General features: G+C 70.5%; 107 protein-coding genes and 3 tRNA genes (2 of these 110 only partly in view). 81 read left to right on the top strand and 29 right to left on the bottom strand.

The window, feature by feature from the left end; genetic code table 11:
• The 3 genes from BJ986_RS02705 to BJ986_RS02695 all read right to left on the bottom strand — a co-directional run.
• Positions 1-577: the 5' end (the start) of a multifunctional oxoglutarate decarboxylase/oxoglutarate dehydrogenase thiamine pyrophosphate-binding subunit/dihydrolipoyllysine-residue succinyltransferase subunit gene (locus tag BJ986_RS02705; protein ID WP_179423413.1), read on the bottom strand. Its footprint begins 3311 nt before the window's first position; the window shows 577 of its 3888 coding nt (coding positions 1-577); it begins with the start codon at positions 575-577; the stop codon falls past the left edge of the window.
• A 159-nt stretch (positions 578-736) separates the two neighbouring features.
• Positions 737-1537 (bottom strand): ABC transporter permease, encoded by an 801-nt coding sequence (locus BJ986_RS02700; RefSeq protein ID WP_179420603.1) that lies wholly within the window; start codon positions 1535-1537, stop codon positions 737-739.
• On the bottom strand, positions 1534-2547 hold the full coding sequence (locus BJ986_RS02695) for an ABC transporter ATP-binding protein (protein ID WP_179420602.1): 1014 nt from the start codon (positions 2545-2547) through the stop codon (positions 1534-1536). Before BJ986_RS02695 ends, BJ986_RS02700 begins: the two co-directional genes overlap by 4 nt.
• Before the next feature lie 136 nt (positions 2548-2683).
• Between BJ986_RS02695 and BJ986_RS02690 the strand changes: the two genes are divergently transcribed.
• Both BJ986_RS02690 and BJ986_RS02685 read left to right on the top strand, forming a co-directional pair.
• Complete coding sequence (locus BJ986_RS02690; protein ID WP_179420601.1) at positions 2684-4051, top strand: hemolysin family protein; 1368 nt, start codon at positions 2684-2686, stop codon at positions 4049-4051.
• Positions 4048-5082 carry a CNNM domain-containing protein gene (locus BJ986_RS02685; protein ID WP_179420600.1) on the top strand — a complete coding sequence of 345 codons (1035 nt, stop codon included), beginning with the start codon at positions 4048-4050 and terminating at the stop codon, positions 5080-5082. Before BJ986_RS02690 ends, BJ986_RS02685 begins: the two co-directional genes overlap by 4 nt.
• Positions 5083-5183: 101 nt before the next feature.
• Here BJ986_RS02685 and BJ986_RS02680 read toward each other — a convergent pair.
• Positions 5184-5255, bottom strand: a tRNA-Arg gene (locus BJ986_RS02680).
• 59 nt (positions 5256-5314) lie between these two features.
• Here BJ986_RS02680 and BJ986_RS02675 point away from each other — a divergent pair.
• From BJ986_RS02675 to BJ986_RS02590, 18 genes are all read left to right on the top strand, one after another.
• A complete protein-coding gene (locus BJ986_RS02675; protein ID WP_179420599.1) occupies positions 5315-5719 on the top strand; it encodes a response regulator in 405 nt (134 codons plus the stop codon).
• 10 nt (positions 5720-5729) lie between these two features.
• Positions 5730-7376, top strand: a complete 1647-nt coding sequence (gene argS / locus BJ986_RS02670) for an arginine--tRNA ligase (RefSeq protein ID WP_179420598.1) — start codon at positions 5730-5732, stop codon at positions 7374-7376.
• Positions 7377-7379: 3 nt separating this feature from the next.
• Positions 7380-8816: a diaminopimelate decarboxylase gene (lysA, locus tag BJ986_RS02665; RefSeq protein ID WP_179420597.1), complete on the top strand. Its 1437-nt coding sequence runs from the start codon at positions 7380-7382 to the stop codon at positions 8814-8816.
• 212 nt (positions 8817-9028) lie between these two features.
• On the top strand, positions 9029-10396 hold the full coding sequence (locus BJ986_RS02660) for a homoserine dehydrogenase (protein ID WP_337794705.1): 1368 nt from the start codon (positions 9029-9031) through the stop codon (positions 10394-10396).
• Positions 10396-11481: a threonine synthase gene (gene thrC / locus BJ986_RS02655; protein WP_179420595.1), complete on the top strand. Its 1086-nt coding sequence runs from the start codon at positions 10396-10398 to the stop codon at positions 11479-11481. The genes BJ986_RS02660 and thrC overlap by 1 nt, the downstream gene beginning before the upstream one ends.
• Positions 11481-12455, top strand: coding sequence for a homoserine kinase (gene thrB / locus BJ986_RS02650; RefSeq protein ID WP_179420594.1), 975 nt, complete (start codon positions 11481-11483; stop codon positions 12453-12455). Before thrC ends, thrB begins: the two co-directional genes overlap by 1 nt.
• A gap of 211 nt (positions 12456-12666) precedes the next feature.
• The gene (rho, locus tag BJ986_RS02645; protein ID WP_337794703.1) at positions 12667-14601 is read left to right on the top strand and encodes a transcription termination factor Rho; all 1935 of its coding nucleotides are present in this window, start codon (positions 12667-12669) and stop codon (positions 14599-14601) included.
• 124 nt (positions 14602-14725) lie between these two features.
• Positions 14726-15109, top strand: a complete 384-nt coding sequence (locus BJ986_RS02640; protein WP_337794702.1) for a response regulator transcription factor — start codon at positions 14726-14728, stop codon at positions 15107-15109.
• Positions 15106-16158 carry a HEAT repeat domain-containing protein gene (locus BJ986_RS02635; protein ID WP_179420592.1) on the top strand — a complete coding sequence of 351 codons (1053 nt, stop codon included), beginning with the start codon at positions 15106-15108 and terminating at the stop codon, positions 16156-16158. The genes BJ986_RS02640 and BJ986_RS02635 overlap by 4 nt, the downstream gene beginning before the upstream one ends.
• On the top strand, positions 16155-17603 hold the full coding sequence (locus BJ986_RS02630) for a glycosyltransferase family 2 protein (protein ID WP_337794700.1): 1449 nt from the start codon (positions 16155-16157) through the stop codon (positions 17601-17603). Before BJ986_RS02635 ends, BJ986_RS02630 begins: the two co-directional genes overlap by 4 nt.
• On the top strand, positions 17600-19669 hold the full coding sequence (locus tag BJ986_RS16180; protein WP_179420591.1) for an ATP-binding protein: 2070 nt from the start codon (positions 17600-17602) through the stop codon (positions 19667-19669). Before BJ986_RS02630 ends, BJ986_RS16180 begins: the two co-directional genes overlap by 4 nt.
• Before the next feature lie 128 nt (positions 19670-19797).
• Entirely contained in the window at positions 19798-20022 is a 225-nt protein-coding gene (rpmE, locus tag BJ986_RS02620) for a 50S ribosomal protein L31 (protein WP_179420590.1), read from the top strand.
• A 130-nt stretch (positions 20023-20152) separates the two neighbouring features.
• Entirely contained in the window at positions 20153-21238 is a 1086-nt protein-coding gene (gene prfA / locus BJ986_RS02615) for a peptide chain release factor 1 (RefSeq protein ID WP_179420589.1), read from the top strand.
• Positions 21235-22092 carry a peptide chain release factor N(5)-glutamine methyltransferase gene (gene prmC / locus BJ986_RS02610; protein ID WP_179420588.1) on the top strand — a complete coding sequence of 286 codons (858 nt, stop codon included), beginning with the start codon at positions 21235-21237 and terminating at the stop codon, positions 22090-22092. The genes prfA and prmC overlap by 4 nt, the downstream gene beginning before the upstream one ends.
• Positions 22093-22152: 60 nt before the next feature.
• Positions 22153-23001 (top strand): SDR family NAD(P)-dependent oxidoreductase, encoded by an 849-nt coding sequence (locus BJ986_RS02605; protein WP_179420587.1) that lies wholly within the window; start codon positions 22153-22155, stop codon positions 22999-23001.
• Positions 23002-23106: 105 nt separating this feature from the next.
• Positions 23107-23844 carry an L-threonylcarbamoyladenylate synthase gene (locus BJ986_RS02600; protein ID WP_179420586.1) on the top strand — a complete coding sequence of 246 codons (738 nt, stop codon included), beginning with the start codon at positions 23107-23109 and terminating at the stop codon, positions 23842-23844.
• Positions 23834-25114, top strand: a complete 1281-nt coding sequence (locus tag BJ986_RS02595) for a serine hydroxymethyltransferase (RefSeq protein ID WP_179420585.1) — start codon at positions 23834-23836, stop codon at positions 25112-25114. Before BJ986_RS02600 ends, BJ986_RS02595 begins: the two co-directional genes overlap by 11 nt.
• A gap of 61 nt (positions 25115-25175) precedes the next feature.
• The gene (locus tag BJ986_RS02590; protein ID WP_179420584.1) at positions 25176-26294 is read left to right on the top strand and encodes an undecaprenyl/decaprenyl-phosphate alpha-N-acetylglucosaminyl 1-phosphate transferase; all 1119 of its coding nucleotides are present in this window, start codon (positions 25176-25178) and stop codon (positions 26292-26294) included.
• A gap of 35 nt (positions 26295-26329) precedes the next feature.
• Here BJ986_RS02590 and BJ986_RS02585 read toward each other — a convergent pair whose 3' ends face one another.
• Positions 26330-26962 carry a GNAT family N-acetyltransferase gene (locus tag BJ986_RS02585; RefSeq protein WP_179420583.1) on the bottom strand — a complete coding sequence of 211 codons (633 nt, stop codon included), beginning with the start codon at positions 26960-26962 and terminating at the stop codon, positions 26330-26332.
• Positions 26963-27178: 216 nt separating this feature from the next.
• Here BJ986_RS02585 and BJ986_RS02580 point away from each other — a divergent pair, with 216 nt between their 5' ends.
• The 10 genes from BJ986_RS02580 to BJ986_RS02535 all read left to right on the top strand — a co-directional run bounded on the left by BJ986_RS02580 (position 27179) and on the right by BJ986_RS02535 (position 35535).
• On the top strand, positions 27179-27673 hold the full coding sequence (locus BJ986_RS02580) for a Cg1360 family ATP-synthase-associated protein (protein WP_179420582.1): 495 nt from the start codon (positions 27179-27181) through the stop codon (positions 27671-27673).
• A gap of 160 nt (positions 27674-27833) precedes the next feature.
• Positions 27834-28658, top strand: a complete 825-nt coding sequence (gene atpB, locus BJ986_RS02575; protein ID WP_337794688.1) for a F0F1 ATP synthase subunit A — start codon at positions 27834-27836, stop codon at positions 28656-28658.
• Between the two features lie 90 nt (positions 28659-28748).
• Positions 28749-28958 carry an ATP synthase F0 subunit C gene (gene atpE, locus BJ986_RS02570; RefSeq protein ID WP_179420581.1) on the top strand — a complete coding sequence of 70 codons (210 nt, stop codon included), beginning with the start codon at positions 28749-28751 and terminating at the stop codon, positions 28956-28958.
• 47 nt (positions 28959-29005) lie between these two features.
• Complete coding sequence (locus tag BJ986_RS02565) at positions 29006-29581, top strand: F0F1 ATP synthase subunit B (RefSeq protein WP_179420580.1); 576 nt, start codon at positions 29006-29008, stop codon at positions 29579-29581.
• Positions 29581-30393, top strand: coding sequence for a F0F1 ATP synthase subunit delta (locus BJ986_RS02560; RefSeq protein ID WP_179420579.1), 813 nt, complete (start codon positions 29581-29583; stop codon positions 30391-30393). Before BJ986_RS02565 ends, BJ986_RS02560 begins: the two co-directional genes overlap by 1 nt.
• 108 nt (positions 30394-30501) lie before the next feature.
• On the top strand, positions 30502-32139 hold the full coding sequence (gene atpA, locus BJ986_RS02555) for a F0F1 ATP synthase subunit alpha (protein WP_179420578.1): 1638 nt from the start codon (positions 30502-30504) through the stop codon (positions 32137-32139).
• A 114-nt stretch (positions 32140-32253) separates the two neighbouring features.
• Entirely contained in the window at positions 32254-33153 is a 900-nt protein-coding gene (locus BJ986_RS02550; protein WP_179420577.1) for a F0F1 ATP synthase subunit gamma, read from the top strand.
• A gap of 18 nt (positions 33154-33171) precedes the next feature.
• Positions 33172-34629 carry a F0F1 ATP synthase subunit beta gene (gene atpD, locus BJ986_RS02545; RefSeq protein WP_179420576.1) on the top strand — a complete coding sequence of 486 codons (1458 nt, stop codon included), beginning with the start codon at positions 33172-33174 and terminating at the stop codon, positions 34627-34629.
• A 167-nt stretch (positions 34630-34796) separates the two neighbouring features.
• A complete protein-coding gene (locus tag BJ986_RS02540) occupies positions 34797-35066 on the top strand; it encodes a F0F1 ATP synthase subunit epsilon (RefSeq protein ID WP_179420575.1) in 270 nt (89 codons plus the stop codon).
• Positions 35067-35106: 40 nt separating this feature from the next.
• On the top strand, positions 35107-35535 hold the full coding sequence (locus BJ986_RS02535; protein ID WP_179420574.1) for a DUF2550 family protein: 429 nt from the start codon (positions 35107-35109) through the stop codon (positions 35533-35535).
• A gap of 5 nt (positions 35536-35540) precedes the next feature.
• Here BJ986_RS02535 and BJ986_RS02530 read toward each other — a convergent pair whose 3' ends face one another.
• Positions 35541-36173 (bottom strand): cob(I)yrinic acid a,c-diamide adenosyltransferase, encoded by a 633-nt coding sequence (locus tag BJ986_RS02530; protein WP_179420573.1) that lies wholly within the window; start codon positions 36171-36173, stop codon positions 35541-35543.
• An 81-nt stretch (positions 36174-36254) separates the two neighbouring features.
• Here BJ986_RS02530 and murA (BJ986_RS02525) point away from each other — a divergent pair, with 81 nt between their 5' ends.
• From murA (BJ986_RS02525) to BJ986_RS02510, 4 genes are all read left to right on the top strand, one after another.
• A complete protein-coding gene (murA, locus tag BJ986_RS02525; RefSeq protein WP_179420572.1) occupies positions 36255-37538 on the top strand; it encodes a UDP-N-acetylglucosamine 1-carboxyvinyltransferase in 1284 nt (427 codons plus the stop codon).
• Positions 37539-37677: 139 nt separating this feature from the next.
• Positions 37678-38043 (top strand): STAS domain-containing protein, encoded by a 366-nt coding sequence (locus BJ986_RS02520; RefSeq protein WP_179420571.1) that lies wholly within the window; start codon positions 37678-37680, stop codon positions 38041-38043.
• A gap of 96 nt (positions 38044-38139) precedes the next feature.
• Entirely contained in the window at positions 38140-40158 is a 2019-nt protein-coding gene (locus BJ986_RS02515) for a protein meaA (protein WP_238338175.1), read from the top strand.
• A 173-nt stretch (positions 40159-40331) separates the two neighbouring features.
• A complete protein-coding gene (locus BJ986_RS02510) occupies positions 40332-44360 on the top strand; it encodes a S8 family serine peptidase (protein ID WP_238338174.1) in 4029 nt (1342 codons plus the stop codon).
• A 156-nt stretch (positions 44361-44516) separates the two neighbouring features.
• Here the strand turns inward: BJ986_RS02510 and BJ986_RS02505 are convergent, their stop codons facing one another.
• Complete coding sequence (locus BJ986_RS02505; protein ID WP_179420568.1) at positions 44517-45719, bottom strand: amidohydrolase family protein; 1203 nt, start codon at positions 45717-45719, stop codon at positions 44517-44519.
• A gap of 94 nt (positions 45720-45813) precedes the next feature.
• Here BJ986_RS02505 and BJ986_RS02500 point away from each other — a divergent pair, with 94 nt between their 5' ends.
• Positions 45814-46437 carry a histidine phosphatase family protein gene (locus BJ986_RS02500; protein ID WP_179420567.1) on the top strand — a complete coding sequence of 208 codons (624 nt, stop codon included), beginning with the start codon at positions 45814-45816 and terminating at the stop codon, positions 46435-46437.
• A gap of 14 nt (positions 46438-46451) precedes the next feature.
• Here BJ986_RS02500 and nucS read toward each other — a convergent pair whose 3' ends face one another.
• Positions 46452-47147: an endonuclease NucS gene (gene nucS / locus BJ986_RS02495; protein ID WP_179420566.1), complete on the bottom strand. Its 696-nt coding sequence runs from the start codon at positions 47145-47147 to the stop codon at positions 46452-46454.
• An 80-nt stretch (positions 47148-47227) separates the two neighbouring features.
• On the opposite strand from nucS, the gene BJ986_RS02490 reads away from it, so the two are divergent.
• The 3 genes from BJ986_RS02490 to BJ986_RS02480 all read left to right on the top strand — a co-directional run bounded on the left by BJ986_RS02490 (position 47228) and on the right by BJ986_RS02480 (position 49830).
• A complete protein-coding gene (locus BJ986_RS02490) occupies positions 47228-47632 on the top strand; it encodes a hypothetical protein (RefSeq protein ID WP_179420565.1) in 405 nt (134 codons plus the stop codon).
• Between the two features lie 82 nt (positions 47633-47714).
• Positions 47715-49493 carry a 3-hydroxyacyl-CoA dehydrogenase family protein gene (locus BJ986_RS02485; RefSeq protein ID WP_179420564.1) on the top strand — a complete coding sequence of 593 codons (1779 nt, stop codon included), beginning with the start codon at positions 47715-47717 and terminating at the stop codon, positions 49491-49493.
• Between the two features lie 37 nt (positions 49494-49530).
• Complete coding sequence (locus tag BJ986_RS02480) at positions 49531-49830, top strand: hypothetical protein (RefSeq protein ID WP_179420563.1); 300 nt, start codon at positions 49531-49533, stop codon at positions 49828-49830.
• A gap of 181 nt (positions 49831-50011) precedes the next feature.
• Here BJ986_RS02480 and BJ986_RS02475 read toward each other — a convergent pair whose 3' ends face one another.
• From BJ986_RS02475 to mce, 3 genes are all read right to left on the bottom strand, one after another.
• Positions 50012-51364 carry an AI-2E family transporter gene (locus tag BJ986_RS02475; RefSeq protein ID WP_179420562.1) on the bottom strand — a complete coding sequence of 451 codons (1353 nt, stop codon included), beginning with the start codon at positions 51362-51364 and terminating at the stop codon, positions 50012-50014.
• A gap of 48 nt (positions 51365-51412) precedes the next feature.
• A complete protein-coding gene (gene ccrA, locus BJ986_RS02470) occupies positions 51413-52753 on the bottom strand; it encodes a crotonyl-CoA carboxylase/reductase (protein WP_179420561.1) in 1341 nt (446 codons plus the stop codon).
• Between the two features lie 192 nt (positions 52754-52945).
• Positions 52946-53386, bottom strand: coding sequence for a methylmalonyl-CoA epimerase (gene mce, locus BJ986_RS02465; protein ID WP_179420560.1), 441 nt, complete (start codon positions 53384-53386; stop codon positions 52946-52948).
• Between the two features lie 82 nt (positions 53387-53468).
• On the opposite strand from mce, the gene gatC reads away from it, so the two are divergent.
• The 3 genes from gatC (at position 53469) to gatB (ending at position 56935) form a co-directional block, all read left to right on the top strand.
• Positions 53469-53765 carry an Asp-tRNA(Asn)/Glu-tRNA(Gln) amidotransferase subunit GatC gene (gatC, locus tag BJ986_RS02460; protein ID WP_179420559.1) on the top strand — a complete coding sequence of 99 codons (297 nt, stop codon included), beginning with the start codon at positions 53469-53471 and terminating at the stop codon, positions 53763-53765.
• Between the two features lie 111 nt (positions 53766-53876).
• Complete coding sequence (gene gatA / locus BJ986_RS02455) at positions 53877-55394, top strand: Asp-tRNA(Asn)/Glu-tRNA(Gln) amidotransferase subunit GatA (protein WP_179420558.1); 1518 nt, start codon at positions 53877-53879, stop codon at positions 55392-55394.
• Between the two features lie 5 nt (positions 55395-55399).
• Positions 55400-56935: an Asp-tRNA(Asn)/Glu-tRNA(Gln) amidotransferase subunit GatB gene (gatB, locus tag BJ986_RS02450; protein WP_179420557.1), complete on the top strand. Its 1536-nt coding sequence runs from the start codon at positions 55400-55402 to the stop codon at positions 56933-56935.
• 29 nt (positions 56936-56964) lie between these two features.
• Here gatB and BJ986_RS02445 read toward each other — a convergent pair whose 3' ends face one another.
• Positions 56965-58149, bottom strand: coding sequence for a PQQ-dependent sugar dehydrogenase (locus BJ986_RS02445; protein WP_179420556.1), 1185 nt, complete (start codon positions 58147-58149; stop codon positions 56965-56967).
• A gap of 74 nt (positions 58150-58223) precedes the next feature.
• Between BJ986_RS02445 and BJ986_RS02440 the strand changes: the two genes are divergently transcribed.
• From BJ986_RS02440 to BJ986_RS02430, 3 genes are all read left to right on the top strand, one after another.
• The gene (locus BJ986_RS02440) at positions 58224-59141 is read left to right on the top strand and encodes a 2-hydroxyacid dehydrogenase (protein WP_179420555.1); all 918 of its coding nucleotides are present in this window, start codon (positions 58224-58226) and stop codon (positions 59139-59141) included.
• 115 nt (positions 59142-59256) lie between these two features.
• On the top strand, positions 59257-60345 hold the full coding sequence (locus BJ986_RS02435) for a WD40/YVTN/BNR-like repeat-containing protein (RefSeq protein WP_179420554.1): 1089 nt from the start codon (positions 59257-59259) through the stop codon (positions 60343-60345).
• Positions 60342-60626 (top strand): MoaD/ThiS family protein, encoded by a 285-nt coding sequence (locus BJ986_RS02430; RefSeq protein ID WP_179420553.1) that lies wholly within the window; start codon positions 60342-60344, stop codon positions 60624-60626. Before BJ986_RS02435 ends, BJ986_RS02430 begins: the two co-directional genes overlap by 4 nt.
• 8 nt (positions 60627-60634) lie before the next feature.
• Here the strand turns inward: BJ986_RS02430 and BJ986_RS02425 are convergent, their stop codons facing one another.
• Positions 60635-61744 carry a PLP-dependent cysteine synthase family protein gene (locus BJ986_RS02425; protein WP_179420552.1) on the bottom strand — a complete coding sequence of 370 codons (1110 nt, stop codon included), beginning with the start codon at positions 61742-61744 and terminating at the stop codon, positions 60635-60637.
• A 152-nt stretch (positions 61745-61896) separates the two neighbouring features.
• On the opposite strand from BJ986_RS02425, the gene BJ986_RS02420 reads away from it, so the two are divergent.
• The 6 genes from BJ986_RS02420 to serA all read left to right on the top strand — a co-directional run bounded on the left by BJ986_RS02420 (position 61897) and on the right by serA (position 69868).
• Positions 61897-62421 carry a SixA phosphatase family protein gene (locus tag BJ986_RS02420; protein ID WP_179420551.1) on the top strand — a complete coding sequence of 175 codons (525 nt, stop codon included), beginning with the start codon at positions 61897-61899 and terminating at the stop codon, positions 62419-62421.
• A gap of 53 nt (positions 62422-62474) precedes the next feature.
• Positions 62475-64202, top strand: a complete 1728-nt coding sequence (gene ilvD / locus BJ986_RS02415) for a dihydroxy-acid dehydratase (RefSeq protein WP_179420550.1) — start codon at positions 62475-62477, stop codon at positions 64200-64202.
• A gap of 333 nt (positions 64203-64535) precedes the next feature.
• Positions 64536-66335: an acetolactate synthase large subunit gene (locus BJ986_RS02410; RefSeq protein ID WP_420372053.1), complete on the top strand. Its 1800-nt coding sequence runs from the start codon at positions 64536-64538 to the stop codon at positions 66333-66335.
• A 5-nt stretch (positions 66336-66340) separates the two neighbouring features.
• Positions 66341-66853 carry an acetolactate synthase small subunit gene (gene ilvN / locus BJ986_RS02405; RefSeq protein WP_179420548.1) on the top strand — a complete coding sequence of 171 codons (513 nt, stop codon included), beginning with the start codon at positions 66341-66343 and terminating at the stop codon, positions 66851-66853.
• Positions 66854-66979: 126 nt separating this feature from the next.
• The gene (gene ilvC / locus BJ986_RS02400) at positions 66980-68008 is read left to right on the top strand and encodes a ketol-acid reductoisomerase (protein ID WP_179420547.1); all 1029 of its coding nucleotides are present in this window, start codon (positions 66980-66982) and stop codon (positions 68006-68008) included.
• Between the two features lie 276 nt (positions 68009-68284).
• Positions 68285-69868 (top strand): phosphoglycerate dehydrogenase, encoded by a 1584-nt coding sequence (gene serA / locus BJ986_RS02395; RefSeq protein WP_179420546.1) that lies wholly within the window; start codon positions 68285-68287, stop codon positions 69866-69868.
• 72 nt (positions 69869-69940) lie between these two features.
• On the opposite strand, the gene BJ986_RS02390 is transcribed toward serA, so the two are convergent.
• A complete protein-coding gene (locus BJ986_RS02390; RefSeq protein ID WP_179420545.1) occupies positions 69941-70477 on the bottom strand; it encodes a GNAT family N-acetyltransferase in 537 nt (178 codons plus the stop codon).
• A gap of 328 nt (positions 70478-70805) precedes the next feature.
• On the opposite strand from BJ986_RS02390, the gene BJ986_RS02385 reads away from it, so the two are divergent.
• The 12 genes from BJ986_RS02385 to cimA all read left to right on the top strand — a co-directional run bounded on the left by BJ986_RS02385 (position 70806) and on the right by cimA (position 85285).
• Entirely contained in the window at positions 70806-70895 is a 90-nt protein-coding gene (locus BJ986_RS02385; RefSeq protein ID WP_202881163.1) for a 3-isopropylmalate dehydrogenase, read from the top strand.
• Positions 70896-71020: 125 nt separating this feature from the next.
• Positions 71021-72088, top strand: a complete 1068-nt coding sequence (locus BJ986_RS02380) for a 3-isopropylmalate dehydrogenase (RefSeq protein ID WP_179420544.1) — start codon at positions 71021-71023, stop codon at positions 72086-72088.
• 103 nt (positions 72089-72191) lie between these two features.
• Entirely contained in the window at positions 72192-73301 is a 1110-nt protein-coding gene (locus BJ986_RS02375; protein ID WP_179420543.1) for a branched-chain amino acid aminotransferase, read from the top strand.
• Between the two features lie 141 nt (positions 73302-73442).
• The gene (locus BJ986_RS02370) at positions 73443-75014 is read left to right on the top strand and encodes an amino acid permease (protein WP_179420542.1); all 1572 of its coding nucleotides are present in this window, start codon (positions 73443-73445) and stop codon (positions 75012-75014) included.
• Positions 74957-75925 (top strand): phosphotransferase, encoded by a 969-nt coding sequence (locus BJ986_RS02365; protein WP_337794676.1) that lies wholly within the window; start codon positions 74957-74959, stop codon positions 75923-75925. Before BJ986_RS02370 ends, BJ986_RS02365 begins: the two co-directional genes overlap by 58 nt.
• On the top strand, positions 75922-78390 hold the full coding sequence (locus BJ986_RS02360) for an FAD-dependent oxidoreductase (RefSeq protein WP_179420541.1): 2469 nt from the start codon (positions 75922-75924) through the stop codon (positions 78388-78390). Before BJ986_RS02365 ends, BJ986_RS02360 begins: the two co-directional genes overlap by 4 nt.
• A gap of 58 nt (positions 78391-78448) precedes the next feature.
• Positions 78449-79171, top strand: coding sequence for a FadR/GntR family transcriptional regulator (locus tag BJ986_RS02355; protein WP_337794675.1), 723 nt, complete (start codon positions 78449-78451; stop codon positions 79169-79171).
• 19 nt (positions 79172-79190) lie between these two features.
• Positions 79191-80558 carry a glutamine synthetase family protein gene (locus BJ986_RS02350; protein ID WP_179420539.1) on the top strand — a complete coding sequence of 456 codons (1368 nt, stop codon included), beginning with the start codon at positions 79191-79193 and terminating at the stop codon, positions 80556-80558.
• Positions 80555-81934 (top strand): aldehyde dehydrogenase family protein, encoded by a 1380-nt coding sequence (locus tag BJ986_RS02345; protein ID WP_337794674.1) that lies wholly within the window; start codon positions 80555-80557, stop codon positions 81932-81934. Before BJ986_RS02350 ends, BJ986_RS02345 begins: the two co-directional genes overlap by 4 nt.
• An 11-nt stretch (positions 81935-81945) precedes the next feature.
• Positions 81946-82713, top strand: coding sequence for a 3-oxoacyl-ACP reductase (locus tag BJ986_RS02340; RefSeq protein WP_179420538.1), 768 nt, complete (start codon positions 81946-81948; stop codon positions 82711-82713).
• A gap of 5 nt (positions 82714-82718) precedes the next feature.
• Positions 82719-83447, top strand: coding sequence for a gamma-glutamyl-gamma-aminobutyrate hydrolase family protein (locus BJ986_RS02335; protein WP_179420537.1), 729 nt, complete (start codon positions 82719-82721; stop codon positions 83445-83447).
• Between the two features lie 257 nt (positions 83448-83704).
• Complete coding sequence (gene cimA / locus BJ986_RS02330; protein ID WP_179420536.1) at positions 83705-85285, top strand: citramalate synthase; 1581 nt, start codon at positions 83705-83707, stop codon at positions 85283-85285.
• A gap of 40 nt (positions 85286-85325) precedes the next feature.
• On the opposite strand, the gene argG is transcribed toward cimA, so the two are convergent.
• The gene (gene argG / locus BJ986_RS02325; protein ID WP_179420535.1) at positions 85326-86750 is read right to left on the bottom strand and encodes an argininosuccinate synthase; all 1425 of its coding nucleotides are present in this window, start codon (positions 86748-86750) and stop codon (positions 85326-85328) included.
• Positions 86751-86756: 6 nt separating this feature from the next.
• Entirely contained in the window at positions 86757-87656 is a 900-nt protein-coding gene (locus tag BJ986_RS02320) for a 3-methyladenine DNA glycosylase (protein ID WP_179420534.1), read from the bottom strand.
• A gap of 123 nt (positions 87657-87779) precedes the next feature.
• Here BJ986_RS02320 and BJ986_RS02315 point away from each other — a divergent pair, with 123 nt between their 5' ends.
• The 5 genes from BJ986_RS02315 to BJ986_RS02295 all read left to right on the top strand — a co-directional run bounded on the left by BJ986_RS02315 (position 87780) and on the right by BJ986_RS02295 (position 91559).
• Positions 87780-88733: a GlxA family transcriptional regulator gene (locus BJ986_RS02315; protein ID WP_179420533.1), complete on the top strand. Its 954-nt coding sequence runs from the start codon at positions 87780-87782 to the stop codon at positions 88731-88733.
• A gap of 79 nt (positions 88734-88812) precedes the next feature.
• Positions 88813-89589, top strand: a complete 777-nt coding sequence (locus BJ986_RS02310; RefSeq protein ID WP_179420532.1) for a fumarylacetoacetate hydrolase family protein — start codon at positions 88813-88815, stop codon at positions 89587-89589.
• 71 nt (positions 89590-89660) lie between these two features.
• Positions 89661-91190 (top strand): glutamate--tRNA ligase, encoded by a 1530-nt coding sequence (gene gltX / locus BJ986_RS02305; protein ID WP_179420531.1) that lies wholly within the window; start codon positions 89661-89663, stop codon positions 91188-91190.
• Between the two features lie 114 nt (positions 91191-91304).
• A tRNA-Gln gene (locus tag BJ986_RS02300) sits at positions 91305-91376 on the top strand.
• Between the two features lie 107 nt (positions 91377-91483).
• Positions 91484-91559 (top strand) — tRNA-Glu (locus BJ986_RS02295).
• Positions 91560-91627: 68 nt separating this feature from the next.
• On the opposite strand, the gene BJ986_RS02290 is transcribed toward BJ986_RS02295, so the two are convergent.
• The gene (locus tag BJ986_RS02290; RefSeq protein ID WP_056922488.1) at positions 91628-92371 is read right to left on the bottom strand and encodes an IclR family transcriptional regulator; all 744 of its coding nucleotides are present in this window, start codon (positions 92369-92371) and stop codon (positions 91628-91630) included.
• A gap of 142 nt (positions 92372-92513) precedes the next feature.
• Here BJ986_RS02290 and leuC point away from each other — a divergent pair, with 142 nt between their 5' ends.
• From leuC to murA (BJ986_RS02270), 4 genes are all read left to right on the top strand, one after another.
• Positions 92514-93944, top strand: a complete 1431-nt coding sequence (gene leuC, locus BJ986_RS02285) for a 3-isopropylmalate dehydratase large subunit (protein ID WP_179420530.1) — start codon at positions 92514-92516, stop codon at positions 93942-93944.
• Positions 93944-94537 (top strand): 3-isopropylmalate dehydratase small subunit, encoded by a 594-nt coding sequence (gene leuD / locus BJ986_RS02280; protein ID WP_179420529.1) that lies wholly within the window; start codon positions 93944-93946, stop codon positions 94535-94537. The genes leuC and leuD overlap by 1 nt, the downstream gene beginning before the upstream one ends.
• A 391-nt stretch (positions 94538-94928) precedes the next feature.
• Entirely contained in the window at positions 94929-95639 is a 711-nt protein-coding gene (locus BJ986_RS02275) for an HU family DNA-binding protein (protein WP_179420528.1), read from the top strand.
• Positions 95640-95774: 135 nt separating this feature from the next.
• Positions 95775-97091 carry a UDP-N-acetylglucosamine 1-carboxyvinyltransferase gene (murA, locus tag BJ986_RS02270; protein ID WP_179420527.1) on the top strand — a complete coding sequence of 439 codons (1317 nt, stop codon included), beginning with the start codon at positions 95775-95777 and terminating at the stop codon, positions 97089-97091.
• A gap of 30 nt (positions 97092-97121) precedes the next feature.
• On the opposite strand, the gene cofC is transcribed toward murA (BJ986_RS02270), so the two are convergent.
• Positions 97122-97979 carry a 2-phospho-L-lactate guanylyltransferase gene (gene cofC, locus BJ986_RS02265; protein ID WP_179420526.1) on the bottom strand — a complete coding sequence of 286 codons (858 nt, stop codon included), beginning with the start codon at positions 97977-97979 and terminating at the stop codon, positions 97122-97124.
• A 97-nt stretch (positions 97980-98076) separates the two neighbouring features.
• On the opposite strand from cofC, the gene BJ986_RS02260 reads away from it, so the two are divergent.
• Together BJ986_RS02260 and BJ986_RS02255 are read left to right on the top strand one after the other, a co-directional pair.
• On the top strand, positions 98077-98838 hold the full coding sequence (locus tag BJ986_RS02260) for a lysophospholipid acyltransferase family protein (RefSeq protein ID WP_337794668.1): 762 nt from the start codon (positions 98077-98079) through the stop codon (positions 98836-98838).
• Entirely contained in the window at positions 98835-99833 is a 999-nt protein-coding gene (locus tag BJ986_RS02255; protein WP_179420525.1) for an NAD(P)H-dependent glycerol-3-phosphate dehydrogenase, read from the top strand. Before BJ986_RS02260 ends, BJ986_RS02255 begins: the two co-directional genes overlap by 4 nt.
• Here the strand turns inward: BJ986_RS02255 and BJ986_RS02250 are convergent.
• Positions 99830-100903 carry a PLP-dependent transferase gene (locus BJ986_RS02250; protein WP_179420524.1) on the bottom strand — a complete coding sequence of 358 codons (1074 nt, stop codon included), beginning with the start codon at positions 100901-100903 and terminating at the stop codon, positions 99830-99832. The two genes, BJ986_RS02255 and BJ986_RS02250, sit on opposite strands and share 4 nt — an antisense overlap.
• 102 nt (positions 100904-101005) lie before the next feature.
• On the opposite strand from BJ986_RS02250, the gene BJ986_RS02245 reads away from it, so the two are divergent.
• Positions 101006-102136, top strand: a complete 1131-nt coding sequence (locus tag BJ986_RS02245; RefSeq protein WP_179420523.1) for a D-alanine--D-alanine ligase family protein — start codon at positions 101006-101008, stop codon at positions 102134-102136.
• Between the two features lie 37 nt (positions 102137-102173).
• Here the strand turns inward: BJ986_RS02245 and BJ986_RS02240 are convergent, their stop codons facing one another.
• Positions 102174-103163, bottom strand: coding sequence for an aldo/keto reductase (locus BJ986_RS02240; protein WP_179420522.1), 990 nt, complete (start codon positions 103161-103163; stop codon positions 102174-102176).
• Positions 103164-103525: 362 nt separating this feature from the next.
• Between BJ986_RS02240 and BJ986_RS16175 the strand changes: the two genes are divergently transcribed.
• Positions 103526-103798, top strand: coding sequence for a Smr/MutS family protein (locus tag BJ986_RS16175; protein WP_179420521.1), 273 nt, complete (start codon positions 103526-103528; stop codon positions 103796-103798).
• Positions 103799-103851: 53 nt separating this feature from the next.
• On the opposite strand, the gene BJ986_RS02230 is transcribed toward BJ986_RS16175, so the two are convergent.
• The 4 genes from BJ986_RS02230 to BJ986_RS02215 form a co-directional block, all read right to left on the bottom strand.
• Entirely contained in the window at positions 103852-104007 is a 156-nt protein-coding gene (locus tag BJ986_RS02230; protein ID WP_179420520.1) for a hypothetical protein, read from the bottom strand.
• Between the two features lie 10 nt (positions 104008-104017).
• On the bottom strand, positions 104018-104227 hold the full coding sequence (locus tag BJ986_RS02225; protein WP_179420519.1) for a DUF6582 domain-containing protein: 210 nt from the start codon (positions 104225-104227) through the stop codon (positions 104018-104020).
• A gap of 158 nt (positions 104228-104385) precedes the next feature.
• A complete protein-coding gene (locus tag BJ986_RS02220) occupies positions 104386-104706 on the bottom strand; it encodes a J domain-containing protein (protein WP_179420518.1) in 321 nt (106 codons plus the stop codon).
• Positions 104707-105227: 521 nt separating this feature from the next.
• Positions 105228-105659 (bottom strand): Hsp20/alpha crystallin family protein, encoded by a 432-nt coding sequence (locus BJ986_RS02215; protein ID WP_179420517.1) that lies wholly within the window; start codon positions 105657-105659, stop codon positions 105228-105230.
• A gap of 145 nt (positions 105660-105804) precedes the next feature.
• Between BJ986_RS02215 and BJ986_RS02210 the strand changes: the two genes are divergently transcribed.
• Positions 105805-106092, top strand: a complete 288-nt coding sequence (locus BJ986_RS02210; RefSeq protein WP_179420516.1) for a MerR family transcriptional regulator — start codon at positions 105805-105807, stop codon at positions 106090-106092.
• A 12-nt stretch (positions 106093-106104) separates the two neighbouring features.
• Here BJ986_RS02210 and BJ986_RS02205 read toward each other — a convergent pair whose 3' ends face one another.
• The 3 genes from BJ986_RS02205 to BJ986_RS02195 form a co-directional block, all read right to left on the bottom strand.
• On the bottom strand, positions 106105-106650 hold the full coding sequence (locus BJ986_RS02205; RefSeq protein WP_179420515.1) for a phosphatase PAP2 family protein: 546 nt from the start codon (positions 106648-106650) through the stop codon (positions 106105-106107).
• 104 nt (positions 106651-106754) lie between these two features.
• Positions 106755-107222 carry a hypothetical protein gene (locus BJ986_RS02200; RefSeq protein WP_337794667.1) on the bottom strand — a complete coding sequence of 156 codons (468 nt, stop codon included), beginning with the start codon at positions 107220-107222 and terminating at the stop codon, positions 106755-106757.
• A 2-nt stretch (positions 107223-107224) separates the two neighbouring features.
• Positions 107225-107458, bottom strand: coding sequence for an Lrp/AsnC ligand binding domain-containing protein (locus BJ986_RS02195; protein ID WP_179420514.1), 234 nt, complete (start codon positions 107456-107458; stop codon positions 107225-107227).
• Positions 107459-107644: 186 nt separating this feature from the next.
• Between BJ986_RS02195 and thiL the strand changes: the two genes are divergently transcribed.
• Positions 107645-108634 (top strand): thiamine-phosphate kinase, encoded by a 990-nt coding sequence (gene thiL, locus BJ986_RS02190; RefSeq protein WP_179420513.1) that lies wholly within the window; start codon positions 107645-107647, stop codon positions 108632-108634.
• 57 nt (positions 108635-108691) lie between these two features.
• Here the strand turns inward: thiL and rpmB are convergent, their stop codons facing one another.
• The gene (rpmB, locus tag BJ986_RS02185) at positions 108692-108886 is read right to left on the bottom strand and encodes a 50S ribosomal protein L28 (protein WP_056922510.1); all 195 of its coding nucleotides are present in this window, start codon (positions 108884-108886) and stop codon (positions 108692-108694) included.
• 170 nt (positions 108887-109056) lie between these two features.
• Here rpmB and BJ986_RS02180 point away from each other — a divergent pair, with 170 nt between their 5' ends.
• From BJ986_RS02180 to rsmD, 4 genes are all read left to right on the top strand, one after another.
• Positions 109057-110757 (top strand): DAK2 domain-containing protein, encoded by a 1701-nt coding sequence (locus tag BJ986_RS02180; RefSeq protein ID WP_179420512.1) that lies wholly within the window; start codon positions 109057-109059, stop codon positions 110755-110757.
• A gap of 2 nt (positions 110758-110759) precedes the next feature.
• The gene (locus tag BJ986_RS02175; protein WP_179420511.1) at positions 110760-113015 is read left to right on the top strand and encodes a DEAD/DEAH box helicase; all 2256 of its coding nucleotides are present in this window, start codon (positions 110760-110762) and stop codon (positions 113013-113015) included.
• 48 nt (positions 113016-113063) lie between these two features.
• Complete coding sequence (locus BJ986_RS02170; protein ID WP_179420510.1) at positions 113064-113852, top strand: alpha/beta fold hydrolase; 789 nt, start codon at positions 113064-113066, stop codon at positions 113850-113852.
• An 81-nt stretch (positions 113853-113933) separates the two neighbouring features.
• Positions 113934-114509 carry a 16S rRNA (guanine(966)-N(2))-methyltransferase RsmD gene (rsmD, locus tag BJ986_RS02165; RefSeq protein WP_179420509.1) on the top strand — a complete coding sequence of 192 codons (576 nt, stop codon included), beginning with the start codon at positions 113934-113936 and terminating at the stop codon, positions 114507-114509.
• Positions 114510-114560: 51 nt separating this feature from the next.
• Here the strand turns inward: rsmD and BJ986_RS02160 are convergent, their stop codons facing one another.
• Positions 114561-114748 carry the 3' portion of a Fe-S cluster assembly protein HesB gene (locus BJ986_RS02160; RefSeq protein ID WP_179420508.1) on the bottom strand. The gene runs 106 nt beyond the window's last position, so 188 of the gene's 294 nt are visible here — the last part of the coding sequence; its start codon lies off the right edge, out of view — the gene reads right to left on this strand; it ends in the stop codon at positions 114561-114563.

Below are 114748 nucleotides of genomic sequence, written 5' to 3'. Positions count from 1 at the left end.
TGGCCGGCACCGCGCGGACGCTCGTGGCGGTGGGGACGGTCAGCGACGTCTCCATGTTGGTGACGGTGCGGGCACTGGCGCCGCGCAGCGGCTTGACTTGGTCCTGGTTGACCGGCACGGGCTGCTTGGGGGCCTCGGGCTCGCGCGGCTTGGGCACCTCCTTGACGGCGGCGGCGGCCTCGCCACCGGTCACGGCTTCCTTGTCCTCGGGCTTGTCGGCGACGGCCTTGTCGGTGAGGGCGTCGGGCTTGTCCGTCGTCTGGGCCGAGGTCGTGGACTGGGCGGGCGCGGCGGTGGGCGTGGCAGCAGGCTGGGCGGCGGTAGCAGGCTGGGCGGCCGGCGCGGACGCAGCGGGAGCGGTGGGGGCCGCGGGAGCGGCGGGCGCGGACTGTGCGGGAGCGGCGGTCCCGTTCGACCCCGATCCGTTCACGGCACGGGCGTCACCGGCCGGGCGGTCCGTGCCGGGCTGGTAGTCCTCGAAGAGGGACCACCACGCCTTGTCGACGGAGTTCTTGTCGTTCTTGTACTGCTCATACAGCTCGTCCACGAGCCACTCGTTCGGCCCGAAGGCCGCCATGGGGTCGTTGGTCGGGGACTGGTCGGGCACGGCGGATACGCCTCTTTCGTAGCGTCGACAATGACGGGGCAATTACGTGCTCCCAGCCTAGCCCCGCACGTCTCACCTCGGTGCGGCGGGGAACAGTTTCCGAGACGTTCCTCACCACCCCCGCCGCGCCTAGCTGATGTCGCTGCGCACCGTGCGCCAGGAGCCGAACCCGGCCATCACCGCGGCGTACGCGGCGAGCATGAGCGCGCCACCCCACCAGGTGAGCTCGTGCACGGTTTGTCCGCCGCCGCCGCGGGACACCCCGCTCACCATGGCGCTGGTGGCCTGGCTGGGCAGGTAGGGGACGATGTGGTCGCGACCCCAGGACCAGAAGCCGAGGCCGAAACCGGCCAGCGGCTCGACGATCCATGCCACGCCCACCGAGATCAGCAGCGCCGCGACCTGGTTGGGGATGAGGATGCCTGCGCCCAGGCCGATGAGCGCCCAGAGACCGAGGACGAGCAGGCTCAGGGCCAGGGTGCGGAAGACCCCCGCCTCGGGGAACGGCGCGTAGCCCCGGGCGTGCAGGACGATCGCCCCGGCGAGCACCGAGCCGGCGAGCGAGATGAGGCCGTAGATGGCGCCGATGCCGAGCAGGGCGATGACCTTGGCCCCCATGACCCTGGCGCGCCGGGGCGTGCCGAGGAACGTGCTGGTGATCGTCTTGTGGCGGTACTCGGACCCGATCTGCATCACGCCGATGGTGAGGGTGAGCAGGTAGCCGACGCCCAGGCCGGCGGTGTAGACGCTGTTCGCGATCTGCAGCGGCGTGCCCATGGGGCGGTGCTCGGCGGGGTCGGGCTTGAGTGTGTAGATGAAGCCGAACGCGACCGCGAGGGCGATCCCGGCGAGGAAGATGGCGATCGCCAGCCCCCACCACATCCGGGTCGTGAAGAACTTGCGGAACTCGGCGCGGATCGCGGCGGTCATGCGTGCGCCCCTTCCTGTCCGGTGATGGCATCTCGTGCGGGCGCGGCGCCCTGTCCGAAGCCGGCCGAGGCTCCGTCACCGAGGTTGCGGTTGGTCCCCTCGGTCAGCTCGAAGAACAGCGCCTCGAGGTCGGTCGTGGTCTGGCGGAGCTCGTAGATCGGCAGCCCGGCGCGCAGGGCCACGTCGCCGATGAGGCGCAGGTCGTGGGTCTGGGCCAGCAGGGCACCGTCCTGCAGCTCGGTGGTCACGTCGGCGACCCGCAGTGCTCCGGCGAGGGCGTCGAGGTCGGTGGTGCGGACGATCACGTGGGCTTCGCCGTGCAGGTCGGACATGGCGCCCTGCTTGACCAGCTTGCCGTTGTTGATGATGACGACGTCGTCGACCGTCTGCTCGACCTCCTGCAGCATGTGGCTGGAGATCAGCACGGTCTTGCCCTGGGCGGACAGGTGGCGCAGGAACCCGCGCAGCCACCGGATGCCCTCGGGGTCCAGGCCGTTCGCCGGTTCGTCGAGGATGAGCACCTGCGGGTCGGCGAGCATGGCCGCCGCGAGGCCGAGTCGCTGGCGCATGCCCATCGAGTAGCCGCCGGCACGCTTGCGGGCGGCAGCCGGGATGCCGACGAGCTCCAGCATCTCGTCGACCTTCTGGATGCCGACCCCGGCCGTGTCGGCCAGGATCCTCAGGTGGTCGCGTCCGGTGCGACCCGGGTGGAAGTTGGTGGCCTCGAGGGCCGAGCCCACGACTGCCATGGGCTGGGGGATGTCGTGGTAGGCGAGGTCGCCGATCGTGGCGGTGCCGCTCGACGGCTTGACGAGGCCGAGCAGCATGCGCAGGGTGGTGGTCTTGCCCGCGCCGTTGGGCCCGAGGAAGCCGGTGATCCGGCCCGGCTCGACGGTGAAGGACAGGTTGTCGACAGCCGTGAAGGTGCCGAACCGCTTCGTCAGGTCGCGCACCTCGATCCGCGTGCCCTCTCGCGCTCTCGTCGGTGTCGTCGGTGTCGCCGTGGTCATCGATTCCCCCAGTTGAGTGGCATGGGCTCATCCTGCCAACAGACGTAGGGGAAGGGTCAACCGGGTTGTCGGCGAGTCGGCCCGAGCTGTCGGCGAGTCGGCTCGGATGCGGTGCGGACCCTAGGATGTCGGCACTATGACCGAATGGTTGCTGGTCCTCACCGGCGTGGGTTTGACGATCGGCACAGCTCTCTTCGTGGCCACGGAGTTCTCGTTGGTCGCTCTCGACCGGCCGACGGTGCAGAAGGCGGTGGACGCGGGGGACTCACGCGCCGAGCCCGTTCTCCGCTCGCTGCGGCGGCTCTCGACGCAGCTGTCCGCGGCGCAGGTCGGCATCACCCTGACCACGCTGGTCCTCGGGTTCCTGGCGACGCCGTCCCTCGGGGCGCTGCTCCACACGCCGCTGAGGGCGGTCGGGCTGAGCGGCTCGACCCTCGACTCGGTGGCGGCCGGCCTGGCGCTGGTCATCGCGACCCTGTTCTCGATGGTGTTCGGCGAGCTGCTCCCGCAGTTCCTCGGCATCTCCGCGCCGCTGGCCACGGCGAAGGTCGTGGCGATGCCGGTGCGTGGGTTCGCGGTGGTGGCCCGCCCCCTGATCTTCGTGCTCAACGGCTCCGCCAACCTGTTCCTGCGCGCCCTGGGCATCACGCCGCGCGAGGAGCTGTCGGGGGCCCGCACCCCGCAGGAGCTGGCGTCGCTGGTGCGACGCTCCGCCCAGGCCGGGACGCTCGACGAGGGCACCGCCCGTCTGGTCACCAAGTCGCTCGACTTCGGTGAGCAGACGGCCGCCGACGTGATGAGCCCCCGCGCCCGGGCGTCGTCGATCGAGCGCACGGCCACCGCCGAGGACGTCGTGCAGCTGGCCCGGCGCACCGGTCACTCACGCTTCCCCGTCACCGGCGAGGACTGGGACGACATCGACGGGGTCGTGCACGTCAAGCGCGCGATCGCCGTCCCCCACGAGCGACGCGCCGACGTGCCGGTGTCGGCGCTGATGGTGCCGCCGCTGCTCGTGCCCGAGACGATCCGGCTCGACCCGTTGCTGTTGATGCTGCGCGAGCACGGCCTCCAGCTGGCGATCGTCGTGGATGAGTACGGCGGGACCGCAGGCATCGTGACGCTCGAGGACGTCGTCGAGGAGATCGTCGGCGAGGTGTCCGACGAGCACGACGTCTTCCGCACCACGGGCCGGGAGTTCACCGACGGGTCGTGGACGGTGCCAGGGCTGTGGCGACCCGACGAGGTGCGCGAACGCCTCGGCGCGGTGGTCCCGGACGGACCCGCGTACGAGACGACCGGCGGGTACGTGATGGCCGCACTCGGCCGCATCCCGACCGTCGGCGACACCGTCACGATCCCCGGCTGGGAGATCACCGTCCTGGCCATGGACGGCATGCGCGCCGACCGGCTCCGGTTCGTCCCGCTCGAGACCGCGGAGCGCGGGACCGAGGGCGATGACGGTCACGACGGTCCGGCCGCGGTCGAGAGCGAGGTGGCACGGTGAGCACGGCCGCCGTCTGGGTCACGGTCCTGCTGCTCCTGCTCAACGCCTTCTTCGTGGGAGCGGAGTTCGCCGCGATGTCCGCCCGGCGGTCCACCCTCGAACCCCTCGCGGCGAGCGGCTCGCGCCGGGCTCAGGTCTGCCTGGACGCCCTCGAGCAGATGGGCTCCCTGCTGGCCTGCGCACAGCTGGGCATCACCGTCTGCTCGGTGCTCCTGGGTGCCATCTCCGAGTCGGCCCTGCACCACGCCCTCCAGCCCGTCGTGCACCACCTCGGTCTGCCCGACGGCGTGACCGACGGTGTGGCCCTGGCGCTCGCGCTGCTCGTCGTCGTCTACCTCCACGTCGTCGTGGGGGAGATGATCCCGAAGAACCTGGCGCTCGCCGGGCCCGAGCGGTCGGCGCTCGTCCTGGTGCCCGTCCTGCTCTACCTCACCCGGGCCCTACGGCCGATCATCTGGGTCATGGAGGCCATGGCCAAGGCGCTCGTGCGGCTGTTCGGGGTCGAACCCAAGGACGAGATCACCTCGGCCTTCACCGCCGAGGAGGTCGAGCACATCCTGGCCGAAAGCAGGCACGAAGGGCTCATCCAGGAGGGTCAGCACGGGCTCGTCGGCGCCGCCCTGGAGTTCAGCGACAAGGACGCCGTGGACGTGGCCGTGCCCCTGTCCGACCTGGTGACCCTGCCCCTGACGGCGACTCCGGACGACGTCGAACGACTCGTCGCCAAGCGTGGCTTCTCGCGCTATCCGCTGCTCAACCGCTCGGGGGAGCTCGCCGGCTACCTGCACCTCAAGGACGTGCTCTACGCCGACGACACGGAGCGTGCCATCGCCGTCCCCGTGAAGCGGGTCCGCAAGCTCGCCACCGTGCAGGCCGCCGACGAGGTCGAGGAGGTGCTCCGCACGATGCAGCGCACCGGCGCCCACCTCGCGCGGGTCGTCGACCCCGAGGGCCACGACATCGGCGTGGTCTTCCTGGAGGACGTGATCGAGGAGCTCGTCGGCGAGGTCACCGACGCCTCCCAGCGCTGACTGGCTCCTGAGGAGCAAGCCGACCGGCTCGTGCCGGGCACGCTGACTGGGTCCCGCCGGGCAACCAGAAGGGCCAGGCGCTCTCGCGCCTGGCCCATGGGTGCCCCCGGCAGGATTCGAACCTGCGCCACCGCCTCCGGAGGGCGGTGCTCTATCCCCTGAGCTACGGGGGCGGACATGCACGCCCCGCTGTGGAGGCGCCCGCCGAGGTTAGCAGCCTAAGGTGGCCACCATGGAACGAGGGGGATTGGTCTACGTCTGTGACGACACCGACCAGATCAGGCACCTGATCAGGGTCAACCTCGAGCTGGAGGGGTACGACGTCTGCGAGGCCGCGGACGGCGGGGAGCTGCTGGAGGCACTGCAAGCCAGCCCCGACGTTCCCGGCGTCATCACCCTGGACGCCCAGATGGGGCCCCGCGACGGCTGGTGGGCGATCTCCCGGATCCGCGCCGACCCCCGCCTGGCCGGCATACCGGTGATCATGGTGACGGCCTCGGTCCAGCAGCACGACCGCGTCCAGGCGCAGGGATCGGGACTCGACGCCTTCGTGTCCAAACCGTTCGACCCCGACCACCTGATCGCGCTCGTCAGTGGCTTCATGGCCGAGGGCAGGGCGCACCAGCCCGCGCCCTAGACTTGCCCGGGTGACTCCCGAAGAGCTCTCCGCAGCCATCCGCACCGCCCTGGTCGAAGCCGTCGCCGCCGGCGACCTGCGCGTGGACGTGCCCGCGGAGGTCCGGGTGGAGCGGCCGCGCAACCGCGACCACGGGGACTGGTCCACGAACGTCGCCCTCCAGCTCGCCAAGGGCGCTGGTATGCCGCCGCGCGACGTGGCCACGCCTCTCGCCGAGCGCCTCGGCAGGGTGCCCGGCGTCAAGGCCGTCGACATCGCCGGTCCCGGCTTCCTCAACATCACCCTCGACGCCTCGTCCGCCGGTGAGCTGGCGCGGTCCATCGTGGAGGCCGGCACGGCATACGGCCGCAACGACTCCGAGGCCGGGCACGTCATCAACCTCGAGTACATCTCGGCGAACCCGACCGGGCCGCTGCACCTGGGCCACACCCGCTGGGCAGCGCTGGGCGACTCCATGCACCGGCTGCTGCGCGCGTCGGGCGCCGACGTGACGGCTGAGTACTACATCAACGACGCCGGCGCGCAGATGGACAAGTTCGCCGCGTCGGTGCTGGCACGGGCCAAGGGTGAGCCGACCCCGGAGGGTGGTTACCCGGGCGCCTACATCGACGACCTCGCCGCCCAGGTGCTCGCCGTCCGGCCGGACGTGCTCGAGCTGCCCGACGACGAGGCGCTGGCGGTGACGCGGGCGGAGGCCTACGCGGCGCAGCTGCAGGACATCAAGGACACCCTCACGGACTTCGGCGTCACCTTCGACGTGTGGTTCTCCGAGGCCGAGCTGCACGCCTCGGGTGCGGTGGAGCAGGCGGTGGACCGCCTGCGCGAGCAGGGGCACGTCTTCGACAAGGACGGTGCCGTCTGGCTGCGCACCACCGACTTCGGCGACGACAAGGACCGGGTCCTCGTACGGGCCAACGGCGAGCCCACCTACTTCGCCGCGGATGCCGCCTACTACCTGAGCAAGAAGGACCGCGGGTTCGACGAGAAGATCTACCTGCTGGGCGCCGACCACCACGGCTACATCAACAGGCTCAAGGCGATCGCGGCATGCGCGGGCGACGACAAAGAGCGCAACATCGAGGTCCAGATCGGCCAGCTGGTGAACCTCGGGGGCGCCAAGCTGTCCAAGCGGGCGGGCAACATCATCGAGCTGCGCGACCTCATCAGCTGGATCGGCACCGACTCGATCCGGTACTCCCTGGCGCGCTACCCCGCCGACAGCCCGCTCTCGCTCGAGGGGGAGGAGCTGCGCAAGCAGACGAACGACAACCCCGTCTTCTACGTCCAGTACGCCCACGCGAGGACCTCCAACGTCGCCCGGCTCGCCCACGAGGACGGCGTGCTGCGGCAGGACGGGTTCGACCCGTCGCTGCTGACCGATCCGACCGAGGCGTCCCTGCTCGCGATCCTCGGCGACTTCCCCCGGGTCGTGGCCCATGCCGCCCACCTGCGGGAGCCGCACCGGGTCGCTCGCTACCTCGAGGACCTCGCCGGCCACTTCCACAAGTGGTACGACACCTGTCGGGTCCGGCCGATGACCGCGGACGAGGAGGTCACCGACCTCCACCGCACCCGCCTGTGGCTCAACGACGCCACCCGGCAGGTCTTGGCCAACGGACTGGACCTCCTGGGGGTCCGCGCTCCCGACAGGATGTAGCCCATGCGCGCTCACGAGGCCGGAGCCCTCCACGCCGAGGGATACGGCGGACCACCGCACTGGTTGCCCTGGCCCACCGACGTCATGGAGCTGGTGCCGCAGCTGTGGCCACAGACGATCGGGCGTGACGAGCAGGGCCGCCTGACCGTCGGGGGACTGGACGTGGTGAGCATCGCGCGCGAGTTCGGCACCGCGGCCTACGTCGTGGACGAGGAGGACTTCCGCGCGCGGGCGCGGGCCTTCCGGGACGAGTTCGCGGCGCCCTTCGCCGAGCTCGGCGGGGTCGACGTGTTCTATGCCGGCAAGGCGTTCCTGTGCACCGAGGTCGCCCGCTGGGTTGCCGACGAGGGCCTGTGCCTCGACGTCTGCTCGGGCGGCGAGCTCGCCGTGGCGCAACGCGCCGGCTTCCCCGCCCAGCGGATCGGGTTGCACGGCAACAACAAGTCGCTGGCCGAGATCCGTCAGGCCCTGGAGTACGGCGTGGGGCGGATCGTCGTCGACTCGTTCGAGGAGATCGACAGGATCGCGATGGTCGCCGCCGAGCTGGGAGTCCGGGCGCCCGTCATGGTGCGCGTCACCGTCGGGGTCGAGGCGCACACCCACGAGTTCATCGCCACCGCCCACGAGGACCAGAAGTTCGGCTTCTCCCTGGCCGGCGGCAAGGCGGCCGAGGCCGTGGGCCGGATCCTCGCCCTCGGCGACCGGCTCGAGCTCCTGGGCCTGCACTCCCACATCGGCAGCCAGATCTTCGACACGGCAGGCTTCGAGGTCTCGGCGCGACGGCTCATCGGGCTGCACGCCGAGGTGGCGCGGGTCCACGGGATCCACCTGCCCGAGCTGGACCTCGGGGGCGGCTACGGCATCGCCTACACGACCGAGCACACGCCCCTGTCACCACGCGAGCTGGGCGAGCAGATGGCCGACCTGGTCCGGCGCGAGCTCAAGTCGGTGGGCGACGGCAGCCCGGACACCCCGACGCCGAGGATCTCCATCGAGCCGGGACGCGCCATCGTGGGACCGAGCACGTTCACGCTCTACGAGGTGGGCACGGTCAAGGACGTCGACGTCACCGAGGGGCTGGCCCGCACCTACGTCTCGGTCGACGGCGGCATGAGTGACAACATCCGGACGGCCCTGTACGACGCCGACTACTCCTGCACCCTCGCCAGCCGCCGTTCGCAGGCCGCACCGCGGCTCTCCCGCGTGGTGGGCAAGCACTGCGAGAGTGGCGACATCGTCGTCATGGACGAGTACCTGCCGGCCGATGTCACAGCGGGCGACCTGGTCGCCGTGCCCGGGACGGGTGCCTACTGCCGCTCGATGGCGAGCCAGTACAACCACACGCCACGGCCCCCCGTGGTCGCCGTCCGCGACGGGCGGGCGCGGGTCCTGGTCCGCCGCGAGACGGTCGAGGACCTGCTGGCGCTCGACATCGGCTGACGAGATCCGCCACCCACCGAGGACACGACATGACGCCCAGACCGACCGCCGTCCGCAAGATCCTCGGCGGGTCGCGTCTCCTGTCGGAAGATGTCCGGATGACGGAACAATGAGCGTCCACACCGTGGACACCGGCACCATGGCCGGGGTACGGCCAGGGCCTAGCACGAGGCCCACCAGGGCGCAAGGAGCACGCAGTGAGGGAAGTCAGCGTGAGTGAGAGCGAGCAGGCAGGTGGCGAACGGCCGCTGAAGGTCGCGCTGCTCGGCTGCGGCGTCGTCGGCTCCTCCGTGGCCCGCATGCTCACGCAGCACTCCGAGGACCTCGCAGCTCGGGTCGGACGTCCCCTCGAGCTCATCGGCATCGCCGTGCGCCGCGCCGGCAAGGACCGCTCGGACCTGCCCGTCGACCCCGCCCTCTTCACGACCGACGCCGAGTCGGTCATCACCAGGGCCGACATCGTCATCGAGGTGATCGGTGGCATCGAGCCGGCCCGGAGCCTCATCGAGCTGGCGATGAAGCACGGTGCCTCGGTCGTCTCGGCCAACAAGGCACTGCTGGCGGAGGCCGGTCCCGCCCTGTACGCGGCCGCCGCGGAGCACGGGGTCGACCTCTACTACGAGGCCGCAGTGGCGGGGGCCATCCCCATCCTGCGGCCGATCCGCGAGTCGCTGGCCGGCGACGACGTCCGCAAGGTGCTCGGGATCGTCAACGGCACCACCAACTACGTCCTCGACAAGATGGACTCGACCGGCATGGGGTTCGCCGAGGCCGTCGAGCAGGCGCAGGCCCTGGGCTACGCCGAGGCCGACCCGACCGCTGACGTCGAGGGTTTCGACGCCGCGGCCAAGGCCGCCATCCTCGCCTCGCTCGCCTTCCACACCCGGGTCTCCAGCGACCAGGTCTACCGCGAGGGCATCACCGAGGTGTCGGCGGCCGACGTGCAGGCGGCGCGCGAGATGGACTGTGTCGTCAAGCTTCTCGCGATCTGTGAGCGCACCGAGGTGGTCGGTGCGGACGGCACCCTGGCCCCCGGGGTCAGCGTCCGGGTGCATCCGGCGATGATCCCTCGGTCGCACCCCCTGGGCGGGGTCCGCGACGCGTTCAACGCGGTCTTCGTGGAGGCCGACGCCGCCGGTCAGCTGATGTTCTACGGCAAGGGTGCCGGGGGCGACCCCACGGCCAGCGCCGTGCTGGGCGATGTCGTCGCCGTGGCCCGACACCGGGTGGGGGGTGGCCGTGGCCCGGGGGAGTCCGCCTACGCCGACCTGCCCGTGCTGGCCATGGGCCAGTCCCTCACGAGGTACCACATCAGCCTCGACGTGGCCGACCGTCCGGGCGTCCTCGCCCAGGTCGCGACGTCGTTCGCCGAGCACGGGGTGTCGATCGAGACGGTCCGCCAGCACCTCATCGCCGCCGACCCGGACGGGCCCGACGGGCAGGCCGCCGAGACCCGGGCCAACCTCATCGTGGTGACCCACACCGCCCCTGACGCCGCCCTCGCGGCGACCGTCCAGGCCCTCGCCGGGCTCGACACCGTCCGCGAGGTCGTGTCGGTCATGCGGGTGGAGGGCCAGTGATGGCCGGCATGTGGCGCGGCGTGATCCGCGAGTATGCCGACCGGCTGCCGATGCTCGAGGGTGCGCCCGTGGTGACGCTCCAGGAGGGCGGCACCCCGCTGATCCCGGCCGAGCACCTGTCGGGGCTCACCGGTGCCCAGGTCTTCGTGAAGTACGAGGGCCTCAACCCGACCGCCTCCTTCAAGGACCGCGGCATGACGGCCGCGATCTCGGTGGCCGCCAGGAACGGCGCCAAGGCGGTCATCTGTGCCTCCACCGGCAACACCAGCGCCAGCGCCGCGGCCTACGCCACCAAGGCGGGGATGGCCTGCGCCGTCCTCGTCCCCGAGGGCAAGATCGCGATGGGCAAGCTCAGCCAGGCGATCGCCCACGGGGCGACCCTGCTCCAGGTGGACGGCAACTTCGACGACTGCCTCACGCTGGCCCGCAAGCTCGCCGAGTCCTATCCGGTCGAGCTGGTCAACTCGGTCAACCCGGCGCGGATCGAGGGCCAGAAGACCGCGGCGTTCGAGGTCGTCGACGCCCTCGGGGACGCGCCCGACATCCACTGCCTGCCCGTGGGCAACGCCGGCAACATCACGGCCTACTGGAAGGGCTACCGCGAGTACCACCGCGGCAGCGAGCACCCGGGACCCGCCACGCGGCTCCCGCAGATGTGGGGGTTCCAGGCAGCCGGTGCCGCACCGATCGTCCTGGGTCACCCGGTCGACGACCCGGACACGATCGCCACCGCGATCCGCATCGGCAACCCCGCCTCGTGGAAGCAGGCCGAGGCGGCGCGCGACGAGTCCGGCGGCAGGATCGAGTCGGTCACCGACGAGCAGATCCTCGCCGCCCACCGCCTCCTGTCCGCTCGCGAGGGGATCTTCGTCGAGCCCGGCTCGGCGGCCTCGGTCGCCGGCCTGCTGCAGGCAGCCGAGGCCGGGCAGGTCCCGGCCGGGGCCACGGTCGTCTGCACCGTCACCGGGCACGGGCTCAAGGACCCGCAGTGGGCCCTGCGGAACGCGGACGGCACCGACGTCACCCCCACGCGCGTGCCGGTGGACGCGTTCACCGCGGCGCGGGCGCTGGGGCTGCAGGACTGATGGGAGAGCTCCTCGCCGGCAGCTCCGTGCAGGTGCGGGTGCCGGCCAGCAGCGCGAACCTCGGGCCGGGCTTCGACTCGGTCGGGCTGGCTCTCGGGCTCTGGGACTCGTGCGTCGCCACGGTGACGGAGCGCCCCGGCGTCCGGATCGACGTCGAGGGAGAGGGCGCCCACGACGTGCCCCGCGACGCCAGCCACCTGGTCGTCCGCGCGATGCTGCGAGCCTGGGAGGAGCTGGGCGTCGAGCCCGCCCCCGGACTGCACCTGGAGTGCCGCAACGCCGTGCCGCACGGCCGCGGGCTGGGCTCCTCGGCCACGGCGATCGTGACGGGCGTCGTTGCGGCACAAGCACTTCACGACGTATGCCGCGGGGTCACCGGCTCGCCGGACCTGGCCTTCACCAACGACCTGGCCGCCCGTCTCGAGGGGCATCCGGACAACTCGTCGGCCTCGGTCTACGGCGGCCTTACCCTGTCCTGGTCCGACTCGCCCGCCGAGGGCACCCGGACGCTGCGACTCACGCCCCACCCCGACGTGCGGGCGGTGGTCCTGGTCCCCGCGGCCCAGCTCTCCACCGCCAAGGCGCGGTCGGTCCTGCCGACCCACATCCGGCACGGTGACGCCGCCCTGAACTCGGCCCGTGCGGCACTGCTGGTCCAGGCCGTGACCAGCCACCCGGCATACCTGCTGGCGGCCACCCGGGACTGGCTGCACCAAGAGGCGCGCAGGGACTCGTTCCCGGCCTCGATGGCACTGGTCGACTCGCTCCGCAGCCGTGGTCATGCCGCGGTGATCTCGGGGGCCGGTCCCTCGGTGCTGGTCCTGTCGACCCGCGACCACGTGCCCGCCGTCACGTCCCTGGTCCAGGCGCAGGCAGCAGACGCGTGGCAGGTCCTCGACCCGGGCGTGCCGGCGACGGGAGCGCAGGTCAGGGCCCTGCGACGCGGAGGTGACGTTCTGGACGCGCTGGACTAAGGCGTGCTCCAACGGTGTTACATTGGGGGCGCACTCGCAGCCGATGCCACCTCTTGCGCATCCAGCAGCGATCTGCACCCACCACATGTCGGCCGCCTTCGTGCTGCCACGCCTCACTGTGCTGCATGTGGCTCCATCGGTCAGCATTTCTGACCCAAGCACCGGCTCGGGATCTGAACCCCGGGCCGCGAACGAGGGGGAAGGATCCTTCGTGACAGACACCACCACTCTCGACTCTGCGGGTTCGCAGGACGAGAAGCCGCGCCGCTCCGGCGCGCTGAGCACCATGAAGGTCGCCGAGCTCCAGGGCCTGGCCGCCAGCATGGGCATCAGCGGCACGGCCAAGATGCGCAAGGGTGACCTGGTCACCGCCATCAAGGACCGCCAGTCCGGAGCAGGAGCGCCGGCACGCCGGACCGCCCCGACGCAGGAGCGTCCGGCTGCGGTCGAGACGGCCGCCGCCGAGCCGCAGACCTCCGACCGCTCCGCCGCCCGGGCCGAGGGCGACCGGGTCGCCGACGGGGACCGGGTCCAGGGCGATCGCCCGACCCGCACCCGGGCAGACCGGGCCGCACGACTCCAGGCCCAGCGGCAGGACCGCGAGCAGCAGGACCCTGAGCAGCAGGACCGAGGTCAGCAAGGGCGCGACCAGCAGGATCGTGGCCAGCAGGGGCGCGACCAGCAGGGGCGCGACCAGCAGGGGCGTGCCGATCGCCAGCAGGGCGAACGCCAGAACCGTGAGGCGGCCCCGTCGCGCGACACCCGCGACGACCGCGGACCGCAGGGCGGCCAGCGCGGGCAAGGTCAGCAGGACCACCAGGGCGGCCAGCGCGGCCAGGGCCAGCAGGACCAGCAGGGCTACGACGACGACGGGGACGGTCGTGGTGGACGACGCCGCAACCGCAACCGGAACCGCAGCCGTGACAAGCGTGGCCAGCGTGGCGACTACGGCAGTGACTACGACAACGAGCCGATGGTCGAGGAGGACGACGTCCTCGTGCCCGCGGCCGGCATCCTCGACGTCCTCGACAACTACGCGTTCGTCCGCACCTCGGGCTACCTGCCCGGTCCCAGCGACGTCTACGTGCCGCTCGGCATGGTCAAGAAGAACGGCATGCGCAAGGGCGACGCCGTCACCGGTGCCGTGAAGGCCCAGCGCGAGGACGCCCAGCAGAACCAGCGCCAGAAGTTCAACGCGCTGGTCCGGCTCGACACGGTCAACGGGATGACGCCGGACGAGGCTCGCAAGCGTGTCGAGTTCGGCAAGCTCACCCCGCTCTACCCGCAGCAGCGCCTGCGTCTCGAGACCGACCCGAGCATCCTGACCACCCGGGTCATCGACCTGGTCGCGCCGATCGGCAAGGGCCAGCGCGGGCTCATCGTGGCCCCGGCCAAGGCCGGCAAGACCATGGTCATGCAGGCCATCGCCAACGCGATCACGACGAACAACCCCGAGTGCCACCTCATGGTCGTCCTGGTCGACGAGCGGCCCGAGGAGGTCACGGACATGCAGCGCGCGGTCAAGGGCGAGGTCATCTCCTCGACCTTCGACCGGCCGGCCGAGGACCACACGACGGTCGCCGAGCTCGCGATCGAACGCGCCAAGCGCCTCGTCGAGATGGGTCACGACGTCGTGGTCCTGCTCGACTCGATCACCAAGCTGGGTCGTGCCTACAACCTCGCCGCGCCGGCGAGCGGCCGGATCCTCTCCGGTGGCGTGGACTCCGCAGCGCTCTACCCGCCGAAGAAGTTCTTCGGCGCCGCGCGCAACATCGAGAACGGCGGCTCGCTCACGATCCTCGCGACGGCCCTCGTCGAGACCGGGTCCCGCATGGACGAGGTCATCTTCGAGGAGTTCAAGGGCACCGGAAACATGGAGCTCAAGCTCGACCGTGGCCTGGCGAACCGCCGGATCTTCCCCGCGGTCGACATCAACAACTCGGGCACCCGCAAGGAGGAGATCCTCCTGTCCGGTGACGAGCTCAAGATCATGTGGAAGCTGCGCCGGGTGCTCGCCGCGCTCGACCAGCAGCAGGGCATCGAGCTGCTGATCGACCGGCTCAAGAAGACCAAGAGCAACATGGAGTTCCTCATCCAGGTCCAGCAGAACTCCTCGATCCGCCTGGACGAGGGCGACAAGGACTGACCGCCCACGGACCGCGGGCCCTGGCGGGGTCCGACACCCAGGTGGTGTCGGACCCCGGCAGCGCGCCGTACGGCTTAGCATGGGCACCGACGCACCAAGTGGACGACGACCGAAGGGAACGGCAGTGAGCGACGCAGAGGCAATCCGAGTGCTCGTCGCTGATGACGACCCGGATATCCGCGATCTCGTCGAGTTCAAACTCACCCAAGCCGGCTACGTCGTCCAGGCAGTTCCGGACGGGCTGAGCGCCTGGGAGGCGTTCCAGGTGGAGGCTCCGGCGCTGGTGATCCTCGATGTGATGATGCCCGGTCTGTCCGGCATCGACGTCCTGCGCAAGATCCGCGACAGCGGTGCTGCCAGCGTCCCCGTCCTGCTGCTCAGCGCGAAGTCGCGCGACAGCGACGTCGACACCGGTTTCGCCGTGGGAGCCGACGACTACGTCATCAAACCCTTCAGTCCACGAGAGCTGCTGCACCGGGTCAACGGGATCCTGGCGCGCGTCCGGTGATCCAGCACGACCTGCTGTGGGCATCGTCCGCCCTGGTCATGCTGGCCTGTCTGGCTCTGGTGGCGCTCATCGTGGCCACCAAGGTGTCTCGCACCGTGCGCGAGCGGCGCACCGCCGAGCTCGTCGCGCCACACCGTCCCCACCTGCTCGCGGTCGCGTCGGGTGAGGACGAGGACGGGACCCACCGCGATGCGCTGATCGAGGTGGACGGACCTGCTCGTGAGGCCGTTGACGACGTGGTCGTCGACCTCCTCGGCAAGGTGAGGGGGGTGCCGGCCGAGGAGCTCGCGTCGGTGCTGCTGGCCCACGGTGCCGTCGACCGGGCTCCGCACGACCTGCGCGACGGCAGCATCCTGCGTCGGGCACGGGCGGCGCACGTCCTCGGTCTGTGCCACGTCGGCGCGGCCCTGCCGCTGCTGGTGGCAGCGCTCGGCGACCCCGCTCCCGAGGTTCGCGTCGCCGCGACCCGGGCGCTGGGCCGCCTGGGAGAGCCGTCGGCCTCAGCCGCCCTGCTCGCCGCCGTCGGCGCCGAGCGGGTGGTCCCGGCCGGGCCGGCTGCAGACGCCCTCGAGGGGATGGGCGTCGGCATCTCCGGCGCACTGCGCGACGCGCTCTATGCGAGCAGCGCCACCACCCGCACGGTCGCGGCATACCTCAGCGGCGAAGGAAGCTTCTCGCGGTCCCTCGAGGGACTGCGCACCGTCCTGGCGTCCGACGACGACCACACGGTCCGGGAGGCCGCGGCGGTCGCCCTCGGACGGATGGGGCGCGCGGACGACGTGGCGGAGCTCCTGCGCGAGACGGCAGCGGACCGGCCGAGGTCGCTGCGCCGGGCCTGCGCCGCTGCGCTCGGTGAGCTCGGCGACCCCTCGGCCGTGGACGGCCTGGCGGAGCTGCTCGGCGACCCGGATCCGCGGCTGGCCGAGATCGCCGCGACGGCACTGCTCCAGCTCGGTCCGGCCGGGCGTACCGCCCTGGACGCGGCCCCGGACAACGCCTCGGTCGAGACGTCCCGGGCGCTGGCACGGCTGACCGGCAGCGCGGCGTGAGCTGGGACGGCTTCGTCGAGGAGCTGCGGTCCGTGGTGGTCGCGCTGATGGACATCACCTCGCTGCCGATCCTCGTCTACTTCGCGGTCATCAATCTCTCCTACCTCGTGCTCATCGTGCTCGCCAGCATCGACTTCCGCGCCCAGCACCGCCGTCGCGAGGCCGTGGTCGAGACCTTCGGCGGGGCGCTCACCCCCGGGGTGTCGCTGCTGGTGCCCGCCCACAACGAGGAGATGAGCATCGTCACCTCGGTGCAGGCGCTGCTGTCGCTGCGCTATCCCCGGCACGAGGTGGTCGTCGTCGACGACGGCAGCACGGATGCGACCTTCGAGCGGCTGCGCACGGCCTTCGACCTGGTCTCGATCCCGCGCGAGATCCCGCAGGACGTCCCGGTGAGGGCCCGCATCCTCGAGGTGTCCGTGCCTCGCGACGGCAGGACCCGCCTGCTCGTCGTGCGCAAGGAGAACTCTGGTCGGTCCGAGGCGATCAACGTCGCCCTCAACGCCGCGATCGAACCGCTCGTCGCGATGGTCGACGCGGACTCCATCCTCGAGCCCGACGCGCTGCTGAGGGTCACCCAGCCGTTCGCCGACGACCCGATCCGCATGGTGGCAGCCGGAGGAGCCATCCGGCCGGTCAACGGCAGCCGGGTCATGTCGGGACGCATCGCCAGGGTCCAGATGCCCAAGCCCTGGCTGGCCCGCGTCCAGGTGGTCGAGTACCTGCGCGCCTTCCTTCTCGGCAGGACCGGCTGGTCCCGCTTCGGGGCGCTCATCCTGATCAGCGGGGCGTTCGGCCTGTTCCGCCGCGACGTCGTCGTCGAGGCCGGGGGCCTGGACCCCGACAGCATCGGCGAGGACTTCGAGCTCGTGCTGCGCATCCACCGCAAGCTGCGCGACGAGCACCGCGACTACCGCGTCGGGTTCGTCCCCGAACCGGTCCTGTGGACCGAGGTCCCGGAGACCTTCTCGGTGCTCCGCAGCCAGCGACGCCGTTGGCACCGCGGCCTCTGGGAGACGCTGTGGGCCTACCGCGGGATGGTGCTGCGGCCGCGCTACGGCAAGGTCGGCATGATCGCCCTGCCCTACTACTGGCTCTTCGAGCTGTGTGCCCCGCTGCTGGAGTTCTTCGGCATCATCATCGTGCCGCTGGCGCTGCTCCTCGGGGTCGTCAACCTCCCGTATGCCGTCCTGTTCCTCGCGCTGGCGTACGGACTGGCCATCCTGGTGACGCTGTCCGCCATGGCTGCCGAGGAGTGGTCGTTCCACCGCCAGGAGCGCTGGCGTGACCTCTGGCTGACCCTGGCCGCCTCGGTGATGGAGAACATCGGCTTCCGCCAGCTGACGGTGTGGTGGCGGCTCGAGGGCTGGTGGTCGAGCCTGCGGCGCAAGAAGCACGTGTGGGGTGTCATGACCCGCACCGGGTTCGACGAGGCACCCGAGTGAGCAAGCTCGCGAGCCGGTCCGTCGCCGGACAGCTCAAGGTCCTCGGGCTCGCGCTCGTCCTGTTGTTCCCCATCGTGGCCGTCGCCTCGCTGACGACCATCAACAGCGAGGGTCGCAACATCCAGGCGCTGACGCTCGCCTACGGTCCGGCCTTCGACGCCAACAACGCGGTGCTCATCGACATGACGGAGGCCAATGCCGGGTGGAGCCAGCTGATGGGCGGTTCCGCCCCCCTGACGCGCTACCGCCTCAAGCAGGGGATCGTCGCGACGGACCTCGCCAACGTCGAGCGTGCCCTGAGGTCGCCGTCGATGCCGGCCGACAGCCGCGCCCACTACCTCACCCTGCTGAACCGCCAGCGCACCGCCGTCGACGCGTGGTTCCGGGCGGCGAAGGCCGCCGAGGACGACCTGGCCGGGACGCTGTCGCGGCGCAACGTCCTGGAGGCCGAGACGATGGACAAGTTCCGCGTCTTCCGTGACGGCAACCGGGACCTGTTCGAGGCCATCAGGCGCGAGCGCGACGCCGCGCGTGAGGGGTCGCGGGACTCCGTCCAGCTCGTCGTCGTGATCCTGGTCGTCGCCCTGGTCCTGGCCATGGCGATCGTGCTCGCTGGCTGGCGGTTGCTGCAGCGCTCCGTCAGCGGACCCCTGGAACGGCTGCGTTCGGTTGTCGAGCGCCAGCGCGACGGCGACCGCGACGCGCTGGCCGACACCGACAGCGGTGCTCTGGAGGTCCGCACCCTGGCCGCCGACTTCAACGGCCTGACCCACGCCAACAGGATCCTCGAGGAGCAGCAGTCGGTCGTGCTGCGGGCCCACCAGCTGGCCCTCGACGTCGCCCGCGTCGTGCCCGGGGCACCCAACCTCGACACGGCCCTGCACAACGTGTGCGCGATGCTCGGGGAGGGGCTGTCCGTCGACCGCGTCCTGCTCTACACCCACGACGAGTCGGGGGCGATCGACCAGCGCACCCAGTGGCACCGCCACGACCTGCCCGACCTGCCCGTGCTGCCGCCCTCGCTGGCGGGCGAGGTCAAGGCGGTCGGAGACGAGCTCCGCCGCCAGGCCAGCGTGTTCGTGCTGTCCGACTTCCTGCACGAGGAGGTCCAGACCCAGGAGCGGGCGCAGCGGTTCTACCGAGCGACCGGCGCCACGTCGCTGCTCATGGTGCCGGTCGGCATCGGCGAGCAAGGGCTCGGTGTGCTGTCCCTGATGACCGTGGACAGCCCGCGACGGTGGCGCCGCTACGAGATCCAGGCCGTGCAGCAGTGTGCCGGCTACGTCGCCCAGTCGATCGTGGACCTGAGGCTGCGCGAGCTGCGTGAGGTCCAGTTCGACCAGCTCACCGCGCTGGACCGGCAGAAGACCGACTTCATGGCCACCGTCTCGCACGAGCTGCGCACGCCGCTGACCTCGATCAACGGCTACCTGGAGCTCCTCGAGGACGGTGACTACGGCGTCGTCTCCACACCTCAGCGCGGTGCCCTCGACATCATCGGCCGCAACGCCAACCGGCTGCGCGGGCTCATCGAGGACCTCCTCGTGCTCAACAAGATCGAGGCCACCGGCCTGGAGTCCTCGACCGAGGACGTCGCCGTCGACGGGCTCGTCCAGGGAGTGGCCGACCTCCTGCGTCCCGTCGCCGACGCTGCCGGGGTCACCCTCGTGGTCGAACCGATCGACCCAGACCTCCAGATCAGGGTCGACCGCGGCCAGCTGGAACGCAGCCTCATCAACCTGGGCTCCAACGCGGTCAAGTTCACCCCGTCGGGCGGTCGGGCCACGATCGGTGCCGCGCAGGCCGACGGCCGCGTCGTGGTCACGGTGGCCGACACCGGCATCGGCATCCCCGAGAAGGACCTGCCCCAGCTCTTCGGCCGCTTCTTCCGCGCCTCGAACGCGACGGCTGCCGCCATCCCGGGCACCGGGCTGGGGCTGGCCATCGTGCGGGCCATCGTCGAGGGCCACGGGGGCGAGTTGCAGATCAGCTCGGTCGAGGGCGAGGGGACCGTCATCCGCGTGGTCCTGCCGACGGGGAATGACCGGACCCTCAGCACCGTTTAGGAGATGTGCGCCGGACTCTGGCACACTTGACCGCTGACCGGTTCACGGCATGGACACCCCTCTCACCATCGAGGAGTTCAGGGCAGCCCGCCCAGCCGACCCGGCCACATTGACTCAAGGAGCACGCTTTGCAGAAGGACATCCACCCCGAGTACGTCGAGACCACGGTGACCTGCACCTGTGGGTCCACGTTCACCACTCGCAGCACTGCGACCTCCGGCCAGATCCGCGCCGAGGTCTGCTCGCAGTGCCACCCGTTCTACACCGGCAAGCAGAAGATCCTCGACACCGGTGGCCGCGTGGCCCGGTTCGAGGCCCGCTACGGCAAGAAGGCCGCTGCCGAGAGCAAGTAGCTTTCCTGATGCGCCGGTCCTGACCCTTCGTGGTCAGGGCCGGCGCATTGCTTTTCCCGGTGCGCCACCCCGCGCCACCCCGCGTCAGCCCGCCTCACCCCGCCTCACCCGCACCCCCTCAGGAGCCCCGATGTTGGAGTCCGCAGCAGCGCTCGTGCACGAGCACGCCGACCTCGAGAAGCAGCTGGCGGATCCCGAGGTCTTCGCGGACCAGAACCTCGTCCGCAAGCTGAACAAGAGGTATGCCGCGCTGGCACCGACCGTCGCGGCATACCACGCGTGGCACACGGCGACCGACGACCTGGCGGCCGCCCGCGAGCTGGCCACCGAGGACGAGGGCTTCGCCGCCGAGGTGCCCGCCCTGGAGGCACGGCTGGCCCAGACCGAGGACACGCTGCGCCGGCTGCTCATCCCCCGCGACCCCGACGACGACCGCGACGTGATCCTCGAGGTGAAGGCCGGTGAGGGCGGCGAGGAGTCGGCGTTGTTCGCCGGCGACCTGCTGCGGATGTACCTGCGCTTCGCCGAACGCCGCGGGTGGAAGACCGAGATCATCGACGCCACCGAGTCGGACCTCGGCGGGTACAAGGACGTCCAGGTGGCCGTGAAGGCCAAGGGCACCCCCGCTCCGGGGGAGGGTCCGTGGGCCAGGCTCAAGTACGAGGGCGGAGTGCACCGCGTCCAGCGGGTGCCCGTCACCGAGAGCCAGGGCAGGATCCACACCTCCGCCGCCGGCGTCCTGGTGATGCCCGAGGCCGAGGAGGTCGAGGTCACCATCGACCCCAACGACCTGAAGATCGACGTCTACCGCTCGTCCGGGCCCGGTGGCCAGTCCGTCAACACGACCGACTCGGCGGTGCGCATCACGCACCTGCCGACCGGGGTCGTGGTGTCCTGCCAGAACGAGAAGAGCCAGCTCCAGAACAAGGAGTCCGCCATGCGGGTGCTGCGGGCCCGGCTGCACGCGGTGGCCAAGGAGGCGGCCGACGCCGAGGCGAGCGCGGCGCGGCGCAGCCAGATCCGCACGGTCGACCGCTCGGAGCGGATCCGCACCTACAACTTCCCGGAGAACCGGCTCTCCGACCACCGCACCGGCTTCAAGTCATACAACCTCGACACGGTGCTCGACGGTGACCTGGAGGCCGTGGTCCAGTCCGCCATCGACGCCGACGAGGCCGCGCAGATGGCGGCCGTTGCCGAGGGCTCTGGTCAGTGACCGACGCCGGGGACGACCTGCGCGCGGCGGTCCGGGCCGCGACCATCAGGCTGGCAGAGGCGGGGGTGCCTTCGCCCGAGGCCGATGCCGTGGCCCTCGCCGCCCACCTGATGAAGGTCTCCGTCGCGGACGTCCGCAAGGCCATGGTGCTGGGAGCTGCGGCCCCGGCGGCCTACGAACGGCTGGTGGCTGAGCGCGCCGCCCGGGTGCCGTTGCAGCACCTGACCGGCAGGGCAGGTTTCCGTGGGCTCGAGCTGAAGGTCGGCCCGGGCGTCTTCGTGCCCAGGCCGGAGACGGAGTTCGTCGCGGGGCTCGCGATCGAGGCAGCGCTGGCTCTCGAGGCGCCGATCGTGGTCGACCTGTGCACCGGTTCGGGCGCGATCGCCCTCGCCGTCGCCGACGAGGTGCCGGCCGCGACCGTGTATGCCGTCGAGCTGGGTCGCGACGCGCACGCCTGGGCCGAGCGCAACGTGGCCGACACCGGGCTCGCGGTGCGGCTGCGCCAGGGCGACGCCACCGACGCCTTCCCCGAGCTGGACGGCACCGTCGACATCGTCGCGTCGAACCCGCCGTACATCCCCCTCGGCATGGTCCCCCTCGATCCCGAGGTGCGCGACCACGACCCGGAGCTCGCGCTCTACGGCGGCAGCGAGGACGGGCTGGCCATCCCGCTCGCGGTGGCTCGGCGGGCGGCGCAGCTGCTGCACGCGGGAGGCCTGCTGGTCATGGAGCACGCGGACAGCCAGGGTGTCAGCCTGCCGCGCGCCCTGGAGCGCACGGGGGAGTGGGTCGACATCACCGACCACGACGACCTCACCGGCCGACCCCGCGCCACCACCGCCCGCCGAGCCTGACGCGCCTGACGCGCCTGAAAAAGGTCCGGCGCCCGCGGGCCGTGGTGCCATGATCGGCACATGGCCACTGGCGCACGCACCGTACTCATCACCGGCACCTCCACGGGGATCGGCCTCGAGGCTGCCCTCTGCGCCGCCCGCGCGGGCTGGCAGGTGGTCGCCACCATGCGCGACACCGGGCGGGCTGGCCGGCTCACCGACGCCGCGACCGCGGCAGGTGTCGAGGTGCAGGTCCATCAGCTCGACGTCACGGACCAGTCGTCGATCGACCGGTGTGTCGCAGCCGTCGTGGAGGAGCACGGCCGTCTCGACGCACTGGTCAACAACGCCGGGGCCGCCTACGTCGCGACCGTCGAGACGGGCGACCCGGCTGAGTTCCGCGCCTGCGTGGAGGTCAACTTCTTCGGCGTCGTGCAGACCACCCGCGCCGCGCTGCCACACCTGCGTGAGGCCGGCGGCCGGGTGGTGACGGTGAGCAGTGTCGGCGGGGTCGTCGGCCAGCCCTTCAACGAGGCCTACTGCGCGTCGAAGTTCGCCGTCGAGGGCTTCCTCGAGGCGCTCGCCCCGGTGGCGGCACGCGTGGGCGTGCAGGTTGCCGTCGTCGAACCGGGAGCCGTCGCCAGCGAGTTCGTCGCCAACGCCGGCATCGACGTCGAGGCCATGCTTGCCTCGGCCGGAGCGTATGCCGGACCGCTCAAGGGATACCTCGATCGCACCACCGCCCAGTTCGGGGCCAATGCCCAGTCCGCCGCGGACGCGGGGGCCGTGGTCGCCGGAGCGCTCGACCTCGACCCGCTCCCGTTCCGGATCCAGACGTCCGACGCGGCCCGCGCCTTCGCAGGGGTCAAGCTGGCCGACCTCGACGGCTCCGCCGTCCAGCGCCTCACCAGCGGTTGGCTGGGCAGCTGACCCTGGTGTGCTGCGCACGTCGCGGCGAGGCACACCCTTCTGCGACGGGTTGACGCTGCGAGGGCGCGGTCGATCGTCGCCGAGCCGGTCACTACGCTGGCGACCATGAGTCCGGTCTATGACTGCACCACGGAAGAGGGCCGCGCCGAGGGAGTCGCCCGGGCGGTCGATGCGGTGCGCGCGGGGCAGATCGTGGTCCTGCCGACCGACACGGTCTACGGCGTCGGAGCCGATGCGTTCTCCGCCGAGGCCGTGGCGTCCCTGCTCGCCGCCAAGGGACGCGGCCGCGAGATGCCACCACCGGTGCTGGTGCCCAGTGTGCGGACGGTCGACGGACTGGCGACCGACGTCCCGGCCTGGGCGCGGGACCTGATCCGCGAGTTCTGGCCCGGCCCGCTCACGCTGGTGTTCAAGGCCCAGTCCTCGCTGATGTGGGACCTGGGCGAGACCAACGGGACCGTCGCGCTGCGGATGCCCCAGGACGACATCGCGCTCGCGGTGCTGACCGAGGTGGGGCCGATGGCGGTGACCAGCGCCAACCTCACCGGCCAGCCCCCCGCCACCACCGTCACCGCGGCCGCCGCCCAGCTCGGGGCTTCCGTCAGCGTCTACCTCGACGGAGGGCCCACCACGAGCACCGAGGTGTCGACGATCCTGGACTGCACGGGTGACGAGTTCGTCGTGCTGCGGGCCGGAGCCGTCACGGTGGAGCAGATCAGGGCCGTGCTCGAGCCCCCGGAGGGGGCGTCGGACGCCCCGGAGGACGAGGATGGAGAGGCAATAGAGTTGCCTGCGGATCCCACCGTCGAGAGCCCCCTGCCAGGAGACACCCATGAGCGCTGACACCTTCTACGGTTCCGACTTCGGTGCCCTGGAGTCGTTCGACCCCGAGATCGCGGGGGTGCTGGTCTCCGAGCTCGACCGCATCCGCAGCGGGCTCCAGCTGATCGCCTCGGAGAACATGTCGAGCCCCCAGGTGCTGACGGCGCTGGGCTCCACGCTGTCCAACAAGTACGCCGAGGGGTACCCGGGTCGCCGCTACTACGGCGGCTGCTCTGAGGTGGACAAGGCCGAGACGCTTGCCATCGAGCGGTGCAAGGCCCTCTTCGACGCCGACCACGCCAATGTCCAGCCGCACTCCGGTGCCAGCGCCAACCAGGCGGTCTACGGCGCGTTCATGCAGCCCGGCGACACGATCCTCGCGATGGCCCTGCCGATGGGCGGCCACCTCACCCACGGCACGAAGGTGTCGTTCTCCGGCAAGTGGTTCAACGCCGTCCACTACGGCGTCGACAAGCAGACCGAGGACATCGACTACGCCGAGGTGGAGCGCCTGGCCAAGGAGCACCAGCCCAAGGTCATCCTCGCCGGCGGTTCGGCGATCCCGCGGCTCATCGACTTCGAGTTCTTCCGCCGGCTGGCCGACGAGATCGGCGCCATCTTCTGGGTCGACGCCGCCCACTTCATCGGTCTGGTGGCGGGCAAGGCGATCCCCAGCCCGGTCCCGCACGCCGACGTGGTGACCTTCACGACCCACAAGGTGCTGCGCGGACCCCGCTCGGGCGCGCTGGTCTGCAAGGAGGAGCACGCTGCCAAGCTCGACAAGGCAGTCTTCCCGATGATGCAGGGCGGTCCGCAGATGCACACCATCGCGGCCAAGGCGGTCAACTTCAAGGAGTGCGCGACCCCCGAGTACCAGGCCTACGCACGGCAGGTCATCGAGAACGCCTCCGTGCTGGCGACCTCGTTGGGGGAGAAGGGGATCCGCCCGACCACGGGCGGCACCGACACCCACCTGAGCCTGCACGACCTTCAGGGCGTCGGGGTCACTGGTGCCGACGCCGAGGCGCGGGCCGACGCCGCCGGCATCGTCCTCAACAAGAACGCCATCCCGTTCGACCCGCAGAAGCCCAACATCGCCAGCGGCATCCGCGTCGGCACGCCCTGCGTGACGACCCAGGGCATGGGCACGGAGGAGATGCGCGAGATCGCGGACCTCATCGCCACAGCGGTCACCCAGGGCGACGCCGACCCCGACCACGCGGTCTCCAAGGAGGTCCGCGCCAGTGTCACGGACCTCGTCACCCGTTTTCCGGCATACGCTCGAGGCTGAGTCCCGGCCCGTTCGAGACCCCCACCCGAGACCTGCCCGAGATCTGGGAGACACGGCCTAAGTGCGCGAGTACCTCCTCGTCCTGATGGTCGCCGCGGTGATCACGTATGCCGCGACGCCGCTGATGCGCGCTGTCGCGGTGCGGACCGGCGCCTTCACCCCGGTGCGCGACCGGGACGTCCACTCGACGCCGATCCCGCGGCTCGGGGGAGTGGCCATCTACCTGGGGTTCGTGGCGTCGATGGTCGCCGCCAGCCACCTGCCCTACCTCGGTCAGGTGTTCCGGCTGGGGCCGGAGCTGCGCGGGGTGCTGATCGGGGCCGGCCTGGTCTGCGTGATCGGCGCGATCGACGACATCCGCGAGATGGACTGGCTGACCAAGATGGGCGGCCAGATGATCGCCGCGGGGATCATGGCGTTCAACGGGGTGCTCCTCTACCAGCTGCCGATCGGTGGGGTGACCGTGCTCCCGCAGCCGATCATGGTGGGGCTGACGGTCTTCGCCGTCGTGCTGTTCACCAACGCCGTGAACTTCATCGACGGGCTCGACGGGCTCGCGGCAGGGGTGGTCGTCATCGCGGCAGCGGCCTTCTTCATCTACAGCTACGGCATCTCCCGCAGCTATGACCCGCCCAACGTGTTCTCGTCCGCGACCCTCATCTCGGCGGCGCTGATCGGCTGCTGCGTGGGGTTCCTGCCGCACAACTACCACCCGGCACGGTTGTTCATGGGCGACTCCGGGGCGCTCCTGCTGGGCCTGCTGCTCGCCGCGGCCACGATCTCCACCACGGGCAACGTGACCCCCGCCCAGGTCAGCACCAACCCGGTCGCTGCGACCCTGCTGCCGCTGGTCGTCCCCGGCGCCATCATCCTGCTCCCCCTGGTCGACATCCTGCTGGCAGTCGTCCGCCGGACCAGGCGCGGCGAGCGGCCGTGGCACCCCGACAAGCAGCACCTGCACCACCGGATGCTGCAGCTCGGTCACGGCCACCGTCGTGCGGTGTTCCTGCTGTGGCTGTGGGCCGCCGTCGCCGCGATGGGTTCGGTCAGCTTCATCTTCATCGACGACGCCCGGGTCGCCGGGGCAGGGGTACTCGCTGCCGTCGTCGTGACCGGCGTCCTGACCATCTGGCTGCCCCGCTGGTCGGTCCCAGGCCACCGGCCGACGACAACCAGCTGAGTCAACGAGCTGAGCCAACCAGCTGAGCCGACGAGCTAACCGTCCTGAGCGGGCGGCATACCCAGCCGTCGCTCGAGGTCGGCCCGCACCGACGGCCACTCCTGCGCGAGCACGCTGAACACGACCGTGTCGCGGAAGCTGCCGTCAGCCCGCTTGGTGTGGCGGCGAAGGACGCCCTCACGGGTGGCGCCGAGCTTGGCGATGGCGGCCTGCGAGCGGAGGTTGACGGCGTCGGTCTGGATCTTCACCCGGCCGAAACCGCAGTCGAAGGCGTGACCGAGCAGCAGCAGCTTGCACTCGGGGTTCACCTGGGTGCCCCACCAGCGCGAGCCGTACATCGTCCAGCCGAGGTGCACCCGCTCGTTCTCGAGGTCCACGTCGCCGAGCGAGGAGGTGCCCACGATCGTGCCGGGTTCACCGAGCCCGCCCTCACCCGTGAGCCGCACCGTGTATGCCGTGCGGCCCGCAGCGCGCGCCGCGATGTCTCGCGCGGTGTCCGCGCGGGTCGCCGCGAGGTCGGCCGGCGGCGGTCGCATGACGAAGCCCTGGGTGTAGACGGCCGGGTCGGTGCTGACCGCGTGCAGTCCCTCGGCGTCGTCGGGCGCCATCACGTCGAGCCTGACGAACCTGCCCACGAGCGGTTCGCCGGTCGGGGGAGTCGCGGTCATGTCGGCAGGCTACCCGTGCCCGACTTAGCGGTTTGCAAGTACGCGGGCGTGCGAGGTCCTACCCCGCATCCGCGGCGCGAGCCTCGGCCAGAGGGCGCGGGAGGACCCCCGGTGGCGGGGTGGGAAGCGCTTGTGATACCTTTCACAAGCGCCCACCGACGGGCGCAGACCAACCTTTCGCCAGGCATTCCAGCCCCGACGAACAAGGCGGCCACCGTGTCCCAGCCGAGCGCCCAGACGGGTTCCTACCCGTTCAGCGCCACGCTTCGCGCCGCCGTGGTCCCGACCCTCGTGGCCGGCGTCATCGCGAGCGTCGTCCTGGGCCTCGTCAGAGGGCTCGACGGTGGGGTCTCCGCCCTCGTGGGCGTCGCCATCGCGATCCTCTTCTTCGCGTCGGGCCTGCTCCTCATGGACAAGCTCGTCCGCGACCGCGACCCGATGCAGTTCATGGCTGTGGGGATGGCGATCTACTTCGCCCAGATCCTGGTCCTGCTCGGCGTCCTGGTGCTGGCGCGGCGGGTCGACAGCCTCGACAGCCGGTCGGCCGGCATCGCCATGCTGGTGGCCGTCGTCGTGTGGCAGGTCGCCCAGATGCGTGCCTGGCGCAACGCTCGGGTCCCTGTCTACGACACCCCCGCGGACACCCCCGCGCAGGGGCCTGGCGTGCAGCCGATCAGCCCCGACGAGCCCGCGACGGGGGAGCCGACGTGAGCGCCTGGTCCCGCGTCGCCCCCATGCGGTGGAGTCCGGTAGCGTACGAGTCGTTCTGCGCCGAAGGGGCGCCGAGCGCGCGTTCCTCCCGGTTGTCCCGCACCGACCGTGAATTCCCCGCGGTGAACGGGTCGATGGTGAGTTCATTCGAGGAGAGGCAGTGAGCCCAAACATGGTGTCTGCGGACCTGGTCACGAGCGTCGTGGCCGCAGGTGGCGACGGCGGCTTCCAGACCCCGGGGACGGGCAACTTCTGGTGGCCGCTCATCGGTGGCGACAGCGCCTTCGCCTTCACGCGTCCCGCGCTGGCAGTGCTGCTGTCAGTGGCCCTGATCGCCTGGTTCTTCGTCGGGACGACCGGCAAGCTCTCCATCGTCCCGACCAAGCGGCAGTTCCTGGTCGAGGGCACCTACAACTTCGTGCGCAACACGCTGGGCCGGGACATCATCGGCAGCAAGGACTTCCTGCAGTTCCTGCCGCTGCTGTTCACGCTCTTCACGCTGATCCTGGTCAACAACGTCTTCGGCATCATCCCGTTCGTCCAGTTCCCGACGTTCAGCCGGCTGGGCTTCCCCTTGGTGCTGACCGTGATCGTGTACCTCACCTACCACGCGGTCGGCATCCGGCGTAAGCACGGGATCATCAAGTACCTCGCCTCGCTCATCCCGCCGGGTCTGCCGGGCTGGCTCAAGCCGATCATGTTCTTCCTGGAGTTCCTGACCTACTTCATCATCCGGCCGCTCACGCTGGCGCTGCGACTCATGGGCAACATGCTCGCCGGCCACCTGATGCTCCTGGTCTTCATCCTCGGCGGTGAGTACCTCCTGCTCCACGGCAACATCGGCCTCAAGGGCGCAGGCATCCTCTCGATGGGCTTCGCCGTCGGCATGACGTTCTTCGAGCTGCTGATCGAGTTCCTGCAGGCCTTCATCTTCACCCTCCTCGCGGCCCTCTACATCTCGGAAGCCGTCTCCGAGCACCACTAGGACCACCGGGCCACGCCCGGCTGCACGACCCAACTGGATACACACCACGCGACACCGGGATCCCCCTGGTGCCACCCGAAAGGAATAGACATGACTGGCAACATCGCCTACCTCGGCTACGGCCTCGCCGCGATCGGCCCCGGTATCGGTGTCGGTCTGATCTTCGCCGCCTACATCAATGGTGTGGCACGTCAGCCCGAAGCCCGCGGCATGCTCCAGACCATCGCCTTCACCGGCATGGCCATCACCGAGGCGCTCGCCATCCTCGGTCTGGTGTTCGCGTTCGTCTTCAAGGGCTGACCAGCACCATCGCCGCGAAGTTCCGCACTAAGAGATAAGGAAGCGATGTGTCCCTCGCATCCGTAGTCGCCGCCGAGAGCACCGGATGGCCCTCGGGCTTCCCCCTGCTCCCGCACCCGGCAGAGATCATCGTCGGGCTGATCGCCTTCGCCATCCTGTACTGGCTGGTGAAGACGAAGGTCGTCCCCAACATGGAGAAGCTGTATGCCGAGCGCACAGCTGCCATCGAGGGCGGCATGCAGCAGGCGGAAGAGGCTCAGCAGCAGGCCCAGGCTGCCCTCGAGCAGTACCAGGCCCAGCTCGCCGAGGCGCGCGCAGAAGCAGCCCGGATCCGCGAGGAGGCTCGCGAGCAGGGTGCGGCGATCGTCGTGGAGATGCGCGGGCACGCGCAGTCCGAGGCGGCCCGCATCACCGAGGCGGCGCACAAGCAGATCGAGGCCGAGCGCCAGCAGGCGGTCGTGTCGCTGCGGGCCGAGGTGGGTCGCCTGTCGACCGACCTGGCCAGCCGCATCGTGGGTGAGTCGCTGCACGAGGAGGCCCGCCAGAAGGGCATCGTCGACCGGTTCCTGGCCGAGCTCGAGGCCGGAGAGATCCAGCCCGAGAAGGTCGGGGAGGACGCCTGATGCGTGGATCGTCGCGTGCGGCCGCCATCGCCGGGAGCAAGGCGCTCGACGCCGTGCTCGCCGGCGGGGCAGACCCTCGCGTGCTCGGTGACCAGCTGCTCGCGGTCGTCGGTGTCATCGACGGGTCGGCCACCTTGCGCCGCGCCCTCGGCGACCCGTCCCGGGAGGGCTCGGAGAAGCAGGCCCTCGCCGAGCGCCTGCTCGACGGCAAGGTCTCGGCCGAGACGATCGTCGTGGTGAAGACCCTCGTGGGTCAGCGCTGGGCCACCGAGCGCGACCTCTCCGACACCCTCGAGGAGCTGGCGGTCACGTCGATCCTCGCGGGGGCCGAGAAGGCCGGGCGGATCGACCGGGTCGAGGACGAGCTGTTCCGCTTCGAGCGGATCGTCGCCGGCAACCCCGAGCTGCGCGACCGCCTGACCAACCGCCAGGGCGACGTCCAGGCCAAGGCCGGCGTGGTGAACGCGCTGCTCGGGGGCAAGGCCGCCGAGGAGACCGTCCGCCTGGCCAACCTCGCCGTGGTGGCCCCCCGAGGCCGCAAGTTCGACCGTACGCTCGAGCTCTACCTGGCCCTCGCGGCCCGGCGGCGCGAGCAGCTCACCGCCGTGGTGACTGCCGCGACCGACCTGACCGAACAGCAGCGCGAGCGGTTGGCCGCAGCGCTGCAGAACATCTATGGCAAGCCGATCCTGCTCCAGGTCGTCATCGAGGAGCAGGTCCTCGGCGGCGTCCGGGTGCAGGTCGGCGACGAGGTCGTCGACGGCACCGTGTTGCGGCGCCTGGACGAGGCCCGTCGGCACATCGCCGGCTGACCCCGTCGCCACGACCGCACGGCATACCGCACGACAACTGAAGACGCTGGACCACACCACAGACTTCGGCCCGACCCACCGGGCCAGCAATCGAGGAGAAGAGATCAGATGACGGAGCTTTCGATCCGTCCGGAGGAGATCCGGGACGCGCTGGACAACTTCGTTCAGTCCTTTGAGCCCGGCACGGCTTCCCGCGAAGAGGTCGGCCGTGTCAGCGACGCCGGTGACGGGATCGCCCACGTCGAGGGCCTGCCGTCGTGCATGACCAACGAGCTGCTCGAGTTCGAGGACGGCACGTTGGGACTGGCGCTCAACCTCGACGTCCACGAGATCGGTGTGGTCATCCTGGGTGACTTCTCCAAGATCGAGGAGGGCCAGGAGGTCAAGCGCACCGGAGAGGTCCTGTCGGTCCCGGTCGGCGACGCCTTCCTCGGTCGCGTGGTCAACCCCCTCGGCCAGCCGATCGACGGCCTGGGCGAGGTCGCGACCACCGAGCGCCGCGCCCTGGAGCTGCAGGCGCCGACCGTGGTCCAGCGCAAGTCGGTGCACCAGCCGCTGCAGACCGGCCTCAAGGCCGTCGACGCCATGACCCCGATCGGTCGCGGTCAGCGCCAGCTGATCATCGGTGACCGCCAGACGGGCAAGACCACCGTCGCGGTCGACACGATCATCAACCAGAAGCAGAACTGGGACTCGGGCGACCCGGAGCAGCAGGTCCGCTGCATCTACGTCGCCATGGGCCAGAAGGGCTCCACCATCGCCGCCGTCCGCGGCACCCTGGAGGAGGCCGGCGCCCTCGAGTACACGACCATCGTCGCGGCCCCCGCGTCCGACTCGGCCGGCTTCAAGTACCTCGCGCCCTACACCGGTTCGGCCATCGGCCAGCACTGGATGTACCAGGGCAAGCACGTCCTCATCGTGTTCGACGACCTGTCCAAGCAGGCCGAGGCGTACCGCGCCGTGTCGCTGCTGCTGCGCCGCCCGCCGGGCCGCGAGGCCTACCCCGGTGACGTGTTCTACCTGCACTCCCGCCTGCTCGAGCGCTGCGCCAAGCTCTCCGACGACCTCGGCGCGGGCTCGATGACGGGTCTACCGATCATCGAGACCAAGGCCGGTGACGTCTCGGCGTACATCCCGACCAACGTCATCTCCATCACCGACGGCCAGATCTACCTGCAGGCCGACCTGTTCAACGCCAACGTGCGTCCTGCGATCGACGTGGGTGTCTCCGTCTCCCGTGTCGGTGGCGCCGCGCAGATCAAGGCCATGAAGGATGTCTCCGGTCGTCTGAAGCTCGACCTCGCGCAGTTCCGTGCGATGGAGGCCTTCGCCATGTTCGCCTCTGACCTCGACCCGGCCTCGCGGGCCCAGCTCGCGAAGGGTGCCCGGCTCGTCGAGCTGCTCAAGCAGAAGCAGGCCGCCCCCTTCCCCGTCGAGGAGCAGGTCGTCTCGATCTGGGCCGGCACCAGCGGCCAGCTCGACTCCGTGGCCGTCGAGGACGTCTCCCGCTTCGAGGCCGAGTTCCTCGACTACCTGCGCCGCGAGAAGAAGGGCCTGCTGGACGCCATCCGCGAGTCCAAGAAGTTCGAGGACGAGACGCGCTCCGGCCTCGAGGATGCCGTGGCCAAGTTCAAGGAGCAGTTCCAGGCGTCCGGCGCCGAGCACACCCCCGTGGGCCACGAGGCCGACCCGGGTGCCCTCGAGCACGACGTCGCGCAGGAGAAGATCGTCAAGCAGAAGCGCTGAGCGTATGCCGGGTGCGCACCTCGTGCGCACCCGGCACCGCAGCGAACGTGCCGTCCCGCGGCATACCCGAAGACACGAACACGACGACACGAACGACATGAGAGGCGGCAACATATGGGAGCGCAGATGCGGGTCTACCGCCAGCGCATCCGGTCCGTCCAGGCGACCAAGAAGATCACCCGCGCCATGGAGCTCATCGCAGCCTCCCGCGTGGTGAAGGCGCAGCAGCGGGTGCGGGAGTCCTCGCCCTACGCCCAGGCCCTGACCCGTGCGGTCTCGGCCGTCGCGACCTTCTCCAACGTCGACCACCCGCTGACGACCGAGCACGACGACGTCCGCCGCGCGGCGGTGCTCGTGGTGACCTCGGACCGCGGTCTGGCCGGTGCCTACAGCTCCTCGGTGCTCAAGGAGAGCGAGCGGCTGATCGGCGACCTGCGGGCCGCCGGCAAGGAGGTCGTCCCCTACCTGGTCGGCCGCAAGGCGGTGGGCTTCTACAAGTTCCGCAAGCGTGACTACGCGGACGAGTGGACCGGCTTCACCGACCAGCCGACCTTCGAGGTGGCCCGGGAGATCGGCGACGCACTCGTCGCCGCGTTCAACCAGGACTACGCCGAGGGCGGGGTGGACGAGGTCCACATCGTCTTCACGCGCTTCGTCAACATGGTGACCCAGGAGCCCGACGTCGTCCGCATGCTGCCCCTCGAGGTGGTCGAGGGTGAAGAGGCTCCCGACGAGGACGACGTCCTGCCCCTCTACGAGTTCGAGCCGAGTGCCGAGCAGGTGCTCGACGCGCTGCTGCCGAAGTACGTCGGCGCGCGCATCTACAACTGCCTGCTCCAGGCGGCCGCCTCCGAGCTGGCCTCGCGCCAGAAGGCCATGAAGTCGGCCACGGACAACGCCGAAGAGCTCATCAAGAAGTACACCCGGCTGGCCAACCAGGCCCGCCAGGCCGAGATCACCCAAGAGATCAGCGAAATCGTGGGCGGCGCCAGCGCCCTCGCCGACGCCAGTTGAGAAGGTAGAGAGAAACCCATGACTGCCACTGTCACTGAAGAGACCAAGGCCGCCACCCCCGGTGGCATCGGCCGCATCTCCCGCATCATCGGCCCGGTCGTCGACGTCGAGTTCCCGGCGGACGCGATGCCGGACCAGTACAACCTGCTGACCACCACGGTCGAGCTCTCGGGGACGACGAACAACCTCAACCTCGAGGTCGCCCAGCACATCGGCGACAACATGGTGCGCGCCATCTCCCTGCAGCCGACCGACGGCCTCGTCCGCGGCACCCAGGTGCAGGACACCGGCGGCCCCATCACCGTCCCGGTCGGCGACGCGACGCTCGGCAAGGTGTTCAACACCACCGGCGAGGTCATGAACCTGGCCGAGGGCGAGACCTTCGAGGTCAAGGAGCGCTGGGGCATCCACCGCAAGGCCCCGGCCTTCGACCAGCTCGAGTCCAAGACCGAGATGTTCGAGACCGGCATCAAGATCATCGACCTGCTGACCCCCTACGTGCAGGGCGGCAAGATCGGCCTGTTCGGCGGCGCCGGCGTGGGCAAGACGGTGCTCATCCAGGAGATGATCGCCCGCGTCGCCCGCGACCACGGTGGTGTGTCGGTGTTCGCCGGTGTCGGCGAGCGCACCCGTGAGGGCAACGACCTCATGGTCGAGATGGAGGAGGCCGGCGTCCTCGGCCAGACCGCCCTCGTCTTCGGCCAGATGGACGAGCCGCCGGGCACGCGTCTTCGCGTGGCCCTGTCCGCGCTGACGATGGCGGAGTACTTCCGGGACGTGCAGAACCAGGACGTGCTGCTCTTCATCGACAACATCTTCCGCTTCACCCAGGCCGGGTCCGAGGTCTCCACCCTCCTGGGTCGTATGCCGTCCGCCGTGGGCTACCAGCCCACCCTCGCCGACGAGATGGGCACGCTCCAGGAGCGCATCACCTCGACGCGTGGTCACTCGATCACCTCGATGCAGGCGATCTACGTGCCGGCTGACGACTACACCGACCCCGCGCCGGCGACGACCTTCGCGCACCTCGACGCGACGACCGAGCTGTCGCGTGAGATCGCGTCGCTGGGTATCTACCCGGCCGTGGACCCGCTGTCCTCGACGTCGCGCATCCTCGACCGTCGCTACATCGCCGAGGACCACTACAACACCGCGGTGCGCGTCAAGCAGATCCTCCAGCGCAACAAGGAGCTGCAGGACATCATCGCGATCCTCGGTATCGACGAGCTCTCCGAAGAGGACAAGATCCTCGTCAACCGCGCGCGTCGCATCCAGCGCTTCCTCGGTCAGAACACCTACGTCGCCAAGCAGTTCACCGGCATCGAGGGCTCGACCGTGCCGCTGGCCGACACGATCGAGGCGTTCACCAAGATCGCCGACGGCGAGTACGACCACGTGCCCGAGCAGGCGTTCTTCATGTGTGGTGGCCTCGACGACGTCGAGCGCCAGGCAGCCGAGATCGAGAAGAGCCTCTAGGTCGGCGGACGCCGTCCCCGAGGACAACGAGACACAACGGGAATGCCACTGGGGCCGGCCGCACTGGGCCGGCCCCACGGCATACCACTGGTCGGCGGGGCACCCCACCGCAGGCCGATAGACTTTGAAGCACCGCACCATCTGTGCCGTACCCAACGGAGGACACCGTGAGCACCCTGCAGGTTGAACTCGTCGCCGCGGACCGCAAGGTCTGGGAGGGCGACGCCGACATGGTCGTGGCCCGCACGGTCGACGGCGAGCTGGGCATCCTGCCCGGCCACACCCCGCTGCTCGGCGTCCTGGTCGAGGGGGAGGTCCGGATCAAGTCCGGCCAGGGCTCCCAGAGCGCCACCATCGACAGCGGGTTCCTGTCGGTCGACCGCGACAAGGTGATCATCATCGCCGAGTCGGTCGACGCCTCACAGTTCACGGCCTAGCCGCCGACCCAGCCGCCGTCCCAGTCGAAAGGTGGAGAGCATGTCGCCCGTCGTCTCCGCGGAGGTCGTCGCCGGCGCGCTCATCCTGTTTGCGCTCCTCGCGCTCACCTACATCTTCGTCCGGCGGCGCCTGCTGGCCTCCGGTGCGCCACTGATGCTCTGCGCCATCCAGCCCCAAGGCCGTGACCAGTACCGGCTGGGGCTGCTGCGGTTCTGCGGCGGCACGCTCGAGTGGTTCACCCTCATCGGTCCGTCCCCACGGTCGGCGAGGACGTGGGACCGGACCCGGCTCGAGCTGGGCCCCCCCACGACACCGGCGACCGCGGTGCCGGGGCTCCCGGACGCCGTGGCGGTGGACTGCCACTACGGCACGGACCTCTTCTCCCTTGCCCTGGCGCCGTCCGCCTACACGGCTGTGCGCAGCTGGGTGGAGAGCTCACCGCCCGGCTTCAACGTCAACGTCGCCTGAGGCGCCTAGCCCTTGCGGTCGGCCGGCGCTTCGGCACGTCCTCCGCCGGGCTGCCACAGGACGTCACCGCCGATCGGCAGGTTGGCGACGCGGGCCAGGACGAACAGCAGGTCCGAGAGCCGGTTGAGGTACTTGGCGGTCAGGACGTTCACGCCGCCCTCGCCCTTGGTGCCGGAGCCGGGCTGGTCGCCGTACTCGGCGATGGCGGCCCAGGCCTGGCGCTCGGCGCGCCGGACCACGGTGGTGGCGACGTGCAGGTAGGCCGAGCCCACGGTGCCGCCGGGGAGGATGAAGGACCGGAGCTTCTCGACCCGCTCGAGGTAGCGGTCGCAGTCCGCCTCGAGCTCGTCGATCCAGGCCGCCTCGACCCGCAGCGGGGGGTACTCGTAGGTCTGCTGGAGCGGGGTGCACAGGTCGGCGCCCACGTCGAACAGGTCGTTCTGGACCCGCAGCAGGGTCGCCCTGAGGTCCTCGGGCAGCTCTCCCGCCGCGAGGGCGACGCCTATCGCGGCGTTGGCCTCGTTGGCGTCGGCGTACGCGAGCAGCCGGACATCGGTCTTGCTCGTGCGGCTCATGTCCCCGAGATGGGTCTGGCCGTCGTCGCCGGTCCGGGTGTAGATGCGCGTGAGGTTGACCATGGCTGCAGCCTCTCAGACGGCGCCGTTGGGCACGCCATGACCCGGCACACCCGCGCCTGCCCGCTCACATAGGGTGGACCGGTGGCAGAACGTTTCAGGGTCGTCGGCGGCACCAGCCTGCGTGGCGAGGTCGTCGTGTGGGGCGCCAAGAACAGTGCTCTCAAGCTCATGGCGGCAGCCCTGCTCGCCGCGGGTCCCACCCGGCTGACGAACGTTCCGGCCATCCTCGATGTGACGATCATGGCCGAGCTGCTGCGCCGGCTCGGGTGCACCGTGGACTACGACGCCGTGACGGGCGTGGTGGAGATCGACGTCCCCGACCAGATCGGCCACCGCGCCGACTACGACCTGGTCCGGGCGCTGCGTGCCTCGACGGCCGTGCTGGGTCCGCTGGTGGCCCGCACAGGTTCTGCAGACGTGGCGATCCCCGGTGGCGACGCCATCGGGTCGCGCGGCCTGGACCTGCACGCCGCGGGTCTGGAGGCGCTCGGCGCCAAGGTCCACGTCACCCACGGTTTCCTCGTCGCCGAGGCCCCCGGGGGACTCGACGGCGCTGAGATCCGCCTGGAGTTCCCCAGCGTCGGCGCGACGGAGAACGTCCTGACCGCCGCGGTGCTGGCCCGAGGGACCACTCGCCTGGAGAACGCTGCCCGCGAGCCCGAGATCGTCGACCTGGCGCAGATGCTCGTGTCGATGGGCGCCCGGATCAGCGGCGCGGGGTCCTCGGTGGTCGACATCGAGGGGGTCCGGTCCCTGCGGCCCACCGAGCACGCCGTCGTGCCCGACCGGATCGCGGCGGGCACGTGGGCGTTTGCCGCCGCCACCACCCGGGGGGACGTGGAGGTGGTGGGGGCGCGGCCGGAACACCTCACCAGCGCGCTCGAGCTCGTCAGCGCCAGCGGCGCCACCGTGACCACGACGGACCGCGGTTTCCGGGTGGACTCCGGGGGGCGCCGGCCGCAGGCGTTCGACGTCGCCACCTTGCCGTATCCCGGCTTTCCCACCGACCTGCAGCCCTTCGCGCTGACCTGCAACGCCGTGGCGGAGGGCTCCGCCATGATCACGGAGAACCTCTTCGAGGCACGGTTCCGCACCGTCCAGGAGCTGAACCGGCTCGGCGCAGAGACCCGCATCGACGGTCACCACGTGATGGTCCACGGCGTGGAGAGGCTGTCCGGCGCCCCGGTTGAGGCCAGCGACATCAGGGCCGGTGCGGCGCTGGTCATCGCGGGTCTGGTGGCCGACGGGATCACCACGGTGAGCGGGGCGCAGCACATCGACCGCGGCTATGCCGGGTTCGCCGAGAGCATGCGAGGCCTGGGCGCCGACGTCACGCGCGAACCCGACGACGACCCCTTCCTCTGACCCGAAGACCGCCTGCCGCGGGTGAGCCCGCAGGCGCGCGCGAGGACCTTTACCAGATCTTGATCTGGGGCACGGCAACCCAGACCCCCCAATGCGGCGTCGATGTGGGTGAATGTCTCTCACGGACAAGGGGGTTCGCATGTCGATCAGTGCCATCGGGGCTCTTCCCGTGCAGGTCCGTGCCATCCACACCGGGCAGGAAGTCGCCATCATCGGCCGCATCGACGTGCACTCGGTCCCCGATGTGCGGCTCCTGTTGCACGAGATCATCGACACCGGCTGCGGCGACGTGCACATGCGGCTCGCGGGGGCCGAGATCGGCGACGCCACCGGTCTGGGGGTCCTCGTCGAGGCCTACAACCGGGCTCGGCGCGCCGGCCGCCGGCTGGCCGTGGTGGACATGACCGAGCGCACCGGGCGGCTGTTGCGTGCGTCACGCCTGGACCGCGCGCTGGTGCTCCGCGAGCCCGGAGACGACGCCACTGTGGTGGCCGTCACCGCCTGAACGCCTCCCTCGGCCTGCGCTACCGCAGGTAACTTCGCCCCTATGGTCACCGATGTGTCAGAGCCGTCCCGTCCGGAGCGTGACCGCCCCTGGGTGATGCGCACGTATGCCGGTCACTCCAGTGCCGCCGCCAGCAACGAGCTCTACCGCCGCAACCTCGCCAAGGGCCAGACGGGCCTCTCGGTGGCCTTCGACCTGCCCACCCAGACCGGTTACGACCCCGACCACCCACTCGCGCGCGGAGAGGTCGGCAAGGTGGGTGTGCCGATCTCGCACATCGGTGACATGCGGGCGCTCTTCGACCAGATCCCGCTCGACCAGATGAACACCTCGATGACCATCAACGCCACCGCCATGTGGTTGCTGGCGATGTACCAGGTCGTGGCGCAGGAGCAGGCGGAGGCGGCCGGCGCCGACCCCCAGGCCGCGGTCCGGGCACTGGCCGGCACCACGCAGAACGACATCATCAAGGAGTACCTGTCCCGCGGGACCTACGTCTTCGCGCCCGGTCCCTCGTTGCGGCTGATCACCGACATGGTGGCCTACACGGTCTCGGACATCCCCAAGTGGAACCCCACCAACATCTGCAGCTACCACCTGCAGGAAGCCGGGGCGACCCCGGTGCAGGAGATCGCCTACTCCCTGTGCACGGCCATCGCGGTGCTCGACGCCGTCCGTGACTCCGGCCAGGTGCCGCCGGAGCGGTTCGGCGAGGTCGTCGCCCGGATCTCGTTCTTCGTCAATGCCGGGGTGCGGTTCGTCGAGGAGATGTGCAAGATGCGCGCCTTCGTCCAGCTCTGGGACGAGCTGACCGCCGAGCGCTATGGCGTGAGCGACGCCAAGCAGCGACGGTTCCGCTACGGCGTCCAGGTGAACTCGCTCGGGCTGACCGAGGCGCAGCCCGAGAACAACGTCCAGCGGATCGTGCTGGAGATGCTCGCGGTGACCCTCTCGAAGGACGCCCGCGCCCGGGCCGTGCAGCTTCCCGCCTGGAACGAGGCGCTGGGCCTGCCACGACCGTGGGACCAGCAGTGGTCGCTGCGGATGCAGCAGGTGCTGGCGTTCGAGTCCGACCTGCTCGAGTACGAGGACCTCTTCACCGGATCCGTCGTCGTGGAGGCCAAGGTGGCCGAGCTCGTGGCCGGCGCCAAGGCGGAGATCGCCCGGGTGCAGGAGATGGGCGGGGCCGTCCCGGCGGTCGAGAGCGGCTACATGAAGTCGGCCCTGGTGGCGTCGCACTCGCTGCGTCGTCAGCGGATCGAGGCCGGCGAGGACGTGGTCGTGGGCGTGAACCGCTTCCAGACGACCGAACCCAACCCGCTGACCGCGGACCTGGATGCCGCGATCCAGACGGTCGACCACGACGTCGAGGCCAAGGCCGCCGCAGCCGTCCGGGAGTGGCGCGAGCGACGTGACGCCGACCCCCGCAGCCGCGACCGCGCCGCCGCCGCCCTCACCGCCCTCGAGGCGGACGCCCGCAGTGGTGCCAACCTCATGGAGGCCTCGCTCGAGGCCGCCCGGGCGGGGGTGACCACGGGGGAGTGGGCGCAGGCGCTGCGGGAGGTGTTCGGCGAGTTCCGGGCGCCCACCGGGGTGTCGGGCTCGGTCGGGGTGTCCGGCGGTGGCAGCGACGAGCTGAAGGCGGTCCGCGAGGAGGTCCGCCGCACCGGTGACGAGCTGGGGGAGCGGCTGCGGGTCCTCGTGGCCAAGCCGGGTCTCGACGGGCACAGCAACGGCGCGGAACAGGTCGCCGTCCGGGCGCGCGACGCCGGTTTCGAGGTCGTCTACCAGGGGATCCGGCTGACGCCGGACCAGATCGTGGCGGCCGCCGTGGCGGAGGACGTGCACCTCGTCGGCATCTCGATCCTCTCCGGCTCGCACATGGAGCTGGTGCCGGAGATCCTCGCGGGTCTGCGGGCGGCCGGCGCCGGTGAGGTGCCGGTGATCGTCGGCGGGATCATCCCGGACAGCGACGCCCGGGCGTTGCGCGCCCAGGGGGTGGCCGCGGTCTTCACTCCGAAGGACTTCGGGCTCAACGACATCATGGGGCAGTTCGTGGAGATCATCCGGAGCGCGCGCGGTCTGCAGACCACGGCCGCTTCGTCACGTGGATGAGGGCGCGCAACGTAAATCTTTGGTCGAGTCTCGGCGATTCTGCTCCAGTCTGCGGCGCGATGGCCTAATTTCAGGCACGGCGCGGTGAGCCAGTGGGGGGCGTGGGTCCTCCCACCCGTCTCGGGGGACCGGGGTGAATGGTGTGTTCCGCGCGCGGAGGAGACCACGTGTCGATGGAATCTCAGGGGCGGCGCCGCCGCTACACGGCCGCAGTCGGGGTCAGCGCGCTGTCGATAGTGGCGGCTGCAGCTCTCAGCGCTGCGCCGGCCACGGCGGGCACGCACCCCGTCCCGGTCAAGCACCGGGGCCACGCGATGAAGGCCACCAAGGGGCTCACGACGGCGGGATCTCTCCTCCTGGGCACCCGGCGGTCCACCGGCGAGAAGGTCGACAGCTCGCTCGCGGGCGCCAAGGGCCCCGTCGACGTCATGATCGAGCTCGACCCTGCGCCGGCCTCGACGGCCTTTGCTCAGGCTCGTTCGCGTGGCGCCTCCGCAGCCAAGCTCGCGGGCCGCGCCCAGACGGCGACCATCAAGCGCACCCAGGCGTCGGTGGAGGCGCGTTTCGCTGACTCCGACACCAGGGCACGGACGCTCTACCGCGCCCACGCGCTGTACTCGGGAATCGCCGTGCGCACCGATGCGAGCAAGCTCCAGGCGCTCGCGGCCCTGCCCGGCGTGAAGGCGGTCCACCGCCTCACGCCCAAGTCCATCTCCAACTCGTCGTCGGTCCCGCTCATCGGAGCCCCCGCCGTCTGGAAGGGTCGCGGCCAGACCGGCCAGGGCGTCCGGATCGGCGTCATCGACACGGGCATCGACTACACCCACGCCGACTTCGGCGGCCCCGGCACGGGCGCGGCATACGCGACGGCCAAGGCCTCCAACACCTTCACGCCCACCGCCAAGGTGGTCGGCGGCTACGACTTCGTGGGCGACGCCTACAATCCCAGCGACCCCGCGCACGCCACGCCTCTTCCCGACGCCAACCCGCTCGACTGCGAGGGCCACGGCTCCCACGTCAGCGGCACGGCCGCCGGCTTCGGCGTGACCAAGGCCGGGGCGACGTACACCGGTGGCTACGCCACGGACATCGACCCCGCCACCATGGCCATCGGTCCGGGGGTCGCGCCCGGCGCCTCGCTGTATGCCCTCAAGGTCTTCGGCTGCAAGGGTGACACCAATGCCGTCGGTCAGGCGCTCGACTGGGCCGCCGACCCCAACGGTGACGGTGACCTGTCCGACCGCCTCGACGTGGTCAACATGTCGCTGGGCTCCAGCTATGGGTCCCCGGACGACCCGGACGCGGTCGCGTCCAACAACCTCGCCGCCCTGGGCACCGTCGTCGTGGCCTCGATCGGCAACAGCGGCGACGTCTACGAGGTCGGTGGCTCGCCCGGCAACGCCACGCGCGTGCTCGGTGTGGCTGCGTCCGACGACCGCGACTCGGTGGTCGACGGCCTCAAGGTCGACGCCCCCACTGGCATCGAGCCGGCCGACACCGTCGACGGCACCCAGGACAACGTCTTCGGGGCACTGAAGTCGGTGGCCTACGACTGGGCCACCCAGCCCGGCCTGACGAACACCGACGTGGTCACCCTCGGTGACTGGAGCTCCGATGCGTCGGCCACCAACAACACCGACGGGTGCTCGCCGTTCTCGGTCGCGGACGCGGCCAAGGTCGCGGGCAAGATCGTCATGACCCGCTGGTTCGACGGCACCGGTCGTCGCTGCGGCTCGGTCGCTCGTTCCAAGAACGCCAGGCTCGCGGGTGCAGCCGGCGCCATCTTCGGAAGCGACGTGAACTCGTTCTCCGCCGGCGTGACTGGCGACGCGATCATCCCCGCGATGCTCGTCGTCAACCAGGGCACGGTCGCCATCAAGGCTCAGCTCGACGCCGGCACCCCGGTCCAGGTCACGATGACGAACGCGCTGCGCAACAGCGTGACGATCAGCAACACGGGCGCGATCGACCAGCTCGCGGGCTTCTCCTCGCGGGGCGTGGGCATCGCCGGCAACGTCAAGCCGGACGTCGCAGCCCCCGGTGTGACCACGTTCTCCGTCGCCGTCGGCACGGGCAACGAGGGCATCGCCGAGAGCGGCACGTCGATGGCTTCACCGCACGTGGCCGGTGAGGCGGCCCTCGTCCGTGGCGCCCACTCGACCTGGACCTCCGAGGAGGTCAAGGCCGCCATCATGAACACGGCGACCCAGGACGTCTACGTCGGCCCCAACCACACGGGCGCCGTCTACGGGCCCGAGCGGGTCGGCTCCGGCCGCGTCAAGGCCGATGCGGCCGTCGACACCACGACCCTGGCGTACGTGAAGGACACCCCCGGTGCCGTCAGCGTCTCCTTCGGTCCGGTTGCCGTCACGGCGGCGACCACGACGCTGTCCAAGACCGTGCACGTGGTCAACAAGCGCCCCACCGGAGGCGCGTCCTACACGATCGGCTACCAGGCGGCCCACCCGTCCCCGGGGGTGACGTACTCGTTCAGCCCCAGCCAGGTCAACGTCCCGGCCGGCGGCTCGGTGGACGTCAAGGTCACGGCGACCATCACGCGTTCGGCGCTGACGGCGGTCAAGGACCCGACCACCGCCAGCGACCCGTTGGGTCTGGGCTTCGAGCGGAGCTACCGCGCCGACGCCAGCGGCCGGATGGTCCTGACGCCGGCCGGCACCACGCCGGGCTCGGCACTTCGCGTGCCGGTCTGGTCCGCTCCCCGCCCGGCCTCGGCCATGGCGGCTGCGGCCCAGAGCACGGTGACGGGTTCGGGTCCGGTCAAGACCGGCCCTCTGGGCCTCGGTGGCCAGGGCGTGGAGCAGGGCGGCGCGGCTGGCTACGAGTCGACGGTGTCGACGTTCCAGCTGCAGGGCACCAGCCCGAAGATCCCGAGCTGCTCCCGGACGCTGGTCGTCGACTGCATCGCCCTGCCCGACGACCGTTCCGCCGACCTGCGTTACGTCGGCACGGGGTCGGACTACCCGATGTTCGACCCGGCGCAGGTCGATCCGACGAACGATCCCCGGCTGATCTCCTTCGGGATCAGCAGCTATGGCCCTTGGCGTACTCCGGCGTCCTACACCGAGTTCGACGTGTATCTCGACACCAACCCGGCGACCCCGGGCCCGGAGGCCGTGGCTTACAACACCAGGGTGACCACCACAGACGACTACGACTACTTCGTCGTGGACATCGTCGACCTCCGTACCGGTGCGAAGAGGGGACACTCGATCTTCGAGTCGTCCGACAACTACGGCCCCGAGTCCGTCAACTGGGCCGATGGCTCGTTCGACACCAACCTCTTCAACAGCGACTCAATGGCCATGCCGGTGTCGGTGGGTGCGCTGAAGGAGGCGGGCCTGATCTCGGGCGCCACGCCCAAGATCAAGTACTGGGTCGAGTCCGGCACGGCAGAGGCCGGCATGGTCGACTCCATCGGCTCGGCTGCCGCTCCGATGACGCTCAGCGTGGCTTCGCCCGCACTGGCTGCCTTCGGCGACGGCTACACGTTGCTCAACCCCGACACGCCCGGGGACACCCTGGACGTCCGCCGCGACGACGCGTCGTACGCCTCGGACAAGCCCCAGGGCCTGCTCCTCATCCACCACCTCAACACCGACGGGTCGCGCGCACAGGTCGTGTCCGTCAAGGCCGCGTCGTCGACCAAGCTCACCTCGAGCTCGACGTCGTACACCTACGGTGGCAAGCCGGTCTTCACGGCGACGGTCACGCCGGCGACGGCGACCGGCACGGTGTCCTTCAAGGACGGCGGCAAGGTCGTCCGGACGGTGGCGGTCAGCGGTGGCAAGGCGGTGTGGACCGCCACGGGGCAGACTCGCGGCGTGCACTCCATGACGGCGACCTACAACGGCGACGCGAACACCAACGCCAGCACGTCGGCCGCGGTGAAGGTCACGGTCAACGGCCTGGTCAGCAAGGTGACGCTCGGCTCGAGCAGCCGTGACTTCCGCTACGGCTACCGGCCGACGCTGACGTCCTTGCCCACCCCGTCCTCCGCGACCGGGACGGTCACCTTCCGGGACGGCACCCGGGTGCTGGGGACGGTCACCGTGAGCCGGGGCAGGGCGGTGCTCGTCGCACCGGTCCTGGCCCGCGGCAGGCACTACCTGACGGCGACCTACAACGGCTCGGGGATCTACAACCCCTCGAGGTCCGCCACGGTCTCGGTGGTCGTCCGCTGACGCGGCCCCACCACGACTGAGCTCTGGGCCCCTGCCGTCTGGCAGGGGCCCACAGCTTTCTGCGGGGGCCCAGAGCTGTCTGGCGGGGGCCCAGAGCCGTCTGGCAGGGCCATGGGCGCCCGCCAAGGCCCGGAGCCGTCCGGCGACACGCGTGGATCAGAGCCACGACCCGCCGCGCAGCACCCGGTGCACCGTCAGCCCGTCGTCGACCGCGACCACGTCGGCCCGCGACCCCTCAGTCAGCGCACCCACATCGGGCAGCGCCAGCGCGCGCGTCGGCGTCGTCGCGCCCGCCCGCACGGCGTCGGCGAGAGGGATCCGCAGGTCGTGGACCAGCCAGCGCACCTGGTCCATCAGGGTGCTCAACCCACCGGCGAGGGTGTCGGTTCCGGTCAAGCGGGCCGCGCCGTCCCGGACGGTGACGCCGCGACCGCCGAGCGAGTGGGCCCCTTCCGCCAGCCCGCTCGCAGCCGTGGCGTCGCTGACCAGGGCGATGTGGCCGGGCCCCACGGCGTCGAAGACCATCCGCACCGTGCCCGCGTCGAGGTGCACTCCGTCCCCGATCAGCTCCACCACGGCTTCGCCACGTGCGGCCGCCGCGAGACAGGCGCCCACCGGCCCGGGTGCCCGCGACAGGAGCGGCGGCATGCCGTTGAAGAGATGGGTCACCAGCGGCAGGCCACCTCGGACACCGGGTCGTGCCGCGGACTCCAGCGCTCGCGTCGCCGTGGCGTAGTCGGCGTCGGTGTGTCCGACAGAGCCGAGCGCTCCGACGGCTGCGAGTGCCGCGGGGACAGCGCCCCCGCCGGTGCGCTCGGGCGCCCACGTCATGTGGGCCAGGGCACCGTCGCCACCGGCCGCAGCGAGCGCCTCGACGAGGGCCACGTCAGCGTCGACGAGGGATGCGGGGTCCTGGGCACCGCACCGGGCCGTGGACAGGAAGGGCCCTTCGACGTGTATGCCGGCCAGCTCACCCGTCCGGACCAGCCGCCCCAGGGCCCTGGCGCCGTCGAGCAGGGTGCCCGCGGGAGCGGAGACGAGGGACCCGATGACGGTCGTCGACCCGTGCCGGTGGTGGTGTGCGACGGCCCTGCGCCCGCTCTCGACGTCGGGACCGAACTCGCCCCCGTTGCCGCCGTGGCAGTGGATGTCGACCAGTCCCGGGAGCAGGGTCAGCCCGGGACGCCAAGCCTCGGGCGGGGGGACGCCAAGCCACTCCGGGGGCAGCGAGCTGCGCTCACCGGCATACGTGATCGTGTCACCGGTGACGGCCACGGCGCCGTCGGCGACGACGCGGTCCGGCAGGACCACGGCTCCGGTGAGCAGGACGCGGGCGGTGCTCGGGGTCGAGGGGGTCACCTGAGGATGATGGACCGTGACGTGGGTCCGGGTCGATCAACTCGATCCGAGTCCCTGCCCGGATCCGGGCTCGACGCCCCATACGCTCGAGGGCATGAGCGACCTGCACTGCGCCGCGACCCTGCTCATCGCGCGCCATGGCGATGCGGAGTACGGCCACTCGTCGGTGCTCACCGACGAGGGCGGGTGGCTGTCCGAGAAGGGGATCGCGCAGGCCGAGTCGCTGGCGGCCTCGCTGGCCACCCGCAGGATCGCCCGCGTCCACACGAGCAGCCTCGCCCGAGCCGTGGAGTCGGGTGCGGTCGCGGCGCGCGTGCTCGGCGTCGACACGCGGGTCGTCCCGGGCCTCGAGGAGTTCTCGGTGGGGGCCCTCGCGGGCCGGCCGCACGACGACCCGGAGCTCGCGTCGGTGGTCAAGGCCTGGATGCACGGTGACCTGGGACGGTTCATTCCCGGGGGAGAGACGGGGGAGGAGGTCATCGCCCGCTACCGCGAGGCGCTCCTGTCGATCGCCGACCAGTTCCGGGGGGAGACCGTGCTCGTCTTCTCGCACGGCGGTGTCATGTCGTTCGTGCTGCCCCGCATCACGGGCACCGTTCGCGACGACCCGACCGCAGGCAGGTTCCTGCCCAACTGCGCGGTGGCGGAGGTGTCCGTGGACGGGGACGGCTTCACCATGCGGAGCTGGCCGGGGTCGAGCGACCGGGCAGTCGTCTAGCCCCAGTGCCCCGGCTAGAACAAGCGGTGCTCGCTGTTGTCGATGCCTTTGAGGGCGTCGTAGTCGAGCGTCACGCAACGGATCCCACGGTCGGTCGCCAGGGTGCGGGCCTGGGGCTTGATCTCCTGCGCGGCGAAGACCCCCGTCACCGGGGACAGGTGCGGGTCGCGGTTCATCAGCTCGAGATAGCGGGTCAGCTGCTCGACCCCGTCGATGTCACCCCGCCGCTTGATCTCGACGGCCACCGACGCGCCCTCGGCGTCCCTGCACAGGATGTCGACCGGGCCGATGGCGGTCATGTACTCACGGCGCACCAGGCTGTAGCCATCACCGAGCGTGTGGATGTGCTCGGCCAGGAGCTTCTGCAGGTGGGCCTCGACGCCGTCCTTGATCAGCCCGGGGTCGACCCCGAGGTCGTGCGCGGAGTCATGCAGGACGTCGTGGATGAGCACGCGCAGCCGGTCCTCGGACTTGGCGTGCTGCACCTGCCACACCGCGGTGACCCCGGCGGCGGCCTCGTGGGCCTCGGGCTCGACCTCCGCCATCGCGCAGGGCGGGGACATCCAGTTGAGCGGCTTGTAGGAGCCGCCGTCGCTGTGGACGAGGACCGAACCGTCGGCCTTGACCAGCAGCAGCCTCGTCGCCAGAGGCAGGTGGGCCGACAGCCGACCGTCGTAGTCCACGGAGCACTTCGCAATGACCAGCCGCACGAGGGGTCACTCTACGGCCCGTGAGCCGTTGCGCGTGCCGGGGTGCGGAGCGCACACTCGAAGGACGGAGATGAGGTGGTATGCCGTACGTCCTTGGCAATGTTGCCGGCCTCGCCTTCGTGATGGGCACCCTCGTCAGCGGGGTGCGGTGGCTCAGCACGGGTCGGCCACCCCGGCTGCTCGAGCCCACCGTCGCGAGGGCGCAGCTGTGGCGCGACTCGCGCCGTCCCCCGGTGGAGCCCATCCCGCCCGTCCTGCTGGCCCTCGAGCTCAGCCGCCTCGCCGCCCACATCCGCCGGGTCGAGGAGGGTAACCAGCCCCGCCAGGCCGAGCGGCTGATGGCCGCGCGCCTGGCCTACGACCACGCCCTGCGGGACTACTGCAAGGCGGTCGACATCGCGGTCCCCACGGCGATCCGAGGGCTGTCCCGCGAACAGCGGTTCCACATGGAGTCCGCCCTCATCGGTGCCGGCCACGACTGGTGAGTGCTCGTCGGTGAGCGCAGGGTGGTGACCGTCACGCTGCCCGGGGCCCCACCCGGCATACCTCCTCTGCCAGACTCGCGGCATGGCTCGTGAGTTCAGCAAGGTCGGAGTAATTGGTCTCGGCACCATGGGTGCGGGCATCGTCGAGGTGTTCGCCCGCAACGGCATCGACGTCGTCGCGGTCGAGGTCGACGAGGCGGCGGTCGAGCGGGGACGCGGGGTCCTCGAGCACTCGACCGGCCGGGCCGTCAGTCGCGGCAAGCTGAGCGAGCAGGACCAGGCGGCGCTGCACTCCCGGGTGCAGTTCACCGCGAGCCTCGACGACCTCGCCGAGTGCCAGCTCGTCGTCGAGGCGGTGCCGGAGCAGCTGGAGCTCAAGAAGGAGCTCTTCGGCAAGCTCGACACGATCGTGGGACCGGAGGCCGTCTTGGCGACCAACACGTCGTCGCTGTCGGTCACCGAGATCGCGGTGGCCACCGGCAACCCCAAGCGCGTCGTCGGGATGCACTTCTTCAACCCCGCACCCGTGCTGCAGTTCGTCGAGGTGATCCGCACCGTGGTCACCGAGGACGAGGTCTTCGAGGACGTCAAGGCGCTCGCCATCCGGCTCGGGAAGCAGCCGGTCATCGTGGGGGACAAGGCCGGGTTCATCGCCAACGCGCTGCTCTTCGGCTACCTCAACCACGCCGTCTCCATGTTCGAGTCGCGCTACGCCAGCCGCGAGGACATCGACGCCGCCATGAGGCTCGGCTGCGGGTACCCCATGGGCCCCCTCGCGCTGATGGACCTGATCGGGCTCGACACCGCCTACGAGATCCTCGACACGATGTACAAGCAGGGCCGCGACCGCCTGCACGCCCCGAGCCCCGTCATCAAGCAGATGGTCAGCGCCGGGCTCAAGGGCCGCAAGAGCGGGCGCGGGTTCTACACCTACGCCGAACCCGGCAGCAGCCAGGTCGTCGACGACGCCCTCACGCCGTCGTCGGACGGCGGGTCCACGGCTGCGCTGCGCCAGGTGCGCACGGTCGGGGTGGTCGGGTCCGGGACGATGGCGACGGGCATCATCGAGGTCTTCGCCAAGGCCGGCTACGACGTCGTCTACGTCACCCGCAGCCAGCCCAAGGTCGACGCGGTGACGGCTGCCATCACCAAGTCGCTCGAGAAGGCCGTCCAGCGCGGCAAGCTCAGCGAGGAGGACCGCGCCGCGGCGCTCTCGCACCTCACCGGGACCACCTCGCTGGACGACCTGGCCACCGCAGACCTCGTCGTCGAGGCCGTCGTGGAGGACCTGGCCGTGAAGAAGGCCCTGTTCGAGAACCTCGACGAGATCTGCCGCCCGGGGGCGATCCTGGCCACCACGACGTCATCCCTGCCCGTCGTCGACTGCGCCGCCGCCACCTCGCGACCGCAGGACGTCATCGGGATGCACTTCTTCAACCCCGCCCAGGTCATGAAGCTCGTCGAGGTCGTCCACACCGTCTCGACGGCCGCGGACGTCGTGGCGACCGTGCAGGACCTCTGCGCCAAGGTCGGCAAGCACGCGGTCACCTGCGGCGACCGGTCCGGGTTCATCGTCAACGCGCTGCTGTTCCCCTACCTCAACGACGCCGTGCGCATGCTCAGCGCCAACTACGCGACGGCGGACGACATCGACACCGCGATGAAGACCGGTTGCGGGCTTCCGATGGGTCCGTTCGAGCTGCTCGACGTCGTCGGGCTCGACGTGTCCCTGGCGATCCAGCGCGAGCTCTACCTCGAGTTCCGCGAGCCGGGCTTCGCCCCTGCCCCGCTGCTCGAGCACCTGGTCACGGCGGGCTACCTCGGCCGCAAGACGGGCCGCGGGTTCCGCACCTACGCCTGAGGCTCGGGGGGCCAGCGGCCTCTGGGAGACTGGACGCATGCCCCGCGCCAACCGGCGTCGCCGTGACGACGCCCCGCTGAACCTCGACCGGGCGGTCGGGGGCGCCGCGCAACGGCAGGCGTATGCCGGGGGCGAGTGGTTCGTGCGCCGCGTCAGCGGCAGCGGTGCGAGCCGCGCCTACCTCTGCCCGGGCTGCCAGCAGAACATCCCGCTGGGCACGCCGCACGTGGTGGTGTGGCCCGCGGACGGCATGGGTGGCCTCGACGACCGGCGGCACTGGCACACCCCGTGCTGGGAGGCGCGCGACCGCCGGCATACCCGGGGTTCGACGCGCTGACAGGCGCCACGCCCCGCACCCCCACACCGCACCCCCACACCGCACCCCCCACACCTCCACCCACTGAGCGCAGGTCTGTGCACAGAACTTTGCACGTCTGCGCCGAGACCCGCTCACGGGTCACTAGGACGCAGGTCTGTGCACAGACCTTGGCTCGCGTGGTTCGGGTGGCTCGGGGAGGTCAGTGGTGACGCTGGCGGGGCAGGAGGACCTCTTCGTAGAGCAGCAGCAGGCCCGCGGCGACGGGGATCGCGAGCAGGGCGCCCAGCACGCCGAGCAGGGTGCCCCCGGCGAGCGCCGCGACCACGGTGACCGCACCCGGTACCGACACCGTGTGGGCCATGATCCGTGGCATGACGACGTAGTTCTCGACCTGCTGGTACACGATGTAGTACACCGCGGCGATGACGGCCTTGCGGGGCTCGTCGAAGACCGCCACGAGACAGACCAAGGTCGCGCCGCTGGTGGCTCCCACCATGGGGATGAGGCCGAGGAAGCCGACGGCGACAGCGAGCACGGCCGCGTACTGGATGCCGACGATGGACATCATGATCCACGAGCAGAACGCGTTGACAGTGGCCACCGCGACCTGACCGATCGCGTACGAACCGGTGCGCCGCATGATCTCCTCGGACAGGGAGACCACCCGGACGCGTCGTGAGGCCGGCACGATCTGGAAGGCCGCCTCCTTGACGCGCGGGAAGGAGGCCAGCAGGAACAGCGTGAGGATCAGGACGGTGAAGGCCTGGAAGATGCCGCCGATCACCGCGGCGCCGACTCCCAGGACGCCGCCGAAGACCTGGGAGATGAAGCTGCTGTCCGTCAGCTTCTTGTTGAACTCGCCCTGGATCTTGGTGACCACGCCGTAGTGCTGGTCGAGGTTGCGGACGAACGAGCTGCTGAGCACCGTGTTCACCCAGTCAGGGGCTTGCTTGATCAGGGCAGAGCCCTGCGTCACCACCGGTGGCACGACGAGCAGACCCAACAGGGTGAACACCCCGACCAGCCCGAAGAAGACGACTGTGACGGCCCAGGGCCTGGTCAGGCGACGGCGGGTGAAGAACTCGACGAGCGGGTTCAGGGCGAGCGTGAGGAAGAAGGAGACCACGATCAAGGTCAGGACCGTGGTGAGCCGGCCGAGGGTCTGCCACAGCAGGACGGCTGCGAGCACTCCGAGTGCGCCCACGAATCCCAGGTAGAAGGGGGACTGGCGGTTCAGTGGTCGACCGGCGCGGCCGTACGGCAACGCATCGGTGGCCTCCTGCGCCTCCTTCGCCTGCGCGTCCTGGGCGTCCTGCGCCTCCCTCACCTCCCGCGCCTCCTGCTCGTCCTCGGTCTGTGCTGACCCCGAGGAAGGCGCAGTGGGCACGCTGCCATCGGGCAGCAGGCCGCCCAGCGGTTCGGGGACCACGGTCGTGCTCGCGCCGTCCGCGCCGTTCTCGCCGTCCACCCCGCCGGGGTGGCGCAGGTTGCTCTCGCGCAGGGCTTCGCGTTGGCTTCGCTGGAACTCGCGCCATCGCGTCAGCACGGACATGCCCTGACCCTAAGGCACGGGACCTGCGGAACGGACGACCCAGGCAGGTCAGGCGTTGCGGAACCGCTCGATCTGCGGCAGCAGGGACGCGCGCATCTCGGGGTTCGTCACGCCGAGTCCGGCCTCAGGAGCGAGGGTGAGCACCCCGACCTTGCCCTGGTGGGCGTTGCGATGGACATCGAGGGCGGCCTGGCCGACCTCGTCCATGGCGTACGTCTTGGACAGGGTGGGGTGGATGAGGCCACGGTTGATGAGCTCGTTGGCCTCCCATGCCTCGCGGTAGTTGGCGAAGTGGCTCGAGATGATCCGCTTGAGGTTCATCCACAGGTAGCGGTTGTCGTACTCGTGCATGTACCCCGAGGTCGATGCGCAGGTGACGATGGTCCCGCCCTTGCGAGCCACATAGACGCTGGCCCCGAAGGTCTCCCGGCCCGGGTGCTCGAAGACGATGTCCACGTCGTACCCACCGGTGAGCTCGCGGATCTTCTTGCCGAGCCGCTGCCACTCCCGAGGGTTCTGCTCGGTGTTCTCCTCGTTCCAGAAGCGGTAGCCCTCGGCGCTGCGGTCGATGATCAGCTCGGCACCCATGTCGCGGCAGAGCTGGGCCTTCTCCGGCGAGGAGACGACGCAGATCGGGGTGGCGCCGCCGGACAGCGCCATCTGCGTGGCGTAGGACCCGAGGCCACCGGAGGCACCCCAGATCAGCACCCGGTCGCCGAGCTTCATCGCCGCGCCGTTCTTGGAGATCAGCTGGCGGTATGCCGTCGAGTTCACCAGACCGGGCGACGCGGCCTCTTCCCAGGACAGGTGGGCCGGCTTGGGCATCAGCTGGTTGGACTTGACGATGGCGAGCTCGGCCAGACCGCCGAAGTTGGTCTCGAAACCCCAGATGCGCTGCTGCGGGTCCATCATCGTGTCGTTGTGGCCGTCGGCGTCCTCGAGCTCGACGGACAGGCAGTGCGCCACGACCTCCTGGCCGGGGGTCCACTTCGTGACGCCGGGTCCGGTCCTCAGCACGACGCCGGCGAGGTCGGAGCCGACCACGTGGTACGGCAGGTCGTGCCGCTTGGCGAACTCCGAGGTGCGCCCATAGCGCTCGAGGAACCCGAAGGTCGAGACCGGCTCGAAGATCGAGGTCCACACGGTGTTGTAGTTGATGGCGCTGGCCATCACGGCGACGAGCGCCTCACCCGGAGCGAGCTCGGGGACGGGGACGTCGTCGAGGTGCAGGGACTTGCGGGGGTCCTTGTCCCGGCTGGCCAGCCCCTCGAACATCGACACCTCGTCCTTGTGCACCGTCACGGCGCGGTAGGACTCGGGGATGGAAAGACCGGCATACGTCTGGGGGGTGCGGTCCCCGGAGAGGATGGCGTCGCGGATTTCCTGCATCGGTGGTGGCTCCTCGGCTCGCTGGACACGGGTCGTCGGCTTCTTTGAGCCGAAACTACTGGCGCGTAGGCCCGGACGGCAGACGAGTGAGACTCCTGTCACGCGGTGACGTGGCTCACCCGCGCGAGGCCCGGGCGGCGCCGACCGCAGGGCCCCTGCGGGTCCCCTCGTCAGGGGCTCAGGGTCCGGGCGTCAGTGGGTCTCGTGGGCGGGCTGGACCAACTCCACCAGGATGCCGCCGGCGTCCTTGGGGTGGATGAAGTTCACCCTCGAGTTGGAGGTGCCGCGGCGGGGCTCGTCGTACAGCAGCCGCACGCCGCGATCTCGCAGCACCTGGGAGACGGCTTCCACGTCCTCCACGCGGTAGGCGACCTGCTGGACACCCGGCCCCGACCGGTCGAGGAACTTCGCGATCGTCGAGTCGGCGGACAGGGGAGCCAGCAGCTGGATGTGCGACCCGCTGCCGCCGACCGCCATCATCGCCTCGCGGACGCCCTGCTCCTCGTTGACCTCCTGGTGCGCGAGGGTCATGCCGTAGGTGTCGCGGTAGAAGGCGATGGCCTCGTCCAGGTCGCGCACCGCGACCCCCACGTGGTCGATGGCGGTGAAGAGCTCGGTGGGCAGTGCATCCATGCTCGCCAGCCTAGGCCGAGCCGGGTATGGCGCGACATGAGCGATGCGTCACGCCCCGGACCGCGCCCCTAGACTGACCGGCATGTCCGCACTGTCCCGGGACGACGTCGCGCACCTCGCCGGCCTCGCCCGCATCGACCTGTCCGATGCCGAGCTCGACCGGATGGTCGGCGAGCTGGGCGTCATCCTCGAGTCCGTCGCCAAGGTCCAGGAAGTCGCCGCCGATGACATCGAGCCCATGTCGCACCCGCTGCCGCTGACCAACGTCACGCGTCCGGACGAGGTCCGCCCCTCGCTCGGGGTCGAGGCCGCCCTGTCCGGGGCGCCGGAGCAGGAGCAGCAGCGCTTCTCGGTGCCACGCATCCTCGACGCCGACTGAGCGCCCCACCCCGGCCGCAGCACCCGGCCACCCGCACCTGACGAGGCCCGCAGCGCACGCCGCCACCCGCCCGGCAACGTCCCACCCGCGACAGACCAAGGACCACCACCCGTGAACACCGACATCACCCGTTCCAGCGCCGCCGAGCTCGCGCACGCGCTGGGCTCCCGGGAGCTCAGCTCCGTCGAGGTCGTGCAGGCCCACCTCGACCGCATCGCGGCCGTCGACGCCGAGGTGCACGCCTATCTGCACGTGGACGGCGAGGGAGCCCTCGAGGCGGCTCGCGCGGTGGACCAGCGGCGGGCCTCCGGCGAGGAGCTCCACGTCCTCGCCGGCGTGCCCATCGCCGTGAAGGACGTGATGGCCACCCAGGGGCTGCCGACGACCTGCGGGTCGAGGATCCTCCAGGGATGGATCCCGCCGTATGACGCCACCGTCGTGGCCCGCCTGAAGTCTGCAGGCATGCCGATCCTCGGCAAGACCAACATGGACGAGTTCGCGATGGGCTCCTCCACCGAGCACTCCGCCTTCGGCCCCACCCACAACCCGTGGGACCTCACCCGCATCCCCGGTGGCTCGGGAGGTGGCTCGTCCGCCGTCGTCGCGGCATACGAGGCACCGCTGGCCATCGGCACCGACACCGGAGGCTCGATCCGCCAGCCCGCCTCGGTCACCGGCACGGTCGGCGTCAAGCCGACCTACGGCGGGGTGTCCCGCTACGGCCTCGTCGCGCTCGCCTCCAGCCTCGACCAGGCCGGTCCCTGCACCCGCACCGTCCTCGACGCAGCGCTGCTGCACTCGGTCATCGGCGGCCACGACCCGATGGACTCCACGTCGATCGACGCGCCGGTGCCGGCGGTCGTCGAGGCTGCCCGCCGTGCCGACGTCGCGGGGCTCAAGGTCGGGGTGATCAAGGAGCTCGGGGGCGAGGGTTACCAGGCCGGCGTGCGCGCGCGCTTCGACGAGTCCGTCGCCCTGCTCCAGGAGGCCGGTGCCGAGGTCGTCGAGGTGTCCTGCCCGAGCTTCGACTACGCCCTCGCGGCCTACTACCTCATCCTGCCCAGCGAGGCGTCCTCCAACCTCGCGAAGTTCGACGGCATGCGGTACGGCCTGCGGGTGCTGCCCGAGGGCATCGAGGACCCCAGCGCGGAACAGGTCATGGCCGCCACCCGCGACGCCGGGTTCGGTGACGAGGTCAAGCGCCGGATCATCCTGGGCACGTACGCCCTGTCCAGCGGCTACTACGACGCCTACTACGGGCAGGCACAGAAGGTGCGGCGCCTGATCGCCCAGGACTTCTCGGCGGCCTTCGACCAGGTCGACGTGCTGGTCAGCCCGACCGCACCCACGACGGCCTTCAGGCTCGGCGACAAGCTCGACGACCCGATGTCGATGTACCTGCAGGACGTCGCCACCATCCCGGCCAACCTCGCGGGGGTGCCCGGCATGTCGCTGCCCAGTGGACTCGCCGACGAGGACGGCCTGCCCACGGGCATCCAGATCCTGGCCCCGGCGACCAAGGACGAGCGCCTCTACAACGTGGGCGCCGCGCTGGAGAAGATGCTTGTCGACAGGTGGGGCGGCTCGCTGCTGGCCAAGGCTCCCCAGCTGACCGCGAAGGGAGCGTGACCACGATGAACACCGCTGTGGCGACTGCCGAGGAGATCGTCGACTACGACGAGGCGCTCGAGCGCTACGACCCCGTGCTGGGGCTCGAGGTGCACGTCGAGCTCAACACCGCGACCAAGATGTTCTGCGGGTGCGCGACCGAGTTCGGTGCCGAACCCAACACCCAGGTCTGCCCGGTCTGCCTCGGCCTGCCGGGTGCGCTGCCGGTCGTCAACGAGAAGGCGGTCGAGTCGGCCATCCGGATCGGCCTGGCACTCAACTGCGAGATCGCGTCCTGGTGCCGGTTCGCCCGGAAGAACTACTTCTACCCGGACATGCCCAAGAACTTCCAGACGAGCCAGTATGACGAGCCGATCGCCTTCGAGGGGCACCTCGACGTCGAGCTGGAGGACGGGACGACCTTCAGGGTGGACATCGAGCGCGCCCACATGGAGGAGGACACCGGGAAGTCGCTGCACATCGGCGGCGCCACCGGACGCATCCACGGCGCCGACCACTCGCTGGTCGACTACAACCGTGCCGGCATCCCCCTGATCGAGATCGTCACCAAGCCGCTCACCGGTGCGGGGAAGCGGGCGCCCGAGGTGGCCAAGGCCTACGTCGGGGCGCTGCGCGAGCTGCTGCGCGCCCTCGGGGTCTCCGACGTGAAGATGGAGCAGGGATCGCTGCGCTGCGACGCCAACGTCTCGCTGCGCCCCAAGGCGACCGAGGGGCAGAGCCAGGACGACGTGCCGCTGGGCACCCGGACCGAGACCAAGAACGTCAACTCCCTGCGCAGTGTCGAGCGCGCCGTGCGTTACGAGATCACCCGGCACGCGGCCGTCCTCGACAAGGGCGAGAGGATCATCCAGGAGACGCGGCACTGGCACGAGGACACCGGGGTCACCACGAGTGGCCGCGAGAAGTCCGACGCCGAGGACTACCGCTACTTCCCGGAGCCCGACCTCGTGCCCGTCGCGCCGACGCGCGAGACGGTCGAGGCGCTGCGGGGGACCCTGCCCGAGGCGCCCGGCCTTCGCCGCAAGCGGCTCCAGCAGGAGTGGGGCTACAGCGATCTCGAGATGCGCGACGTGATGAACGCCGGTGCGGTGGCGCTGATCGAGCAGACGGTGGCTGCGGGCGCGACCCCTGCGGCCGCCCGCAAGTGGTGGACCGGCGAGCTGGCGCGTCGCGCGAACGCCGAGGGCAAGGGCGTCGAGGACTTCGGCGTCACCCCTGCCCACATCGCCGAGCTCGACGGACTGGTCCGAGGCGGCCGTCTCAACGACTCCATGGCCCGCCAGGTCCTCGACGGTGTCATCGACGGTGCGGGCACGCCCACCGAGGTCGCCGACGCGCGGGGGCTCGAGCTCGTGCAGGACGACGGCGCTCTCGAGGCCGCCGTCGACACGGTCATCGCGGCCAATCCGGACGTGGCCCAGAAGGTGCGCGACGGCAAGGTCCAGGCCGCCGGTGCGCTCATCGGACAGGTGATGAAGGAGATGCGTGGCCAGGCCGACGCCGGCAAGGCCCGCGAGCTGATCCTCGCCAAGCTCACCTGAGCCGCCAAGCTCGCACCTGAGCCGACGGGCTACAGGGTGGCGAGGTTGAACGCGACCAGCCGGTCGTCGCCCGCGCGCGGGGAGCCCCGGAAGGTGTTGCTGGTCAGCACCCACAGCCGGCCATCCGGACCCGCCACCGCGTCGCGCAGCCTGCCGTACCGACCCTGCAGCAGTCGTTGGGGAGTGCCGATCCCCTGAGCAGCCAACGGGATTCGCCACAGCGACTGACCTCGCAGAGCCGACATCCACACGGCTCCGTCGGCGACGGCGATCCCGCTCGGCGACGCCTCGGAGGTGGGCCACTGGGTCAGCGGGTCGGTGAACCGGGGGCGACCGCCCTTACCCTCGACGACCGGCCAGCCGTAGTTGTGCCCGGGCAGGATCAGGTTGAGCTCGTCCCAGGTGTCCTGCCCGAACTCGCTCGCGAACATCCGTCCGTCGGGAGCCCAGGCGATGCCCTGGACATTGCGGTGGCCGTACGTCCAGACGGGGGAGGCCCCGAAAGGGTTGCCCGGCGCGGGTCTGCCGTCCGCTGTGATCCGCAGGATCTTGCCGCCCAGCGCGAGCTTGTCCTGCGCACGCTGGGGGCTCCCCGCGTCGCCGGTGGTGACGTAGAGGAAGCCGTCAGGACCGAAGGCCAGGCGCCCACCGTTGTGGTGACCCGCCTTGGGTATGCCGCGCAGCACCACGGTCGGCCCGGTCACCGTCTCGTTCGCGTAGGTCAGCCTGACGACGCGGTTGTCCTCGGCGCTGGTGAAGTAGACGAACACGGCCCGGTCAATGGCAAAGCGTGGTGACACCGCGACGCCCAGCAGGCCGCCCTCGCCCTGCGGTTGCACGCCGGCGATCCTGCCCACCACCGTCGGCGCGTGGCCCGGCCTGACGTGCAGCAGCTGGGCCTTGTCGCGCAACGTGACCAGGGCCGATCCGTCGGGCAGGAACGCCACGGCCCACGGGACGTCGAGGTGGGTCGCCAGGGTCGCCGTCGGCGGGACCGTCGCCGGCGACGGCGTCCTGGTGGTGCTCGTCGCGCTCGTCGTGGTGGGAGCGGTGCTGGCCGTGGTCGCGGCGGCGCTCGAGATGGGGCGGGTGACCGTGCTGGTCGAGCCGTCGCCCGGGCCACCGGCACCCGAGCAACCGCTGACCACCAGCAGGGCAACCGTGCAGGCGGCCCCTGAGCGGGTGCCCCATCGACGCAAGCGTGCACGCGGCATACCCCATTGTGCGAGACATCGCGCGGACGCGGACGGGCGATCCCCAGGCAAGGGCGCGGGGCTAGCGTGGGGCCATGACGCTGGTGACCCTGCCTGGGCAGGAATGGGTGGACCTGGTGGGGCCGATCTCGGGGGTCGAGCTCGTCGTGTGGGACCTCGACGGCGTGCCCGACCGGGCCGACGAGATCACGGTCGTGGTCCCGCCGTACATCGGCGCCGGCGCCCGGCTGGGTGCCCTGGCGCACGTGCCGAACCTGGAGCTGGTGCAGCTCCTGACGGCCGGCTATGACGACGTGCAGGCCGTGCTGCCCGACGGGGTGCGCCTCGCCAACGCCACCGGGGTGCACGATGCGTCGACGGCCGAGCTGGCGGTCGCGCTCACCCTGGCGAGCCTGCGCGACCTCCCGGACTTCGTTGCGGCCCAACGGGAACGCACCTGGCTGCCCACGTCGTTCCACCAGGCCCTGGCCGACAAACGCGTGCTGGTGCTGGGCTATGGCGCCATCGGGCGGGCGATCGCGGCGCGGCTCACGCCGTTCGAGGTGCAGGTGAGCGCCGTGGCGAGCCGTGCCCGGGCGGGCGACGAGCTCGTGCGATCGGTGCACGGCGTCGACGAGCTGCCCGACCTGCTGCCCCGACAGGACGTCGTCATCGCGATCGTGCCGCTGAGCGAGCACACGCGCGGGCTGGTCGATGACGCCTTCCTGGCCGCCCTGCCCGACGGCGCCCTGGTCGTCAACGTGGCGCGTGGTGGCGTGGTCGACACCGACGCGCTGGTGCGGCACGCGTCCGCGGGCAGGATCCGCGCAGCGCTGGACGTCACCGACCCCGAGCCGCTGCCGCGCGACCACCCGCTCTGGACGACCCCCGGGGTGCTGATCACGCCGCACGTGGGTGGTGCCTCGACGGCCTTCATGCCCCGGGCCGCGCGCCTCCTCCAGGAGCAGCTCGGGGCGTATGCCGCGGGCAGACCACTGCGCAACCTGGTCTGAGCCCGCGGTGCGGCGAACGGCAGACCAGGGTCACCACCGATGAGTTCCGCTGCCGCCGCGGGTCGGTATCCGCGGCACGTGTCGAACGGCCGGAAGGAGTGCCAGTATGGGCAACATGGGTGAGACCGTCGTCGGAATCGGCACACGCAAGGGGTTGTGGCTGGCCCGCAGCCAGGACCGGAAGTCGTGGCAGCTGGAGGGGCCGCACTTCCTGATGAGCGAGGTGCTGTCGCTGCTCTTCGACACCCGCAGCGACCCGACCAGGCTGCTCGTGGGGTTCCGCTCCTCGCACTGGGGTCCCTCGCTTCAGCACTCGGACGACCTCGGCGCCACCTGGGTGGAGCACCCGGACGGCTCGATCCGCTTTCCGGAGGACACCGACACCGCGCTCAAGGCAACCTGGCAGCTCGTGGCGGACCCGCACGACCCGTCAGTCGTGTGGGCGGGCACCGAGCCCCAGGGCCTGTGGCGCAGCGCGGACCGTGGAGAGACGTTCGAGCTCAACCGCGGTCTGTGGGAGCACCCGCACCGCCCGCAGTGGGGTGAGGGCTTCGGCGGCGGGGCCATCCACACGGTCTTGCCCAGCCCCGTCGACGCGAACAGCATGCTCGTTGCGATGAGCACGGGCGGCGTCTACAACACCCGCGACGGCGGGGAGTCGTGGAACCCGGGCAACACCGGCATCCACGCCTACTTCCAGCCACACGACGAGTGGCCCGAGTTCGGCCAGTGCGTCCACAAGGTGGTGCGCGACAGCGGCACCCCGACTCGCCTCTACGCCCAGAACCACAGGGGCGTCTACCGATCCGACGACGACGGGGTCACCTGGACCTCGATCGAGGCCGGGCTGCCGACGAACTTCGGCATGACGGCCCTGGCCCACCCGAGCCGCGGGGACACGATGTGGCTGGTGCCCATCGCCTCCGACGGTGAGCGCATCCCCCCGGCGGCCGAGCTCCAGGTCCAGCGCACCGACGACGCCGGTGCGACCTGGCGCACCCAGCACGAGGGGCTGCCTTCTCCCTCCTACACCAACGTGCTGCGCGATGCCGCGGGCCTGGACAACCACCCCGACGAGCCGGGTCTGTACCTCGGCACTCGCAACGGGGAGGTCTACGCGTCCCTGGATGGCGGCGACTCGTTCGAGCGCATCGTGCAGCAGCTCCCGGACGTGCTCTGCGTGCGGGCGGTCACGCTGCCATGACGGCTCGAGTGGTGCTGCCCGGTCTGCTGCGCGACCTGGCCGATGGCGCGGCCGAGCTGCCCGTCGAGCTGAGCGCGCAGGCGCCGCTCGGCGACGTGCTCGACCTGGCGTTCGGGCCCTGGCCCATCCTGGCTTCGCGGGTCCGCGACGAGCGGGGCGAGATCCGGCGACACGTCAACGTGTTCGTCGACGGCGAGGACGCCAAACGCGCGCACGGGGTGCAGACCGCAGTCACCCCGAACTCCACGGTCCACGTCATCAACGCCGTGTCCGGGGGCTGACCGGTCGCTCAGCCGGTCCAGACGCCGTCGTCCCAGGCTGCCCGCAGCACCGCGAGGTGTGGCTCGAGGTCCCACCCGCGCTCGGTCAGCCACGCATCGCTGCGGTACGTGCCGGCATACCTCTCGGACCCGTCGCACAGCAGGGAGACGATGCTGCCGCCCTCCCCGCGCTCGGCCATCTCGCACGCCAGGAGCATCGCGCCGAACAGGTTGGTGCCGGTGGAGGCGCCACCGCGCAGGCCGGTGCGTTCGGTGAGGAACCGCATGGCCGCCACGGAAGCGGCGTCGGGCACCAGCATCATCCGGTCGACGACACTCGGGACGAAGCTGGGCTCGACCCGGGGCCGGCCGATGCCCTCGATGCGCGACCCGCACGCGGCCGTGACGCCGGCGTCGTCGCCGCAGAAGGCCGGGAGGAACGCCGAGTGCTCCGGGTCGACGACGCAGACCTGGCTGGCCAGTCCCCGGTAGCGCACGTAGCGGCCGATGGTCGCGCTCGTCCCGCCGGTGCCCGCGCCGACGACGACCCAGTGCGGCACGGGATGCCGCTCGCGGCCCATCTGCTCGAAGATCGACTCCGCGATGTTGTTGTTGCCGCGCCAGTCGGTCGCGCGCTCGGCGAACGTGAACTGGTCGAGGTAGTGGCCGCCGCGGTCCTCGGCGAGCTGTCGCGCCACTTCGTAGACCTCGCCTGCGTCGTCCACGAAGTGGCACTGGCCGCCCTCGCGCTCGATGAGGGCGATCTTCTCCGGGCTGGTCGTGCGGACCATGACGGCGATGAACGGCAGTCCGAGCATCCGGGCGAAGTACGCCTCGCTCACCGCGGTGGACCCGCTCGACGCCTCGATGACCGTGGTGCCCTGGTGCAGCTCGCCGTTGCACAGGGCGTAGAGGAACAGGGACCTCGCCAGGCGGTGCTTGAGGCTGCCGGTGGGGTGCGTCGACTCGTCCTTGAGGTAGAGATCGACATCGGGCAGTCCGGGCAGCGGTACCTGCACGAGGTGGGTGTCGGCGCTGCGGTTCGCATCGGCCTGGATGCGGCGGATCGCCTCGTCGAGCCAGGGCCGGTCGGTCGGTGCGGTCGCCCTGACGTCGATCAGGGCGGGCGGCTGCTCCATCGGTCGTTCCTCACTGGCCGGAGAGGTGTGCCGCGGCCGCGGGTTCACTGCCTCGGGGTCACCTCGTCGTGGTGGGACGAAGGGTAGCCGCCGCGCTCGGGGCCCCGCTGTCAAGACTGGTTGTTGACGCTCGACGGGTCCATGCTCGGGGTATGACCCTCGCCAGCGATGACAAGGTGCTCATCCTGTTCCGTCACGCCAAGGCCGAGCAGGTCTATGGCAAGGCCGACCACGAGCGCTCACTCACCGCACGCGGTCGGCGCGACGCCATGGCGGCCGGCGCCTGGCTGCACGAGCACGAGCTGGGGCCTGAGCTCGTACTGTGCTCGACGGCCGTGCGCACCCGGCAGACGTGGGAGGCGGCGGTCGACGGTGGCGCGTGTGGCGAGACCGTCGAGTTCGACGACAGCATCTACTCCGGTGGAGCCCAGACCGTGCTGCAGACGGTTCGCGAGGCTGCGGGCGAGGCGCAGGTCGTGATGGTCGTGGGGCACAACCCGACGATGGCTGCGCTGGCCAGCGGACTGTCGGAGGGCGACGGGTCGTCGGCGGCGCACGAGTGCCTGGCCGCCGGGTTCCCCACGTCGTCGATCGCCGTGCTGCGCTATGCCGGCCCCTGGTCTGGGCTCGACATCGGCACCGCGGCGCTCGAGCGGTGCCACGTCTCACGAGGGTGACGGTCCGTGAGACCCGCGTCCCACCCTGTGGACCCGAGTCCTAGACTGCGGACATGACGACCACCGAACCGGTCCCCGGGGCAGCCATTGACGGCGTCGACATCAAGCCACGCAGCCGCGATGTGACCGACGGCCTGGAGAAGGCGGCCGCCCGGGGCATGCTCCGCGCGGTCGGCATGGGGGACGACGACTGGGTCAAGCCGCAGATCGGGGTGGCCAGTTCCTGGAACGAGATCACGCCGTGCAACCTGTCCCTCGACCGGCTCGCCAAGGCCGTCAAGGACGGCGTGCACGCCGCCGGTGGGTACCCGCTCGAGTTCGGCACGATCTCGGTCAGCGACGGGATCTCGATGGGCCACGAGGGCATGCACTTCTCCCTCGTGAGCCGAGAGATCATCGCGGACTCGGTGGAGACCGTGATGAACGCCGAGCGCCTCGACGGCTCGGTGCTGCTCGCGGGGTGTGACAAGTCGCTGCCCGGCATGCTGATGGCCGCGGCGCGCCTCGACCTGTCCAGCGTGTTCCTGTATGCCGGGTCGATCCTGCCGGGGATCGCCAAGCTGTCGGACGGGTCCGAGAAGACTGTGACGATCATCGACGCGTTCGAGGCGGTGGGTGCCTGCGCCGCGGGTCTCATGTCGCGGGCCGACGTCGACGCGATCGAGCGGGCGATCTGTCCCGGGGAGGGCGCCTGCGGTGGCATGTACACCGCCAACACGATGGCCTCTGTCGCCGAGGCCATCGGGATGTCGCTGCCGGGCTCCGCGGCGCCGCCGGCCACCGACCGTCGCCGCGACGGGTTCGCCCGCAAGTCGGGGGAGGCCGTCGTCGGACTGCTGCGGCGCGGGATCACGGCGCGGGACATCATGACGAAGGAGGCGTTCGAGAACGCCATCGCCGTGGTCATGGCCTTCGGCGGCTCGACGAACGCGGTGCTCCACCTGTTGGCCATCGCCCACGAGGCCGAGGTCGACCTGACCCTCGACGACTTCTCGCGCATCGGGGCGAAGGTGCCGCACCTGGCCGACGTCAAGCCCTTCGGCCAGTTCGTCATGACCGACATCGACCGGGTCGGGGGAGTGCCTGTGGTCATGCGCGCCCTGCTCGACGCGGGCCTGCTGCACGGTGACTGCCTGACGGTCACGGGCAGGACGATGGCCGAGAACCTCGCCGACATCGCTCCGCCCGATGTCGACGGCAAGGTCGTCCGGGCCATGAAGGAGCCGATCCACCGGACCGGCGGGATCACGATCCTCAAGGGTTCGCTCGCTCCCGGGGGTGCCGTGGTGAAGTCGGCCGGCTTCGACTCCGACGTCTTCGAGGGCACCGCGCGGGTGTTCGACGGTGAGCGCGCCGCCATGGACGCCGTCGCGCAGGGCTCGCTCAAGGCGGGCGACGTGGTGGTGATCCGCTACGAGGGACCCAAGGGTGGGCCGGGCATGCGCGAGATGCTGGCGGTCACCGGCGCCATCAAGGGCGCCGGGCTGGGCAAGGACGTGCTGCTGCTCACCGACGGCCGCTTCTCCGGCGGGACCACCGGTCTGTGCGTCGGACACGTGGCGCCGGAAGCCGTCGATGGCGGTCCCATCGCGTTCGTGCGTGACGGTGACCGCATCACGCTCGACGTCGCCGGTGGCCTGCTCGACGTGCACGTCGACGAGGCGGAGCTGGCCCGGCGCGCGGAGGGCTTCGTGCCACCGGAGTCCAAGTACCCCCGCGGCGTCCTGGCCAAGTACCGCAAGCTGGTCGGCAGCGCGAGCGGCGGCGCCGTCTGCGGCTAGTGCTCTGTGACTGAGACGACAGGTCCGGATCGTGGGACCGGCTGTCTCGTACGTTGACACCACTGGAGGTCGGCGAGAGAGTTCTCGTGTGGCACGAATTCTCGTACTTCCCTAGCGCGCAGGCCCTCATCCCGAGAGCAAGCGCGCTGCCCTCCGTCGTTCCCCACCGGAACTGGAGGGCTTTTTCATGAGCAGATCCAGCATGCGAGAACCGAAAGCGGTAGAGACGTGAGCGACGCGAAACCGGCACCGAGCCCGGCACCGAGTCCAGCCCAGACCCCGCCCGGCCCGGCTCCCAGCCCGTCCAGGCTGGCCGAGCAGGCAAAGGCGAAGGTGCCCGTCCAGGTGACGGGCGCGCAGAGCCTGGTGCTCTCCCTCGAGGCCATGGACGTCGACACGGTCTTCGGGATCCCCGGGGGCGCGATCCTGCCGGCATACGACCCGCTGCTCGACTCGGTCAAGGTCCGCCACATCCTCGTCCGGCACGAGCAGGGCGCCGGCCACGCGGCCGAGGGGTACGCGAGCGCGACCGGCAAGGTCGGGGTCTGCATGGCCACCTCCGGTCCGGGGGCCACGAACCTCGTCACCGCCATCGCCGACGCCTACATGGACTCGGTGCCGATCGTGGCCATCACCGGTCAGGTCGCCTCGGCCGCGATCGGCACGGACGCCTTCCAGGAGGCGGACATCCGCGGCATCACGATGCCGATCACCAAGCACAACTACCTCGTCACGGACGCCTCGCAGATCCCTCGCGTGATCGCGGAGGCCTTCCACATCGCGTCCACCGGGCGGCCGGGTCCGGTGCTCGTCGACATCTCCAAGGACGCGCTGCAGGCCAAGACGACCTTCGCGTGGCCACCCAAGTACGACCTGCCCGGCTACCGCCCGGTCGCCCGGCCGCACAACAAGCAGATCCGCGAGGCCGCCCGGCTCATCGCCCAGGCCAGGAGGCCGGTGTTCTACGTCGGCGGCGGGGTCATCCGCGGCAACGCCTCCGACGCGCTGCGCGAGTTCGTCGAGCTGACGCAGATCCCTGTGGTCACCACCCTGATGGCCCGCGGCGCCGTCCCCGACAGCCATCCGCTGCACCTGGGCATGCCTGGCATGCACGGCTCGGTCGCGGCCGTCACCGCCCTGCAGAAGGCGGACCTGCTCATCACCCTCGGTGCGCGCTTCGACGACCGGGTGACCGGCCAGCTGTCGACCTTCGCGCCGGAGGCCAAGGTCATCCACGCCGACATCGACCCGGCCGAGATCTCCAAGAACCGCAACGCCGACGTGCCGATCGTCGGCGACGTCCTCGAGGTCATCGGCGAGCTCGTCAAGGCCGTGGCCGCCGACCGCGACGCCGGCACGATCGGCGACTACGACGCCTGGCGCGAGCAGACGGCTGGCTGGAAGTCCACGTTCCCACTGGGCTACACCTCACCCGAGGGCGAGGAGAGCGTGGCGCCGCAGCACGTCATCGAGCGCATCGGCGCCATCAGCGGCCCGGAGTCGGTCTACGTCGCCGGCGTCGGCCAGCACCAGATGTGGGCGGCCCAGTTCGTCCAGTACGAACGCCCTAACGCGTGGCTCAACTCCGGTGGCCTCGGCACGATGGGGTATGCCGTGCCGGCCGCGATGGGCGCGAAGGTCGCCCAGCCGGACCGCGTGGTCTGGGCGATCGACGGGGACGGCTGCTTCCAGATGACCAACCAGGAGCTCGCCACCTGCGTCATCAACAACATCCCGATCAAGGTCGCGATCATCAACAACAGCAGCCTGGGCATGGTCCGCCAGTGGCAGTCGCTCTTCTACGACAAGCGGTACTCCAACACGGACCTGCACACCTCCGTGGGCAGCCGCATCCCGGACTTCGTCAAGCTCGCCGAGGCCTACGGCTGCGTCGGGCTGCGGTGCGAACGCCCGGAGGACGTCGACGCCACGATCAAGAAGGCCATGGAGATCAACGACGTCCCGGTCATCGTCGACTTCGTCGTCCACCGCGACGCCATGGTCTGGCCCATGGTCCCGGCAGGAGTCAGCAACGACGCGATCCAGGTCGCGAAGGACACCGCCCCGCAGTGGGACCGTGAAGAGGACGAGGCCACCGAACAGCCCGAGGACGCCGACAAGGACGGACGGTAATGCCGATGAGCAAGCACACCCTGTCGGTGCTGGTCGAGAACAAGCCCGGCGTCCTGGCCCGCATCGCAGCCCTGTTCTCGCGCCGCGGCTTCAACATCGACTCCCTCGCGGTGGGGCCCACCGAGCACCCGGAGATCTCGCGGATGACGGTGGTCGTCGACGTCGACGCCCTGCCCCTCGAGCAGGTCACGAAGCAGCTCAACAAGCTCATCGAGGTGCTCAAGGTCGTCGAGCTCGAGCCCACGGCCTCCGTGCAGCGCGAGATCCTGCTCGTCAAGGTCCGCACCGACGTGCACAGCCGCAGCCACGTGCTGGAGACCGTGCAGCTGTTCCGTGCCAAGGTGGTCGACGTCGCCAGCGACGCCTTGACCATCGAGGTCACCGGCAACCGCGACAAGCTGGCCGCGTTCCTCGAGGTCGTCGAGCCGTTCGGCGTCAAGGAGCTCGTCCAGTCCGGCATGGTGGCGATCGGGCGCGGCAGCCGGTCGATCACCGACCGGGCGTTGCGGACGGCGTGAGCCGCCCGGGGGCGACACCACCCGACACCACCGCCGCGGTGACCCGGCATACCTGGGTCTCGTTGCAGCCCAACAGTTCTCACTGATCATCCGAAGCAGTCCAGACAACACTAAGGAGTGGCCACCGTGGCCGAGATGTTCTACGACGACGACGCTGACCTGAGCGTGATCCAGGGCAAGAAGGTGGCCGTCATCGGCTACGGCAGCCAGGGCCATGCCCACGCTCTCAACCTGCGTGACTCCGGGGTGGACGTCCGCGTCGGCCTCGCGGAGGGCAGCAAGAGCCGCGCCAAGGCCGAGGCCGAGGGGCTGACCGTGCGGTCCGTCGCGGACGCGGTCAAGGAGGCCGACCTGGTGGTCATCCTCACGCCTGACCAGGTGCAGCGGACGGTCTACGCCAACGACATCGCCCCCAACCTCAAGGAGGGCGCCGGCCTGCTCTTCGGCCACGGCTTCAACATCCGCTTCGACTACATCAAGCCCGAGGCCGGGTCCGACGTGATCATGGTGGCCCCCAAGGGTCCCGGGCACCTGGTCCGCCGCGAGTACGTCGACGGTCGTGGGGTCCCCGTGCTGCTCGCCGTCGAGCAGGACGCGTCCGGCGGCGCCTGGGCGCTGGCCCAGTCCTATGCCAAGGCCATCGGTGGCCTGCGCGCCGGCGGCATCAAGACCACCTTCACGGAGGAGTGCGAGACCGACCTGTTCGGTGAGCAGGCGGTCCTGTGTGGTGGCGCCTCCCAGCTCGTGCAGTACGGCTTCGAGACGCTCGTCGAGGCCGGCTACCAGCCGGAGGTGGCCTACTTCGAGTGCCTCCACGAGCTCAAGCTGATCGTCGACCTGATGGTCGAGGGCGGCATCGCCAAGCAGCGATGGTCTGTCTCCGACACGGCCGAGTACGGCGACTACGTCTCCGGGCCCCGCGTCATCGACCCGCGGGTGAAGGAGAACATGCAGGCCGTGCTGGCAGACATCAAGAACGGCGCGTTCGCGAAGCGGTTCATCGACGACCAGGACGCCGGTGGTCCGGAGTTCAAGGCGCTGCGGGAGAAGGGTGCCCAGCACCCGATCGAGGGCACCGGCAAGGAGCTGCGCAAGCTCATGAGCTGGATCAAGGAGACCGACTCCGACTACGTCGAGGGCTCCGCCGCCCGCTGACGTTCCCCCTCCGGTATGCCGGCCGGTCCCCGAGGGGCCGGCCGGCATCGTCGTCCCCAGGTCCCCGGCGGCCTTGTCCAGGGTTTGTCCCCAGTTTGTCCCCAACGGTGGACAAACTCTGGACGGCCCCCGCCCGCCGTGGTCCGCGTGTCACATGTCGAGCCATGGCATCCACATGCTGAGCGCGGTCGTATGCTGACCGCGGGCACAGCGCGGTGCCGGACCCCATCAGTGACCCTTCGGTCATCCATCACTGACCCACCAAAGGACTGACACGTGAGCAAGCCGATCGTGCTGATCGCCGAGGAACTCTCTCCCGCCACCATCGACGCCCTCGGGCCCGACTTCGAGGTGCGCCACGTCGACGGCGCGGACCGTGACGCACTGCTGCCGGCACTTGCCGACGTCGACGCGGTTCTCATCCGCTCGGCCACGAAGATGGACGCCGAAGCCATCGCCGCCGCCAAGGCGCTCAAGGTGATCGCCCGTGCGGGGGTCGGCCTCGACAACGTGGACGTCCCGGCAGCGACGCAGGCCGGCGTCATGGTCGTCAACGCCCCCACGTCCAACATCACCTCAGCGGCGGAGCTCGCCGTCGGGCTGCTGCTCTCCACGGCTCGCAACATCGCCCCCGCCAACCAGGCACTCAAGGCCGGCGCCTGGAAGCGCAGCAAGTACGGCGGTGTCGAGCTGCTCGACAAGAAGGTCGGCGTCGTCGGGTTCGGTCGCATCGGCCAGCTCGTCGCCGAGCGGCTCAAGGGATTCGGCATGGAGATCCTCGCCTACGACCCCTATGTCTCGGCCCAGCGTGCCGGTCAGCTCGGGGCCCAGCTGGTCACGCTCGACGAGCTGCTCGAGCAGAGCGACTTCATCACCGTGCACCTGCCCAAGAACGCGGAGACCGTCGGCCTGATCGGCAAGGAGGCCCTGACGAAGGTCAAGCCCACCGTGCGGATCATCAACGCCGCCCGTGGCGGCATCGTCGACGAGGCCGCCCTGGCCGAGGCGCTGCGCGACGGCCGCGTCGCCGGCGCCGGCATCGACGTGTTCGCCACCGAGCCGACGACCGAGAGCCCGTTGTTCGAGCACGAGTCCGTCGTGGTGACCCCCCACCTCGGCGCGTCGACCGACGAGGCCCAGGAGAAGGCCGGGGTGTCGGTCGCGAAGTCCGTGCGGCTCGCCCTCGGCGGCGACCTCGTCCCCGACGCCGTCAACGTGTCCGGCGGAGCAGTGCCCGAGGAGGTCCGTCCCGGCATCGCCCTCGTCGAGAAGCTGGGGCGCATCTTCACCTCGCTCGCGGGCTCCGTGCCGGTCCAGCTCGATGTCGACGTGAAGGGCGAGATCACCGAGTTCGACGTGTCGATCTGGACGCTCGCCGCCCTCAAGGGCCTGTTCAACGGCGTGACCGAGGGCCCGGTGACCTACGTCAACGCGCCCCTGCTGGCCGAGCAGCGTGGCTGCGAGGTCCGTCTGCTGACCGACCCGACGATGCAGGACTTCCGCAACGTCACGACCCTGCGGGGGACCCTCGCGGACGGTGCGACGATCAGCGTATCGGGCACCCTGACCGGCCCGCGCCTCATCGAGAAGATCGTCGGCGTCAACGGCTTCGACATCGAGGTGCCCCTCACCGAGCACCTCGCCTTCTTCACCTACGTCGACCGTCCCGGGGTCATCGGCACCGTCGGCCGGCTGCTCGGCGACGCCGACGTCAACATCGCCGGTATGCAGGTGGCTCGCAACGAGAAGGGCGGCCAGGCGCTGGTGGCGCTCACCGTCGACAGCGTCATCCCCGCCGACGTGCTCGCCGCGATCGTGAGCGAGGTCGGGGCCGAGGTCAGCGTCGTCGACCTCGGCTGAGTCGCCTCAGCTGATCCGCCGGGCTGAGCCAGCTCTGAGCCAGCTCAGCTGACCCCGCCGGGCTGAGCCGGCTCAGCCCGGCGGCGGGTCGTCGTGGAGCACGAGGTTGAACATGATGCTGTCGCGCCACTGCCCGTCGAGGTAGAGGAACGCCGGGATTCGGCCGCACTCCACGAACCCGCACCGTCGCAGCACCTGCTGGGAGGCCAGGTTCGTGACGTTGGTGCTGCCTCCGAGTCGGTGCAGGCCGAGGTCCCGGGCCCGCTGCACCAGGCGCTCGAGCGAGGCCACGGCGAGGCCCCGACGCAGGTGGGCCCGGTCGATCCAGTAGCCCACGTCCGCGCCATACATGGCACCTCGCACGATGTTCTGGAGCGTCGCCGTCCCGACGACCTCGGGTCCGTGCCACAGCAGCCAGCAGTCGAACAGGCCGAGCTCGACCTGGCGCAGCCGGTCGCGGACCGCCTCGCGCTGGCCCTCCACGGTGTAGAACGCCTCGGGCCGTACGGGCGCCGGCCTGAGGTGCTCCCGGTTGCGCAGGTATGCCGCCGCGAGGGGGTCGGCGTCGTCGAGGGTCATGGGGCGCAGGGCGTAGCCGTCGGGGAGCACGTCGTCACCCTAGGCACTGACCCCGGCACGCCGCCCGGCTGACCGGAGTCGACCTCAGGAGCACTGTGGCCGCGGTCACGTCCAGCCATGTCTCACTGCGTGGGAAACGGGTGTCGTTTAGTTGGACGTCCACGTAACCTCGAAGACATGACGCGGCAGGTCGTAATTCTTATCCGCCGCGGCGAGTTCCGGTAGTCAGCCCACTCGCCGCGGAGATCCCGCGTGCGTGGCTGACAGTGGCGCCCCGTTAACCGGCGAGTGCCCGCAGAGACACCGAGAACCCACCCGAACCCGAACCCTGTTGGGACACAGGGGTATCCACGAAGGAATGGTTGACATGAGCGAAGAGGCCGCCAAGGCACGTCAGGCACTGCAGGAGTCGATGGACCTGCGCGAGCAGGGTCACTCCGACGACTGACGACTCAGCGATGGACCCGCGCACCGTCGTGGTGCGCCGACGAACGACCTCGAGCCCCTGCTCGGGGTCGTTCGTCAGGTGAGACGCCAATATCAGATCGCAAGACCGTCCTTAGGCTGGAGAACATGGCTCCCGACAGCGCTGGCAACGACACCGTCAACCTCGCCGTCATCGGCGGTGACGGGATCGGCCCGGAGGTCGTGGCCGAGGGCCTGAAGGTCCTGGAGACCGTCACGGCCAACACCGGCACCAAGTTCCAGACGACCGAGTACGACCTGGGCGCGCGTCGCTGGCACGCGACTGGCGAGACGCTGCCCGACTCCGTCCTGGAGGAGCTGCGTGGCCACGACGCGATCCTGCTCGGCGCGATCGGCGACCCGACCGTGCCGAGCGGAGTGCTCGAGCGCGGGGTGCTGCTCCCGCTGCGCTTCGCCCTCGAGCAGTACGTCAACCTGCGCCCGGCCAAGCTCTACCCGGGAGTGCTGAGCCCGCTGGCCGTGGACCGGGTGGCCCCCGAGGGCATCGACTTCGTCGTCGTCCGCGAGGGGACCGAGGGCCCCTACGTCGGCAACGGCGGCTCGTTGCGCACCGGCACCCCCCACGAGATCGCGACCGAGGTCAGCGTCAACACCCGGTTCGGCGTCGAGCGGGTCGTGCGCGATGCCTTCGCCCGTGCGCAGGCCCGGCCGCGCAAGCACCTGACCCTCGTCCACAAGCACAACGTGCTCACCCACGCCGGCCACCTGTGGCGCCGCACCGTCGAGGAGGTGGCGCGCGAGTTCCCCGAGGTCACGACGGCATACCAGCACGTCGACGCGGCCACCATCTTCCTGGCCACCGACCCCGGTCGGTTCGACGTGATCGTCACGGACAACCTCTTCGGCGACATCATCACGGACATCGCGGCCGCCGTCGTCGGCGGCATCGGCCTCGCGGCCAGCGCCAACATCAACCCCGAGCGCACGGCGCCCAGCATGTTCGAGCCCGTCCACGGGTCCGCTCCCGACATCGCGGGCCAGGCCAAGGCCGACCCGACGGCCACCATCCTCTCGGTCGGCATGCTGCTCGAGCACCTGGGCCGCACCGACGAGGCCTCCCGAGTCGAGCGCGCCGTGGCCGCCGACCTCGCCACCCGGGGGAGCGCCGTACGCAGCACGCCGCAGGTCGGCGACGCCATCGCGTCGCTGCTCTAGGTCACCGGCTGCACCCGACGTCTCCTGCCCGGGTGGTCGGCCGGGCAGGTAACCTCGGCAGGAGCAGCCCGTCCCGGCAATGGGCGACACCCAGGAGGACTCCATGAGCCAGACCACCGCACCGCTGACCTTCGAGGTCACCCGCCGCTCCGACCCGCGGCCGGACGCGGAGCGCGAGGCGGTGCTGGCCAACCCGGGGTTCGGCACGACGTTCACCGACCACATGGTCACGGCCGTGTGGCGCAAGGGCGAGGGGTGGAGCGAGGGCAAGGTCTCGGCCTACGGCCCGATCACCCTCATGCCCTCAGCTGCGGTGCTGCACTATGCGCAGGAGATCTTCGAGGGCATGAAGGCCTACCGGCACGCCGACGGGTCGATCTGGACCTTCCGCCCGGAGGCCAACGCGCAGCGGATGATGCGCAGCGCCCGCCGGATGACCCTGCCGGAGCTGCCCGAGGAGGACTTCCTCGCCTCGCTGCGCGCGCTCGTCGAGGTCGACCAGGCCTGGGTGCCCTCGGGGGCCAGCGGTGAGTCGAGCCTCTACCTGCGGCCCTTCATGTATGCCTCGGAGGCCTTCCTCGGGGTGCGTCCGGCTTCGGAGGTGACCTACTCGGTCATCGCGTCCCCGGCCGGCGCCTACTTCAGCGGCGGCATCAAGCCGGTCACGCTCTGGCTCTCGACGGACTACGCGCGCGCCGGCGAGGGCGGCACCGGTGCGGCCAAGTGCGGCGGGAACTACGCCTCCAGCCTGGCCGGCCAGCTCGAGGGGATCGAGAACGGCTGCGACCAGGCGGTCTTCCTCGACGCGTCGACGCACACCTACGTCGAGGAGCTCGGCGGGATGAACCTGTTCTTCGTGACCAAGGACAACAAGCTCGTCACGCCCGAGCTCACCGGGTCGATCCTCGAGGGCGTCACCCGCTCCTCGGTCCTGGCGCTGGCCAAGGAGATGGGGCTGGAGCCCGAGGAGCGGCGGATCCCCATCCAGGAGTGGAAGGACGGCGCGGCCAGCGGCGAGATCGTCGAGATCTTCGCCTGCGGCACGGCGGCGGTCATCACGCCCGTGGGCGAGCTGCGCTGGGCCGGCGGATCCTGCGACCACCGCAACGGCGTCGACTACGGCGAGGTGACCCGCACGATCCGTGAGCGCCTGCTCGACATCCAGTACGGCCGCACCGAGGACACCCACGGGTGGCTGACCCGTCTGGTCTGAGACGGTTTGTTCGGTTCCTCGGGCCTGTCGGGTCCTGCGCCCCCCTCACTGCCGGAATGGTTTGTGATTGGACCATTGACACGGTGAGCGGCGTGGGTGAAGCATTCGGCTCAAAGTCGTTGCGACCACGAGGAGCCCGGTATGGCCAGCGTCACCGATCTGTCCGAGGACGAACGCCGGCTGGCGGAGCTCGGGTACAAGCAAGAGCTCGACCGGTCCTGGTCCGGCTTCTCCAACTTCGCCATCTCGTTCTCGATCATCTCGATCCTGGCGGGCTGTTTCACCACCTTCGGGGTCGGCTGGAACAACGGCGGCCCGGCCGCCATCGCGTGGGGCTGGCCTATCATCAGCCTGTTCATCCTCGCCATCGGCCTGTGCATGTCCGAGCTCGTCTCCGCCTACCCGACCTCGGGCGGGATCTACTGGTGGGCCAGCAAGCTCGGCGGCGTCAAGGCCGGGTACTACACAGGCTGGCTGAACCTCATCGGGTTGCTCGCCATCGACGCGTCCGTCGCGTACGGGTGCGCCACCTTCCTCGACCTCACCATCGGCGCCTTCGACAGCGGCTACACCCCTGGTGACCTCAACCGGGTGTTCCTCTACTTCGTCGTCGTGCTCGTGCTGGTCTCGCTCATCAACATCTTCTCGGCCCACCTGCTGGCCGTGCTCAACAACATCTCGGTCTGGTGGCACGTCTTCGGCGCCCTGGCCGTCGTGCTCATCCTGTGGTTCATCCCCTCCCACCACGCGAGTGTCTCCTCGGTGTTCACCCACACGGTCAACAACACCGGGTTCATCGGCGGCAGCACCCACGGCATCGGCTTCCTGTTCTACATCCTGCCGATCTCGGCGATCCTCACCCAGTACACGATCACCGGCTACGACGCGTCCGCCCACCTCTCCGAGGAGACCCACGGCGCCGCGAACACCGCGGCCAAGGGGATCTGGCAGTCCATCGCGTACTCCGCCATCGGCGGCTGGATCCTGCTACTGACCTTCCTCTTCGCGGTCCAGGACGAGGCCGGGGTCACCAACGGCGGCGGTGCGGTCGCGACGATCTTCAGCCAGGCGCTGTCCAGCAAGTGGGCCGGCACCGTCCTGCTCATCTCGACGGCGGGGCAGTTCTTCTGCACCACGGCCTGCATGACCTCGACGACCCGGATGCTGTTCGCCTTCAGCCGGGACGGCGCGGTGCCCGGGTCGCGGCTGTGGTCGAAGCTGAGCGCCAAGCGCGTCCCGGTCAACGGGGTGATCCTCTCGGCGGTCGTCGCAGTGCTGCTCACGCTCCCGGCCCTGGTCAAGGTCAACATCGGCACGGCCAAGGCACCGATCTACGTGCCGATCGCCTTCTTTGCAGTCGTCTCCATCGGCGTCGTGGGCCTCTACGTGGCCTTCGCCGTCCCCATCTACTACCGCTGGCGGGCAGGCAACGCGTTCCCGCAGGGGTCGTGGAACCTCGGCAACAAGTGGCGCTGGCTGGCCCCCCTGGCTGTCATCGAGATCGTCATCACGTCCATCGTCGCGATGCTGCCGACGGTCAACACCGGCAACCCGTTCGACAAGCACTTCGCCTGGAAGTTCGTCAACTACACCCCCATCGTGGTCCTCGGCGCCATGGCCCTGTTGTGGGCGTTCTGGCACCTGTCGGCCAAGAAGTGGTTCACCGGGCCGAGGCACACCGTCGACGCCGACGTGTCCGAGACGTTCCGCTGACCGAGCTCGGGATCGACCACTGGCTCGACCAGATTCCCTGCCTGGCTGGTCAGGCGCGCCGGGTCGATGACCTCCCGGGCGGGCTGACCAACCACAACTACCGGGTCCGGACGGCGACGCACGACGTCGTCGTCCGGATCTCGCCGGCCAGCACGGACCTGCTCGCCGTCAACCGTGAGCACGAGTGGCTCAACAGCCGCGCGGCCGCGGCGGCAGGGGTCGGCGCCCCGGTCGTGGACTACCTGCCGGGTCAGGGCGTGCTCGTCGTCGGCTTCCTGCCGGGCAGGACGTATGCCGCGGGCGACGTGGCAGCCAACCTGGTGCGCATCGCCGCTGCCCTCCGGGTGCTCCACGCCGGGCCGCCGTTCGCGTCGGACTTCGACATCTTCGACATCCAGCGCCGCTACTGGGGCATCGTCCTCCAGCGCGGGCTGCGCGTCCCGGACGGGTATGCCGAGCTGGCCCCGCTGGCGGTGCGGGTCGAGGCCGTACTGCGCCGGTTTCCCGAACCCCGGGTTCCCTGCCACAACGACCTGTTGGCGGCGAACTTCCTCGACGACGGGGGCAACATCCGGATCGTCGACTACGAGTACTCCGGCACCAACGAGGCGTCGTTCGAGCTGGGCAACCTCGTCAACGAGTCGCAGCTGGACCGGGACCACCTGGCCGAGCTCGTCGAGGCCTACTACGGCCGCGTGGACGACCGGCTGCTGGCCAGGGCCGAGCTGTGGGGACTCGCGGGTCGCTACGCCTGGACCCTCTGGGGCGCCATCCAGCACGGCGTGTCCGACGTTGACCACGACTTCTGGGAGTTCGCGATGGAACGGTACGAGCCGGCCGCGGCGCTGTTCACGAGCGCGCGCCTGGGGCGGCTGCTCGAAGCCGCAGGCGATGGCGGTGAAGCGGCGTGAGTGAGGACCTGCCGCAGCGCGCCCGCGTCGTCATCATCGGTGGCGGGGTGATCGGCTGCAGCGTCGCCTACCACCTGGCGCACCTCGGCTGGACGGATGTCCTTCTCCTCGAACAGGGTTCGCTGTCCTGCGGCACGACCTGGCATGCCGCGGGACTGGTCGGCCAGCTTCGGGCCACGGAGGCCAGCACCCGACTGGTCCAGTACTCGACCGAGCTCTACTCCCGGCTCGAGGCGGAGACGGGGCTGGGGACCGGCTACCGCGTCTGTGGGGGCCTCACCCTCGCCCGCACCGAGGAGCGAATGGTGGCCCTGCGCCGCACCGCCGCGAGCGCCGCGGCATACGACCTCGAGTGCGAGCTGCTCACGCCCGGGGAGGCGCACGAGCGGTACCCGCTCATCCGCGCCGACGACCTCGTGGGCGCGATCTGGCTCCCCGGTGACGGGCGGGCCAACCCGACGGACCTCACCCAGGCGCTGGCGAAGGGCGCGCGGATGCGGGGGGTCCGGATTGCCGAACGGGTGCTTGTCACCGGGGTGCTGACGACCGCGGGTCGAGCCAGTGGAGTCAGGACCGACCGTGGCGACGTCGAGGCGGAGTACGTCGTGAACTGCGCCGGCCAGTGGGCCAAGGCCGTGGGGGAGCTGGCCGGGGTCACCGTGCCGCTGCACTCGGCCGAGCACTTCTACGTCGTGACCGAGCAGATCGACGGGGTGCACCGTGACCTGCCGATCCTGCGCGATCCCGACGGCTACACCTACGTCAAGGAGGAGGTGGGGGGTCTGCTCGTGGGCGGGTTCGAGCCGGTGGCCAAGCCGTGGGTCGCGCCGGACCAGATCCCGTACCCGTTCGAGTTCGCCCTCCTGGAGGAGGACTGGGAGCACTTCGAGATCCTCATGGACAGTGCCGTTCACCGCCTGCCGGTGCTCGCCGACACGGGGATCCGCAAGTTCTACAACGGACCCGAGAGCTTCACCCCCGACAACCAGTTCATCATCGGCGAGGCGCCCGAGCTCGCCGGCTTCTTCGTGGGCGCGGGCTTCAACTCCGTGGGGATCGCGTCGGCAGGTGGGGCAGGCCGCGCCCTCGCGGAGTGGATCGTCGAGGGCGAGCCGACCACCGACCTGATCAGTGCCGACATCCGCAGGTTCTCCCCGCTGGCCGGCAACAACGACTGGCTTCGCCGGCGCGTGGGTGAGGTGCTCGGGCTGCACTACGCGGTGCCGTGGCCCAACCGCGAGCTCGAGACGGGGCGGCCGCTACGGCGCTCGCCCGTCCACGACCTCGTCGTCGCCCAAGGGGCGTGCCTGGGGAGTCGCAACAACTGGGAGCGGCCGAATGTCTTTGCCCCCCAGGGTGCTCCGCCCGTCATCGACTACTCGTGGGAGCGTCCGGCGTGGGTCGACTGGTCGGTTGCCGAGCAGTTGGCGACCCGAGAGGCGGTGGCGGTCTTCGACCAGACCTCCTTCTCGAAGTACCTCGTGGTCGGGGCCGGGGCCGAGCGCGCCCTGCAGTGGGTCTGCACCGCCGACGTCGCGGTGCCCGTCGGTCGCGCCGTCTACACGGGGATGCTCAACTCGCGTGGCACCTACGAGTCCGACGTGACGGTGACCAGGACGGCCCGTGACGAGTTCTTCGTCGTCAGCAGCGCCGCGACGACGGTGCGGGACATCGACTGGATGCGCCGCCACTTCCCGCCGGACGCGGCGGCCCATGTCGTCGACCTCACGAGTGCGTATGCCGTCCTCGGCGTCATGGGACCGCGGTCCCGTGAGCTCCTGCAGCGGCTGTCGCCCGACGCGTTCGACGACGTGTCGTTCCCGTTCGCCACGAGCAGGGAGGTCAGGATCGGTCAGGCCACGGTCCGAGCGACCCGGATCACCTATGTCGGTGAGCTGGGCTGGGAGGTCTACGTCCCCACCGACCTCGCCGCAGGCGTCTACGAGGACCTGTTCGACGCGGGCAGCGATCTCGGGGTGGTTCCTGCCGGGTACTCGACCATCGAGTCGATGCGCCTGGAGAAGGGCTATCGCGCCTTTGCCCGCGAGCTCACCACCGAGACCGGGCCGGTCGTCGCCGGGCTCACCTTCGCCTGCAAGCTCGGGACCGACCACGACTTCCTCGGGCGGGCGGCGGTCGAGCGCTCCCGGTTGACGCCCCCCGCCCGCCGCATCGTCTCGTTCGTCGTGGGTGACCCGGCGGCCTACCCGTGGGGTGGCGAGCTCGTGCTGCGCGATGGCGAGCCCGTCGGGCAGGTCACCAGCGCGGCGTGGGGTGCGAGCCTGGGCAGGGGGGTCGGGCTGGCCCTCGTGGGTGACCGGGCCACCGGCGCGGCGACCGCGGACTGGCTACGCGGTGGCAGCTACGAGATCGACCTGGCGGGGACGCGGTACCCGGTGACGGTGGGGCTGCGTCCGCCGTTCGACCCCGACGGCGTCAAGCTCGCTCGCCAGACGGTGAGATGAGGAAATGGTTCTTTCGCAGACCATTGACGTGACCTCCTGGGGGGTATTGGATCTGAACGTGAGTCCCGCCCAGCCGACGTCCCTGCCGCTCGTGGTGCTGCGGCCCGCGTCCGGCAACGCGTTCGAGTCCACCGTCGAACAGCTCGCGACGGCCATCCGACTGGGGGTCTTCACCGACGGCGACCAGCTCCCGCCCGAGCGCGAGCTCGCAGAGCGCCTCGGTGTCAGTCGCAACACCCTTCGGGAGGCCATCGCGGCCCTGCGTCAGTCCGGCCTCGTCACCACGCGACGCGGCCGAGGCGGGGGCACGGTCATCACCTACGTCGGGCTGGAGCCGGGCACTGGCGAGACGCGAGTGCGCACCGGGGCCGCGCTGGCCGACGCGATGGACTTCCGCCGCGTCGTCGAACCGGGCGCCGCCGCCCTGGCCGCCACGAAGGCGCTCGCCGCCGACCAGCGGGCCTGGCTGATCGAGAGTGCCAAAGCGGCGCGGGAGGCGCCTGACAACGCCGCCCACCGGCTCGCCGACAGCCGCTTCCACCTGGCCATCGCGACGCTCTCCGGCTCCCCGATGCTCATCGAGGCGGTCACCCGCGCCCAGTCCGCGCTGCACGAGCTGCTCACGGCGATCCCCGTGCTGCCACTCAACATCGCGCACTCCAACGACCAGCACGAGGCCATCGTCGCGGCCATCCTCGGCGGGGACGCCGACACCGCGCGGGCCACCTTGGAAGAGCACTGCGACGCCACGGCAGCCCTGCTGCGCGGGTTGCTGGGCTGAGGCAGGACAGGGAGACACCATGACCACACCACCCCGGCTGACCGTCGAGGAGCTCAAGGCCGACATCGCCGCGGGCATCATCGACACCGTCATCGTGGCCTTCACCGACATGCAGGGACGGTTGCAGGGCAAGCGGATCCACAGCCAGTTCTTCCTCGACTCGGTCCTCGGGCACGGCACCGAGGGGTGCAACTACCTCCTGGCCGTGGACGTCGACATGAACACGGTCGACGGCTATGCGATCAGCTCGTGGGAGCGCGGCTACGGCGACATGATGTTCGACCTCGACCTGTCGACGCTGCGGCGCACCCCTGGCCAGCCCTACTCCGCCACGGTGCAGTGCGACCTGTCCTGGCTCGACGGGAGCGGTCCGGTCCGCCCCTCGCCGCGCTCGGTGCTCCAGGCCCAGGTGGACGCTGCGGCCGAGCTCGGCTTCGTCGCGCTCACGGGGACAGAGCTGGAGTTCATCGTCTTCGAGGAGAGCTACGAGCAGGCGTGGGACCGGCGCTACCAGGGCCTGACCGGTGCCAACCGCTACAACGTCGACTACTCGATCCTCGGCGGCACCAAGGTGGAGCCCCTGCTGCGCGACATCCGCAACGAGATGTATGCCGCGGGCGTCACCGTGGAGAGCGCGAAGGGGGAGTGCAACCCGGGGCAGCACGAGATCGCCTTCCTCTACGACGAGGTGGTGCGGACCTGTGACAACCACGTCGTCTACAAGACGGCTGCCAAGGAGATCGCGGCCAGGCACGGGCAGTCGCTGACCTTCATGGCGAAGTTCGACGAGCGCGAGGGGAACTCCTGCCACATCCACCTGTCCCTGCGCGGACTCGGTGGCGAGGCGGTCTTCGCCGACGACGACCGCGAGGGTGGACGCTCGGTGCTGTTCGAGCACTTCGTCGCGGGCATCCAGGCCACGATGCGGGACTTCACCCTGCTCTACGCGCCGAACATCAACTCCTACAAGCGGTTCCAGCCCGGGTCGTTCGCTCCCACCGCCATCGCCTGGGGCACGGACAACCGGACCTGCGCCCTGCGCGTCGTGGGGCATGGTGCGGGCCTGCGGGTCGAGAACCGCGTCCCGGGCGGCGACGTGAACCCCTACCTCGCGGTGGCGGGCATGCTCGCAGCCGGGCTGCACGGCATACGTGAGGAGCTGCCGCTCGAACCGGCGTTCGGCGGCAACGCGTATGCCTCGGACAAGGAACGCGTGCCCTCACTGCTCAGCGAGGCACGGGAGCTGTTCCTGCGCTCGACCGTCGCCCGCGCCGCGCTGGGGGACGACGTGGTCGAGCACTACGCCCACGCCGCCAAGGTCGAGCTGGCCGCCTTCAACGCGGCGGTCACCGACTGGGAGCGGGTCCGGGGGTTCGAGCGACTGTGAGCGCCGACATCCACGAAGTCCTCAACCCGGCCACCGAGGCCGTGGTGAGCCAGATCAGCCTGGCGTCCGTCGAGGACGCGGACGCAGCCATCGCCGCCGCGGAGGCCGCCGGACCCGCCTGGCGCGCCGTCGCCCCTGCCGACCGGGGCCGGTTGCTGCGCCGGTTCGCCGAGGTGGTCGACGACCACCTCGAGGAGCTGGCCCGCCTCGAGGTGGAGAACGCCGGCCACACCATCGGCAACGCCCGGTGGGAGGCGGGCAACGTCCGTGACGTCCTGACGTACTACTCGGCCGCGCCAGAACGCCACTTCGGTCGGCAGATCCCTGTGGCCGGTGGGCTCGACGTGACCTTCAAGGAGCCCCTCGGGACGGTCGGGATCATCGTGCCCTGGAACTTCCCGATGCCCATCGCCGGCTGGGGGTTCGCGCCCGCCCTGGCCGCGGGGAACACGGTCGTGCTCAAGCCGGCCGAGCTCACCCCGCTGACGGCGCTGCGCCTCGGTGAGCTGGCCCTGGAGGCAGGGCTGCCCGAGGGGGTCTTCACCGTGGTCGCGGGCAAGGGCTCGGTGGTGGGCGAGCGGTTCGTCACCCACCCCGCGGTGCGCAAGATCTGCTTCACGGGTTCTACTGCGGTGGGTCAGCGGATCATGCGCGGCGCTGCCGACCAGGTCAAGCGGATCACCCTCGAGCTCGGTGGCAAGAGCGCCAACATCGTCTTCGCCGACAGCGACCTGGAGAAGGCGGCGGCCACGGCCCCCTACGGCGTGTTCGACAACGCGGGGCAGGACTGCTGTGCGCGGAGCCGGATCCTGGTGCAGCGCAGCGTCTTCGACAGGTTCATGGAGCTCTTCGAGCCGGCCGTGGCGGGAGTCGTGGTCGCCGCTCCCGGGGACGAGGGCACGGAGATGGGGCCGCTGATCAGCGCGGGTCAGCGCGAGACCGTCCGGTCCTATGTCGAGGAGTCGCCCGAGCCGGTCGAGGTGGCCTTCCGCGGTGCAGCGCCCGAGGGCTCCGGCTACTGGTACCCACCGACGGTCGTGCTGCCCCGGGCCACGTCCGACCGCGTCTGGCAGGAAGAGGTCTTCGGGCCGGTCGTCGCGGTGATGCCGTTCGAGGACGAGGCCGACGCGATCGCGAAGGCGAACGACACGGCATACGGGCTGTCGGGCTCGATCTGGACGCGCGACGTCGGTCGTGCCCTGCGGGTGTCCCGTGGCGTCGCGGCGGGCAACCTGTCGGTCAACTCGCACAGCAGCGTGCGGTACTCCACCCCCTTCGGGGGATTCAAGCAGTCCGGCCTCGGCCGCGAGCTCGGACCAGACGCCCTGGACTCGTTCAGCGAGGTCAAGAACGTTTTCATCTCCACGGACAGCTGAGAGGACATTTCATGGCAGGCAGGCTCGCGGGCAAGGTCGCCGTCGTCACGGGCGGATGCAGCGGCATCGGGCTCGCCACGGTGCAACGCTTCGCCGAGGAGGGGGCACGGGTCGTCATCGGCGACCTCGACGACGCCGCGGGGGAGAGGATCGCCGCGCAGCTCGGCGGCGCGTTCGTCCACTGCGACGTGACGGACCCCGAGGAGGTCGAGACGCTCTTCCGCACGGCCAAGGAGCTGTTCGGCAGTGTCGACGTGGCCTTCAACAATGCGGGGATCTCGCCGCCTGACGACGACTCGATCCTCACGACCGGGCTCGACGCCTGGCGGCGCGTGCAGGAGGTCAACCTCACGAGCGTCTACCTGTGCTGCAAGGCCGTCCTGCCCTACATGCTGGAGCAGGGACGCGGCTCGATCATCAACACCGCCTCGTTCGTCGCGGTGATGGGTGCCGCCACGAGCCAGATCTCCTACACGGCCAGCAAGGGCGGCGTGCTGTCGATGTCGCGTGAGCTCGGGGTGCAGTTCGCCCGGGAGGGAGTGCGGGTCAACGCACTGTGCCCGGGGCCGGTGAACACGCCGCTGCTCCAGGAGCTGTTCGCCAAGGACCCCGAGCGGGCGGCCAGGCGCATGGTGCACATCCCGGTCGGCCGCTTCGCCGAACCCACCGAGATCGCGAATGCCGTGCTCTTCCTCGCCAGCGACGAGTCCAGCTTCATCACCGCCTCGCAGTTCCTCGTCGACGGCGGCATCAGCGGCGCGTACGTCACCCCGTTGTGAGCTCGGTGAGCCGCCCGGTCATCGGGTTGACCTGTTACGTCGAGCCGGTGACGCGAGCCGTCTGGCACGACGTCCCCAGCGCCACGGTTCCCTACTCCTACGTCCGCACCATCGAACAGGCCGGCGGGTTGGTCGTCATCATCCCGCCGCGGGCGGACGGTGACCCCGGTCTGGCAGCGGAGGTGCTCTCGCGGCTCGACGGGCTCGTCATCGCCGGCGGGGCCGACGTCGACCCCGCCCGCTACGCGCGCCCGCGACACGCCTCGGTCCAGGACTCGCGGGAGGACCGCGACGCCATGGAGCTGGCCCTGGCCACCTCTGCAGCCGAGCAACGCGTGCCCCTGCTGGGCATCTGCCGAGGCATGCAGGTGATGGCCGTCGCAGCGGGCGGTGAGCTGGAGCAGCACCTTCCGGACCGCGTGGGCCACCAGGACCATTCGCCGCACGAGGGGGCCTACGGGAGCCACCCGGTCACCACGGTCGCCGGGACCCGCGTGAACGCACTGCTCGGGGACTCCACGGTGGTGCCGAGCTACCACCACCAGGCGGTGCTGACCCACCCTGGCTTCGTCCCCTCGGCATGGGCGTCCGACGGCACGCTCGAGGCCATGGAGGACCCGGACGCGGGGTTCCGGCTGGCCGTGCAGTGGCACCCCGAGGAGGGGGATGACCCGCGCCTGTTCGAGGCCCTCGTGCGCGCGGCCGCGTCGCACCGGGAGGCGGGCACGCGCTGACCACCATGCGGACCCGGGCTTCATCCGGCGGACACGACGTGTCAGAGTGAGCCTGTGAAGTCCCGCACCGTGGCGACCGCCACCGTCATTATCGCCTAGCGCGACGAGAGCTCCTCGTCGCGCAGACCTCCCGCACCCGGGGGGTCTTTTGTTTTGGCGGGACACACCCCGAGCCAGCCAGGACGCGACGCGGGGACAATGACAGCGGGACACGAGGAAGTCCGCTCGCACCGAGCGACCGAGGAAACGGACCAGCGATGAGCGACCTGCACGTCTACGACACCACCCTGCGCGACGGTGCGCAGCAGGAGGGGCTCAACCTCTCCGTGTCGGACAAGCTGGCCATTGCCATGCACCTGGACGAGCTCGGTGTCGGCTTCATCGAGGGGGGCTGGCCGGGTGCCAACCCGAAGGACACCGAGTTCTTCGCGCGCGCCAGGACCGAGCTGGCCCTGCGCAACGCGACCCTCGCCGCGTTCGGCGCGACCAGGCGGGCCGGCGGTGTCGCGGCCGACGACCCGCAGGTCCGCGCCCTGGTGGACTCCGGGGCCCCGGTCGTCACCCTCGTCGCGAAATCCCATGTGCGCCACGTGGCTTCGGCGCTGCGCACCACTCTCGAGGAGAACCTCGCCATGGTGCGCGACACCGTCTCCTTCCTGCACGCGGAAGGACGGCGCGTCTTCCTCGACGCCGAGCACTTCTTCGACGGGTATGCCGCCGACCGCGCCTACGCGCTCGAGGTCGTCCGTGCCGCGATGGAGTCGGGAGCCGAGGTGGTCGCCCTCTGCGACACCAACGGCGGCATGCTGCCCGACCAGATCGCCGACGTGGTGGCCGACGCCGTCGGCGCGACCTCGGCGCGCGTGGGCATCCACTGCCACAACGACACCGGGTGTGCGGTGGCGAACTCGATGGCGGCGGTGGACGCGGGCGCGACCCACGTGCAGGGAACGATCAACGGGTACGGCGAGCGCACCGGTAATGCCGACCTGCTCACGGTCGTCAGCAACCTCCAGATCAAGCGGGGCCTGCCGCTGCTGGAGACCGGACGCCTGCGCGAGGCCACCCGCATCGCCCACGCGATCTCCGAGATCACCAACGTGCCGCCGTACTCGCGCCAGCCCTACGTCGGTGCCAGCGCGTTCGCGCACAAGGCGGGTCTGCACGCCAGCGCCATCAAGGTCGACCCTGACCTCTACCAGCACACCGATCCCCAGCACGTGGGCAACGACATGCGGATGCTGGTGTCCGACATGGCTGGTCGCGCGAGCATCGAGCTCAAGGGCCGCGAGCTGGGCTACGACCTCTCGGACGACAACGAGCTGCTCACCCGCGTGCTGGCCAGGGTCAAGGACCTCGAGCTGCGTGGCTACACCTTCGACGCGGCCGATGCCTCGTTCGAGCTGCTGCTGCGCCGCGAGGTCGAGGGCGGTGGCTACGACTTCTTCGAGGTCGAGTCCTGGCGCGTCATCACGGATGCCCGTGGCGGCGAGGACGCCCTGTCGGAGGCGACCGTCAAGGTGGTCGCGGGAGGCGAGCGGGTGGTCGCCACGGGCGAGGGGAACGGTCCCGTGAACGCCCTCGACCACGCGTTGCGCCGGGCGCTGGCCCCCGCCTACCCCGAGCTCGACAAGCTCGAGCTGATCGACTTCCGGGTGCGCATCCTCGACGCGGCCCACGGTACGGACGCGGTGACCCGCGTGCTCATCGAGACCTCCGACGGCTCGACGTCGTGGGAGACCATCGGGGTCGCCGGCAACATCATCGAGGCGTCATGGCACGCGCTCGTGGATGGTGTCACCTACGGACTCGTGCGCGCCGGCGTCCCGGTCCGGTAGGCCGGTCCGCTGGTCCCGGCCGGTGGGCCAGTCCTCGGGGTCAGTCGGTCCCTGACTCGATGGCGGCCCGGTCCAGGGCGTCGTCGTCCGAGTCCGCCTGTGCTGCATGGGGATTCGACGAGATGGCCTTGGCGCCGCCGGGCTCGAGGTCACCGACGAGGTCCTGGTGACGGGCCACGAGCTGGCCCTGCGCGGCATACAGCTCGAGCTTGGCACGCGAGTCGGCGATGTCGAGGTTGCGCATGGTCAGCTGGCCGATCCGGTCGACCGGACCGAAGGCGGCACCCTCGGTGCGCTCCATCGAGAGCTTCTCGGGGTGGTAGCTGAACGCGGGGCCAGTGGTGTCGACGATCGTGTAGTCGTCGCCCCTGCGCAGCCGGAGCGTGACCTCGCCGGTGACGACCGAGGCGACCCATCGCTGCAGGGACTCGCGCAGCATGAGCGACTGGGGGTCGAGCCAGCGGCCTTCGTAGAGCAGCCGCCCCAGGCGACGGCCCTCGGCGTGGTAGTTCGCGACCGTGTCCTCGTTGTGGATCGCGTTGAGCAGTCGCTCGTACGTGATCCAGAGCAGGGCCAGGCCGGGAGCTTCGTAGATGCCGCGGCTCTTGGCCTCGATGATCCGGTTCTCGATCTGGTCGGACATCCCGAGGCCGTGGCGGCCGCCGATCCTGTTGGCCGCGTCGACCAGCGCCACCGCGTCGGGGAACGTCTCACCGTTGATGGCGACCGGACGTCCCTGCTCGAACCGCACCGTGACGTCCTCGGTGGCGATCGCGACCGACTCGTCCCAGAAGGCCACGCCCATGATCGGCTCGACGATCTCCATGCTCTCGCTGAGGAACTCGAGCGTCTTGGCCTCGTGGGTGGCGCCCCAGATGTTGGCGTCGGTGGAGTAGGCCTTCTCGGTGCTCGACCGGTAGGGCAGGTCGCGGGCGAGGAGCCACTCGGACATCTCCTTGCGGCCGCCGAGCTCGGTCACGAAGTCGGCGTCGAGCCAGGGCTTGTAGATGCGCAGGGCCGGGTTGGCCAGCAGGCCGTAGCGGTAGAACCGCTCGATGTCGTTGCCCTTGAAGGTGGAGCCATCGCCCCAGATCTCGACCCCGTCATCCTTCATCGCGCGCACGAGCAGGGTGCCGGTGACGACGCGGCCCAGGGGAGTGGTGTTGAAGTAGGTCTTGCCGCCGCTGCGGATGTGGAAGGCGCCGCACGCGATGGCGGACAGGCCCTCCTCGACGAGAGCGGGACGGCAGTCGACCAGGCGCGCGAGCTCGGCGCCGTACTGGCCGGCACGGTCAGGGACCGTGTCGATCTCCGGCTCGTCGTACTGGCCGAGGTTCGCGGTGTAGGTGCAGGGAATCGCCCCCTTCTCGCGCATCCAGGCAACGGCGACCGAGGTGTCCAGACCGCCCGAGAAGGCGATCCCGACACGCTCACCAACAGGCAGGGACGTCAGAACTTTCGACACGGTAGGTCAGCCTACGGCCCGCGCCCGGTCGGTGCGCACGGCGTCCAGTCCGTCCAGCGCGCTGAGCAGGCGGACGCGCAGGTCCTGGCCGCGCGTCGCGAAGTCGCGCTGGGCGGCGGCATACTCTGCCCGCCCCTGGGGCGTCTCGATCGCGACGGGGACATAGCCGAGGCTGCGCAGGTCGTACGGCGAGGCGCGCATGTCGAGCTCGCGGATCTGTCGGGCCAGGTCGAAACAGTCCATCACCAGCGAGCTGGGGATCGCGGGCGCGAGCTTCATGCACCACTTGTAGAGGTCCATGCCTGCATGGAGGCACCCCGGCTGTTCGAGTGCCACCTGGTCCTCACGGGTCGGCTGGAGCAGGTTCAGCGACCGCGCGGGAGGGGTGTAGAACCGGAAGGCGTCGTAGTGCGTGCACTTGAGCTGCAGGCCGTCCACGACCTCGTCGGTGCCGCGTGCGCCCAGGCGCAGCGGCCAGGCCGCGTGACGCACCTGCTCTGCCGGCTGCCGGTAGACCATCGCCCACTCGTGCAGGCCGAAGCACCCGAGCTGGGCCGGTCGGGCCCGGGTCGCCGTCACCAGGCGCCGGACGAACTCGACCGTGCCCCTTCGTGATTCGAGGTATGCCGCGGTGTCGAGCTGGGTGCCACCGCCCACCTCGCGGTAGAACCGCCAGCCTCCTCGGTCCAGGTCTGCCGAGTCCAGCAGGACCACGCCGGGACCGGGGTGCCAGCGACGCAGCTGGGACGGCTTGAACGGGTAGTAGGTGAACAGGAAGTCCTCGACCGGGTGGGACGTGCCGCTCTGGCGACGCTCGCGGTGGCCGGAGGTGGCAGCGTCGACGCGACGGGCGTGGTCGGCCTCGAGGGGCTCCCACAGCTCGCGCGCCAGCACCCGGGTACTCATCGGCGGCAGGATATCCGGGTTGGGGAGCGGGCTGACCATCATGTGTGAGGTCACGCCCCCTTCCACCTCAACCACTCGTGGCAGAACTGACGCGCGCAGCGAGTTTTCTGCCATACTCCTGTCATGGCACTGCGCAGCATCGCCGCCATCGCGAGCAACCCGATGGCCATGTTCGAGATGTCCGTCGCCTGTGAGGTCTTCGGGATCGACCGCACCGACGACGGCGTCCCCCCGTTCAGCTTCATCACCTGTGGCGAGCGGGCCGGCGAGCCGGTCCCCACGACCAGCGGCGGTCAGTTCGTCCCCACCCATGCCTGGGCCGACGCGATCGGCGTCGACCTCCTGGTGATCCCCGCCGGGGGGATCCGCGACGAGTACCCCCCGGAGCTCCTTGAGACGATCCGCGAAGCCCACCGGCAGGGCGCGACGATCCTGTCGATCTGCACCGGGGCCTTCGTCCTGGGCGCGACCGGACTGCTCGACGGCCTGACGGCGGTGACCCACTGGCGCTACGCCGAGCGGTTCGCCCAGCGATTCCCGCGCACCGAGGTCTCGATGGACGTGCTGTTCATCGACGAGGGGTCGATCATCACCGGGGCGGGGACGGCCGCGGGGATCGATGCCTGCCTGCACCTCGTGCGGCGCGAGCTCGGCTCGGCCGTTGCCACGCGGATCGCCCGCCGGATGGTCGTGCCGCCCCAGCGCGATGGTGGGCAGCGCCAGTACATCGAGGCGCCCCTGCCCGAGACGGACTGCGAGAGCATCCAGCCGGTCCTCGACCACGTCACCGAGAACCTCGACGCCACTCACACCGTGCCCGACCTGGCCCGGCTCGCGATGATGTCGGAGCGCACCTTCGCGCGCCGGTTCGTCGCCGAGACCGGCACCACGCCGCACAAGTGGATCGTCCAGCAGCGCGTGCTGCGGGCCCGCGAGCTGCTCGAGTCGACCGACCTTCCCGTCGAGTCGGTGGCGGCCCACAGCGGGTTCGGCTCGGCGGCCCTGCTGCGCACCCACTTCCAGACGGTCGTGGGCACCTCGCCCCAGCGCTACCGCCGGGAGTTCTCCGCTCGCTGATCGAAGCGCGGCCGGTGCGCGCGGCCGGCGATCGCCTCGCGACCGCGGGCCGAGCCGTGACCCCCGCTAGGCTCGTCCGGTGCGCATCGCGAGATACACGACAGGTGAGGACCCGGCCTACGGCATCGTCGAGGGCGAGCCCGGACGCGAGTTCATCGCCCAGGTCCAGGGTGACCCGCTCTACCAGCCCCTCGTGCTCACGGGGGAGCAGGTGGCCCTGGCCGATGCCAGGCTCCTCGCCCCCGTCATCCCGCGCAGCAAGGTGATCGGCATCGGTCGCAACTACGCCGACCACGCCAAGGAGATGGGTGGCGAGCCGCCCGCCGAGCCGCTCATGTTCCTCGTCCCCAACACGGCCGTGGTCGGCCCCGGCGACCCGATCGTGATGCCGGCGGGCGCGCAGGAGATCTCCTACGAGGGCGAGCTCGCGGTCGTCATCGGCCGGATCGCCAAGGACGTGCCCAGGAACCGGGTCGGCGAGGTCGTCTACGGCTACACGTGCGCCAACGACGTCACGGCCCGCGACTGGCAGCGCGGCGACGGGCAGTGGGCTAGGGCCAAGGGCTTCGACACCTCCACGCCGCTCGGCCCGTGGATCAGCACCGAGCTGGACGTGGACGCGCTGCGGATCCAGACCCGCCTCGACGGGCAGGTCCGCCAGGACGGCTCCACGGCCGACATGATCTTCGACGTCGAGACCCTGGTGTCGTACGTGAGCTCCGCCTTCACCCTGCTGCCCGGCGACGTCATCCTGACTGGCACGCCTGCCGGCGTCGGCCTCGTCGAGCCCGGCCAGCGGGTGGACGTCGAGATCGAGGGCATCGGCACCCTCAGCAACACCTTCGTGCGTCGCTGAGGCGGGTAGGTCGCGGGCCCGGCCACGCGGCATACCTCGCCTGCGTGGGGGGTCCCTAGAATCGGGGCACCATGACTGAGAAGCCCGCCACCGCACCCCGCCTCCGCGTCGCGCCGTCGCCCACCGGCGACCCGCACGTCGGCACCGCCTACATGTCGCTGTTCAACCTCGCCTTCGCGCGCCAGCAGGGCGGGTCGTTCGTGCTGCGCATCGAGGACACCGACCGGGCCCGGTTCCAGGCGGACAGCGAGCAGCAGGTGTTCGACACGCTGCACTGGCTCGGCCTGCGGTGGGACGAGGGCCCGGACGTCGGTGGCCCCTATGCCCCCTACCGCCAGAGCGAGCGGCTGGACACCTATCGGCCCTACGTCGAGCGACTGCTGGCGGAGGGCAAGGCATACCACTGCTGGTGCTCCACCGAGCGGCTGACGCAGATGCGCGAGATGCAACAGAAGCTCAAGCAGCCCACCGGTTACGACCGGCTCTGTGTCGGCAAGACCCGCGAGGAGCGTGCCGAGCTGCCGGGCTTCTCCGAGACTCCGGTGGTCCGCATGCTCATCCCGCAGGACGCCCCGCTGCAGTTCGACGACCTCATCCGCGGCCGTGTCTCGGCGCCCCGCCCGGACGACCAGGTCATCCTCAAGGCCGACGGGTTCCCGACCTACCACCTCGCCGTCGTCGTGGACGACCACGAGATGGGGATCACCCACGTGGTGCGCGGCGAGGAGTGGATCTCCAGCACGCCCAAGCACATCCTCCTCTACCAGTGGCTCGGCCTCGAGGCGCCGGCGTTCGCGCACATGCCGCTGCTGCGCAACACCGACAAGTCCAAGATCTCCAAGCGCAAGAACCCCGCTGCCCGGCTGACCTGGTTCAAGGAGCAGGGCTACCTGCCCGAGGCTCTCGTCAACTTCCTTGCGCTGCTTGCCTATCCGCCGAAGGCCGGCCCGGACGGTGAGGACGTCGAGGTCTTCACGTTCGAGGAGTTCAGCGCTGACTTCGCCTGGAGCAAGGTCAACCCGGTCGGCCCGATCTTCGACCTCAAGAAGCTCGAGTGGCTCAACGGCGTCTACATCCGCGAGCTGGAGGTCGGCGAGCTCGCCTCGCGACTGCTGCCCTACCTCGAGCGGGACGGCGTACTGTCCGCCAACCCGAGCCTGGGGGAGCTCGCCCGACTCGCCAAGGTCACCGAGCTGATCCAGACCCGGATGGCCCTGCTGACCGAGGCCAGTGCCCTCGTCGCGCCCTTCTTCACGGCCGACGACGCCCTGGAGATCGCCGAGGACGCCCGCGCCCAGCTCAAGGGCGACTCCGGCGAGGTGCTCGCTGCCGCGATCAAGGCACTGGAGGACATCGACGACAGCCGTTCGGGTGTGCTCGGGTCGGAGAGCGGCTGGAACGCTGCCGTCATCGAGGCTGCCCTGCGCTCCGCGGTCGTGGAGGGGATGGGCATCAAGCCGAAGTTCGCGTTCGGCCCGTTGCGCACCGCGGTCTCCGGCCAGCGGATCAGCCCGCCGTTGTTCGAGTCGATGGAGATCCTCGGCAAGACCTCGACCCTGGCGCGCCTGCACCGGTTGCGCGACGAGCTCGCCGGTTCCTGACCCTCGTCGCGCGGCCGGAGGCGCCGATTTGGGAACGTGACCGGCGGGCCGGTAGTATCGCGTCTCGGTTCACTCCCATGAAGGCCTTCGGGCGCGCTGGAAGTGATACCCCCTTGGGGTATGGTGTAATTGGCAACACTACGGTTTCTGGTACCGTCATTCTAGGTTCGAGTCCTGGTACCCCAGCTCAGGCGCAAGCCCTTGTGGCACACGCCGATTCGGAGAATTCCACTTCCTGCCGGTATGGTTCTCTCCGCTGCCCGCCGCGGATTCTCGTGCGGGCAACCAGCTAGGGCCCCGTTGTGTAGCGGCCTAGCACGCCGCCCTCTCAAGGCGGTAGCGCGGGTTCGAATCCCGTCGGGGCTACCAGCAGAAGCCTCCGTCCACGGACGGGGGCTTCTCCCATGTCCGCCCCTTCCCCCGTGGTGCTGGTGGGGTCAGGCGTGGTTCTGCTGCTGCTGCTGCGCGTGGTGGCGGGCGAGCACCTCGGTGAGCTTGTTGGCCCCGGCGATCACGGTGGCTGCATGCAGCCGACCGGGCTGGCGCGAGAGGCGCTCGATCGGGCCGGAGATGGACACGGCTGCCACGACGCGGCCGGAGGGGCCACGCACCGGCGCCGACACCGAGGCGACGCCCGCCTCGCGTTCGCCGACGCTCTGGGCCCAGCCGCGGCGCCGGACCCCGGACAGGGTCGTCGCGGTGAACTTCGCGCCGTGCAGGCCACGGTGCAGCCGGTCGGGCTCCTCCCAGGCGAGCAGCACCTGCGCGGCCGACCCAGCGAGCATCGACAGGGTCGCGCCGATCGGGATCGAGTCGCGCAGCCCGACGGGACGCTCGGCCGCGGACACGCAGATGCGGTGGTCACCCTGGCGCCGGAACAGCTGGGCGCTCTCGTTGGTGTGGTCGCGCAGCGCTCCGAGCACCGGGCCGGCGGCGGCCAGCAGACGGTCCTCACCGGCGGCGGCGGCGAGCTCGGCGAGCCGCGGGCCGAGCACGAACCGACCCTGCAGGTCACGCGTCACCAGGCGGTGGTGCTCGAGGGCCACCGCGAGCCGATGGGCAGTGGGGCGAGCCAGGCCGGTCGCGGTGACGAGCTGAGCGAGGGTCGACGGCCCGGCCTCGAGGGCGCCCAGGACGATGGCTGCCTTGTCGAGAACGCCGACTCCACTGGTTGTGTCCATGGCTTGATATTGACGTCTCATTCGCTGAGACGCAAATCCGTGGGCGTGTCCTGCGTGCGAACCTCGGACTGCAGCACAGCGCCGTGCTCACGAGAAGCCGTGACGAAGTCGGCGCCCACGACGTGACGAAGGAGCGGGAGACGTGTCAGGAACGCTGGCCGAGAAGGTCTGGGATGCGCATGTCGTCCGGCGCGCCGAGGGCGAGCCGGACCTGCTGTACATCGATCTCCACCTCATCCACGAGGTCACCTCGCCCCAGGCCTTCGACGGGCTCCGGCTCGCGGGTCGCACGGTGCGCCGACCCGACCTCACGCTGGCCACCGAGGACCACAACGTCCCGACGACGCCCGGCCCGATCACCGACCTGGTGAGCAAGACCCAGGTGGACACCCTGCGGCGCAACTGCGAGGAGTTCGGCGTCCGGCTGTTCCCGATGGGTCACGCGGAGCAGGGGATCGTCCACGTCGTCGGCCCCCAGCGCGGCCTGACCCAGCCGGGGATGACGATCGTCTGCGGCGACTCGCACACCTCCACGCACGGTGCTTTCGGGGCGCTGGCCTTCGGGATCGGCACGTCCGAGGTCGAGCACGTCCTCGCGACCCAGACCCTGCCGCTCAAGCCGTTCAAGACGATGGCGGTCAACGTCGAGGGCGAGCTCCAACCCGGCGTGACGGCAAAGGACATCACCCTCGCCGTGATCGCCAAGATCGGCACCGGCGGTGGCCAGGGCTTCGTCCTGGAGTACCGCGGCAGCGCCATCCGCGCCCTGTCGATGGAAGCCCGGATGACCGTGTGCAACATGTCCATCGAGGCCGGTGCCCGCGCCGGCATGATCGCGCCGGACCAGACCACGTTCGACTACCTCCAGGGCCGCGAGCACGCGCCGACGGGGGCGGACTGGGACGCCGCCGTCGCCGACTGGAGCACGCTGCGCAGCGACGACGACGCAGTGTTCGACGCCGAGGTCGACCTCGACGCGACCACCCTCACGCCGTTCGTCACGTGGGGGACCAACCCCGGCCAGGGCCTTCCGCTCGGCGAGTCGGTGCCCGACCCCGAGACGATGGGCGACGACAACGAGAAGGCCGCGGCCCAGCACGCCCTCGACTACATGGGTCTGACCGCCGGCACCCCGCTGCGGGAGATCCGGGTCGACACGGTGTTCGTCGGCTCGTGCACCAACGGCCGCATCGAGGACCTGCGCGCCGCCGCCGAGATCGTGAAGGGCCGCAAGGTCGCCGAGGGGGTGCGCATGCTCGTCGTGCCCGGCTCGGCGCGCGTGCGGCTGCAGGCCGAGCAGGAGGGCCTCGACCAGGTCTTCACCGCGGCCGGTGCCGAGTGGCGCCTTCCCGGCTGCTCGATGTGCCTGGGGATGAACCCGGACCAGCTCGCTCCCGGTGAGCGGAGCGCCTCCACGTCGAACCGCAACTTCGAGGGGCGGCAGGGCAAGGGCGGCCGCACCCACCTGGTCAGCCCGCTCGTCGCCGCAGCCACCGCGCTGCGCGGCACCCTGTCCAGCCCGGCCGACCTCGCCGATCTCGTCGACGCCGGCGTCACCGAGGGGAGCAAGTGATGGACGCGTTCACCACCCACACCGGGATCGGGGTCCCGTTGCGCCGCAGCAACGTCGACACCGACCAGATCATCCCCGCCGTGTACCTCAAGCGCGTGACGCGCAGCGGCTTCGAGGACGGCCTGTTCGCCGCGTGGCGCAAGGACGAGACGTTCATCCTCAACAACCCGTCGTATGCCGCCGGCTCGGTGCTCGTGGCCGGCTCCGACTTCGGGACCGGGTCCTCGCGCGAGCACGCCGTGTGGGCCTTGATGAACTACGGGTTCCGGGTCGTGCTCTCCTCCCGGTTCGCGGACATCTTCCGGGGCAACAGCGGCAAGCAGGGGCTGCTCACCGCGCAGCTCTCGCAGGACGACATCGAGCTGATCTGGAAGTACCTGGAGAACGAGCCCGGCGCCTCGGTGACGGTCGACCTGGTCTCCCGCACCGTCACTGCCGGAGACATCGTCGCGCCGTTCGAGGTCGACGACTACACCCGCTGGCGGCTGCTCGAGGGACTCGACGACATCAGCCTCACCCTGCGCCACGAGCAGGACGTGACGGACTTCGAGAGCCACCGACCGGCATACAAGCCCTCCACCACGGTCGCCTGACGCGCCCGGCGCGCCGATCAGGCTGCAATTTCCCGAATTCGCCTCCGCGGGCGGCCGGCGCTGCCGCCGAGCGCGTCGCGCCGGGGGGTATCAGCGGTATCAACGCGCCCGCATCGTCGCCAGGGCGCGCGAATTGCGTTGACCCACAACGGTTCCGGCTGCCCACCGATCAGTGGTCCGGCGGGCCGCCGCGCTGTCGGGGCGGGCCTCCGGAGCCTGGCGGGCGTCCATCGGGGCGTCGCAATCCGTTGCGACACAACAGATCGGGGGGTCGGGATGGTGGACTCGCACGCCCAACCACCCTAACGTCAGACCCAAGTCGGGCACTGGCCCGACGGCCCACTCGTCGGGCTAAGGGGCCCGGCGTCACCAACCCTGTGGAGGGGAAGACGTGAACAAGGCAGAACTGATCAAGGAGCTGGAGAGTCGCTTGGGCAGCCGCAAGGCAGCCAGCGATGCACTGACGGCCGTCGTGGACGTGGTCATCCGCGAGGTGGCCAAGGGCGGCAGTGTTGCCATCACCGGCTTCGGCACGTTCGAGCAGGCAGCCCGCGCCGCCCGCACCGGTCGCAACCCCCGCACCGGTGCCAGCGTGAAGATCAAGAAGACCGTGGTGCCCAAGTTCCGTGCCGGCTCGGCCTTCAAGGAGGTCGTGAAGAACCCACGCTCCCTGCCGAAGGCCGCTGTGGCAGGGGCTCGCGCCGCTGCCGGCAGCGCGACCAAGGCCGCCGTGGGCACCGCCACGAAGGCCGCCCCCGCCAAGAAGGCCGCCCCGGCCAAGAAGGCCGCCCCGGCCAAGAAGGCGGCTCCCGCGAAGAAGGCGGTCGTGAAGAAGGCGGCTCCGGCCACGAAGGCTGCGCCCGTCAAGAAGGCGGTCGTGAAGAAGGCGGCCCCCGCAAAGAAGGCGGCCCCCGCCAAGGCGGTCGTGAAGAAGGCGGCTCCCGCGAAGAAGGCGGTCGTGAAGAAGGCGGCCCCCGCCAAGAAGGCCGTCGTCAAGAAGGCGGCTCCCGCCAAGAAGGCGGTCGTGAAGAAGGCGGCTCCCGCCAAGAAGGCCGCGCCCGCGAAGAAGGCCGCGACCAAGCGCGCGGCCAAGAAGGCCTAGCGAAGACAAGAGGCCTAGCCCGGCACTGGTCCGCGGCGAAGCACCAGCCCCATCAGCCCCACGGCGGAGGCCGGCACCCATCCGGGTGTCGGCCTCCGTCGCATGGTGGCACTGCCAGGGTGCGATGCTTGGCCCATGGCAAACATCCTCACCGTGAATGGCGGCGTTCCCCTGGTCGGAGACCTCGAGGTCAGGGGTGCCAAGAACCTGGTCTCCAAGGCCATGGTGGCTGCGCTGCTCGCGGAGGGCCCCTGCCGCCTGCGGGGGGTGCCCGAGATCTCCGACGTCAAGATCGTTTCGGGTCTGCTGGAGCTGCACGGCGTCAAGATCGAGGCCACCGACCGTGACGGCGAGCTGTTGCTCGACCCGACCAACGTCGAGCAGGCCCACGTCGCCGACATCGACGCCCACGCGGGCTCGTCGCGGGTGCCGGTGCTGCTCTGCGGCCCGCTGCTGCACCGCTTGGGGGAGGCCTTCATCCCGGACCTCGGGGGCTGCCGCATCGGCGAGCGCCCGATCAACTACCACCTCGACGTCCTGCGCCAGTTCGGTGCGGATGTCCAGAAGCGCCCCGAGGGACTGCGGCTCACGGCCCCGGACGGCCTGCGCGGCACCCGGATCCAGCTGCCGTACCCCAGCGTGGGGGCTACCGAGCAGGTGCTGCTCACCGCCGTCCGGGCGCAGGGCGTCACCGAGCTGCGCAACGCCGCGGTGGAGCCCGAGATCCTCGACCTCATCGCGGTCCTGCAGAAGATGGGCGCGATCATCAGCGTCGAGACCGACCGGGTCATCAAGATCGAGGGCGTCGACCGGCTCGGTGGCTACGACCACCTGGCGGTTCCCGACCGCATCGAGGCAGGCTCCTGGGCGTGCGCGGCGCTCGCGACCAAGGGCGACATCTACGTCCGCGGCGCCCAGCAGCTCGCGATGATGCCGTTCCTCAACGTCTTCCGGAAGATCGGCGGCGACTTCGACATCGACGACGAGGGCATCCGCTTCTGGCACGCCGGCGGCGCCCTGAAGTCCCTGGTGCTGGAGACCGACGTGCACCCCGGCTTCATGACCGACTGGCAGCAGCCGCTCGTCGTCGCCCTCACCCAGACCACGGGCCTGTCGATCGTGCATGAGACGGTCTACGAGAACCGGCTCGGCTTCACCGAGGCGCTGGGGGAGATGGGCGCGGTCATCCAGATCTACCGCGAGTGCCTGGGCGGGTCACCGTGCCGTTTCGGCCGCGCCAACTTCCAGCACAGCGCCGTGATCTCCGGTCCGACCCCGCTCAAGGGCGCCGAGATCACCGTGCCGGACCTGCGTGGTGGCTTCAGCTACCTCATTGCCGCGCTCGCCGCGGAGGGTCAGTCCAAGGTGCACGGCATCGAGCTCATCTACCGCGGCTACGAGCGGTTCTCCGAGAAGCTCGACTCGCTCGGAGCGGACTACGAGGTCGGCTGAGCTGGGCCCCTCCCACTGACTGGGCGGGTCTCAGCCGATCCGCTGGTCGTCACCGATCCCGACGATCCACAGCCGGCTGATCTCGGTGTCGGCTGCCAGGTCGATGCTGAGCCGTTGGCCGACCCGCAGGTGGCGCAGTGCGCTCGCCGCGAACACCTCGGGGCTGAACCTCACCTCGCGTCCGTCGTCCAGCAGGGCCGACCCCGCACCGGTGGCTTCGTCGAAGGTGTGCACGCTGGCCTGCATGGGCGGCAGCGTATCCGGCGTCCCCTCGAGAACGTGTCGGGTCGCCGCTCCCACGCCCAGCGCCAGCGCCGCCTGAAGGCTGGCGTCGTCATCGACGTCGGTGCGCAGGTGGGGCAGGTCGAGCTCGAGGCGTCGGTGCCCTGACCCCTCGTGCCTGCTCGCCGAGCCCGCACCGAACGACGGGGCCAGCTCCTCGCCGACCAGGCTCGTGAGGAGCGCGGTGCCGGCGCCCTGCGCGTCGGGCACGATCGCCCTCGGGTATGCCGCAGCGGCGCGCAGTGCCGTCGTCAGGTCCTGCGGGCGCAGCGCGGGCAGGTCGCCGAGCAGGACGGCCACGGCGCTGCCGGGAGCCTCGGCGAACACGAGGTCCCGTCCGGCCGCCACGGCGCCGTTCAGCCCCTCGCCGGGGTCGTCGAGGACCCGCGCGCCCAGCCCGGCGGCCATCTGGGCCACGCGCTCGTCGGAGGTTACGACGAGGACGCGGCCCGGCGGCATACCGGCGCAGCAGGCGCTGAGGCAGTCGGTGGCCAGGGCCAGGGCCAGCTCCTCGCGGTCCACGCGCGACGCGGGATGCAGCCGTGACTTGGCTGTCGCCCCGCCCTTGACGGGGACGACCAGGTGCCAGTCGGTGGGTGTGGTCATCGCGACGATCGTCGCAGTGCGGGCGCGGTCGCTCGACACCGACCCCGGGAGCCGCGAGGATGCACACTCACACGTACCCCATCGATCTGGAGACCAGGTGACCGCCGGCGGCACACGAGCTCTGCCCTTCGCCTACCGCTTGGCCGTGGGGATCCTGCGTCCGCTGCTGATGGTCCTGACCAAGCGCGACTGGCAAGGCGCGGAGCACCTGCCAGCCACCGGCGGCTTCGTGGCTGCGCCCAACCACCTCTCCTACTTCGACCCGCTGTCCTTCGCCCACTTCATGATCGACAACGGCCGACCGCCCTATTTCCTCGGCAAGGAGGGCGTCTTCCGCGTCCCTGTCGTCGGGGCGATCCTGCGCGGCGCGCAGCAGATCCCGGTCTACCGCAACACGGGCAGAGCCGCGGACGCCTTCCGCGCCGCCGTGGCCGCGGTGGAGTGCGGCAAGTGCGTGGGGGTGTATCCCGAGGGCACCCTGACGCGCGATCCGGACCTGTGGCCGATGGTCGGCAAGACGGGTGCGGCGCGCATCGCGCTCGCCACGAAGTGCCCCGTCATCCCGGTGGCGCAGTGGGGACCGCAGGCGGTCCTCGAGCCCTACGGCAAGCGGCCGAGGGTCTTTCCGCGCAAGACGATGCACCTGCGCGCCGGTCCGCCCGTCGACCTCACCGACCTCTACGACCAGCCGGTGACCGGTGCCCTGCTGCGCGAGGCGACCGACCGCATCATGGCGGCCATCACGGTCGAGCTCGAGACGATCCGCGGCGAGCAGGCCCCGGCCGAGCGCTTCGACTCGCGCAAGCACGGGCTCCCCGAGACGGGGAAGTTCCGCCGACCGCAGGGAGACGACGCGTGACGACCGCGGCGGTGTTCGGGACAGGCAGCTGGGGCACCGCGTATGCCGCGATCCTGGCCGACGGCGGGACCACCGTCCGGATGTGGGGTCGGCGGCAGGAGGTCGTCGACCAGGTCAACGCGGGGTGCAACACCGATTACCTGCCCAACCTCGCGTTGCCCGCTGCGGTGTCGGCGACTCGGGACCCCGGCGAGGCCGCCGCCGGCGCGGACATCATCGTGCTGGCGGTGCCGTCGCAGACGCTGCGGACCAACCTCGAAGAGTGGGGAGAGGTGCTGGGCGACACCGCGGCCGTGGTCTCGCTCATGAAGGGGGTCGAGCTGGGGACCACGAAGCGGATGAGCGAGGTCATCGCCGAGGCGGGCGGAGTGGCGCACGAGCGCATCGTCGTCGTGTCGGGCCCCAACCTCGCCAAGGAGATCGCGCTCAAGCAGCCCGCGGCCAGCGTGGTGGCATGCATCGACGAAGCGGTGGCGGGCAGGGTCGCCGAGGCCTCCAACCCGCCCTACTTCCGTCCGTACACCTCGACCGACGTGGTCGGCACCGAGATCAGTGGTGCGGTCAAGAACGTCATCGCGCTCGCGGTCGGCATGGCCGAGGGGCTGGGCATGGGCGACAACTCCAAGGCCTCGATCATCACCCGGGGGCTCGCGGAGACGACGCGGCTCGGCATGGCACTGGGCGCCGACGTGATGACCTTCGCGGGCCTGGCCGGCGTGGGTGACCTCATTGCCACGTGCATGTCGCCGTTGTCCCGCAACCACACCTTCGGCGTGAACCTCGGCAAGGGCATGAGCGTCGAGGAGGTCATCGCTGTGACCAAGCAGACGGCCGAGGGCGTGAAGTCCTGTGAGTCGATCCTGCAGCTCGCGCAGAAGCACGACGTCCGCGTGCCCATCATCGAGCAGGTCGCGGCGGTCGTGCACGACGGGCGACGGGCCGAGGACGTCGTGGGCGCGCTGATGGTGCGCGCCCTCAAGAACGAGACCGACTAGACGTCGAGCGCGCCGGCGAGGTCCAGCCAGAGGTCCTCGACGTCCTCGATGCCGACCGACAGCCGCAGCAGGGCATCGGGGACGCTCTCTGGCTCGGCGGCATAGCGACGGCGCCGCTCGATCTGGGACTCGACCCCGCCGAGGCTGGTGGCGTGCGTCCACAGCGTCGTCGCGCTGGCCACCCGCTCGGCTGCGTCGGCGCCGCCGCGCACCTCGATCGCGATGATCGCGCCGAACCCGGGGTAGCGGACCCGGGAGACCTGCGGGTGGCTCTCGAGCCGCGTGGCGAGCTCGCGGGCGTTGGCCGTGGCGCGTTCGAGTCGCACGTGCAGGGTGCGCAGGCCGCGCAGCGCCAGCCAGGTCTCCATCGGTCCGGCGATGGCGCCGCCCAGGAGTCGCGCAGTCGACAGACGCGCGTTCAGGGCGCGTCCGGCGTCCGTCGAGGACGTAACCAGGGCGCCCAGGAGGACGTCCGAGTGGCCCGACAGGTACTTGGTGACGGAGTGCAGCACGACGTCGGCACCGTCACCGAGCGGCTGCTGCACCAGCGGGGTGGCGAACGTGTTGTCGCAGACGGTGAGCGCGCCACCCTCCCTGGCCATCGCCGCGAGGGCACGGATGTCCGACACCTCGAGCATGGGGTTGGTGGGGGACTCGACCCACAGCAGGGCCGCACCGTCGAGCGCCTCGCGAACAGCGGCCTGGTCCGTGGGGTCGACCCGCCGTACCTCCACCGCGCCACTCTGCGCGAGCTGGTCGAGCAGCGTCGTCGTGCCGTTGTACGCGTGGGAGGGGACGACCACCGCGCCACCGTGCGGGACGAGCGACAGTGCCGCGGACACGGCGGCCATGCCCGAGGCGAAGACGAGGGCGTCGCCTCCCTCCAGGCCACCCAGCGCCTCCTCGAACGCCGACCACGTCGGGTTGCCGGCGCGTGCGTAGTTCACCGGACCGTCGGCGATGTAGGTCGACGTGAACTCCAGGGGCGCGTTGACGCCGGCTCCCGGGACACGGGGCTGGCGTCCCAGGGCGACGACGCGGGAGGCGGGGGACAGGTGGTCATGGCTCACCCGGCCAGCCTAGAGGCGCCGCCGGGGAGGGCGCGCCAGGCGAGGCGGCCCAGGCGGGGCGCGCCGGGTGGTCGGTCGACGGTCGGGATACGCTCGGCGGCGATGACTACGGACCAGCCAGAGACCCGCAAGCCCCGCGTCGCCATCGTCTTCGGTGGCCGCTCCTCGGAACACGCCGTGTCCTGCGCCACGGCGGCCGGCGTGATGCGCGCCATCGACCGCGACGCCTACGACGTCATCCCGATCGGCATCTCCCGGGACGGGCACTGGGTGCTCTCGGACGGCGACCCCCAGCTGCTCGAGCTGACCGCTGACAGCACGCCCGAGGTCGCTCCGTCCGGCGCCGGGGTCGTCGTGCCGCTGGCCACGACCGACCGCACCCTCACGACGCTGGAGCCGCAGCAGGTGCCCGAGTCGCTCGGTGAGGTCGACGTCGTGTTTCCGTTGCTGCACGGGCCTTTCGGCGAGGACGGCACCATCCAGGGCATGTTCGAGATGGCGGACATCCGCTACGTCGGGTCTGGCGTCTTCGCTTCTGCCGCGGGGATGGACAAGCACTACATGAAGGTCCTGTTCGCGGGGGCCGGACTTCCCGTCGGCCCGTATGCCGTGATCACGGACTCCGAGTGGCGGCGCGACAAGGCGGCGGCGATGGACGCGGTCGGGGCGCTGGCATACCCGGTCTTCGTCAAGCCAGCACGCGCGGGGTCGAGCATGGGGATCTCGAAGGTGTCCACGCCCGAGGCGCTCGAGGCGGCCATCGAGATCGCCCGCCAGCACGACCGCAAGGTCATCGTCGAGCAGGGCATCGTCGGTCGCGAGATCGAGTGCGCCGTGCTGCAAGGACGCGGCACCGACGCGCCGCGGGTGTCGCACGTCGGGGAGATCTCGGTCACGACGGAGGGTGGCCACGAGTTCTACGACTTCGAGGCGAAGTACCTCGACGACGGGGCAGTGCTGTCCTGCCCGGCCAACGTGCCCGAGTCGGTGTCCGCCGAGGTGCAGCGGCTCGCGGGGGCGGCGTTCGAGGCGCTCGGCTGTGAGGGCCTGGCACGAGTGGACTGCTTCTACACCGACACCGGCGACGTGGTCATCAACGAGATCAACACGATGCCGGGGTTCACGCCGCACTCGATGTACCCCCAGATGTGGGAGGCGACCGGGCTGCCCTACCCGCAGCTCATCGACGAGCTCATCCAGCTGGCCCTGACCCGCCCCGTCGGCCTGCGCTAGACACGACAGGTGGTAGCGCGACAGTAGCTTGCCGCTCTCACCGGTCGACCATGCGCTGCATGGCCTCCGGGTAGCCGTCGCCTTGGACCTGGACGCTGGTCGACGCCCGGTCGAGCTCGGCCAGGTCCTCCTCTGTGAGCTCGAGGTCTGCCGCAGCGAGGTTCTCGTCGAGGCGCTCGAGGCGCCTGGTGCCGGGGATGGGCACGATCCACGGCTTCTGGGCGAGCAGCCAAGCCAGGGCAACCTGGCCGACAGTGGCGCCCTTGCGCTGGGCCACGCCGGTGATGAGGTCGACCAGGGCGAGGTTCGCCTTCAGGGCCTCGCTCTCGAAGCGGGGCAGCGTGGCTCGGATGTCTCCCTCGCCGAACTGCGTGGCAGCGGTGACCTGTCCGGTCAGGAAGCCGCGTCCCAGTGGGCTGAAGGGCACGAACCCGATGCCCAGCTCCTCGAGGACGGGAAGGATCTCGTCCTCGGGCTCGCGCCAGAACAGCGAGTACTCGCTCTGCAACGCCGTGACCGGTTGGACGGCGTGCGCGCGGCGGATGGTGTTCGCGCCGGCCTCCGACATCCCGAAGTGGCGAACCTTGCCTGCGTCGATGAGCTCCTTGACGGTGCCGGCGACCTCTTCGATGGGGACGTCAGGGTCCACGCGGTGCTGGTAGAGCAGGTCGATGGTCTCGGTGCGCAGGCGGCGCAACGAACCGTCCACGGCGGCACGGATGTGCTCCGGTCGGCTGTTGACGCCCGTCTGGTTGCCGTCCTCGTCGAAGCCGAACCCGAACTTGGTGGCGATGATCACCTGGTCGCGGACGGGCTCCAGCGCTTCACCGACGAGCTCCTCGTTGTGGAAGGGGCCGTAGACCTCGGCCGTGTCGAACAGCGTCACGCCGCGGTCGACAGCCGCCCGCAGGAACGTGATCATCTCGTCTCGGGGCGGTGGTGGCCCGAAGGACTGGCTCATGCCCATGCAGCCCAAGCCGAGCGGTGACACGGACAGCCCTGACTGACCGAGGGTGCGTGCGTCCATGGTTTTCTCCTTGCTCGTTGTCGTGGGGAACGTTGTCGTGGCGAAAGCTCTGTCGCGCGTCGCGAAGGGACACCGTCGAGGGAATTTCAAGCATCCGTCGAAGCGCCGGTGGTTGTCACCTTCCAAGGAAACGGCCGGGTGAGACTCTTAGCCATGCTGCCCACGTATTGGCCAACTGACGCCCCGCCGATCCTGCGGCAGAACAACGCCGAAACGTCGGATGTCTGGCTGGCCCACAGCCAGGTATCCGACGCGGCCGCACTCTGGGCGATCGCAGTCCGAGCAATCCACGACTCGGAGCGCCGGCCCGGCGAGCCACTTCCGGGGATGTCGGCCACGAGGGTCGGGTGCAGGATGGCAGGGTGAAGCTCACGCTCGACCTGCATGACATCTACAACCGCAGCGCGGACATCGACCGCGCCCTGCGGGCCATCATGGACGAGGCAGTGGCGAAGAAGGCTCCCCTGGTTGAGATCATTCCCGGCAAGGGATCGGGGGCGCTGAGGAAGCGGGTGCTGCGCTTCCTCGACCAGAGGGAGAACCGCGCTCTCTATCACCGCGTCGAGAAGGACGTGGACAACCACGGCCGCGTCCTCGTCCACTTCAGGTGGAAGGGTCCGTCCCGACGTCGGTGACCTCGCCGGCCCCTGACATCGGGGCCGCAGGTGCGAGGAAGTCGGCGGGGGAGTCAGGCAGCAGGGGAGTCACGGTGTCGGCGGCGACGGCCGGCGACCCAGCGAGTGACCTCGAAGCCGGCCGCCACCACGGCCGTGGAGAGCGTCAGAGCGGCGAGGGCGAGATCCCACGTGCTCTGGTCGCGAAGTCGCGTGCCTGTGACGACCACTGGAAAACCGTCAGTCGTCCTTCTTCAGGCTCGGATACTTCTTCTCGACTGCCGTCCGAACCTTCTTCTGCTCGGCCTCGGACCCATGCTGAGCCACCCTGGCCAAGGCGTTCCGAGCGTGCTCGATGTCAGGAATCGGGTACTTCTCCTCCTCGGGCAACGCGAACGACGACTTCTTCAGCTTGTCGCGGTTCTTGCTGTTGCTGAGATCCTTCGACATGTCGGTCTCCTTCGTGAGGGTCTGGTGGCGTCCTACCCACTGGGGCCTACCCACTGGGTCCCACCACGCTGGTCATACCCACTGGGTGGATCGCCCAATCCCCACCCCTACCGTAAGCCGACCGTGCCATCCCGGTCCTGGCTGGAGCGACACGAAGATCAGGAGTGCCAGCGCACCGGGGTCGCCCGGAACGATGGCGGTCCTGGCGTGCGATGCACCGTGACACGAACCCGGATGGGGGTGGCCCCGGGCCTGAAGGCGGTGTGCTGGTCATAGTCGGCTCGACGCACCGGGTCCCCGAGAATCTCGTAGGCGTCGAGGACGTTCTGGACGGTCGTGTCTCCCGGTGGTGCGTCGGGGGTGCGCGTGTCCGGGTGGCTGGCCCGCAGCTGAGACAGGTACGCGTGCCGGATCTGCTGTTGAGTCGCCTCTCTGGCCACATCCAGCACGACGTACGGGTCGTTCTGGTCAGCAGTCATGGCCGCTCGAGTACCTCCTGCCGCTGCGATGTGATGGGCCTCGCCTGGGCCGCGAACGGATACGCCTTCACGGCGTGGGCGCCGCGCACGATGCGTCGGGCACTGTCGCGCGAACGCGACCCAGGCGAGAGCCTTGACTGCGGTGATGTCTGTGTTCGGCGGGGGCCCACCTCCGTTCCTTCTACTGTGGCGTGCTGGTGTGACGTCCGTGCTGCTGGAGCAGCGGGGGCGAGCGTTGACGGCTCCGGTCATCGGGCGCAGGACCTGGTGACCGAGGCGCCCTTGCTCGGGAGTGACGGCGCCGAGGGCGCGGGGACGAGCGGCCTCCGGCTGCCGACGATGACGCCGGTGGGTCGGCCGGTGGCGGTCGGCCGGCCCATTCCTCGGCGACGATTGCGTCGAACTCCGCCCGCAGCAGGTCCTCGTCTGCGAAGACGAGGTCGAGGAACTCGTCCTCCGCAGCGGCAGGTGCGCCCTCGAGCTGAAGCGTGGGGTCCGAGGCCATGCTCCTCACCACCGGGTCAGGCGCTGATGGCGTGCTGGTCCTCGCGCTTGCCGCTGATCTCGACCTTGCGTGGCTTGGCCTGCTCGGCGACCGGGATCGTCAGTGCGAGCACCCCTTCGTGGTAGCTGGCCTCGATGCGGTCGGTGTCGAGGTTGTCGCCGAGCACGAGCTGGCGGCTGAACACCCCGCGGGGACGTTCCGCGGCGAGGAGCTCAGCGTCGCTGGCGCGCGGCGGGCGTTCGGCCCTGACGGTGACCACGTTGCGTTCGACGTCGATGTCGATCGAGTCCTGGCTGATGCCGGGGAGGTCGAACTCGACGTGGAAGGTGTCGCCGTCGCGCCAGGCATCCATCAGCATCGCCGAGGGGCGGGCCGTGGTGCCGTTGGGGCCGAAGACCTGTTGGGTCAGTCGGTCCAGTTCGCGGAATGGGTCGGTGCGCATGAGCATCACATTCACCTCCGTGTATGCCGTTGATGGGGGGCAGCGGGCTGTGGTCCCGACTCAGAACCTATGGCCACTGCTATAGATTTTTTGTAGCACCGCCGGTCATACTGATGCAAGACCCAGTTGAGAAAAATCGAGAGGCGCTCTCATGGCGATGCCCGCTCCCGACGACGACCGCGGCGTGTACAGCATCTCCGTGGCCGCGGAGCTGGTCGGCATGGGCGCTCAGAACCTGCGCATGTACGAGTCCAAGGGACTGCTCCAACCCCAGCGCACCGACGGGGGCACCCGCAGGTACAGCACGAACGACCTGGACCGGCTGCGGCGGATCGGTGACCTGCTCGACGCCGGCCTGAACCTCGCAGGCATCGGCATGGTCCTGGACCTGGAGAGCGAGAACGTGCGCCTCCGGGCCGACCGCGACGACGACGCCTGACCTGGCGTCGGGTCAGATTGCTGTGGTGGCGCGCTTGGCGCGGAGTCTGGTGGTGACGAGGTACGCGGCACCTCCAAAGAGTCCGCCGAGCAGGATGCCTGCGCACACGTCGGTGAACCAGTGCGCTCCCAGGTAGATCAGGGCGAAGCCGATCACGACCTCGACAACGGCGAAGCCGATCACGGCCACCTTCCACAAGGCTCGCCTCCGCGGCACGAGCAGGAGCAGCACGATCAGCCCGGCGGTCAACAGTGCGGCGGCCGAGGATGGCATCGAGTATCCGTAGGTGGCCATCTCGGCATACCGCGGCCCGGGTCGAGGGCGCGCCAGCTGTGCCTTCAGCAGGATCGACGCGGCGGTTGCCGCAGGGACAGCGAGCGCTCCCGCGACCACGGTGTCGAGACGGCGGAGGACGAGGCACAGGACGACCACCAGAACGGCACAGACGGCGAAGGCGCGTCGGCTCGTCCCTATCGACATCAGGGCCTGACAGACCCAGTCGATCGACGGACTGCGGTGCGCCAACATCCAGTTGGCGATGGTCACGTCGATGCTCACGGCTGGCCATTATGCGTGACGACGACCTTGACCGCCCGCTCGGCGATGTACATCGGCGACGGCTGTCCACGCCGTTCTCGTGCCGAGGTCGAGGCAGGCGCGCCCTACTTGCAGGAGCGGCCGTTGGTCGGCAGGGCCCTGGCGGCGGGCCCAAAAGCGGGCAGCAGCAACGGTTCTGGCTTGTAGGCGTCGGGCACGAGGACCTCGATCGCGGGGTCCCGGCCGAACGTCGTGAACTTCACCCCGTCCGACAGCGGCTGGACGACCCAGAAGACGCCGTCGACGTCGAGGCACTCCTTGTCGGTGGGCCCCAGAGCAGGCCAGCCGCAGGTGGCGATGACCGCGGGGTCACCCCAGGCGGCGGCGCGGGGGGAGAGGGGAGACGTCGCAGTCAGGGCCCGGCCTGCGACGGACGTCGGCCAGCGGACCGTGGCGCACCCGTTGCCGGCCACGGAGGGCACGGCGACCTCCACACCTCGGGGCCACGCGGCATACAGCACAGCGCCGGCCGTCCCGAGGATCAGGAGGCCGGCGGCTGCGAGGACCGCGCGCCGACGCGCGGCGCGAGCCACGCTCAGACGTGGACGACGGTGCAGGTCAGGGTGCGGGTGATGCCCGGCACGTCCTGGATCTTGGCGATGACGAGCTTGCCCAGCTCGTCGACGGTGTTGGCCTCGACGCGGGCGATCACGTCGTACGGCCCGGTCACGTCTTCAGCCATGACCACACCGGCAATGCCGGCAATGGCCTCGGCGACGGACGCCGCCTTGCCGACTTCGGTCTGGATCAGGATGTAGGCCTGGACCACCACGAGACACCTCACACTTCGGTTGGGAACAGCGGTTACGGGCTGAGACTGTCCTGGAGAACTCACGGAGCACCGACTGCGATGCCGCGAGAGAACCGCACGGCCGGGGCGCACCTCGGCCACGCCAGACGCTACCGTGCCCGTGTCCCGCCCGTCTCCCCCGGGCCGTCACGAGGAGGTCAAGTCATGGTCACGGCCCCGCTGACGCTGGCGGAGGTGTCCGAGTCGGACCTGCTGCGGCGCATCTTCCCCTTCTTCGAGGCGGGTCCGTCCCTCGCTGTCGGCCCGGGCGACGACGCCGCGGTGCTGCGTACCGGCGCGACCACCGTGGCAACGACGGACTCGATGATCCGCGGACGCGACTGGCTCGACGAGTGGTCGACGCCGGCGGACGTCGCGACCAAGGTGCTCACCCAGAACCTCGCCGACGTGGCGGCCATGGGCGCGCGCTCCACGGCGGTCCTGGTGTCGCTCGTCGCAGACCCGGCGACGTCCCTGGACTGGGCTGTGGAGTTCGCCCGCACCCTGGGCGCGGAGGCTGCGTCAGTGGGAGTGGTGGTCGCCGGGGGCGACCTGTCGTCGGCGCCCGACGGCGTGCTGCTGGTGTCGGTGACTGCCCTCGGAGACCTCGGCCATCGTCAACCTGTCCTGCGCTCCGGTGCCCGTCCCGGCGACGTCCTCGCCGTGGGTGGGTCGCTCGGTCGTTCGGCCGCCGGACTGGCCCTGCTGCACGACGGAACCGACCCGCGGACACCGCCGCCCGGCATACGCGCGGAGTGTGTGCACCACCACCTGCGTCCCCGGGCGCCGCTGGCCGAAGGGCCCCGGGCGGCCGACTCCGGCGCGAGCTCGATGATCGACCTGTCAGACGGGCTGCTGCGCGACGGTCACCGGATCGCCGAGGCCAGTGGGGTGCGCCTGGACCTCCACGGCGAGGGCCTGGCCCCGTTCGTGGCGTCATTGGCGCAGGCGGTGGGGGACAGGGCGCTCGACTGCATCCTCGCCGGCGGCGAGGAGCACAGCCTGCTCGCGACGTTCCCGGGCGACCTGCCGGAGGGTTGGCGCCCCATCGGCACCGTCGTGGAGGGCAGTGGGGTCGCCCTCGACGGGGTCGTGCAGCAGCCACGCGGCTGGGACCACTTCCTCCCGCCTGAGGCATCAGAGGACGGGGCATGAAAGAAGCCGACCTCCCGGTGGGGAGATCGGCTCGTTTCGGTATGCCGCAGGGCTGGGTCAGCGCTTGACCTTGCCGGCCTTGAGGCACGAGGTGCAGACGTTGAGACGCTTCGGGGTCACGCCCGCGTCGCCCACCAGAGCCTTGACGCGCTGGATGTTCGGGTTCCAGCGACGCTTGGTGCGGCGGTGCGAGTGCGAGATGTTGTGACCGAAGCCCGGTCCCTTGCCGCAGACATCGCAGTTGGCAGCCACGGGTGTTCTCCTGAAATCGATTGGTACAAGAAAAGGGGGCGTCCCCGGTGTCTCCTCGCGCGGGCACAGGCCAGCGACGCAGAGTCCATGGGAACCGGTCAAGAGTAGCCGAGGTGTGGTGCAACGGCCAAAACGGGGCCGGTGACGCCGTCTGCGACTAGCCTGCCAGCGTGCTCGAAGCCCTCAGTGCCGTGGACGCGAGGCGATGGGCTGTGCTCACCCGAGCCGCGTTCGCCGCGCGACGGGCCGAGATCGACGCGCTCAACGTCTTCCCCGTCCCCGACGGTGACACCGGCACCAACCTCTACCTCAGCCTCGACGCGGCGCTGGACGCCGTCCGCACCGAGCACGAGAAGGCGGGCCTGCTCGGGGCCGCCTCCCTCGAGCAGGAGTGCACCGCGATGGCGAGGTCCCTGCTGCTGACCGCCCGGGGCAACTCCGGGGTCATCCTCAGCCAGCTGGTGCGCGGTTTCGCCGAGGCGATCGCCGCCAGTGGTCAGGACTTCGCCGATGCCGCAACCATCGCCGATGGCCTCGAGCGCGCCAGCGAGCGGGCCTACGCGAGTGTGACAAGACCCGCCGAGGGGACCATCCTCACCGTGGCGCGCGCGGCGGCGACGGCCGGAGCGGCCGCAGTCGACCGAGGGCTGGCCGCCGTGGCGGAGGACGCCCTCGACGCCGCCACCGAGGCGCTGAAGGACACCACGGCCCAGCTGCCCGCGCTCGAGCGGGCCGGCGTCGTCGATGCCGGTGCCGCGGGCTACCTCCTGCTTCTGGAGGCGCTCGCGCGAGTGGTGCACCAGGACGGCACACACGTGGGCGAGCGGATGGAGGTCTTCGCCGACGACTCCATGCGCCGCCGTGACGACTGGAGCCAGGCCGGTGGGGTCGTCGCCCCGATGGGCGCCACCGGCGGCTCGCCCACCGGTGAGGGAGACCTCGTCATGGGCGGACCGGCATACGAGGTCATGTACCTGTTGCGCGACAGCGACGACGAGCGGGTGGGGGTGCTGCGCGACACGTTGGACGCTCTCGGCGACTCCCTGCTGGTCGTGGGCGGCCCGGACCTGTGGAACGTCCACGTGCATGTCGACGACGTCGGTGCCGCGGTGGAGGCGGGGATCGACGCCGGACGCCCCTACCGCGTGCGAGTGACCCATTTTGCTCAGGGTGGTGGCGCCGACCAGGCCGGCCGCAGCAAGCCTGCGGCCAGCGTGTCCGTGGTCGCGTGCGCGGCAGGGCCGGGGCTGGCGCAGGTGCTCGCCGAGGCGGGCGCCCAGGTCGTGGAGAGCGGCCCCGGACGACGCGCGTCGGCAGGTCAGCTCCTCGACGCCGCTCGCGCCGCGCACGCGCTCGAGGTGATCGTGCTCCCCAACGACGGTGACACCGTGATGGCAGCCGAGGCTGCGGCGAGTGCGGCCGAGCAGGAGGGGATCGCCCTGCACGTGGTGCGCTCGCGGACCGCGGTCCAGGGTCTTGCGGCGCTGGCGGTGTTCGACCCCACGGCGAGTGGCTCCCGCAACGCGTCGCAGATGAGCCACGCGGCGGCCGCGACCCGCCATGGCGCTGTCGCGATCGCCAGCAGGCAGGCCCTGACGAGCGCCGGACCCTGCGAGCCCGGCGACGTCCTGGGCGCCGTCGCGGGAGACGTCGTGATCGTGGGCGCCGACCTGGAGGAGGTCGCCATCGACGTCGTCGGGCGGCTGCTCAGCAGTGGTGGCGAGATGGTCACGGTGATCGGCGGTGCCGACGCGCCACCAGGGCTCGTGGAGTCCCTGGGGGCCCGGATCGAGGCAGGGCACCGCGACGTCGAGGTCAGCCTGATCGAGGGCGGCCAGCCGCACTACCCCCTGCTGCTCGGAGTCGAGTAGGCGTGGTCGGCGCGATCACCCCGTCCACGAAGCTCTCCCAGCTCGTCTCCACGGCGGCGCCCAAGCTGGCGAACCACCGGGGGATCAGGCTCGTGGGGGACCTGCTGGAGTTCTGGCCCCGGCGCTACCTCGAACACACCGCTGACCTCGGCACGCTGCACGTCGGGATGTACGTCGTGGCTGTGGCGACGGTCAAGGCCGCCGCCACGCGGCCGATGAAGAACCGCCGCGGGGAGATGCTCACCGTCACGATCACCGACGGCGCGCACGAGGTGGACCTCGTGTTCTTCAAGGCGTGGGGACACCGTGATGCGCTGGTGCCGGGCACCACCGCCCTGTTCGCCGGCACGGTGGGGATGTACCGCGGACGCTGGCAGCTGGCCCACCCGGCATACCAGGTCATGCACGGCGGGCTGGGCGAGGCGGCCACGGACCGTGGCCCGATCCCGGTCTACCTCCAGGTGAAGGGCATGCAGAACTGGGCCGTCGCCGAGTGCGTGCGGCTGACCCTCGACCAGCTCGACGACCTGCCCGACCCGGTGCCGGCCGAGCTCCTCCGGCGGCGCGGACTGCCCGGTCGGCTGGAGGCGCTGCGGGGCATCCACGTCCCGGCCGAGATGGCGCAGGTCCACCTCGCGCGTCGGCGGATGCGGTACGAGGAGGCTCTCGTCCTGCAGACCCTGCTGGCCCAGCGCCGCGCCGAGAGCGCGCGCCAGCACACCGCGATCGCACGGACCCCCGGTCCGGGTGGGTTGCTCGACGCCTTCGACGCCCGGCTGCCCTTCGAGCTGACGGCGGGCCAGCGCGAGATCGGGGCGACCCTGGCCCGCGAGATGTCGGCCGACACCCCCATGAACCGGCTGGTGCAGGGCGAGGTCGGCTCGGGCAAGACCGTCATCGCGCTGCGTGCCATGCTGGCGGCCGTCGACGCGGGCGGCCAGGCTGCGTTGCTGGCTCCCACGGAAGTCCTTGCCGCACAACACCATCGGTCGATCACGGCGATGCTGGGTGACCTCGCCGAGCGCGGCATGCTCGGGGGCAGCGAGGTCGGCACCCAGGTGGCACTGCTCACCGGCAGCCAGTCGACGGCCGCCCGGAGGAAGACGCTGCTCGACCTGGCCAGTGGCGAGGCGGGGATTGTCATCGGCACGCACGCCCTGATCCAGGAGCACGTCCAGTTCTTCGACCTCGCGCTGGTCGTCGTGGACGAGCAGCACCGGTTCGGCGTCGAGCAGCGCGATGCCATGCGGGACAAGGCGAAGCACCCGCCGCACGTGCTCGTGATGACGGCCACGCCGATCCCGCGCACGGTGGCGATGACGGTCTTCGGCGACATGGAGACGTCGACGCTGACCGAGCTGCCGCGCGGGCGCGCACCCATCACCACCCACGTCGTCCCGACGGACAACCCGCGCTGGGTCGAGCGCACCTGGGAGCGCATCGCCGAGGAGGTCCGGACCGGCCGTCAGGCGTATGTCGTGTGTCCCAGGATCGTGGACACCGCCGAGTCCGAGGACTCCAGGGCTGGCGTCTCGGACGAGGAGGTCCCGGACGCGCCTGTCACGGGCGACGACGGCGAGCTCGACGATGGGGAGGCGGCGGAGCCGGTGGCGCCGCGTGCGTGGGCCAGTGTCCTGGCCGTGGTCGAGCAGCTCCGGTCCGACCCCGCTCTGGACGGCATCACCATCGACGTCCTGCATGGCCGGATGACTCCCGAGGACAAGGACGCCGCGATGGCGCGCTTCACCCGCGGCGAGACCGGCATCCTCGTCTCGACCACCGTCATCGAGGTCGGCGTCGACGTGGCCAACGCGACGGTGATGGTCGTGATGGACGCGGACCGGTTCGGGGTCTCCCAGCTGCACCAGCTCCGCGGGCGGGTGGGTCGTGGTGGTCACCCCGGGCTGTGCCTGCTCATGACGGGTGCCGAGGCCGACGGGGGAGCGCGAGAGCGGTTGGAGGCCGTGGCTGCCACCAGCGACGGCTTCGCCCTGGCCCAGCTCGACCTCGAGCTGCGTGGCACCGGCGACGTCCTCAGCGGGCGACAGAGCGGCGGCGGCCGGTCGACCCGGGGGATGGGCAGGGGCAGCTTCCGCTTCCTGTCCCTGGTGCGCGACGAGGAGCTCATCGTGCAGGCCCGCGAGGACGCGGCCGAGCTGGTGGCGGCCGATCCCGGCTTCGCGGCCCACCCCGAGCTCGCGGCGGCAGTGGCCGAGCGCCTCGACGCGGAGCAGGCAGCCTTCCTCGAGCGAGGTTGACCGGAAATGCGGCGGCGCCGGGACGAGGCTGCGGCCTAGTCTCGGAGCGTGCTGCTCTCCCATGACGACGACGGTTCCGGTCCCGCCGTCCTGCTGCTCCACGCCGGAGTCGCCGACCGGCGCATGTGGGACCCCCTCGTCCCCGGGCTGAGCCACATGTTCCGGGTGATCCGCCCCGACCTGCGAGGGTTCGGAGACTCCGCTCAACCGGGTGAGCAGTATGCCGATGCCGACGACCTCGACGCCCTTCTCGACTCGCTGGGGGTGGGTAGCGCGGCCGTCGTCGGCTCCTCCTACGGAGGCCGCGTGGCCATGGAGCTCGCGACGGCCCACCCCGCGCGCGTGTCGTCCCTCGTCCTGCTGGGCCCCGGCTACCGCGGACTGCAGCCCTCGGAGGAGGACGCGCCCGCCCTGGAGGCCTATGGCGACGCGGAGGAGCGCCTCCTCGAGGCGGGAGACCTCGCGGGAGCGGTCGCCCTGACCGTGGACACCTGGGTGGGACCGGAGGCCGGGCCCGAGGTCCGCGAGCTCGTTGCGACGATGCAGCGGCGTGCCTACGAGGTCCAGCTGGCGGCCGACGCCCAGGACCCGCCTCCCTCGACGCGTCGGGTCGAGGTCGACCCGACGGCGCTTGCGGTCGACACGCTCGTCGTCTCCGGCGCGCACGACCTCGGCCACTTCCGTGCCATCGCCGCCCACCTCGCCACGCAGATCCCGGGGGCGGACCACGTCGAGCTCGACTGGGCCGGCCACCTGCCGTCCCTCGAGCGACCCGACGCCGTGCTGGCCCTGCTGCTCGACGTGCTGCGCGACGACCCCACCGTGCACGCGCCCTGAGTCGCGGACCCTGAGCCGCTAACCCTGAGCCGCGACCGTGAGCCGCGACCCTGAGATCGGCGTCGCTGCTACGTTGCCGCCGTGACGCGGATCATCAGCGGGCGAGCCGGAAGCATGCGGCTGGCGACCCCGGCAGGCTCGGGCACCCGGCCCACCAGCGACCGGGTCCGGGAGGCGCTCTTCTCGCGCCTCGAGCACCTCGAGGTGTTGATCGGTGCGCGGGTCGTCGACCTGTATGCCGGGTCGGGCGCCCTCGGTCTCGAAGCCGCAAGCCGGGGCGCGTCCACGGTGCTGCTCGTGGAGTCCGACAAGGCCGCAGCGAAGGTGACCAAACAGAACGCGGGAGCACTCGGCATACCCGGGATCACGGTGCGGCACGCCACGGTGCAGCGCGTCCTGTCCGTGGGGCCGCCGGAGCCGCAGACGCTGGTCTTCCTGGACCCGCCGTACGAGCTCGGCGAGGACGCCCTGGCCGCAGACCTCGGGGCGCTCGTCGACCAGCAGTGGCTGGACCCCGAGGCGCTCGTGGTCGTCGAGCGGTCCTCGCGCTCACCGGAACCGGCCTGGCCGCAGGAGCTCGAGCTCGAGGGCGAGAGGCGCTACGGCGAGACCAAGATCTGGTTCGCGGGGCCGCGCACCCCCGACGTGGTCGCCTGACGCGCCGGAGCCCGACCGCGAGGCGGTCGGGCTCCGGCTGGCGTCGGTCGGTCAGACCGCGGGCGCCGCGGGCAGCAGGCTGAACTGCACGCCCCCGGTCTCGTCCACCGCGGCGTCGAGGACCTGGTCGCCGAGGGCCACGGCGGCCGTCTCGTCGAGGTAGACCTTGGCGCCGTCCTGCTCGACGACGGCGTCGCCGGGCTGCGCCTGCTCGGCAGTGGTCACGGTCAGGCCGCCGG

This window comes from Pedococcus badiiscoriae, from assembly GCF_013408925.1.
In the GTDB taxonomy this organism is placed as follows: Bacteria; Actinomycetota; Actinomycetes; order Actinomycetales; family Dermatophilaceae; genus Pedococcus; species Pedococcus badiiscoriae.
The sequence above is the reverse complement of the archived record's forward strand: the minus strand, read 5'-3'. Positions and strand labels throughout refer to the sequence as shown.

Coding starts and splice junctions, on each gene's coding strand:
- BJ986_RS02700 (WP_179420603.1), bottom strand. CDS start 1,537: ATGACCGCCGCGATCCGCGCCGAGTTCCGCAAGTTCTTCACGACCCGG.
- BJ986_RS02695 (WP_179420602.1), bottom strand. CDS start 2,547: ATGACCACGGCGACACCGACGACACCGACGAGAGCGCGAGAGGGCACG.
- BJ986_RS02690 (WP_179420601.1), top strand. CDS start 2,684: ATGACCGAATGGTTGCTGGTCCTCACCGGCGTGGGTTTGACGATCGGC.
- BJ986_RS02675 (WP_179420599.1), top strand. CDS start 5,315: ATGGAACGAGGGGGATTGGTCTACGTCTGTGACGACACCGACCAGATC.
- lysA (WP_179420597.1), top strand. CDS start 7,380: ATGCGCGCTCACGAGGCCGGAGCCCTCCACGCCGAGGGATACGGCGGA.
- thrC (WP_179420595.1), top strand. CDS start 10,396: ATGGCCGGCATGTGGCGCGGCGTGATCCGCGAGTATGCCGACCGGCTG.
- thrB (WP_179420594.1), top strand. CDS start 11,481: ATGGGAGAGCTCCTCGCCGGCAGCTCCGTGCAGGTGCGGGTGCCGGCC.
- prfA (WP_179420589.1), top strand. CDS start 20,153: ATGTTGGAGTCCGCAGCAGCGCTCGTGCACGAGCACGCCGACCTCGAG.
- BJ986_RS02605 (WP_179420587.1), top strand. CDS start 22,153: ATGGCCACTGGCGCACGCACCGTACTCATCACCGGCACCTCCACGGGG.
- BJ986_RS02600 (WP_179420586.1), top strand. CDS start 23,107: ATGAGTCCGGTCTATGACTGCACCACGGAAGAGGGCCGCGCCGAGGGA.
- BJ986_RS02595 (WP_179420585.1), top strand. CDS start 23,834: ATGAGCGCTGACACCTTCTACGGTTCCGACTTCGGTGCCCTGGAGTCG.
- BJ986_RS02585 (WP_179420583.1), bottom strand. CDS start 26,962: ATGACCGCGACTCCCCCGACCGGCGAACCGCTCGTGGGCAGGTTCGTC.
- atpE (WP_179420581.1), top strand. CDS start 28,749: ATGACTGGCAACATCGCCTACCTCGGCTACGGCCTCGCCGCGATCGGC.
- BJ986_RS02560 (WP_179420579.1), top strand. CDS start 29,581: ATGCGTGGATCGTCGCGTGCGGCCGCCATCGCCGGGAGCAAGGCGCTC.
- atpA (WP_179420578.1), top strand. CDS start 30,502: ATGACGGAGCTTTCGATCCGTCCGGAGGAGATCCGGGACGCGCTGGAC.
- BJ986_RS02550 (WP_179420577.1), top strand. CDS start 32,254: ATGGGAGCGCAGATGCGGGTCTACCGCCAGCGCATCCGGTCCGTCCAG.
- atpD (WP_179420576.1), top strand. CDS start 33,172: ATGACTGCCACTGTCACTGAAGAGACCAAGGCCGCCACCCCCGGTGGC.
- BJ986_RS02535 (WP_179420574.1), top strand. CDS start 35,107: ATGTCGCCCGTCGTCTCCGCGGAGGTCGTCGCCGGCGCGCTCATCCTG.
- BJ986_RS02530 (WP_179420573.1), bottom strand. CDS start 36,173: ATGGTCAACCTCACGCGCATCTACACCCGGACCGGCGACGACGGCCAG.
- BJ986_RS02520 (WP_179420571.1), top strand. CDS start 37,678: ATGTCGATCAGTGCCATCGGGGCTCTTCCCGTGCAGGTCCGTGCCATC.
- BJ986_RS02515 (WP_238338175.1), top strand. CDS start 38,140: ATGCGCACGTATGCCGGTCACTCCAGTGCCGCCGCCAGCAACGAGCTC.
- BJ986_RS02510 (WP_238338174.1), top strand. CDS start 40,332: ATGGAATCTCAGGGGCGGCGCCGCCGCTACACGGCCGCAGTCGGGGTC.
- BJ986_RS02500 (WP_179420567.1), top strand. CDS start 45,814: ATGAGCGACCTGCACTGCGCCGCGACCCTGCTCATCGCGCGCCATGGC.
- BJ986_RS02490 (WP_179420565.1), top strand. CDS start 47,228: ATGCCGTACGTCCTTGGCAATGTTGCCGGCCTCGCCTTCGTGATGGGC.
- BJ986_RS02485 (WP_179420564.1), top strand. CDS start 47,715: ATGGCTCGTGAGTTCAGCAAGGTCGGAGTAATTGGTCTCGGCACCATG.
- BJ986_RS02480 (WP_179420563.1), top strand. CDS start 49,531: ATGCCCCGCGCCAACCGGCGTCGCCGTGACGACGCCCCGCTGAACCTC.
- BJ986_RS02475 (WP_179420562.1), bottom strand. CDS start 51,364: ATGTCCGTGCTGACGCGATGGCGCGAGTTCCAGCGAAGCCAACGCGAA.
- ccrA (WP_179420561.1), bottom strand. CDS start 52,753: ATGCAGGAAATCCGCGACGCCATCCTCTCCGGGGACCGCACCCCCCAG.
- mce (WP_179420560.1), bottom strand. CDS start 53,386: ATGGATGCACTGCCCACCGAGCTCTTCACCGCCATCGACCACGTGGGG.
- gatC (WP_179420559.1), top strand. CDS start 53,469: ATGTCCGCACTGTCCCGGGACGACGTCGCGCACCTCGCCGGCCTCGCC.
- gatB (WP_179420557.1), top strand. CDS start 55,400: ATGAACACCGCTGTGGCGACTGCCGAGGAGATCGTCGACTACGACGAG.
- BJ986_RS02445 (WP_179420556.1), bottom strand. CDS start 58,149: ATGCCGCGTGCACGCTTGCGTCGATGGGGCACCCGCTCAGGGGCCGCC.
- BJ986_RS02440 (WP_179420555.1), top strand. CDS start 58,224: ATGACGCTGGTGACCCTGCCTGGGCAGGAATGGGTGGACCTGGTGGGG.
- BJ986_RS02435 (WP_179420554.1), top strand. CDS start 59,257: ATGGGTGAGACCGTCGTCGGAATCGGCACACGCAAGGGGTTGTGGCTG.
- BJ986_RS02430 (WP_179420553.1), top strand. CDS start 60,342: ATGACGGCTCGAGTGGTGCTGCCCGGTCTGCTGCGCGACCTGGCCGAT.
- BJ986_RS02425 (WP_179420552.1), bottom strand. CDS start 61,744: ATGGAGCAGCCGCCCGCCCTGATCGACGTCAGGGCGACCGCACCGACC.
- BJ986_RS02420 (WP_179420551.1), top strand. CDS start 61,897: ATGACCCTCGCCAGCGATGACAAGGTGCTCATCCTGTTCCGTCACGCC.
- ilvD (WP_179420550.1), top strand. CDS start 62,475: ATGACGACCACCGAACCGGTCCCCGGGGCAGCCATTGACGGCGTCGAC.
- ilvN (WP_179420548.1), top strand. CDS start 66,341: ATGAGCAAGCACACCCTGTCGGTGCTGGTCGAGAACAAGCCCGGCGTC.
- BJ986_RS02385 (WP_202881163.1), top strand. CDS start 70,806: ATGGTTGACATGAGCGAAGAGGCCGCCAAGGCACGTCAGGCACTGCAG.
- BJ986_RS02380 (WP_179420544.1), top strand. CDS start 71,021: ATGGCTCCCGACAGCGCTGGCAACGACACCGTCAACCTCGCCGTCATC.
- BJ986_RS02375 (WP_179420543.1), top strand. CDS start 72,192: ATGAGCCAGACCACCGCACCGCTGACCTTCGAGGTCACCCGCCGCTCC.
- BJ986_RS02370 (WP_179420542.1), top strand. CDS start 73,443: ATGGCCAGCGTCACCGATCTGTCCGAGGACGAACGCCGGCTGGCGGAG.
- BJ986_RS02350 (WP_179420539.1), top strand. CDS start 79,191: ATGACCACACCACCCCGGCTGACCGTCGAGGAGCTCAAGGCCGACATC.
- BJ986_RS02340 (WP_179420538.1), top strand. CDS start 81,946: ATGGCAGGCAGGCTCGCGGGCAAGGTCGCCGTCGTCACGGGCGGATGC.
- cimA (WP_179420536.1), top strand. CDS start 83,705: ATGAGCGACCTGCACGTCTACGACACCACCCTGCGCGACGGTGCGCAG.
- BJ986_RS02320 (WP_179420534.1), bottom strand. CDS start 87,656: ATGAGTACCCGGGTGCTGGCGCGCGAGCTGTGGGAGCCCCTCGAGGCC.
- BJ986_RS02315 (WP_179420533.1), top strand. CDS start 87,780: ATGGCACTGCGCAGCATCGCCGCCATCGCGAGCAACCCGATGGCCATG.
- gltX (WP_179420531.1), top strand. CDS start 89,661: ATGACTGAGAAGCCCGCCACCGCACCCCGCCTCCGCGTCGCGCCGTCG.
- BJ986_RS02290 (WP_056922488.1), bottom strand. CDS start 92,371: ATGGACACAACCAGTGGAGTCGGCGTTCTCGACAAGGCAGCCATCGTC.
- leuD (WP_179420529.1), top strand. CDS start 93,944: ATGGACGCGTTCACCACCCACACCGGGATCGGGGTCCCGTTGCGCCGC.
- murA (WP_179420527.1), top strand. CDS start 95,775: ATGGCAAACATCCTCACCGTGAATGGCGGCGTTCCCCTGGTCGGAGAC.
- cofC (WP_179420526.1), bottom strand. CDS start 97,979: ATGACCACACCCACCGACTGGCACCTGGTCGTCCCCGTCAAGGGCGGG.
- BJ986_RS02245 (WP_179420523.1), top strand. CDS start 101,006: ATGACTACGGACCAGCCAGAGACCCGCAAGCCCCGCGTCGCCATCGTC.
- BJ986_RS02240 (WP_179420522.1), bottom strand. CDS start 103,163: ATGGACGCACGCACCCTCGGTCAGTCAGGGCTGTCCGTGTCACCGCTC.
- BJ986_RS02225 (WP_179420519.1), bottom strand. CDS start 104,227: ATGTCGAAGGATCTCAGCAACAGCAAGAACCGCGACAAGCTGAAGAAG.
- BJ986_RS02220 (WP_179420518.1), bottom strand. CDS start 104,706: ATGACTGCTGACCAGAACGACCCGTACGTCGTGCTGGATGTGGCCAGA.
- BJ986_RS02215 (WP_179420517.1), bottom strand. CDS start 105,659: ATGCTCATGCGCACCGACCCATTCCGCGAACTGGACCGACTGACCCAA.
- BJ986_RS02210 (WP_179420516.1), top strand. CDS start 105,805: ATGGCGATGCCCGCTCCCGACGACGACCGCGGCGTGTACAGCATCTCC.
- thiL (WP_179420513.1), top strand. CDS start 107,645: ATGGTCACGGCCCCGCTGACGCTGGCGGAGGTGTCCGAGTCGGACCTG.